This is a genomic window from Hymenobacter mellowenesis, assembly GCF_030581005.1.
In the GTDB taxonomy this organism is placed as follows: domain Bacteria; phylum Bacteroidota; class Bacteroidia; order Cytophagales; family Hymenobacteraceae; genus Hymenobacter; species Hymenobacter mellowenesis.
The window spans coordinates 167,509-282,851 of record NZ_JAUQSX010000005.1 but is presented as its reverse complement, the minus strand read 5'-3'; the positions used below and the strand labels follow the sequence as shown (position 1 = coordinate 282,851).

89 protein-coding genes and 1 tRNA gene (2 of these 90 only partly in view) are annotated in these 115,343 nt (G+C 61.5%); 44 read left to right on the top strand and 46 right to left on the bottom strand.

Going from position 1 to position 115,343, the window contains the following annotated elements:
- Positions 1 to 1,147: the 3' portion of a hypothetical protein gene (locus tag Q5H92_RS11850; protein ID WP_305011739.1), read on the top strand. Its footprint begins 266 nt before the window's first position; only the last 1,147 of its 1,413 coding nucleotides appear in the window; its start codon lies off the left edge, out of view; the stop codon is at positions 1,145 to 1,147.
- A 132-nt stretch (positions 1,148 to 1,279) separates the two neighbouring features.
- On the opposite strand, the gene Q5H92_RS11845 is transcribed toward Q5H92_RS11850, so the two are convergent.
- On the bottom strand, positions 1,280 to 2,797 hold the full coding sequence (locus Q5H92_RS11845) for a hypothetical protein (protein WP_305011738.1): 1,518 nt from the start codon (positions 2,795 to 2,797) through the stop codon (positions 1,280 to 1,282).
- A gap of 71 nt (positions 2,798 to 2,868) precedes the next feature.
- Here Q5H92_RS11845 and Q5H92_RS11840 point away from each other — a divergent pair, with 71 nt between their 5' ends.
- The 6 genes from Q5H92_RS11840 (at position 2,869) to Q5H92_RS11815 (ending at position 7,842) form a co-directional block, all read left to right on the top strand.
- A complete protein-coding gene (locus tag Q5H92_RS11840) occupies positions 2,869 to 3,543 on the top strand; it encodes a response regulator transcription factor (protein WP_305011737.1) in 675 nt (224 codons plus the stop codon).
- A gap of 169 nt (positions 3,544 to 3,712) precedes the next feature.
- On the top strand, positions 3,713 to 5,080 hold the full coding sequence (locus tag Q5H92_RS11835; RefSeq protein WP_305011736.1) for a sensor histidine kinase: 1,368 nt from the start codon (positions 3,713 to 3,715) through the stop codon (positions 5,078 to 5,080).
- 241 nt (positions 5,081 to 5,321) lie between these two features.
- Positions 5,322 to 6,257: an efflux RND transporter periplasmic adaptor subunit gene (locus tag Q5H92_RS11830; RefSeq protein ID WP_305011735.1), complete on the top strand. Its 936-nt coding sequence runs from the start codon at positions 5,322 to 5,324 to the stop codon at positions 6,255 to 6,257.
- Between the two features lie 26 nt (positions 6,258 to 6,283).
- Positions 6,284 to 6,961 (top strand): response regulator transcription factor, encoded by a 678-nt coding sequence (locus Q5H92_RS11825; RefSeq protein ID WP_305011734.1) that lies wholly within the window; start codon positions 6,284 to 6,286, stop codon positions 6,959 to 6,961.
- A gap of 83 nt (positions 6,962 to 7,044) precedes the next feature.
- Positions 7,045 to 7,491 (top strand): D-aminoacyl-tRNA deacylase, encoded by a 447-nt coding sequence (gene dtd / locus Q5H92_RS11820; RefSeq protein WP_305011733.1) that lies wholly within the window; start codon positions 7,045 to 7,047, stop codon positions 7,489 to 7,491.
- A 24-nt stretch (positions 7,492 to 7,515) separates the two neighbouring features.
- Positions 7,516 to 7,842, top strand: coding sequence for a nucleotide pyrophosphohydrolase (locus Q5H92_RS11815; RefSeq protein WP_305011732.1), 327 nt, complete (start codon positions 7,516 to 7,518; stop codon positions 7,840 to 7,842).
- A gap of 64 nt (positions 7,843 to 7,906) precedes the next feature.
- On the opposite strand, the gene Q5H92_RS11810 is transcribed toward Q5H92_RS11815, so the two are convergent.
- The 9 genes from Q5H92_RS11810 to Q5H92_RS11770 all read right to left on the bottom strand — a co-directional run bounded on the left by Q5H92_RS11810 (position 7,907) and on the right by Q5H92_RS11770 (position 17,314).
- Positions 7,907 to 8,626, bottom strand: a complete 720-nt coding sequence (locus Q5H92_RS11810) for a 2-phosphosulfolactate phosphatase (RefSeq protein WP_305011731.1) — start codon at positions 8,624 to 8,626, stop codon at positions 7,907 to 7,909.
- A gap of 91 nt (positions 8,627 to 8,717) precedes the next feature.
- Positions 8,718 to 9,821, bottom strand: a complete 1,104-nt coding sequence (gene gcvT, locus Q5H92_RS11805) for a glycine cleavage system aminomethyltransferase GcvT (RefSeq protein ID WP_305011730.1) — start codon at positions 9,819 to 9,821, stop codon at positions 8,718 to 8,720.
- Positions 9,822 to 9,983: 162 nt separating this feature from the next.
- Positions 9,984 to 11,048, bottom strand: a complete 1,065-nt coding sequence (locus Q5H92_RS11800) for a branched-chain amino acid aminotransferase (protein WP_305011729.1) — start codon at positions 11,046 to 11,048, stop codon at positions 9,984 to 9,986.
- Positions 11,049 to 11,274: 226 nt separating this feature from the next.
- On the bottom strand, positions 11,275 to 11,823 hold the full coding sequence (locus Q5H92_RS11795; RefSeq protein ID WP_305011728.1) for a cob(I)yrinic acid a,c-diamide adenosyltransferase: 549 nt from the start codon (positions 11,821 to 11,823) through the stop codon (positions 11,275 to 11,277).
- A 142-nt stretch (positions 11,824 to 11,965) separates the two neighbouring features.
- Complete coding sequence (locus tag Q5H92_RS11790; RefSeq protein ID WP_305011727.1) at positions 11,966 to 12,685, bottom strand: ABC transporter ATP-binding protein; 720 nt, start codon at positions 12,683 to 12,685, stop codon at positions 11,966 to 11,968.
- 12 nt (positions 12,686 to 12,697) lie between these two features.
- Positions 12,698 to 15,466 carry a tetratricopeptide repeat protein gene (locus Q5H92_RS11785; protein WP_305011726.1) on the bottom strand — a complete coding sequence of 923 codons (2,769 nt, stop codon included), beginning with the start codon at positions 15,464 to 15,466 and terminating at the stop codon, positions 12,698 to 12,700.
- Positions 15,467 to 15,754, bottom strand: a complete 288-nt coding sequence (gene gatC / locus Q5H92_RS11780; protein WP_243514612.1) for an Asp-tRNA(Asn)/Glu-tRNA(Gln) amidotransferase subunit GatC — start codon at positions 15,752 to 15,754, stop codon at positions 15,467 to 15,469. It lies immediately after the preceding gene.
- Positions 15,755 to 15,782: 28 nt separating this feature from the next.
- A complete protein-coding gene (locus Q5H92_RS11775) occupies positions 15,783 to 16,610 on the bottom strand; it encodes a lysophospholipid acyltransferase family protein (RefSeq protein WP_305011725.1) in 828 nt (275 codons plus the stop codon).
- Between the two features lie 125 nt (positions 16,611 to 16,735).
- Positions 16,736 to 17,314, bottom strand: a complete 579-nt coding sequence (locus Q5H92_RS11770; protein WP_305011724.1) for an NUDIX domain-containing protein — start codon at positions 17,312 to 17,314, stop codon at positions 16,736 to 16,738.
- Between the two features lie 421 nt (positions 17,315 to 17,735).
- Between Q5H92_RS11770 and Q5H92_RS11765 the strand changes: the two genes are divergently transcribed.
- Both Q5H92_RS11765 and rnhB read left to right on the top strand, forming a co-directional pair.
- Positions 17,736 to 17,984 carry a hypothetical protein gene (locus tag Q5H92_RS11765; RefSeq protein WP_305011723.1) on the top strand — a complete coding sequence of 83 codons (249 nt, stop codon included), beginning with the start codon at positions 17,736 to 17,738 and terminating at the stop codon, positions 17,982 to 17,984.
- A gap of 84 nt (positions 17,985 to 18,068) precedes the next feature.
- Positions 18,069 to 18,644, top strand: a complete 576-nt coding sequence (gene rnhB, locus Q5H92_RS11760; RefSeq protein WP_305011722.1) for a ribonuclease HII — start codon at positions 18,069 to 18,071, stop codon at positions 18,642 to 18,644.
- 27 nt (positions 18,645 to 18,671) lie between these two features.
- On the opposite strand, the gene Q5H92_RS11755 is transcribed toward rnhB, so the two are convergent.
- The 3 genes from Q5H92_RS11755 to Q5H92_RS11745 are packed head-to-tail and all read right to left on the bottom strand — an operon-like array spanning position 18,672 to position 21,127.
- Positions 18,672 to 19,115, bottom strand: a complete 444-nt coding sequence (locus Q5H92_RS11755) for a response regulator (RefSeq protein WP_305011721.1) — start codon at positions 19,113 to 19,115, stop codon at positions 18,672 to 18,674.
- Positions 19,116 to 19,172: 57 nt separating this feature from the next.
- Positions 19,173 to 20,729: a sensor histidine kinase gene (locus Q5H92_RS11750; protein WP_305011720.1), complete on the bottom strand. Its 1,557-nt coding sequence runs from the start codon at positions 20,727 to 20,729 to the stop codon at positions 19,173 to 19,175.
- A gap of 23 nt (positions 20,730 to 20,752) precedes the next feature.
- Positions 20,753 to 21,127, bottom strand: a complete 375-nt coding sequence (locus Q5H92_RS11745) for a CZB domain-containing protein (RefSeq protein WP_305011719.1) — start codon at positions 21,125 to 21,127, stop codon at positions 20,753 to 20,755.
- A gap of 217 nt (positions 21,128 to 21,344) precedes the next feature.
- Between Q5H92_RS11745 and prfB the strand changes: the two genes are divergently transcribed.
- Positions 21,345 to 22,422 (top strand): peptide chain release factor 2 gene (gene prfB / locus Q5H92_RS11740; RefSeq protein WP_305011718.1). Its coding sequence is split into 2 segments (ribosomal slippage): positions 21,345 to 21,404 and positions 21,406 to 22,422, totalling 1,077 coding nucleotides; the frame shifts between segments, so codons are not numbered across the junction.
- A 145-nt stretch (positions 22,423 to 22,567) separates the two neighbouring features.
- On the opposite strand, the gene Q5H92_RS11735 is transcribed toward prfB, so the two are convergent.
- The gene (locus Q5H92_RS11735) at positions 22,568 to 24,223 is read right to left on the bottom strand and encodes a SusD/RagB family nutrient-binding outer membrane lipoprotein (RefSeq protein ID WP_305011717.1); all 1,656 of its coding nucleotides are present in this window, start codon (positions 24,221 to 24,223) and stop codon (positions 22,568 to 22,570) included.
- A gap of 11 nt (positions 24,224 to 24,234) precedes the next feature.
- Positions 24,235 to 27,438: a SusC/RagA family TonB-linked outer membrane protein gene (locus Q5H92_RS11730; protein WP_305011716.1), complete on the bottom strand. Its 3,204-nt coding sequence runs from the start codon at positions 27,436 to 27,438 to the stop codon at positions 24,235 to 24,237.
- 1,007 nt (positions 27,439 to 28,445) lie between these two features.
- On the opposite strand from Q5H92_RS11730, the gene Q5H92_RS11725 reads away from it, so the two are divergent.
- From Q5H92_RS11725 to Q5H92_RS11705, 5 genes are all read left to right on the top strand, one after another.
- The gene (locus Q5H92_RS11725) at positions 28,446 to 31,676 is read left to right on the top strand and encodes a SusC/RagA family TonB-linked outer membrane protein (protein WP_305011715.1); all 3,231 of its coding nucleotides are present in this window, start codon (positions 28,446 to 28,448) and stop codon (positions 31,674 to 31,676) included.
- 39 nt (positions 31,677 to 31,715) lie between these two features.
- On the top strand, positions 31,716 to 33,374 hold the full coding sequence (locus Q5H92_RS11720) for a SusD/RagB family nutrient-binding outer membrane lipoprotein (RefSeq protein WP_305011714.1): 1,659 nt from the start codon (positions 31,716 to 31,718) through the stop codon (positions 33,372 to 33,374).
- A gap of 42 nt (positions 33,375 to 33,416) precedes the next feature.
- Entirely contained in the window at positions 33,417 to 34,037 is a 621-nt protein-coding gene (locus Q5H92_RS11715; RefSeq protein WP_305011713.1) for a hypothetical protein, read from the top strand.
- A 529-nt stretch (positions 34,038 to 34,566) separates the two neighbouring features.
- Positions 34,567 to 37,824: a SusC/RagA family TonB-linked outer membrane protein gene (locus tag Q5H92_RS11710; RefSeq protein WP_305011712.1), complete on the top strand. Its 3,258-nt coding sequence runs from the start codon at positions 34,567 to 34,569 to the stop codon at positions 37,822 to 37,824.
- A 240-nt stretch (positions 37,825 to 38,064) separates the two neighbouring features.
- The gene (locus Q5H92_RS11705; RefSeq protein ID WP_305011711.1) at positions 38,065 to 39,228 is read left to right on the top strand and encodes a RagB/SusD family nutrient uptake outer membrane protein; all 1,164 of its coding nucleotides are present in this window, start codon (positions 38,065 to 38,067) and stop codon (positions 39,226 to 39,228) included.
- A gap of 69 nt (positions 39,229 to 39,297) precedes the next feature.
- Here the strand turns inward: Q5H92_RS11705 and hslU are convergent, their stop codons facing one another.
- From hslU to lon, 3 genes are all read right to left on the bottom strand, one after another.
- Positions 39,298 to 40,704, bottom strand: coding sequence for an ATP-dependent protease ATPase subunit HslU (gene hslU / locus Q5H92_RS11700; protein ID WP_305011710.1), 1,407 nt, complete (start codon positions 40,702 to 40,704; stop codon positions 39,298 to 39,300).
- A 170-nt stretch (positions 40,705 to 40,874) separates the two neighbouring features.
- Positions 40,875 to 41,936 (bottom strand): type IX secretion system protein PorQ, encoded by a 1,062-nt coding sequence (gene porQ / locus Q5H92_RS11695; RefSeq protein ID WP_305011709.1) that lies wholly within the window; start codon positions 41,934 to 41,936, stop codon positions 40,875 to 40,877.
- Between the two features lie 145 nt (positions 41,937 to 42,081).
- The gene (gene lon / locus Q5H92_RS11690; protein ID WP_305011846.1) at positions 42,082 to 44,502 is read right to left on the bottom strand and encodes an endopeptidase La; all 2,421 of its coding nucleotides are present in this window, start codon (positions 44,500 to 44,502) and stop codon (positions 42,082 to 42,084) included.
- 331 nt (positions 44,503 to 44,833) lie between these two features.
- Here lon and Q5H92_RS11685 point away from each other — a divergent pair, with 331 nt between their 5' ends.
- Both Q5H92_RS11685 and Q5H92_RS11680 read left to right on the top strand, forming a co-directional pair.
- Positions 44,834 to 46,954, top strand: a complete 2,121-nt coding sequence (locus tag Q5H92_RS11685; protein ID WP_305011708.1) for an OmpA family protein — start codon at positions 44,834 to 44,836, stop codon at positions 46,952 to 46,954.
- A 56-nt stretch (positions 46,955 to 47,010) separates the two neighbouring features.
- Positions 47,011 to 47,487: a hypothetical protein gene (locus Q5H92_RS11680; RefSeq protein ID WP_305011707.1), complete on the top strand. Its 477-nt coding sequence runs from the start codon at positions 47,011 to 47,013 to the stop codon at positions 47,485 to 47,487.
- Between the two features lie 8 nt (positions 47,488 to 47,495).
- Here the strand turns inward: Q5H92_RS11680 and Q5H92_RS11675 are convergent, their stop codons facing one another.
- From Q5H92_RS11675 to Q5H92_RS11660, 4 genes are all read right to left on the bottom strand, one after another.
- The gene (locus Q5H92_RS11675) at positions 47,496 to 47,936 is read right to left on the bottom strand and encodes a 3-oxoacyl-ACP synthase (RefSeq protein WP_305011706.1); all 441 of its coding nucleotides are present in this window, start codon (positions 47,934 to 47,936) and stop codon (positions 47,496 to 47,498) included.
- Positions 47,933 to 48,361, bottom strand: a complete 429-nt coding sequence (locus Q5H92_RS11670) for a hypothetical protein (RefSeq protein WP_305011705.1) — start codon at positions 48,359 to 48,361, stop codon at positions 47,933 to 47,935. The genes Q5H92_RS11675 and Q5H92_RS11670 overlap by 4 nt, the downstream gene beginning before the upstream one ends.
- Positions 48,362 to 48,422: 61 nt before the next feature.
- A complete protein-coding gene (locus Q5H92_RS11665; RefSeq protein ID WP_305011704.1) occupies positions 48,423 to 48,866 on the bottom strand; it encodes a hypothetical protein in 444 nt (147 codons plus the stop codon).
- Positions 48,867 to 48,875: 9 nt separating this feature from the next.
- Positions 48,876 to 50,366, bottom strand: a complete 1,491-nt coding sequence (locus Q5H92_RS11660) for a GH3 family acyl-acid amido synthetase (RefSeq protein WP_305011703.1) — start codon at positions 50,364 to 50,366, stop codon at positions 48,876 to 48,878.
- 171 nt (positions 50,367 to 50,537) lie between these two features.
- Here Q5H92_RS11660 and Q5H92_RS11655 point away from each other — a divergent pair, with 171 nt between their 5' ends.
- Positions 50,538 to 50,972: an OsmC family peroxiredoxin gene (locus tag Q5H92_RS11655; protein WP_305011702.1), complete on the top strand. Its 435-nt coding sequence runs from the start codon at positions 50,538 to 50,540 to the stop codon at positions 50,970 to 50,972.
- A gap of 211 nt (positions 50,973 to 51,183) precedes the next feature.
- Positions 51,184 to 51,678 carry a hypothetical protein gene (locus Q5H92_RS11650; protein ID WP_305011701.1) on the top strand — a complete coding sequence of 165 codons (495 nt, stop codon included), beginning with the start codon at positions 51,184 to 51,186 and terminating at the stop codon, positions 51,676 to 51,678.
- A gap of 3 nt (positions 51,679 to 51,681) precedes the next feature.
- On the opposite strand, the gene Q5H92_RS11645 is transcribed toward Q5H92_RS11650, so the two are convergent.
- The 5 genes from Q5H92_RS11645 to Q5H92_RS11625 form a co-directional block, all read right to left on the bottom strand.
- Positions 51,682 to 52,158, bottom strand: coding sequence for a Uma2 family endonuclease (locus tag Q5H92_RS11645; protein WP_305011700.1), 477 nt, complete (start codon positions 52,156 to 52,158; stop codon positions 51,682 to 51,684).
- Positions 52,159 to 52,209: 51 nt separating this feature from the next.
- Positions 52,210 to 53,778, bottom strand: coding sequence for a chromosomal replication initiator protein DnaA (gene dnaA, locus Q5H92_RS11640; RefSeq protein ID WP_305011699.1), 1,569 nt, complete (start codon positions 53,776 to 53,778; stop codon positions 52,210 to 52,212).
- Between the two features lie 152 nt (positions 53,779 to 53,930).
- A complete protein-coding gene (locus Q5H92_RS11635) occupies positions 53,931 to 54,869 on the bottom strand; it encodes a bifunctional metallophosphatase/5'-nucleotidase (protein WP_305011698.1) in 939 nt (312 codons plus the stop codon).
- A gap of 104 nt (positions 54,870 to 54,973) precedes the next feature.
- Positions 54,974 to 55,732, bottom strand: coding sequence for a 5'-nucleotidase C-terminal domain-containing protein (locus Q5H92_RS11630; protein ID WP_305011697.1), 759 nt, complete (start codon positions 55,730 to 55,732; stop codon positions 54,974 to 54,976).
- Positions 55,733 to 55,793: 61 nt separating this feature from the next.
- Positions 55,794 to 57,050, bottom strand: a complete 1,257-nt coding sequence (locus Q5H92_RS11625) for an outer membrane beta-barrel protein (RefSeq protein ID WP_305011696.1) — start codon at positions 57,048 to 57,050, stop codon at positions 55,794 to 55,796.
- 186 nt (positions 57,051 to 57,236) lie between these two features.
- On the opposite strand from Q5H92_RS11625, the gene Q5H92_RS11620 reads away from it, so the two are divergent.
- The 9 genes from Q5H92_RS11620 to Q5H92_RS11580 all read left to right on the top strand — a co-directional run bounded on the left by Q5H92_RS11620 (position 57,237) and on the right by Q5H92_RS11580 (position 66,278).
- Positions 57,237 to 59,018, top strand: a complete 1,782-nt coding sequence (locus Q5H92_RS11620) for a methylmalonyl-CoA mutase family protein (RefSeq protein ID WP_305011695.1) — start codon at positions 57,237 to 57,239, stop codon at positions 59,016 to 59,018.
- Positions 59,019 to 59,161: 143 nt separating this feature from the next.
- Positions 59,162 to 61,321, top strand: a complete 2,160-nt coding sequence (gene scpA, locus Q5H92_RS11615; protein ID WP_305011694.1) for a methylmalonyl-CoA mutase — start codon at positions 59,162 to 59,164, stop codon at positions 61,319 to 61,321.
- Positions 61,322 to 61,343: 22 nt separating this feature from the next.
- Positions 61,344 to 61,697: a hypothetical protein gene (locus tag Q5H92_RS11610; protein WP_305011693.1), complete on the top strand. Its 354-nt coding sequence runs from the start codon at positions 61,344 to 61,346 to the stop codon at positions 61,695 to 61,697.
- A gap of 253 nt (positions 61,698 to 61,950) precedes the next feature.
- Positions 61,951 to 62,697 (top strand): porin family protein, encoded by a 747-nt coding sequence (locus Q5H92_RS11605; RefSeq protein ID WP_305011692.1) that lies wholly within the window; start codon positions 61,951 to 61,953, stop codon positions 62,695 to 62,697.
- A 94-nt stretch (positions 62,698 to 62,791) separates the two neighbouring features.
- Positions 62,792 to 63,154, top strand: a complete 363-nt coding sequence (locus Q5H92_RS11600) for a DUF1304 domain-containing protein (protein WP_305011691.1) — start codon at positions 62,792 to 62,794, stop codon at positions 63,152 to 63,154.
- Positions 63,155 to 63,183: 29 nt separating this feature from the next.
- A complete protein-coding gene (locus tag Q5H92_RS11595) occupies positions 63,184 to 63,597 on the top strand; it encodes a hypothetical protein (protein ID WP_305011690.1) in 414 nt (137 codons plus the stop codon).
- Between the two features lie 93 nt (positions 63,598 to 63,690).
- Positions 63,691 to 64,482, top strand: a complete 792-nt coding sequence (locus Q5H92_RS11590; protein WP_305011689.1) for an SDR family NAD(P)-dependent oxidoreductase — start codon at positions 63,691 to 63,693, stop codon at positions 64,480 to 64,482.
- Positions 64,483 to 64,733: 251 nt separating this feature from the next.
- Positions 64,734 to 65,279 (top strand): hypothetical protein, encoded by a 546-nt coding sequence (locus Q5H92_RS11585; protein WP_305011688.1) that lies wholly within the window; start codon positions 64,734 to 64,736, stop codon positions 65,277 to 65,279.
- A 501-nt stretch (positions 65,280 to 65,780) separates the two neighbouring features.
- Positions 65,781 to 66,278 (top strand): hypothetical protein, encoded by a 498-nt coding sequence (locus Q5H92_RS11580; protein WP_305011687.1) that lies wholly within the window; start codon positions 65,781 to 65,783, stop codon positions 66,276 to 66,278.
- Here Q5H92_RS11580 and Q5H92_RS11575 read toward each other — a convergent pair.
- On the bottom strand, positions 66,275 to 66,775 hold the full coding sequence (locus tag Q5H92_RS11575; protein WP_305011686.1) for an ankyrin repeat domain-containing protein: 501 nt from the start codon (positions 66,773 to 66,775) through the stop codon (positions 66,275 to 66,277). The genes Q5H92_RS11580 and Q5H92_RS11575 overlap by 4 nt on opposite strands.
- 84 nt (positions 66,776 to 66,859) lie before the next feature.
- Entirely contained in the window at positions 66,860 to 67,606 is a 747-nt protein-coding gene (locus Q5H92_RS11570; protein ID WP_305011685.1) for a J domain-containing protein, read from the bottom strand.
- Positions 67,607 to 67,797: 191 nt separating this feature from the next.
- Here Q5H92_RS11570 and Q5H92_RS11565 point away from each other — a divergent pair, with 191 nt between their 5' ends.
- A complete protein-coding gene (locus Q5H92_RS11565) occupies positions 67,798 to 68,664 on the top strand; it encodes an urease accessory protein UreD (protein ID WP_305011684.1) in 867 nt (288 codons plus the stop codon).
- A gap of 77 nt (positions 68,665 to 68,741) precedes the next feature.
- Here Q5H92_RS11565 and ureG read toward each other — a convergent pair whose 3' ends face one another.
- Positions 68,742 to 69,494: an urease accessory protein UreG gene (ureG, locus tag Q5H92_RS11560; protein ID WP_305011683.1), complete on the bottom strand. Its 753-nt coding sequence runs from the start codon at positions 69,492 to 69,494 to the stop codon at positions 68,742 to 68,744.
- Positions 69,495 to 69,578: 84 nt separating this feature from the next.
- Positions 69,579 to 70,250, bottom strand: a complete 672-nt coding sequence (locus Q5H92_RS11555; protein ID WP_305011682.1) for an urease accessory protein UreF — start codon at positions 70,248 to 70,250, stop codon at positions 69,579 to 69,581.
- A gap of 394 nt (positions 70,251 to 70,644) precedes the next feature.
- Here Q5H92_RS11555 and Q5H92_RS11550 point away from each other — a divergent pair, with 394 nt between their 5' ends.
- The gene (locus Q5H92_RS11550; protein ID WP_305011681.1) at positions 70,645 to 74,172 is read left to right on the top strand and encodes a hypothetical protein; all 3,528 of its coding nucleotides are present in this window, start codon (positions 70,645 to 70,647) and stop codon (positions 74,170 to 74,172) included.
- Between the two features lie 19 nt (positions 74,173 to 74,191).
- On the top strand, positions 74,192 to 76,321 hold the full coding sequence (locus Q5H92_RS11545; RefSeq protein ID WP_305011680.1) for a hypothetical protein: 2,130 nt from the start codon (positions 74,192 to 74,194) through the stop codon (positions 76,319 to 76,321).
- Positions 76,322 to 76,865: 544 nt separating this feature from the next.
- Here Q5H92_RS11545 and ureC read toward each other — a convergent pair.
- Positions 76,866 to 78,584 (bottom strand): urease subunit alpha, encoded by a 1,719-nt coding sequence (gene ureC / locus Q5H92_RS11540; protein WP_305011679.1) that lies wholly within the window; start codon positions 78,582 to 78,584, stop codon positions 76,866 to 76,868.
- Positions 78,585 to 78,854: 270 nt separating this feature from the next.
- Between ureC and Q5H92_RS11535 the strand changes: the two genes are divergently transcribed.
- Positions 78,855 to 79,487: a hypothetical protein gene (locus Q5H92_RS11535; protein ID WP_305011678.1), complete on the top strand. Its 633-nt coding sequence runs from the start codon at positions 78,855 to 78,857 to the stop codon at positions 79,485 to 79,487.
- Positions 79,488 to 79,791: 304 nt separating this feature from the next.
- On the opposite strand, the gene Q5H92_RS11530 is transcribed toward Q5H92_RS11535, so the two are convergent.
- Both Q5H92_RS11530 and Q5H92_RS11525 read right to left on the bottom strand, forming a co-directional pair.
- Entirely contained in the window at positions 79,792 to 80,526 is a 735-nt protein-coding gene (locus Q5H92_RS11530) for an urease subunit beta (RefSeq protein WP_305011677.1), read from the bottom strand.
- A 138-nt stretch (positions 80,527 to 80,664) separates the two neighbouring features.
- Positions 80,665 to 81,231, bottom strand: coding sequence for an urease accessory protein (locus Q5H92_RS11525; protein WP_305011676.1), 567 nt, complete (start codon positions 81,229 to 81,231; stop codon positions 80,665 to 80,667).
- 653 nt (positions 81,232 to 81,884) lie between these two features.
- Here Q5H92_RS11525 and gltB point away from each other — a divergent pair.
- From gltB to Q5H92_RS11505, 4 genes are all read left to right on the top strand, one after another.
- The gene (gene gltB, locus Q5H92_RS11520) at positions 81,885 to 86,426 is read left to right on the top strand and encodes a glutamate synthase large subunit (protein WP_305011675.1); all 4,542 of its coding nucleotides are present in this window, start codon (positions 81,885 to 81,887) and stop codon (positions 86,424 to 86,426) included.
- A gap of 112 nt (positions 86,427 to 86,538) precedes the next feature.
- Positions 86,539 to 88,008 (top strand): glutamate synthase subunit beta, encoded by a 1,470-nt coding sequence (locus tag Q5H92_RS11515; RefSeq protein ID WP_305011674.1) that lies wholly within the window; start codon positions 86,539 to 86,541, stop codon positions 88,006 to 88,008.
- A 545-nt stretch (positions 88,009 to 88,553) separates the two neighbouring features.
- Positions 88,554 to 89,081: a 5-(carboxyamino)imidazole ribonucleotide mutase gene (gene purE, locus Q5H92_RS11510; RefSeq protein ID WP_305011673.1), complete on the top strand. Its 528-nt coding sequence runs from the start codon at positions 88,554 to 88,556 to the stop codon at positions 89,079 to 89,081.
- Positions 89,078 to 90,328, top strand: a complete 1,251-nt coding sequence (locus Q5H92_RS11505) for a 5-(carboxyamino)imidazole ribonucleotide synthase (RefSeq protein WP_305011672.1) — start codon at positions 89,078 to 89,080, stop codon at positions 90,326 to 90,328. Before purE ends, Q5H92_RS11505 begins: the two co-directional genes overlap by 4 nt.
- A gap of 350 nt (positions 90,329 to 90,678) precedes the next feature.
- Here Q5H92_RS11505 and Q5H92_RS11500 read toward each other — a convergent pair.
- From Q5H92_RS11500 to Q5H92_RS11470, 7 genes are all read right to left on the bottom strand, one after another.
- A tRNA-OTHER gene (locus tag Q5H92_RS11500) sits at positions 90,679 to 90,776 on the bottom strand.
- A complete protein-coding gene (locus tag Q5H92_RS11495) occupies positions 90,767 to 91,693 on the bottom strand; it encodes a hypothetical protein (protein ID WP_305011671.1) in 927 nt (308 codons plus the stop codon). Before Q5H92_RS11495 ends, Q5H92_RS11500 begins: the two co-directional genes overlap by 10 nt.
- Positions 91,694 to 91,875: 182 nt before the next feature.
- Positions 91,876 to 93,420 carry a SulP family inorganic anion transporter gene (locus Q5H92_RS11490; RefSeq protein WP_305011670.1) on the bottom strand — a complete coding sequence of 515 codons (1,545 nt, stop codon included), beginning with the start codon at positions 93,418 to 93,420 and terminating at the stop codon, positions 91,876 to 91,878.
- Positions 93,421 to 93,733: 313 nt separating this feature from the next.
- Entirely contained in the window at positions 93,734 to 94,774 is a 1,041-nt protein-coding gene (locus Q5H92_RS11485; RefSeq protein ID WP_305011669.1) for a hypothetical protein, read from the bottom strand.
- Positions 94,775 to 94,932: 158 nt separating this feature from the next.
- Complete coding sequence (locus Q5H92_RS11480) at positions 94,933 to 96,099, bottom strand: FAD-dependent oxidoreductase (RefSeq protein ID WP_305011668.1); 1,167 nt, start codon at positions 96,097 to 96,099, stop codon at positions 94,933 to 94,935.
- A gap of 32 nt (positions 96,100 to 96,131) precedes the next feature.
- Positions 96,132 to 96,890, bottom strand: a complete 759-nt coding sequence (locus Q5H92_RS11475) for a helix-turn-helix domain-containing protein (RefSeq protein ID WP_305011667.1) — start codon at positions 96,888 to 96,890, stop codon at positions 96,132 to 96,134.
- A gap of 43 nt (positions 96,891 to 96,933) precedes the next feature.
- Positions 96,934 to 98,100 carry an NAD(P)/FAD-dependent oxidoreductase gene (locus Q5H92_RS11470; RefSeq protein ID WP_305011666.1) on the bottom strand — a complete coding sequence of 389 codons (1,167 nt, stop codon included), beginning with the start codon at positions 98,098 to 98,100 and terminating at the stop codon, positions 96,934 to 96,936.
- Between the two features lie 170 nt (positions 98,101 to 98,270).
- Here Q5H92_RS11470 and Q5H92_RS11465 point away from each other — a divergent pair, with 170 nt between their 5' ends.
- From Q5H92_RS11465 to Q5H92_RS11445, 5 genes are all read left to right on the top strand, one after another.
- Positions 98,271 to 98,975 carry a GAF domain-containing protein gene (locus tag Q5H92_RS11465; protein WP_305011665.1) on the top strand — a complete coding sequence of 235 codons (705 nt, stop codon included), beginning with the start codon at positions 98,271 to 98,273 and terminating at the stop codon, positions 98,973 to 98,975.
- A 206-nt stretch (positions 98,976 to 99,181) separates the two neighbouring features.
- Positions 99,182 to 99,892: a GAF domain-containing protein gene (locus Q5H92_RS11460; protein WP_305011664.1), complete on the top strand. Its 711-nt coding sequence runs from the start codon at positions 99,182 to 99,184 to the stop codon at positions 99,890 to 99,892.
- 168 nt (positions 99,893 to 100,060) lie between these two features.
- Positions 100,061 to 101,227, top strand: coding sequence for a 1-deoxy-D-xylulose-5-phosphate reductoisomerase (locus Q5H92_RS11455; RefSeq protein WP_305011663.1), 1,167 nt, complete (start codon positions 100,061 to 100,063; stop codon positions 101,225 to 101,227).
- A 157-nt stretch (positions 101,228 to 101,384) separates the two neighbouring features.
- Positions 101,385 to 102,728, top strand: a complete 1,344-nt coding sequence (gene rseP / locus Q5H92_RS11450; protein WP_305011662.1) for an RIP metalloprotease RseP — start codon at positions 101,385 to 101,387, stop codon at positions 102,726 to 102,728.
- Positions 102,729 to 102,899: 171 nt separating this feature from the next.
- Positions 102,900 to 103,403, top strand: coding sequence for a DUF6702 family protein (locus Q5H92_RS11445; protein WP_305011661.1), 504 nt, complete (start codon positions 102,900 to 102,902; stop codon positions 103,401 to 103,403).
- 84 nt (positions 103,404 to 103,487) lie between these two features.
- On the opposite strand, the gene Q5H92_RS11440 is transcribed toward Q5H92_RS11445, so the two are convergent.
- From Q5H92_RS11440 to Q5H92_RS11425, 4 genes are all read right to left on the bottom strand, one after another.
- Entirely contained in the window at positions 103,488 to 104,153 is a 666-nt protein-coding gene (locus Q5H92_RS11440; RefSeq protein ID WP_305011660.1) for a DUF2461 domain-containing protein, read from the bottom strand.
- Between the two features lie 149 nt (positions 104,154 to 104,302).
- Entirely contained in the window at positions 104,303 to 106,774 is a 2,472-nt protein-coding gene (locus tag Q5H92_RS11435) for an alkaline phosphatase family protein (protein ID WP_305011659.1), read from the bottom strand.
- 313 nt (positions 106,775 to 107,087) lie between these two features.
- A complete protein-coding gene (locus tag Q5H92_RS11430) occupies positions 107,088 to 108,518 on the bottom strand; it encodes a T9SS type A sorting domain-containing protein (protein ID WP_305011658.1) in 1,431 nt (476 codons plus the stop codon).
- A 37-nt stretch (positions 108,519 to 108,555) separates the two neighbouring features.
- Positions 108,556 to 109,995, bottom strand: coding sequence for a phage tail-like protein (locus Q5H92_RS11425; protein ID WP_305011657.1), 1,440 nt, complete (start codon positions 109,993 to 109,995; stop codon positions 108,556 to 108,558).
- A gap of 154 nt (positions 109,996 to 110,149) precedes the next feature.
- On the opposite strand from Q5H92_RS11425, the gene Q5H92_RS11420 reads away from it, so the two are divergent.
- A complete protein-coding gene (locus Q5H92_RS11420; RefSeq protein ID WP_305011656.1) occupies positions 110,150 to 110,806 on the top strand; it encodes a LuxR C-terminal-related transcriptional regulator in 657 nt (218 codons plus the stop codon).
- A gap of 167 nt (positions 110,807 to 110,973) precedes the next feature.
- On the opposite strand, the gene Q5H92_RS11415 is transcribed toward Q5H92_RS11420, so the two are convergent.
- A complete protein-coding gene (locus Q5H92_RS11415; protein WP_305011655.1) occupies positions 110,974 to 113,934 on the bottom strand; it encodes a sensor histidine kinase in 2,961 nt (986 codons plus the stop codon).
- Between the two features lie 222 nt (positions 113,935 to 114,156).
- Here Q5H92_RS11415 and Q5H92_RS11410 point away from each other — a divergent pair, with 222 nt between their 5' ends.
- Together Q5H92_RS11410 and Q5H92_RS11405 are read left to right on the top strand one after the other, a co-directional pair.
- Positions 114,157 to 114,936, top strand: coding sequence for a L,D-transpeptidase family protein (locus Q5H92_RS11410; RefSeq protein WP_305011654.1), 780 nt, complete (start codon positions 114,157 to 114,159; stop codon positions 114,934 to 114,936).
- A 141-nt stretch (positions 114,937 to 115,077) separates the two neighbouring features.
- Positions 115,078 to 115,343 carry the 5' end (the start) of a WD40 repeat domain-containing protein gene (locus tag Q5H92_RS11405; RefSeq protein ID WP_305011653.1) on the top strand. It continues 823 nt past the right edge of the window, so the window shows 266 of its 1,089 coding nt (coding positions 1–266); the start codon lies at positions 115,078 to 115,080; its stop codon lies off the right edge, out of view.

Genomic DNA, 115,343 nt, shown 5'->3' with positions numbered 1-115,343 from the left:
GCTGCTGGCGGCCGGGGCCGGCTCGGGCTACTTCAGCCTGGTCGACTTCACGGCGCAGGGCTTTCCGCGCACGCGCCGCGTGCCGGGGCCGGCCGTGCGGCGCCTCGTCATCAACCCCGCGGCCTGCGGCGGCGCCGACACCATTCGCCTGCTCACCCGCACCGACGCCCCCGGCACCTTGCCCCAAAATCTGGGCGTGCCCGGCCTGCGCCTGGCGCAGCTGCAAGTGGCCAACCTGGGCAACGAAATCAACGCCACGCCCACCGGCAACTTCAACCCGTACTTCGAGCGCATTCTGCCGGCTTCCGACAGCCGCACTTACCTGAAAGTGGTGACCGATGCCGCCGCGTCGGCCACCTTCTTTACCTACTTTCTGGGCCTCGATGACCTGATGCCCTACCTGCGTAGCGGCGGCCAGTGCGGCACGGCGCCCAACAGCACCCTCACCAACACGCTACGCAACAACGCCAAAGTGGTGCTGGACGTGCTCACGGCCGGCGGCCGGCCCGGCATCATTGCCCGCCTGCCCGACCTGAATACGCTGCCCTTGCTGCGCACGGGCCGGGGCCTTAGCCTGCAGAAGCGCCTGCAAGCCACCTACGGTGACAACGCGCTGCTCTACATCGAAGACCCGTTTGGCAGCGGCGTGGCCCAGCCCATCACCGACGACGAATACGTGCTGGCTACGGTGCTGCCGCGCATCGGCCAGCCTTCGCCGGTGCTGGTGGGCACCACCACCATGATGCTGCCCTACGGCCGCGACGTGCGCAACCCCATCCGCGACGCCGATGTGATGGATTTTGACGAAATGAACCGCGTGAATAGCGTGTTGAACAGCTACAACACGGAGCTGGACCGCCTGGCCAGCGTGGTGTATAAGATGCCCATCATCGATGCCAGCAAAAAATCGAGCACGCTGGATTTGAACGGCGCCATGCCGTCCTACGTGGGCGAGGCCATTTCGGTGGGCGGCGTGCTGTACTCGGCCGAGCCGGTGCGCGGCAACTTCTTCTCGCTGGACTACTACACCCCCACGCCGCGCGGCAACGCCTTGATAGCAAACGCCTTTATCTCGGCCATCAACAAAGCGTACCAGGCCAATATTCCGGCCATTGATGTAAACAGCCTGCCGTCTGTGGCTCAATAAACCGGGACACGGTGGGGCCGGCTGCTTCGTGAGAAGCTATTCGCATATCCAGAATGTATACCCCGAAGCTGGGCTTTGGCCCGTTGAACGATTCAACGCGAGCCGAAGCCCAGCTTCGGGGTACTCGTTTTATCAGCGCAGCCGGTAGAGCCGCAGGGGCAGCGAGTCGGCGGCCGCGGCGGTACCGGCGGCCAACGTTTCGGCATAGCCCAGGCCGGTATATTCGGAATGCTCCAGAAACAGCAGCGGCTGCTGCAACTGCGGAGCCGGCCAGGCCGCCACGGGTGCCTGCCGGCGCAGGGAATCGAAATGCGCCACGCCAGCTACGCGCCAGTAGCCGTCGAGCAGCACATAGTCGTAGCCTTGCGCGCGCAAGTGAGCCAGCGCCTTCTCGTCGTTGATGACGGTGAGCGTTTCGTTTTTGCGCAGAAAAGGCGCCAGTCCCAGCCCTACGGTACTGGCCACGCGGTGGGCACCGTGCTGCCGCAGCCACGCCGCCACCTGCGCATAAGGCGTGGGCAGCGAGTTATAGATTATGCGCTGAATATGCCACACATTCAGCGCCACCGCCACGCCCAGCAGGCCAGGCAGTGCCCACCCCGGCAGCACCCGCCGCCCCGCCAGCACGGCCAGCGCCGCCAGCGGCAGGTAGGCAAACAGCAGCCCCCGCGGCGCCTTCAGCAGCAGCGACATGCCTGCCAACAAGCACACCGTCCAGAACAGCAGATACGGCAGTAGCGGCCACGGCCCGGCCGCCGGGCGCCAGCCATTGCGCCACCCGCGCCACGCCAGCCACGCCGCCAGGGCAAGGCCCGCTAGCAGCAAGGGCGACTCAAATTCGGCCAGATAGCGCAGGTAATAAAGAAAATCAGGCTTAATCGTGCCCTGACGACCGGCTACGTTGGCCGCCGCTGGCACCACCGTGCGCACGTAGAACGCCAGCCAGCGGTACCACGGCAGCCCCACCGCCACGCCCAGCGCTCCGAACAGCAGATAAGGCGCGGCCAGTACGGCCAGCACGCGCACCCACACCCGCCGCCACAGCCCATCGGCCTGCAGCAGCTCCAGCACCAGCAAAATGGGCAGCGTGAACAGGAATTTGTAGCTGAAGCTAAGCCCTAGCGCCTGCCACGCGGCCACGCGCACCAGCGCCGCCGGACTGGGCCGTTCCAGCCTAACAAAATGACTGCGCAGCAGGCCTGCGCACAGCAGCAGACTGATGGAGTTAGGCGTAAAATCGCGGCCCGCAAAGGTGAGCAGCAGGCCGGTGCCGGCCAGCAATGTGAGGCCCGCCGTTTCGGGGCCCGTAAGCCGGGCCTGCCGGCTCACCCAGGCGGCAAAGAAACCCAGCGCCGCCACGCCCAGCAGGGCGTTGATAGTTTGGAAAACCAGAAAGCTGCGGGTGAAAAGCGCCACCGCTGCGTAGGAAAGCAGAAAAGCCGGGCAGCCGGGCATGAACAGCCGCGAAAAGTCGCCGTGCGTGAGGGCCTGCACGGCCTGCCAGTTGCGCACCGAGTCGTAGTCGGGCGCGCCGGCTTCGGGCAGGCGCCAGAGGCGCAGCACGGCCACCGCGAGCAGGGCTGCCAGCAGCCACCAGCGGTGGCTTGGCGGCGGGGTCGCGTTATTTGTGGCGGGGCGGGGAGACATCATTCAGGCAGGGCGCGGGCTGACGCGAAGGTCGGCAGCCCCCGCTGAACATTCCTCCCCGGCCCCGCTTTGCTATGAACATTCTGCTGGTAGAAGACGACCCGCGCCTGCTGGCCCTCATTCGGCGGGGGCTCGAAGAAGAACAGCTGACTGTGCAGGTGGCTCCTGATGGGCAAACCGGCCAAGAAATGGCCCTCACTCAGCCCTTCGACCTCATTATTCTGGACGTGCTGCTGCCGCGGCGCAGCGGGCTGGAGGTGCTGGCCGCCATCCGGCAGCACAACGCCGAAGTGCCTGTGCTCATGCTCACCGCCCTGGGCACCACCACCGATAAGCTCAACGGCTTCGGCGGCGGGGCCGACGACTATCTGGTGAAGCCCTTCGATTTTGCCGAGCTCGTAGCCCGGGTGCGCGCCCTCACCCGGCGCGGCAACCCCCACCCCAAGGGCTCCCGCCTCACCTTCGCCGACGTGGTGCTCGACATCCCCAGCCGCACCGTGACGCGGGCCGGGCAGCCACTGCGCCTCACCACCCGCGAGTTCAATCTGCTGGAATTATTAATGCGCCACCCCGGCCGGGTGCTCAGCCGCAGCCAGATTGCCGAGCACGGCTGGGACGAAGCCTTCGACGCGGGCAGCAACGTGATTGATGTGTACGTGAGCTACTTGCGCAAGAAAGTGGACCAGGGTTTTGCCACCAAGCTCATTCATACGGTGACCGGAGCGGGCTACGTGCTGCGGCAGGAATAGTCCATTCAGAACTAAACCAAAACGCCTCGCAAAATAGAACGTCATGCTGAGCACAGTCGAAGCATCTCTACCGCGATACTAATTCAATCGAAGCAACGAAGCGGTAGTGATGCTTCGACTGCGCTCAGCATGACGTTCTTGTTGCTTTTCTTTCTCCTCCCTCCCGCCCATGACCATTCGTAATCGCCTCATCTGGTTGTTTGTGGGGCTGGTGGCGTTTATTCTGCTGGTGGTCCTCACCACGGCATTTCTGCTCCAGCATGATTACAGCCAGCGCGAGTTCCGACAGCGCCTGCGCGACCGGGCCGAGGTGGCGGCCTACATTTTCCTGGAAAAAGATGAATTGCGCAGCTCCATCTTTCAGGAATTCCAGAAGCGCTACCAACGCACCCTCACCGAAGAAATCATCCAGATTTACGACACCAAGGGCGAGGTGCGCTTCGTGCGCGAAGATGCCCGCCTGGAAGTGCCGCCCGCGGTGTTGGCCCGCATTGTGGAAGGCCACGAAGAGTATTTTACCGACGGCTCGCGGCAGGCGGTGGGCATTTTCTACCGCGACAACCAGGGCTCCTTCGTGGTGGTGGCCGGGGCCGAAAACCTGTACGGCCAAGCCCGCCTGCGCTACCTGGCCACCATTCTGGCCTCGCTGTTTGTGCTGAGCTTGCTGCTGATTTACGGCGTGGGGCGCGTGTTTGCAGGGCGGGCGCTGGCGCCCATCGCGGCCATCAACGACCAGATGGAGCGCATTACCGCCCACGACCTGCACTTGCGCGTGGCCGAAGGACTGTCGAACCAAGGCAAAGACGAGCTGTCGCGCCTGGCGCACACGTTCAACCGCCTCCTCGACCGCCTCGAAGGCAGCTTTGAGGCCCAGCGCGCCTTCGTGCGCTACGCCTCGCACGAGTTGCGCACGCCGCTGGCCGCCAGCATTGGCGAGGCCCAGCTGGCCCTGACGCGCGAGCGGGAGCCGGCCGCCTACCGCGCCGCCCTGCACGACATGCTGGCCGACCTCACCCAACTCAATACGCTGCTCAACCACCTGCTGGAGCTGGCCCAGGCCGATGTGTACCTGCCCGAGCACGACGCCTGCATCCGCGTCGACGAGCTGCTGGCCGAGGCCTGCGCGGCCGTGGAGCCCGCCCAGCGCCCGCGCCTACAGGTGCACACCGGCCGCCTGCCCGCCGAGCCCGAACAGCTGGAGCTGACTGGCAACCGCACGCTACTCATCCGCGCGCTCACCAATCTGCTGGAAAATGCGCTGAAGTACTCGGCGCCCCAGCCGGTGCAGGTGGCGCTGGCCTACGCGCCGGGCGAAGTGCAGCTGCGCATCCGCGACGAAGGCATTGGCATTGCCGAAGCCGACCTGCCGCAGGTGTTCGAGCCGTTTTTCCGGGCGGCCAATGCGCGCCCCGTGGCCGGGCACGGCGTAGGCTTGGCGCTGGCCCGCAAAATCATTGAGCAGCATGGCGGGCAGCTGCACCTAAGTTCGCAGCTGGGGCGCGGCACCACGGCGCTGGTGCAGCTGCCCACAGCGTAGCTATAACCCGAAGCGCTGCTTCGGCTCGCGCCTGAATCGTTCAACGAACCGAAGCAGTACTTCGGAGTACACGTTCAACTGATTCCGACTCCAGTTCAGGAAATTTTAGAGTTACAGCGGCGCAAGCGTCCGGGCGCAGGCCAGTCTGGACCAAACCTCGTTTCCGAAGTTTTTAAGGTTTTCTAATCAGATTCTAATACCTCGCCAGTAGTCTTGCGGCTGTCATCAACGCCACAAGACCATGAGAAAGCCTAATCTACTGCCGGTTTCAAACCGGAAGCCGAGCCTGCGCCGCGTGGGCCGGCGCGGGCTGTTTTTGGGGGTATTAGCCCTTGGCGCGTGCTCGGCGCCGCAGTCCGAAGCCGCCGAAGAACTCGCGCCGGCCCGGCCGGTATCGCAATACCAGGAGTCCACGCCGCCCACCGATTTGACGGCCGGGCCCGAACTGGTGCTGAGCGGCGAAATAGCCGCCGATGCCGACCACACGGCCCGCGTGTTTCCGCGGGTGGGCGGCGAGGTGCTGCGCGTGGGCGTGGACCTGGGCGACGAAGTGCGCTCCGGCCAAGTACTGGCCGTGCTCAAAAGCAGCGAAATCGCCGATTTCCAGAACCAGCACACCGCCGCCACCGCCGACCTGGCCGTGGCCACCAAAAACCTAGCCGTGGCCGAGGAGCTACACCAGGCCGGCCTCAGTGCCGCGCAGGACGTGTACAAAGCCCGCAAGGAAGTGCAGCGTGCCGCGGGCACTGCCGCCACCAGCCACCGCCAGCTGGGCACCTACGGCGTGACGCCCGGCGCCACTTACAGCCTGAAAGCGCCGTTGGCCGGCTACGTCATCGAAAAAAAGCTGAGCCCGGGCATGCGCTTCAACACCTCCGATTTGCAAGCGGCCTTCACGGTGGCCAACCTGGACCAGGTGTGGGTGCTGGCCAACGTGTTTGAGTCGGACCTGAGCCAAGTGCACGAAGGCCAGGCCGTGGAAATCACCACGCTGACCTACCCCGACGCCCCAGTGAGCGGCCGCATCGACCGGGTGTACCATGTGCTCGACCACGAGAGCAAGGTGATGAAAGTGCGCTGCGTGCTGCCGAACCCCGGCCACCGGCTCAAGCCCGGCATGCACGCCCGGATGCGGGTGCTGGCCGAGGCGCCGGTAGCAGCCGCGGCTCTGCTGTAAGCTATTGTTCACTAAATCAATCTGCCATGGAAGTTCTTTTAGTTGAAAACGAAGCCAAACCCCGGCAGCTCCTGCACCGATTTCTGGAGCACGCCCAGTACGGGGTGGATGTGGCCGCCACCTTTGCCGAAGCGGCCGCCTACCTGGCCGGCCGTGCCTACGATTTTGTGCTGTTGGCCCAGGCCCTGCCCGATGGCGATGGCCTGGAGCTCATCCGGCTGGCCACGCGCCACGAGCTGCACCCCACCTCGTGCATCGTGTTCACGGCCACGCCCGATGTAGAACACCGCCTGCGTGGTTTCGCCCTGGGCGCCGATGAGTGCCTGGCCAGGCCCGTGTCGCTGGCCGAGCTGGAGCGCCGCATGCGCGTCATCATCCGGCAGCGGGTGGGGCTGAAACGGCCCGCCATTCACTTTGGGCCGGGCTTTGTGCTCGATTTGGCCGCCCGCAAGCTCTGCCACGGTCCCCACAATGTGCACCTCAGCCGCAAGCAGTTCGATGTGCTGCACCATTTGCTGCTGCACCGCGGCAAGGTGCTCACCCGCGAGCAGTTGGGGGCACACATCGGCCGCCGCCGCACCGCCTCGCTGGAGTCGTCGAACTTTATCGACGTGCACATCATGAACGTGCGCCGGGCGCTGGCGCCCTTCGCACCCACCGACTTTCTCGAAACCGTGAACGGCGTGGGCTACCGGGCCGCGTAGCCCTGCCCCCGAAATGCCCGAACCGTGCGTTGGGCGCCGTAGCTTCGCGGGCAATTCCGGCCTTCCCCTCCCGCTTATTCTTCATGCGTCTCGTCATTCAGCGCGTCCGCAGCGCCCAGGTCACCGTCGATGACCAGGTCACCGGCCAGATTGGCCCTGGCCTGCTGGTGCTCGCCGGCTTCGCCCCTACCGATACCACCACGGCCCTGGCCTGGATGTGCCGCAAGCTAGTGCAGCTGCGCATTTTCGGCGATGAAAACGGCCAGATGAACCGTAGCGTACAGGACGTGGGCGGCCAGGTGCTGGTGGTGAGCCAGTTCACGCTGCTGGCTGACGCGCGCAAGGGCAACCGCCCCAGCTACATTGGGGCCGCTCCGCCGCCCGTAGCCGAGCCGCTCTATGAGCAATTTGTGGCGATGGTGGCGGCCGAGTTGGGCCAGCCCGTGCCCACCGGCGTCTTCGGAGCCGACATGCAGGTGAGCCTGGTCAATGACGGCCCGGTCACCATCGTGCTCGATTCGCCGGCTTAATATTCGCCCTTCACGCCCCTTTTTATGACCATCGAAGAAGCCCAGCAAACCGTTGACAACTGGATTAAAACCAACGGCGTGCGCTATTTCAGCGAGCTCACCAATATGGCCATCCTCACCGAAGAGGTGGGCGAAGTAGCGCGCCTCATTTCCCGGCAGTACGGCGAGCAGTCTTTCAAGGAATCTGACAAAGGCAAGGACCTGGGGGACGAGTTGGCCGATGTGCTGTTCGTCGTCATCTGCCTCGCCAACCAAACCGGCATCAACCTCACCGAGGCCGTGGCCCGCAACCTGGCCAAGAAAACTCAGCGCGACAGCCAGCGCCACAAGAATAACGAGAAGCTGAAGTAGTTGGTTGAGGCAAGAAAAGAACGTCATGCTGAGCGGAGCCGAAGCATGACGTTCCTTCTAATTGTTACCCTAAAACCAGCCGGTCCTCGCGCCACATGGGCAACACCTCGGCGTAAGCATCCATTCGCAAACAGAATTCGAAATCCTTACTGGCTTCCAGCGAGTTGAGCCGGCGCACGTGCGCCGATTGCAGCAGATACGCCGATAAATCCGATTTCCCCTGCTGCCACAGATGCAGCGCCGCCAGCGTAGCATCGGAACTGCGCACATCGAACTCCGGCGCCAGTCGTTCGGCCAATGCACCGCCGAAAACAGTGTCTTCGAGGCAGAACTGACCTTTCCAGCCGGCGCACACCACCAGCACGTCGCGCTGCTGCGCGCGGGCAAATGCCGCCACCGCTTCCAGATTGAGGAAAGCGCCCACCACCACGGCCTCCGCCGCCAGGGAGCGGCGCAGGGCCGCCGTGCCGTTGGTCGTGCTGATGGTGAGAGCCCGACCGCGCACCGGCCGCGCCGCATCCAGAAAGCCGAAGGGCGAGTTGCCCAAGTCGAAGCCGGGCGCGGGCACGCCGTCGCGCTCGGCGGCGGTGAGGCAGCCGTGCTGCTGGCCGTAGGCGGTACACTCGTCCAGGGAAGCCACCGGGAAAACGTGCGTCACGCCCTCGCCCATGGCCGTGACAATGGTGCTCGACGCCCGCAGAATATCTACGATGACGGCAATTTTGCCGCGCAGGTCATACAGCGGCAATAGCTCCGGGGAGAAGCAGATGTCTACTTTGGGCATAAAATGTAGCGCGGACTTTGTAGTCCGCGTGGCAGAACGGCAATCGTTGATATGGCACGGGGACGCGGACTACAAAGTCCGCGCTACAGTTCTACTCCTCCGTGCCCTTAGTCAGCGGCAGCTTGCTCACGGTGGCGGGCAGGTTCTTGCCGCGAATCTGCACGAAGATGGGGGTGCCGGGGGCGGCAAATTCCGTCTTCACGTAGCCTAGGCCGATGCCTTTGCTGAGCGAGGGCGACTGCGTGCCGCTGGTCACGTCGCCGATTTTCTGGCCTTCGGCATCCACCAGCTCGTAGTGGCCGCGCGGGATGCCGGAGCCGTCCATCACGAAGCCCACCAGCTTTTTCTGCACGCCGACTTCCTTCTGCTTTTTCAGGTTTTCGGAGTTGGTGAATTCCTTGGTGAACTTGGTAATCCAGCCCAGGCCGGCTTCCAGGGGCGAAGTCGTGTCGTCGATGTCGTTGCCGTAGAGACAGTAGCCCATTTCGAGGCGGAGCGTGTCGCGCGCGCCCAAGCCGATGGGCTTGATGCCGTAGGGCTGGCCGGCCAGCATGATTTTCTCCCACACCATGGCCGCGCTTTCGTTCGGAATGTACAGCTCGAAACCGCCCGCGCCGGTGTAGCCGGTGGCCGAAATAATGACGTCGGGCGCACCGGCGAAGGTGCCCTGCACGAAGGAGTAGTACGGAATGCTGCTCAAGTCCACGTCGGTCAGCGACTGCAAGGCCGCCTGCGCCTTCGGGCCTTGCACGGCGAACAGGCTGGTGCGGTCCGAGATATCCTCCATTTCCACGCCCTGCGTGTTGTGGTGCTGAATCCAGTTCCAGTCTTTTTCGATGTTGGACGCATTGACCACCAACAGGTAATCTTCATCGGCCAGCTTGTACACCAGCAGGTCGTCCACGATGCCGCCGTCGTGGTTGGGCAGGCACGAGTACTGCGCTTTGCCGTCGGTGAGCTTGCTGGCGTCGTTGCTGGTCACGCGCTGAATGAGGTCGAGGGCCTGCGGGCCGCGCAGCCGGAACTCACCCATGTGCGACACGTCGAAAATGCCCACCGCGCGGCGCACCGTGTGGTGCTCATCGAGGTCGGACGAATAGCGCACCGGCATGTCGTAGCCAGCAAAAGGCACCATTTTGGCACCCAGCGCGCGGTGCGTGTCGTTGAGGGTAACGGTTTTCAGGGAAACGGTCATGAGGCGGAGAAATGGATTGGCGGGTTGGTGGGATTGTGCTGCAAAGGTGGGGCAAAAAAGAAAAGCCGCTCCATAGCGAAGCGGCTTTTCTTGTAGCGTGGACTCTGCGAGTCCGCGCCTAAGTCGTTCAAAACCGCGCGGACTCGCAGAGTCCACGCTACATTACACGCGCACCATCCAGTTATGCGGGTCGGCGCCGGCACCGGTGCGAATGGCATCCAGCGCCGCGCTCACGCGCTTCGAGAAGGCTTTTGCATCCGTGGCGGGCAGGTCGTAGTCGTGGCCTTCGTAGCCGATGGTGGCAATGGGCGCAATGGTAGCGGCCGTGCCCACGCCAAAGGCTTCCTGAAGCTTGCCGGCGGCCAGGGCGTCCATCACTTCGCGGCTGCCCACTTTGCGCTCTTCCACGGGCAGGCCCATGTCGCGGGCCAGCGCCAGCACGCTGCGGCGCGTGATGCCGTCGAGGATGCTGGTGCTCAGCGCCGGCGTCACCACCTTGCCATCGATGACGAAAATGGCGTTCATCGTGCCCGATTCCTCCACGTACTGGTGCTGCGAGGCATCGGTCCAGATGAGCTGGTTGTAGCCTTCGTTCTGGGCCACTTTGGTGGGGTACATGGCAGCGCCGTAGTTGCCGGCGTTCTTGGCGTAGCCCGCGCCGCCCTCGGCCGAGCGCACGTACTTCTGCTCGAAGCGCACGCGCAGCGGCTTGCTGAAGTACAGGCCCACCGGGCAGGTGATAATCATAAAGCGGTAGGTATCCGAAGGGCGCACGCCCAGCAGGCCATCGGTGCCGAACATGAAGGGCCGGATGTAGAGCGACGAGCCCTCGTCCGACGGTACCCAGGCAGCGTCCAGCTTCAGCAATTCGCGCAGGCCCTGCATGAACAGCTCCTCCGGCACGGTGGGCATGCACATGCGCTCGGCCGAGGCGTTGAGGCGCGCCCAGTTGTCGAGGGGGCGAAACAGGGCCACGCCGCCGTCGTGCTGGTGGTAGGCCTTCATGCCCTCAAAAATGGCCTGGCCGTAGTGCAGGGCCGAGTTGGCCGGACTCACGGCCATGTCACCGTAGGGCACTATCTCGGGCTCCTGCCACTCGCCATCGCGGTAGTCCACCACCAGCATGTGGTCGGAAAAGACTTTACCAAATTCGAGTTGCGAGAGGTTCACCGAAGCCAGGCGCGAGGCCGTGGTCGTCTGGGTGCGAATGGGAAGAATGTCAATCATGAGCTTGATTTTCAGGAAACGGGGAGTGGGTGGGATTTGGGGAGGATGGAGAGGCGTACTAAGAACGGCGCGGCAGGTCGGAAAGATGCTTGAGTGAGCAGAACGTCATGCAGAGCGTAGCGCAGCATCTTTACCTCAGGAGTAAATCAACCTTGAAAAAGGAATTGTATCGAGGTAAAAATGCTGCGCTACGGTCTGCATGACGTTCCATGAAGCTCTATTTGTATCAAAGTCGTGCCTGCCAGGTCACTTCTTCCACGCCCAGCTCGTGGGCCATGGCCCGGCTCAGCACAAACAGAAAATCGGACAGGCGGTTCAGATACACCACCACTAATTCGGCCACGAACGATTCTTCGCCCAGATGAATGGCCAGCCGCTCGGCGCGGCGGCACACGCAGCGGGCCACATGCGCGTGACTCACGGCCGGGTGCCCGCCCGGCAGAATGAAGGCGCGCAACTCGGGCAAATCGAGGTTGAGGCGGTCCATTTCTTCTTCCAGCAGCGTCACGTCGGCGGCGTGCAGGTCGGGCAGCTTCATCTTCGATTTCTCCGGGTCGGCCGCCAGAGCCGAGCCGATGGTGAACAGCCGGTCCTGAATTTCCTTGAGCAAGGGCCGGCGGGCGGTGTTCACCCCTTGGTCGCGCACGAGGCCGATGTGGGCGTTCAGCTCGTCCACGGTGCCGTAGCACTCGATGCGTAGGCTGCTCTTGGGCACGCGGGTGCCGCCGATGAGCGAAGTGAGGCCTTTATCGCCGGTTTTGGTGTAGATTTTCATAAATGAATTATTCCTTAAACGTCATGCAGAGCGCAGCGAAGCATCTCGCGTGTGGTAGTAATTCAATCAGTGAAAAGAATCAGTGGCTGCACGCGAGATGCTTCGCTGCGCTCTGCATGACGTTCTTTTTCAGTTCGGGCCCCTAGTGCCCCGCCGCCGCGTGGGTCGTGATGTCGTGGTTTACCTCGTCCGTCTCAATCAACCCGTCGCGCAGGCGCACAATGCGGTGGGCGTAGCGGGCAATGTCTTCCTCGTGCGTCACCATGATGATGGTGTTGCCCTTCGAATACAGCGCCTCAAACAAATCCATGATTTCGTGGCTGGTTTTCGAGTCGAGGGCGCCGGTGGGTTCGTCGGCCAGCAGCACGCTGGGGTTGTTGACGAGGGCGCGGGCAATGGCCACGCGCTGGCGCTGCCCGCCCGATAGCTCGTTGGGGCGGTGCGAGGCGCGGTCGGCCAAGCCCACGGAGCGGAGCGATTCCAAGGCCCGCTCGTTGCGCTCGCGCTTGCTCAGGCCGGCGTAAATGAGCGGCAAGGCCACGTTGTCGAGGGCCGAGGCACGGGGCAGCAGGTTGAAGCTCTGGAACACGAAGCCGATTTCCTTGTTGCGCACCTCGGCAAGCTGGTTGTCGCTCATGCGGCTCACGTCCTGCCCGTTGAGGATGTACTGCCCTTTTGAAGGGGTATCGAGGCAGCCCACGATGTTCATCAGCGTGGATTTGCCCGAGCCCGACGGCCCCATAAACGCCACGTACTCGCCCCGTGGAATCTGGATGCTGACCGAGCGCAGGGCGTGGATGACCTCGGCGCCCATCACGTAATTTTTGGCGATGTCCGTGGTTTCGATGACGTTGGAATTCATGGCACAGAGAACTTATTGCAGAAAAGGAACGGCCGCCGGGGCGACGGAAAAGGAATCAGACACCGCGACCCGGGCAGCCCGGTGCCTGGCGTATTCGGCTGCTAAAGTAACATAAGTGGCCGGTGGCAACTGCTGTTGCAACCGGCCCAGCGCTTCACCGGCGTATTCGGTGAGGCCAGCGTCGGCCGCCGCCAGCACGTAGGCCTTCAACAGCGGCAACGACTCCGGGTTTTCGTCCAGACCTGCCCGAAGGGCACCGTAAGCGCCCGTGGGGTTGCGCCGCTGAGCGTAGAAGCGCCCCGCCGCCAAAACAGCCTCCTCGTTGAATGGCGCCTCGCGCACGATGCGTTGGTAAAGCTTGTCGGCATCTTTCGGGCGGTTGGCCTGCTCAGCCTGCCGGGCTTGGGTTAGCCACGACTGGCCCACCCGCGCCGCGTTGCCTGCTTCCGGCCGAAACGACGAGGCGGCCAGCTGCGTCTGCGCCCGGCGGCCCAGCCGTTGCAAGCTCGTATCGGGCGAAGCCGCCAGGCGCGCCGCCTGGGCCTGCGCCGAATCGGTTCTTCCGGCCAGGGCCAGCGCGTAGGCCCGCGCCGCGCCGGCCTGCGTCGCGCCGTGGGCCGCGGCAAAGGCCAGCTGGTCGGCGGCAGTGGCGTACTGGCCCTGCTGCAATTGCCACAAGCCCAGCAGCATCTGGTAGTAAGCGGCAGTGCCCGAGGTACCCGTGGCCAGCGGCAATAGCTGCTGCCGGGCCGTCATCTCCTGCCCCAGCCCATGGCGCGCATACGCCTGCAGAAACAGCAGTTGCTCGTAATACGGGGCATTCACTTCGGCTTTAGCCAGGGTAGCTAACGGCTGCAGGTGCTGCTTTAGGCCAGCCACGTTGTTGGCTTTCACGTCCATCAGCACAGCGTGGTAGAGAGCGGCGAAGGTGGCATCATCTAGCACCCGTGGCGTCGCGGGCGCTTCCGTTTTCGTCGCTTTGGTGAGCAGACCCAGGAGCAACTGGTTGGCCGTGAGCGCGGGCTCGGTAGCGGGGTTGCTGCCGGTGGGCTGCTTGCGGGCTTCTGCGTACAGGTTCTGGCTGAGGAGGAAGCCCAGCTGGTTGGTGCGGCTGGCGTAGCTGCCGGGATTCAGGCGCTCGGCTTGGTCCAGGTAGTAGCCTACCGAGTCGGTTATCGACGTCTTGGTGAATAGCTGGGCCAGGTCGCCGGCCAAGGCCGCACTGCCAGGCTGCGCTTTCAGGCCGCGCCGCAGAATGTCCAGTCCTTCAAACAAGTCGTCGGGCTGGGTATAGAGCGCGCCGAGGCGCACGGCCACTTTTTCGCTGGGGCCGCGCAGCAGGGCACGGTTCAGGGCCACCAGCTCGTTGCCGCGCTGCTGCCGGAAACGGTAAAGGGCGGCCCGGCCAAACTGGGCGTGCAGGTTGGCGCGGTAGAGCACGTCGCCGCTTTCGGCGTAGTAGCGCTCGGCCAGCGCGGCCAGGCCGAGGTCGTCGGGCGCGGCTTCGCTCTGCTGGCGGGCCAGGTCGCCGAGGTTGTTGTACTGGCCGGCCTGCACTTGGTCGGGCAGCGGGAAGCTGCGGCGCGACTGAATGATAATAATGCCTCCTATCGCCAGCACGTACACCGTGTAGAGCGGCAGCCGGCGCGGCTCAAACGCTACCCGGTACACCCGCAGCCGCTGCTGAATGAGGGGCATAAAGTTGATGAGCACATACAGCCAAAACGCCCCGCCTACCAGCAGCAAAGCCAGCCCCGTGAAGCTGCGTGCCGCCGCTAGCAACGGCGTATTATCGGTGGCGAAAGCGTAGGCCAGCACGGCAGCGGCGCCCGTCACCACCAACGGGTAGAGCACCGCAGCATAGGCATACGGCACCGAACCGGCGTAGCTGGGCGCCCGCAGGCGCAGGCCCAGCCCACCGGCCAGCACCGCCGGCAACAGCAATACCAGCGGGTCAAAATTCAGCCCGGGCAGCAACTGCAAGCCATCATTCCATACATACAGCAGCAGCATGCCCAGATAGAGCAGGCTGGCGGCCACAAACGGCCCCAGCCCGAAGCGGCTGGCCGGTTGTTCGGCCTGTCCATTCAGCCAAAGCAGCGCCCGAATGTTCTCCACCCCTACCCACAGCACCAGCAGCGCCACCAGCACCGCCCCGCCCGTGGTGGCATAGGCAGCCAATTGCAGCGTGGTTTCGACCGCCGAAAGCTGGCTTTGGGCGTACAACAAGCCGGCCAGGCCCGCCACCACGGCGCCCAGCAACAGCACGCGGCGGCGCAAAGGCCAGTCTTCGGCAAAGGCGTGCAGGCCGTAGGCGCCGCCGCCCACCAGGCCCAGCATCAGGTACAGGAAATACCGCTCCGAGGTATTGAAAATGCCCAGCGACTCGGTATTGAGCGAAAGCAGCAGGAAAATGACCGGAATCATGCCCGCTACAAAAGCGGGCCGGGCCAGCGTGCTGGCCACGGCCACCCAGCCCACCAGCGCCATCGCCAGCAGCACCAGAAACAATGCCGCCGCCACCGGCTGCGTAAACGGCCCCACCACATCATGGGTCAAACTCACAATGAAGCCGCTGGCCTGCACGGGCACGCTCACCGGCCCGGCGGCCACCCGCTCCAACGTGAGCGGCACGGCCTCCAGGTGCGGCACCAACTGCATGGGCAGGGTGCTGTCGGGACCGGTGAAGTAATAAAAAATGGCCAGCCCCACGGCCAGCGTGGCCAGGAGCCCCAGCCAGCTGGGCCGCCAAGCGCGCGTCGAAACTTGTTTCGGATTCAACTATTCCAGCACTTTGGGCACCCGGAAGTAGTCCGAATCCTTGCGCGGGGCGTTGCGCAGGCCCTCGGCGTGGCTCACGGTGTTGCGGGCTTCGTCGTCGCGCAGCACGTTCACTTCCTGCGAGAGGTGTACCAGCGGCTCCACACCGGTCGTGTCGAGGCCTTCGAGTTGGGCCACAAAATCGAGGATATTGTTCAGGTCGCCGAGCATTTGCTGCTCGCGAGTGGCGTCAAATTCGAGGCGGGCCAAATGGGCCAGGCCGCGCAGGGTGCCAAGGTCGGTGCTCATTATAGAGTTATGAATGTAGGATTATGAATTAAGAGTTGAGCGGCTGGGGCTCATGGTCTTCCGGCGTAACGCTGGCGGGGTCTTTCCAAGTACTTGGGCCGGGTTTCACGGCGCCTTCGGGCAGGAAATCGCCGGTGAGCAGAGCCGCTACTTGCTCTTTCAGGGCCGGAATATCGGCCAGGGTGAGTCCGGTGGTGGGGATGGGCTTGTGGAAAACGATTTTGAGGCGGTGGTAGCGCACGCGTAGGCTGCCCTTCACGTCGGGCATGAACATGTGGTTCAGGGGTTGGCCCACGGGCACGATGGGCACGCCGGCCTCGATGGCCATCTGGAAAGCGCCATCCAGCAGCGGCAGCAGTTCCTTGCCGGGCAGATGCGAAATTCGACCTTCAGCAAAAATGGCGATGCTTTTGCCCGCCGCCAGGCTACGCCGGGCCTGCACCATGGCTTTGCCCCGGCTTACGGCGCTGGCACGGTCCACGGTGATGTAGACGCGGCCGAAAATGGGGCCCCATACCGGCGTTTTGGCCAATGAAGCCTTGCCCATCATGTTCAAAAACCCCGGTATGTACTTAAACAGCATCATGATGTCGATGTACGAACCGTGGTTCGACACATACACACAGGGCTGCGGGTTGGGCTCGGTGGTTTCGCGCACCACTTCGACCGGCACGCCCCACATGGTGATGGATAGCCACGACCACCAACGGTTGATGGCGTGCACCACGTACTCGCCCCCCGGCCGGCGGCTGTAAAACCACTGCACGGGAAACGTGAGCACAAACGGCAGCACAAACCAGAACGTGGCCCAGGTGGTGTAAAGGCGCTGGCCGAGGTAACGAAGCAGATGGCGCATAGCTGCAAAGGTAGGCGAAACGTCATGCAGCGCGCAGCGAAGCATCTTTACCGCGCCACCCAATTAATTACTGGTGGCGGGCAAGATGCTTCGCTGCGCGCTGCATGAGGTTCATTGGTGATGTTCTACTTCCGCGCCGCCAACAGCCGCTCGGCCTTCAGCAGGCCCGCCACGCTGATGGCATCCGTAATGCGGTCGTCCATGCACATGCGCACGGCTTCGGCCAGCGGCAGCTTCCAGAGGCGCAGGTCTTCGGTTTCTTCGGGTTCAACGTCGCCTTGGGTCAGGTCTTCGGCCAGAAAAACGAAGCCTTCCTCGTCGGTGACGGAATTAGAGGTGTGGATGCGGGCAATGCGCGTCCAGCGGGCAGCCAGCAGGCCGGTTTCTTCCTTCAGTTCGCGCTGGGCCGATTCCAGAATATCCAGCTCAATGAGGCCGCCACCCATTGGAATCTCCCAGCAATATTCGTTCAGCGTGTAGCGGTACTGGCCCACCAACCAGGTGTTGCCCTCGGCATCGACGGGAATAATGCCCAGCGCCTTATTCTTCATGCTTACCACGCCGTAGATGCCGCGTCCGCCGCCGGGGTTCAGCACCTGGTCTTCGCGCACCGAAATCCAGGGGTTGTGGTATTTAACCTCCGAACTGAGGGTTTGCCAGGGGTTGTGGTTTTCGTCGAAAACGGGAGCAGAAGATAGCGACATAGCCAAAAAACGATTATTGCGAATCGTAAAATTACGGCGGGTGGCGTCAGCCTGCTCTTCCAATCGTCGGCCAGATGGCGTCATCCGCCGTGTCAAAGCTCTCATTGGGCGACGAAAGGCTGCCGTTAATCCAAAAAATATTGCGCTCCCCCCTCCCAACCTAGTATCTTTGACCCATAAGTACCCCCGCACGGGCTGGAAATGTGGAAAGGAAGGACCTCTCGTGCGGCGGCGCTCTGGCTGAAAAGGTGGGGTAGACACCTCTAAGCCGGACCCGCCACTTTAAGGCCGTCGCACAAGTGCGACGGCCTTTTTTGTTGGCTTTGGCCGGGCTGCACGGCCGCGCTTTCAACCCGAACCGGGCTGCCGCCGTACCACCATTGCCCCGGCCGCCCACATCCCGGCCGGTACCTACCCTCCCATGGCCCAGTCCAATTCGAAGCCCAACCAGAATTCCAAACAGGACGAGCACGACCCGCTCTTCAACCTCAAGCACGCCCAGGCCGAAGCCGACCTGGCCCAAAACACCAATGGCCTCGGCCCCGTCACGAACGAATACGTGACCACCGACGAAGACTCCGAAATTGACGAAGGCCCGCGCGATAGCCAAGGCCAGCGCCGCGGCGAAACCGACCCTTTGGACGAAGGCAGCACCGCCGGCCGCCACTAAGCCGCCACCCGCAAAAAAGAGCGGTGAGCAAACCAGGCCCTTACTTTGGGGCTGATTTGCTCACCGCTCTTTTTATTTTTATCCGTGCTGCTTGCTAATTATTCCGGTTTTGTGCTCGAAGCCGGCCTCGACGAAGCCGGGCGCGGCTGCTTGGCGGGACCCGTTTTCGCGGCCGCCGTCATTCTGCCACCCGATTTCAGCCCGCGCTTCCTCAACGATTCCAAGCAGCTCAGCACTAAACGTCGTGAAGCCTTGCGCCCCGAAATTTGCGACGAAGCCGTGGCTTGGGCCGTAGGCCAGGCGTCGGAAGCCGAAATCAGCAGCCTTAACATTGCGCAGGCCAGCTACCTGGCCATGCACCGGGCCGTAGCAGCGCTAGCAATATGGCCCGAATATCTGCTGGTAGACGGCAATCGATTTCGGCCGCTACCCGGATACGAACACACCTGTGTTATCGGGGGCGACGGCCTGTACCGGCACATTGCCGCCGCGTCGGTGCTAGCTAAAACGTTTCGCGACGAGTACATGACCGCGCTGGCGGCTGAGTTTCCCGAATATGGCTGGGAGCAAAATGCGGGTTACCCCACAGCGCAACACCGCGACGCCATCCGCATGCACGGCCCTACCCCACACCACCGCATGGGGTTCCGGCTGCTGTAGGAATTACCCGGTTTAATGCACCAGAAGCTAATTTTTCAGCTTCAGCAAATCCAGGAAAAGACTGAATCCGTCCACGCTGGTGCCGCCTTCACCGAATTTGTCGAAGCTAAGCGGCTTGATAATGTAGCCGCTCACGGCCAGCTCTTGTGCTTTCAGGCGGTCCGATTCGAGGTCGGAGGTCGTCATGATGAACACATTCAGGCCCACAAACTCGGGGTCGGAACGCAGCACTTCGAGCAGCTCAAGCCCGTTCATGCGGGGCATATTGATGTCGAGCATCACAAGGCTGGGACGGGCTATTTTAGGCTCGCCGCCTTCGCCGCGCAGCATTTTAAGCGCATCGCGCCCGTTGCGGGCGTGTATCAGCGGGACATCGATGTTTTGGCGGCGCAACTCGCGCTGCACATTCATGACGTCCATCTGGTCGTCTTCCACGAGCAAAATGCTGGGCGTGGGATAATCGGCGGACATAAGCTAAACACTAATCAACGGCGGGAATATGCCCGCAAAAAAGGCCGCGCACGGCCATCAGGTAGCGACTGATACGGGAGAACCGGCGGCGGCGGCTACCGTTGGGCCGGTTTTTTTGGCTTTGGGTGGCACTTTAGGCCAGGTAAAGATGAACTTAGCCCCCTGACCCTCCGCCGATTTCACTCCGATTCGCCCGCCCTGGCGCTCCACAATTTTCTTCACAATGGCCAGTCCTACGCCGGTACTCTCGATGGTATCGCGCTCGGTGAGGGTTTGGAAAATGACGAAAATACGCTCGTGGTATTCCGGGTCGATGCCGGGACCGTCGTCGGCTACCGAAAACAGGTAGAAGTCGCCGGCGTCGTCGCAACTGATGTGCACGGTGCCGGTTTCGGGGTGGTGGTGGTACTTCAGCGCGTTGCTGATGAGGTTAGTGAACACCTGTTGCAGCTGCACGGCGTTGGTGGTGAGCGTGGGCAGGAAAAACGGCAACTCTACCTTGAAGCCAGGCGGTGGGTTGAGGGTATCGATGACCTCGCGCAGCAGCGTGCGCACAAACACCGTTTCGTCGGCCTGGGCCACCCGCCCAATGCGGGCCAGGTCCAGAATGCCGCTGATGAGCTTTTCCATGCGGTGCACACGCTGCCGCATCATGCCCAGAAACTCCTTGATGTTGGGCGGCAGCTGCGCGGTGCCCATGTCTTCCTCAATCCAGCGCGACGCGCTTTCGATGCCGCGCAGGGGAGCCTTCAGGTCGTGCGACACCACGTAGGCGAACTGGTCGAGCTCTTGGTTGCGGTTTTCGAGCTGGCTGATGTTGGCGCCCACCGTGCGGGCCATCACGTTCAGGGCCGACGTCAGCTCGCTCACCTCGTCCTGCTCGGTGTCGAGAATCTGACTGGAATAGTCGCCATCGGCCATGCGCCGGGCCAAATCGAGCATGCTGCGCAGCCGGCGGCCAAACACCCGCACCATGTAAATGGCCCACAGCAGCCCCAGCACCAGCGCCGCAATGGCCAACCCCGCCGACAGCCACTCGGCCCGCAAAATGCTTTCATCCAACTCGCGCCGCAGCCGTTGGCGCGTTTCCGATTCGCGGCTCTCGAAGGCAGCCAGTCGCTCCCGGATATTGTCCATCACCTGCTTGCCATTCAGGCCTTCGGTGAGGCGGCGGTGAGCCATGCCATCCAGGCCGGTTTGGCCGGGAATACGGCGGCGGGCTTCGCGCTTTTCGGCCACCATCAGGTGGCTATAGCCGCTCCATTGCTGAAACAGCCGCTGCGTCTGGTCAATGAGCTTGGTCTGTTCGGCCGATTCGGTTACCAGGTCGCGCAGCTCCGCAAACCGGCCAATCAAGTGGCGCTCACCGTCGTAATAGGGTTCCAGGGTTTGCTCGTTGCCGATGAGCAGGTAGCCCCGAAAGCCGGTTTCCATGTCGATGATGTTGCGCAGCAGATTCGACGCACGGTTCGATACCTGCTGCGACGCTTCTACCCGGTGCGAATTGCGCAGCACCTGCCCAGCCAGCTGGTAATAGAAAACCACCACCACCGCAAACAGCGCCAGCAGCAGCACAAATCCCGCGAAAAGCTTGGTGGTAAGCGTAATTTTCATGCAGATGCGACCAGGCGCTGGGTTCAGGCCTCCCTACGCATCCTGGCCTCCATGGTTTGGAGCAGGGCCTGCATTTCGTCGGCAATGACTTGCAGCGGGCCGTAGCCGGCGCTGGCGTCTTCCGCCCGGCCGGCAGCGTGCAGGTCCATCAGCCGGTTAGCTTCCTGATGGATGAGCACGTGCTGGCGGTCGAACTGTCGCGCCTCGGGCAGGTGGGCATACACGCCCCGGCCGCGCAGGCGGCTGGCAATCCACTGGCCAAGGCTGCAAACCTCCGGGTCGCGCAGGGGGCCCTCTTCTCCCCCATTTCCAAATAGATACGAACGCAGCTTGCTCTTAAAATGAACGTGCTTGATGCGCGCCGAATCAAAATCCTGCTTTAAATCTTCAACCGTCATACCCAAAGTTAGGATGCATACCTGCTCCTGTGCCTGCTATACGGCCCTGCTTCCCCAACAACCAACCTTCGGGCCCACAACCCTTCAATTTTCACTTCTCCTCGTCCCGGCGAGGACTGCCGGCTCAGAAAGCGGTACTTTTGCACTTCATCTTTTTGTCCGGCCGCCACGACGCATCAAAAGCCTCACGCCCGGCGCACTTCATTTTCTCCCCACCATGACCCAAGACCAGATTAAGGACTTGAAGGGCCGCGCCGAGGCCCTGAGGAGGTATCTTTGACTACGATGCCCGCAAAGAACAACTAGCCGCCTACGAGGCTAAAACCACCGCGCCCGGCTTCTGGGACGATTCCAAAGCCGCCGAGACCATCCTGCGCGAAATCAAGCCCATCAAAACCTGGACCGACGACTTCGAGGCCGTGCAGCAAACGCTGGCCGACACCGAGGTGCTCTATGACTTCTACAAGGAAGGCGACGTGACCGAGGCGGAGATGCAGACCGACTACGAAGCCACCTTGCAAAAAGTGGAAGCCCTGGAGTTCAAGCGCATGCTGAGCGACGAGGAAGACCAGTTGTCAGCCATCATCGACATTAACCCCGGCGCCGGCGGCACCGAAAGCCAGGACTGGGCCGAAATGCTCATGCGCATGTACATCATGTGGGCCGAAAGCCACGGCTTTGGGGTGAAGCAAATCAGCTACCAGCCCGGCGAAGGCGCGGGCATCAAGTCGGCGTCGCTCGAAATCGACGGCGACTTTGCCTACGGCTACCTCAAGAGCGAAATCGGGGTGCACCGGCTGGTGCGCATGTCGCCGTTCGACAGCAGCGGCCGGCGCCATACTTCGTTTGCGTCCGTGTTTGCCTATCCGGTGATTGACGACACCATTAACATCGAAATCAACCCCGCCGACATCTCCTGGGACACCTTCCGGGCCGGCGGCGCGGGCGGGCAGAACGTGAACAAGGTGGAAACGGCCGTGCGCCTCACCCACGCGCCCTCCGGCATCATCATCGCCGTCCAGATTGAGCGCAGCCAGCTCATGAACAAGGAGCACGCCCTGCGTATGCTCAAATCGCGCCTCTACCAGATTGAGATGGACAAGCGCCACGCCGAACGCGACAAAGTGGAAGCCACCAAAAAGCGCATCGACTTCGGCTCCCAGATTCGCAACTACGTGCTGCATCCTTACAAGCTCATCAAGGACCTCCGCACCGGCATTGAGCGCACCGACGTGCAGAACGTGCTGGACGGCGACCTAGACGAATTTATTAAAGGCTTTCTGATGCAGAGCTAGCCCTTTTACTCATTCATTAGCCATTAACGCCGAAAAAGCCCGCCTGATATTTCAGATGGGCTTTTTTGGCGTTAATAACGAACTATCTCAAATAAAAAGAGGCCGGGAAATCCCGGCCTCTTTTCGTTAAGCACCTTACGTTAGCTTAGCTCGGGTCCCAGAAAATGAGGGTCGTGAACTGGCTGATGCCTTGCGGCAGGTTAGCAAGGTTCGTGGTAATCTCCGACTGCGGATACAGGAGGCGGGTCGGCAGTTTGTCAGGACGGGGCGAGGTCGTCTGAAGAGACGGCGCGAAGCGGGGGTAACCCGTGCGACGGTAATCGTCCCAAGCCTCAGTGCTGGCCACACCCGTCATCGCCAGATATTTCTGGTAGATAATTTTCTCTTGGTTCGTTACCGAACGGGGAGTCGTGAGACGAGCCGTGTAGGTAGCGGCTGTTACACGAGCACCACCGAAGATATTGGCCTCCGGAATCTGGGTCGTAGTCACGTCCCAGTTCACCAGGCCGTTGTTCACGTTTACCGCCGCCGTGAGGTACTTCGTCACTTTAGCTGCGACGAATGCCGACGAGTCGCGGGTAGCGTTCTGACGGTTGGCCGGCGAAGGCGTATAGAAGTAGTTGAACGAGGCGGTGATGCCGGCATTGAAGTCGTTCTTGGCACTACCGCCGGTGAAGAAGCCACGCTCGCGGGCTTCGGCTTGGCTAAATAGGTCTTCGGCACGTAGCATCAACGGCACCGGAGCATCGGGGCCTTTGAACACGCCACCGAAGTCACGGAAACGAGTTGCAGCGTTGCCCGGCAGGGGAGCACTCTCGCCTAGCTCAGCACCGCCCGTGAAACCAGTAGCAGTAGTGTTGAAGATGCGGTAGCCACGGGGGTCGCGGTTGAGAAGGAATTGAGCCAGCAGGTACTTGGTCGGAAGCGTATAATAACGCTCGGTAGAGGAAGTGCCACCGGCATCAGCACGGTAACGGTCCCAGAACGGGTTCTGCTGGCCGGAAGCCTGCACGTAGCCGGGGTTGCAAACCACGTCGGTGGTGATGAAGCCCGCAGCACCGGGGGTACCGCTGGCGATGGAAGCCTGCAGACGCGTCATTTCGGTGCTTACATAGGAACTTAGCGTGGGCTGGCTCGACTGACGCATCAGAATGCGCAACTTCAGCGAGTTGGCAAAGCGAACCCAGCTCGTCATAGTACCTTGGAACACTACGTCTTCAGCACCTACCGCACGCGGAATGGGCGAAGTCTGCTTGTTAGCGGCATCAATCTCAGCAATGGCTTCGTTGAGCTTCACGATGAAATCTTTGTAGATAGCATCGGCTTTGTCATACACCGGGGTGATATTAGCCAAGCCACCGAGGGCTTTGGAGTACGGGATATCGCCGTACTGGTCCACCAGCAGCTGGTAGTTATACACCTTCATGATTTTGGCAATCGCCGAGTGGTAAGGCTGGTTGGCTGCCTTGCCTTGACGCTCGATGATGTCGTAATCGTAAATATTGTCGAAAGTGTTGGTAAACAGCGTCTGGCTAAAGTTGCTGTTGTAGTTATAAGTACGCTCCGGAGCGTAGCCGTTCACCGTACCCGACTTGGCAACATACCCGGCGGCGAAAGCTGAATACGGGTTGTAGTTAATCGAGTATGTATTAGCCGTCGTGGTCAGGGCCTGAGCCAGGATGGCATCAGCCGTTACCGTCAGCGGGTTGTTCGGGTTTTGGTTGATGTCGAGAAAAGAATCACAGCTAACAGCCAGCACCGATAAGGAGCTCACCGCCAGTATCTTAGCAGTATTTTTCATATACGGAGAGATTAGAAAGTTGCGGAAAGGGTTGCACCGTAGAACTTCGTAGGAGGCGTCTGCAGAATGGTGTTGATACCAACGCCGTTTGCAGAGGAGTTGCCGAAGCTAAACTCAGGGTCCGTGTACTGGTTCTCCTTGGGTACCCAGGTATACAAATTCCGGGCGAAAACGTTCAATCCCACGCCTTTAATGAACTTGGCGCCCGACAGCATGCTGGTGGGCAGGTTGTAGCTCAGCGAAAGCTCACGGATTTTGAAGAAGTCTCCTTTGGTCACGTAGTTCTCAGCTACCGAACGACGGTAGGAATCGTTAGCCCAGAATTCGGCACCGCCGGGGGTCAGCTTGTCGGTGTTGGCCACGTAGGTTACACCGTCAGCACCCAAAATCGACGAGTTGGGGTACAGGAAGGGCTGGCGGCCGTACGATGCGCTCACAGCCGAAGCGCCCGTGAAGTCGAGGTCTTCACCAATAGAGTGGTACACCACGTAGCCCGTGCGGTATTCAGCCTGGCCAGCCAAGGTGATTCCTTTGTAGCTGAAGCTGGTGTTGAAGCCGTACTTGTGCTTGGGCAGCGTGTTGCCCAAGATTTTCAAATCCGAAGCTTTGCGGGGGAAGTACACCTCGTTGGTTGTACCGGGCTCGAAGCCTTTGTCGAGAATAACGCGGTTCTGGTCGTCACGCACATAGTACGAGCCACGCAGGATGGGGAAGGGCTGGCCTACCACAGCAAATACGTTGGAGTTGCCACCGGTGGTCAGAGCCAACTCGTCAACGCCGGGGGCGATAGAAAGCACCTTGCTATCGTTGTAGTTGTAGTTGGCGCCAACGCGCCACTCAAAGCCAGTTTCCGTACGAACCGGAACCAGGTTCAGGTCAAGTTCTACACCGTTGTTTTGAATTTCACCAGCATTGAGCAGGTAACCCGAGAAACCGGAAGTCGAAGAGATGCCAGCGCGAATGGTCTGGTCGGTCGTGTTCTGTTTGTAGTAGGTAGCCGAAGTCGAAACGCGACGCTTCAGGAAGCTCAGTTCGATGCCAGCCTCAATGGAGCGGGTGAATTCCGGCTTCAAGTTAGGAGCTACTACTTGGTTGCTCTGCGTGAACGAGGTCAAAGGACCGAAGGGGAAACCGCCGCCTAGGTTGAAGAACGGGTCCAACTGGTAGGCACCCAGATTGCTACCGACACCGGTACCGCCCAAGTTGATTTGGCCCACCTTAGCAATGCCACCGCGGAGTTTACCGTAGTCGATAAATGAAGCTTCTTTCAGCACCGGAATGGCCTCGGTGAAGATTACAGAAAGGTCAACGCTGGGGTAGAAGAACGAGCGGTTCGACTTCAGCAACAGCGACGACCAGTCGTTGCGGCCCGAAGCATGCAGGTAAACGAACTCTTTGTAGCCTACGGTAGCATCAGCAAATAGCGAAGTCTGGTGGTAGGTGTAGCGAGTGGCCGAGCCCTGCACCTGACCGATGCGGTTCACGAGGTTGAACAGGCCGGGGGTTGCCAAGCCGGTCGAGCTGGCGGCAATGCCGGTCGAAGTGCCCGACTGTGTGTTGTTACCCAAGATGAGCTTCAAGTTGAAATCACCAAACGTTTTGTCAATGTTGATGAAGAAATCAGAGTTCAGACGGGTGTAGTCGAGCGACGATTCCTGCACGAAGCCATTGGTGGAGCTGGCGCTGCGGCCGAAAGCGGCCACGTAGGGCGTGTACTGGAAACGGTCGCGGGTGTTCTGGTTGGTCTGGTTCACCAGCGTAGCGCCGAAGCGGTACTGCAGGCTCATCCAGTCAAACACTTTGTAGCCCAGGTTCACGTCGCCAATGAAGTAGTTTTCCTTCAGGTGCGTCCGGTTGTTGTCGATAACGTAGTAAGGGTTCTGGTAGTACTCGTTATAGTAGCCGTTCGGATTAGCGAAAGGGTTGTTCTGCCAATCTTTGTACTGGGTGAGCGGCACCATCGACGAGGTGTTGATAACGCTGTAGTACACCGAATTGGCGGCGCTCAGGTTCGACGTAGCGTCGACCATTTTGCGGGCGTACGAGGAGTTGAAGCCCACGGTCAGCTTACCGAAATCACGCGAAGCGTTCAAACGGAAGGCGTTCCGGTTGTACTCGTCTTTAGGGACGATGCCGTTATTTTTCACGTTCTGGAACGACACGAAAATTTTGCTCTTGTCGTCACCGCCCGAGAACGAAACGTTGTTCTGCATCTGATAGCCGGTGTTGAATACATTGCGGCGCTCGTTCGGCTTGGCGTCATAAGTAGTGTACTGCTGCTGACCGTTTTCCAGGGCCAGACCCAGACGCACCCGACGACCATCGAAACGGGGGCCGTACTGCTGATTCTCCATGTTGTTGTACTGAGCGTTGTAGGTCAGTGCTACGGAGTCCTCGCCGGCAGCCGGGAACAAGGGGTAGTTGTAAGCGTATTCCTGAGCACCCAAGCCGAACTCATTCTGCAGCTTGGGCAGGAACGAAATCGACTCGAACTGCGAGGTGTGGGCGAAGGTCACGGCCACGCCATTGGAACCCTTCTTCGTGGTGATAATCAGAGCACCGTTTGAAGCCTGCGAGCCGTAGAGAGCAGCGGCGTTGGCGCCTTTCAGCACGGTGATGTTGTCGATGTCGTCGGGGTTCAGGGCGGTCAATACTTCCGAAGTCGAAAGCACACCGTCCACTACCACCAAGGCCTGGTTTTCACCAGTCGCCGAGCGGGCACCGCGCAGGGTAACGCGTACGCTGGGGTTAACGCCGTTCGAGAGGGTCTGAATCTGCAGACCCGATACTTTACCCGCCAGTCCGTTGGTCACGTTGGTTACGCGGGCCTGGTTGATTTCTTTGGTGTCGAGCGTGGCCGTGGCGTAGCCGATTTCGCGGGCCTGACGCTGCACGCCCAGTGCGCCCGTTACCACTACTTCGCCCAGCTGCTTCACATCGGATGCGAGCGCCACGTTGTAAGTAGCATCGGCGCCAATCGTCTGGTCAACGCTGGCATAACCGATGGAGCTAATGGTCAGCGTACTGGCCGAAGACGGGATGCTGAGGCTGAAAGCGCCATCGGCATTGGTTGAAGCTCCGACGGTAGTGCCTTTCACCAGTACGGTAGCTCCGGGCAGCCCCTGGCCGGTTCCCCGGTCAGTCACGCGCCCGGATATCGTCCGGTCTTGGGCATAGACCTGCTGCAACAGGCCGGTCATTAGAAGCATGACCATACATAAGAGTTTTTTCATTTGACTGTTTGGTTGGTGAGTGAAAAGGTAAAAAGTAAGGTGAGTGAAACGGCAATTATACAAGGAAAATAGCTTTTTCGGGAATAGCACCGGCGTCTCGCCCTCATCGACCATCCATGTGGAATGCCTAAGAAACCAGCAAATCACTGAATAATAGCTTCTCCAACGAATTTTGGGTTAGCGGACAGGTGAAAGCCATTTCGTTCAAGTCCAACTGAAAAATGAGACTATTCAGCCTAATGAGTACTCTGGATGAACCCAATGCTATCCAATCATGAAGAATAGTGAGGTGCCGACAGTGCGCCCAAAGCTAACACTCGTTTGGTAGATTCTTTTTTCGGCCTCTCCCACTTGCTCAGTATCAAAACAGATTTCGTCAAGGCACCTCATCGACGAATATTTTCGGACGTAGAGGAAAGAAACAGGCTAAAAAGCCATTACGGCATACTGTCTTACCACATAATTAAATAAAGTGTGGCTTTAGTGCTATTTTATAACCTACAAGGTTTTTAATAAAAATAAGCATTTGGAATGGAATAATCTAGTTAAACATCAGATATTTTACATTAATTGATTTTCAAAAAAATCATCGAATTGACAATAGAAGTGTAAGCAACATCACATTGCTGTTTAATCATATCAGAAATCTTACCTGATAAATGTAATTGACAACCTTCCCAGCCCTCACCTCTGCAAGCAGAGTCGTCGCGCTACAGAGCAACACTGGGCACCCCGATGGTCATTTTATGTAGTGACTCTTTCCGGCCGTGTGAATTATGCGCGGTTAAGGCATCAGAAGGAAATACGGCCGCTTCTACCCCTCATTTTGAGCCAGATGCCGCGCTGAATATCATGGAGAATATCGGGCTTATGGTGGAAATTTTCGCTGGCAGCAGTACTTTCAACTTTTAAAATACCACCCTTCTGTTTCTTTTTCCCTTTTCTTAATCACACCCACTTTAAACAACTCAATGAAGAGAACCTTACTAATGAGCCTGCTCCTGCTCTTGACCCTGGCCGGGCGGAGCTGGGCCCAGAGTCGCTCCGTATCGGGGCGCGTGCTCGACAAAAGCACCAACGAAGGATTGCCGGGCGTCAGTGTTATCGTGAAGGGTACCACCACCGGGACCGCCACCGATGCCGACGGCAGGTTTACACTGGCCGTGCCTGCCCCAACGGCGGTACTGCAATTCAAATACCTGGGCTACCTGACCACTGAGCAGCCGATAGGTACCTCCGGCACAGTGGACGTGGCCATGGCCGTTGACAACAAGCAGCTCGACGAAGTGACCGTGACGGCGCTGGGCATCTCGCGCGAAAAGCGGGCCCTAGGCTATGCCGTCTCGGAAGTGAAGTCGGAGCAAGTGGTGCAGAAGTCGGAACCTGACCTGCTGCGCACGCTTTCGGGTAAAGTACCGGGCGTGAACATTATCAGCTCGAGCGGGGTGCCGGGCGCTTCGTCGCGTATCACCATCCGGGGCAACACGTCGTTCTACGGCGAAAACCAGCCCCTGTTCGTGGTAGATGGCGTTCCTTACGACAATTCCCAGACCGAATCGGACAACCCCATCACTAACGGCGCCTCCTACTCGAGCCGCACGGCCGATGTGGACCCCAACAACATTGCCTCCATCAACGTGCTGAAAGGCGCAGCGGCGGCGGCCCTCTATGGCTCGCGCGCAGCCGGTGGCGTTATCGTTATCACCACCAAAACCGGCGGTGGCGGCCAGCGCGGCCCCAAAGGCATTCAGATTGGCTACACCACGGGCTACTCCATTGAGAAGGTAGCGGCCCTGCCCAACTACCAGAACAAGTACGGCGCGGGCGCCAACTTTGTGAACTCGGATGCCAACGGCTCGTGGGGCCCGGAGTTCGGCAACATGGCTCAGGGCGCGCCCGACTCCATTCGTCACCCGCAAGCCGGCAACCCCAACTTCCCCAATATTCCCCTCAACGCGAAGATTCCTTATAAAGCCTACCCGAACAACGTGAAGGATTTCTTCAAGACGGGCCACCTGTACGAGAATTCGGTGTCGTTGAACAGCACCAGCGACAACGCCACGTTCACTACCATCATCTCGCGCGCCGACCAGCAGGGCATCATCCCCAACTCGTCGTTTGTGCGCAACAACGTGAGCACTGGCGGCTCGGGCAAGTTCAACAAGTTCACCATCAGCGGCAACGTGGCCTACACCAACACCACGCAGAAGGGCCCACTGACGGGTGCTAACAACCTGCTGGCAGGTAATGCCTCGGCCTTTGCCCGCACGCTGTTCCTAACCCGTAGCCTCGACCTGCAGGGCCTGCCCTACATCGACCCCGTGACGCACGCTTCCACCTTCGCGTGGCTGTCGCGCCAGGCCGACAACCCGCTGTGGTCGGTTGAAAACGCCCTTTATACATCCCGTGTCGACCGGGTAGTGGGCAGCGTGGGCTTGTCTTATGCCTTCAAAGATTGGTTGGTGCTGACCTACACCGGTGGTATCAACACCTATACCGACTCGCGCCGCACCACCATCCGGCCGGGCTCCAACGCCAACTACGGCGTGAGCTCCGTTCTGGAAGACAACATTCAGAACACGGAACTGGAACAGACCGTGCTGCTGAACTTCAACAAGAACCTAACCGAAGACCTGAGCCTGACCGCCAGTGTGGGCCAGAACATCAACGCTCGCAAGTTTGATGGCCGCTCGAACATCGGCTATGACATCGTCACCTTCGGCATTGATAACATCGAGAACACCAACCAGAAAGGCACCTATGGCTACGCCTACTCGGAGCGCCGCCTGATGGGCTTGCTCGGCAACGCCACGCTGGGCTACAAGAACTTTGCGTTCGTAACGCTGACTGGTCGCAATGACTTCTCCTCTACGCTCAACAAAGACGGCATCATCGGCAACACCGGCCGCTCCTTCTTCTACTCCAGCGCAGCCGGCTCGCTGGTGCTCAACGAAGCGCTGAAGTGGGATTACCGCTGGCTGGATTTGGCCAAAGTACGCGTGGCGTATGGCCGGGTGGGCCGCGACGCTCCCCCCTACCGTTCGGGTCCCAGCACGTACGACATCAACCCGGGCGGTATTTTCCCCTTCTACAACCCGAACCCGGCAGCGCAGGGGCAGCCCACGGCCGGCATCTCCATCAGCAGCGTTATCAACAACCCGAACCTGACGCCTGAATTCTCGACGGAACTGGAAGTTGGTACCGAGCTGGCACTTTTCCGCAACCGCATCTCGTTCAACGGTACGTACTACAACAAACAGTCGACTAACCAGATTGCCCCGCGCATCCTGCCATCCGCCACTGGCTACGGCCAGTACTGGACCAACTTCGGCGCCATTTCGAACAAAGGCTTTGAAGTAGCCCTGACGGTGGTGCCGGTGGAAACGTCGGGCTTCCGCTGGAGCAGCACGTTCAACTTCACCCGCAACCGCAACATCGTAGAGAAAACGACCGACAAAGGCGATACCCTCACTTTGGGCGGCTTCAACGTGGCAGCACTGCTCATCCCCGGCCAGCCCTACGGCGTGCTGTACGGCTCGACGGCCAAGCGCGATGGCAGTGGCAATCTACTCGTTGACCCCGTGAGCGGCCGTCTGGTGCCCGGTGGCAACAAAGTTATTGGCAACCCCAACGCTGATTTCATCATGGGTTTCATCAACCAGTTCACCTACAAAGGCATCACGCTGAACACGCTGATTGACTACCGCAAAGGCGGTGCGCTGTTTTCAACTACCCTGCAGGAAGAGTTGGGCCGGGGCGTGACGAAGGATACCGAAGACCGCAACCGCCTGCTCATCATCGACGGCGTGCGCTACAACCCCGCCACGGGCGGTGCTGCCCTGGATAGTGACGGCAACCCCATCCGCAACACCAAGGCCATCAGCGTCAATGACCTGTATTTCTCGGCTGCCGGCGTGGGCGGCGGAGCTGCCACCAACGGCTACAACGAGCAGTCGATATACGATGCCACCACCGTGCGCCTGCGCGAAGTGACGGTGGGTTACGACCTGCCCAAGTCCATCCTTGGCAAATCGCCGTTCAGCGTGGTCAACATCTCCGTGTCGGGCCGCAATCTGTACTGGTATTCCCCCAACCTGCCCAAGAACTCGAACTTCGACCCCGAAACCAACACCTTCGGCTCGAGCAATGTGCAGGGCATTGAGCTGACCAACGCGCCGAACACCAAGCGCTATGGCGTGAACCTGCGGGTAACTTTCTAATTTCAGCATTGCGCCTCCGGGCTCTTTATATAGTATTCCATGAAATTTCATCAGATTGGGGCAGCACTGGCTTTTGCCGGTATGCTCGCCACAGCCTCCGGCTGCAAGGACTTTTACAACACCAACGTCAACCCGCTCTATCCGACTTCTACCACCATCAATAACCTGCTGCCCATCACGCAAGTGAGCATGGCCAGCGGCCTGGGCGACAACGTGGGCGGCCTGAGCCAGTACACGATGGGCCTGATGCAGCAACTGTACAGCACTCGGGGCATTGGCAACTTCGTGCAAACCGGCGGCTCCTTCGGGGGCCCCTGGTCGGAGTTTTACGCCAACATGCTCCCGAACAACGAACTCATCATCACCCAAGGCACGGCGGAAGGGCAATGGAGCTACGTGGGCATCGCGCAGTTGCAGAAAGCTTACGTGTTTAGCCAAATGGTGGACATGTGGGGCGACATTCCTTACTCAGAAGCTCTGCAGGGGGTGAACAACCTAGCCCCGCGTTTCGACAAAGACTCGGAAATCTATAACGGCTCGGCCGATGGCAAAGTGAAAGGCCTCTTCGCCTTGATTGACGAGGGCCTAGCTAACCTGGCGAGGTCTTCGACCAACTCAACACTGGGCCGGGCCGACCTGATTTATGGCGGCTCATTGGAGAAATGGGCACGTTTTGGCCGCACGCTCAAGCTGAAGCTCTACAATCAGATTCGCAAGACGAACTCGAACGCGGTAGTAGCTGCCCAGATAGCGCCGCTGCTGAGTTCGCCCCTGATTGAAGAAGGCGGCGACCTCCAACTGGCCTACAAGAACAGTATCCAGCCCGATACCCGCAATCCCGGCGCGGTAGTGGACTACGGCCCCAATCCGGAAAACCGCATTGGCCGCTACTTCTACGAGGATATGAAGGCCAAGAGCGACCCGCGCATGCCTTATTACTTCTTCAACCAAGTTCCATTGGGCGTGGCCGTTACGCAGCAGGACTACATTAACGAAAGCTTCGTGACGGTGCGGCCGGGCTCAACCGGGCAGTACACCAGTTCGGCTTCGACGGCAGGCGTGCAGACCCTGCAGGGGTTGTACCCCGTGGGCGGACGCTACGACGACGGTAAAGGCCGCACCGGCACCGGTCTCCCACAGACAAAATACGAAGCTCCCCAACGCTTGCTGACCTACTATGCCCGCAAGTACACGGAAGCCGAATTGCAGCTCGTGGTTCTCAATAACCCCACGGCAGCCCGCGCCGCATTAGTCGATGCTCTCAATGCGTCGTTTAACAAAGTGAACACGATTGCGGCAGCCGACGGCAGCCCTGTCATGACGGCAACCCAAATCGCCGCCTACATCAACCGCGTCAATACCACGGCTGCCAACTCGGGCCCGCTTAACCGTTTTGACCGCGCCACCACTACCGAAGACAAGCTGGAGGTGATTATGTACGAGAAGTACGTGGCCAGCTTCGGCTACGGTGTGGATGTATATACCGACTTCCGGCGCACGCACCACCCGCTCATCCGGGTATCGCAGGCCGCCGCCGCCGCCACGCCCGGCCGGGGCCTGTTGCCCGACGATGGCCAGACGCTGTCGAACGGCATCTTCCCCTACCGCCTGTACTATCCGACCAACGATTTGATTCTGAATCCCAATTCGCCGCGGACGCAAGCGCCGGTTACCTCGCGCATTTTCTGGGACCTCTAGGTCGTACTGTCTTTCCTGACTTTTCTTAACGTGAAAATCACCATGAATTCATACCTCACCCGTTTCTTTCTGTTGCTAACGGCTGCGAGCTCGCTCGTTGCCTGCCGCGAGGACAGCAAGTTACCTGCCCCCACGACGGAAAGCATTCCGCTCATCATCCCGGAAATCAACCCGCAGAAGTCTTTTTACGATATCATCAGTGCCAAGCCCTCTACGAATGCGCTGGCGGCCCAAGGCCTGACTCGTCCAGTGTTTGAGTTTGTGGTCAACCCTTCGCAGGGCTACTCAGAAATTCAAACCGTGGAAGTGTATAAGAGCTACCGGCGCGACCTGCGCTTGGGCCCGCGCGTGAAAGTGATGGACCTGACCTCGTTTCCGGCCACCGTTACCATAAACAGCCAAGATGCGCTGCGGGGTTTGTACGCCACATCACCAGTCACGGGCCAAGCAGCTCCCCAGCCCGTGCTGGGCGAAACCTCCGCAATAATTAACCGGGTATTCAACGGCGAAGCCATCGTGTTCACCTTTGAGTACGTGATGAAGGACGGCCGGCGCATCACCCTCACGCCCCTCTCCACCACGTCTGGGTCCGTAGGCGCACCGCAAGGCACGTTCGTCAACGCCCCTTACGCCGCCATCGCGGAAATCCGCCCCCCAAACTAACCGAACATCCCGAGCCGGCTTGGGCCGGCCCTTAAACAGCGGCAGCAGAAGGACTTCATCGTCCTTTTGCTGCCGCTGTCTTTTTCGAGATATAATGATGGTGTCCAAATTTGCTAGGCCCCGCGGTCTATGACCGCACCTTAAAGTCATTTTATTTTGAGGAGATTGTCTCGGACACGGTTTGTTCTCGACGCCCACTTTATTGCTGCTCTTCTGCCCCTACTGAAAGCAACGGGCAGCACCCGAATATTTAGCAAAAATCAACTGATAATCACAACCTTACTGTTGCCATAACATCATTCATTGTCTATTTTAAAAAACACATTATTATACTATATAATTATATTTATAATATGAATATCAAAAGTACGAAACCCACTAAATTGGGTCTGTGCTTCATGTAAATGTTTGGAGGCTATTCTGAAAAATTCATGAGCAAACCCCATTTTCTTTGCGTTTATCCAACTAATGTCGCTTATTTTTACAATGTAAACTCACCATTACCATTTTAATTTTTAACCTTTTGTCCATGAAAAAAATCTTACTCATGAGTCTCGTGCTCATGTTTACTCTCCTCCACGGAGCGATGGCGCAGACGCGCACCGTTACCGGACGGGTAACCGACCAGGCAACGGGCGGCGGCCTGCCGGGCGTTACCGTCCTGCTGAAAGGCACAAGCAACGGTGTTTCCACGAATTCGGACGGCGCATTCAGCCTGTCGGTGCCCGAATCGGGCGGCACGCTGGTGTTCAGCTCGATTGGCATGACGACACAGGAGCGCGCCATTGGCTCGGACTCGCAGTTCACGGTGGCCTTGGTCACCGACACCAAGCAGCTCAACGAAGTAGTAGTAACCGGCTACGGCGCGCAGCAGGAGCGGCGCAACATCACCGGTGCAATTGCTACGGTGAATTCCTCGCAGTATCGCGACCAGCCCATCATTGGTGTTGACCAGGCTTTGCAGGGCCGGGCAGCTGGTGTGCAGGTGACGCAGAGCTCGGGTACACCTGGCTCAGGCATCAGCGTGCGGGTGCGCGGTGCGGCTTCTATCGGCGCCAGCAACGAGCCCCTATATGTGGTTGACGGCTTGCCGGTTATTACGGGTAACACGACGCAGTTGGCGGCTGGCAACCAGCTCACCAACGGCCTGAACGATATCAACCCCAACGACATTGAGTCGATTGAAGTGCTGAAAGATGCTTCGGCGGCCGCTATCTACGGCTCGCGTGCTTCCAACGGCGTAGTACTCATTACCACCAAACGCGGCAAAGCTGGTAAAGCCCGTATCGACGTCGATTACTACACGGGCGCGCAGTCGGTGTGGAAGCGTCCTGACGTACTCAACGGCGAGCAGCAAACGCAGCTTTTCCTTGACGCAGCGGCTAACCGCTACCCGGCTAACGCAGCTGGTAACTATCCAACCAACTTTGCTGCCACGACAGGCCCTAGCCCTGTTGTATTTCGCACCAATGCTGACCTGGCAGCTTACATCTACGGTCCCGGCACCTTTGGCGCTGCCGATGCAAACGGCGTGCGAAACTACGTGCAGCCGGCGGGCAACCCCATTCGGCCACTCAGCCAATTTCAGAACCCCAGCACGGCCATTAGCACCAACTGGAGCAATGAAGTATTGCGCACGGCTCCCATTAGCAACTACGGCCTGACCTTCTCCGGCGGCTCAGATGCTAGCCGCTACCGCTTGGCTGTAAACTACTTCGACCAGCAAGGCACTGTGGTTGGTTCGGGCTTCAGCCGCGGCAGTGCCCGCTTGAGCGTTGACAACAAGCTTTCGGAGAAGGTTCGCATGGGTACTACCCTCGGCCTGACCCAAAGCGTTAACAACCGCATCAACAACGACAACAGCATTTACGGGGTACTGACAACGGCTCGCCTTACGGCCGCTGACCTCCCCGTCTATAACGCTGACGGCACTTATTACAAAGATGCCAGCTCGTTGGAAAACCCGGTTGCTGCGGCCAAGGAGCCGTATATTAAATCGACCAACAACCGCTTGATTGGCAGCCAATACACGGAATTTGAGCTTATCAAAAACCTGAAATACCGGGCCACTTTCGGTATTGACTTCACTTACGGCCGCGATGACCGTTTCTACTCGACCTTGACCAAAGCCGGCTTGAACCCCAGCGGTGATGCCACGCTGGCTACCCTGCAAGACCTCAACTACAACCACATCAGCGCATTCAACTATTCCAAGACCTTTGGCGAAGACCACACGCTAAGTGCCTTGCTGGTGGGAGAATTTCAGCGTGACCGGTACAGCGACGTATTCGTAAACGTAACCGGCTTCCCCAGCAACTCCATCCGCGAGTTGGCTGCCGGCGCAACCAAAGTTACTTCTACCTCTTCGACCACTGGCAACGCCTTGTTTGGCGCCTTGGCGAAAGTTGACTATTCATTTAAAGGCCGTTACCTGTTGAGCGCTTCGGTTCGTCGCGATGAATCTTCGCGCTTCGGTGCCGACAACCGCGTGGGTTACTTCCCGGCTGGTTCGGTGGGCTGGCGTGTGCTGGAAGAGTCCTTCCTGAAAGACCAGACGGTAGTGAGCGAGCTGAAACTGCGCGGTAGCTATGGCGAAACCGGCAACCAGCCCACGGCCAACTTTGGCTCGCGCGGTTTGATTAGCCCCGGTGCCAACTACCTGGAAAGAGGTGGTCTCGCCTTCACGCAGTTGGCTAACCCCGACCTAAAATGGGAGCGCACGCGCCAAACCGATATCGGCATCGACCTGGGTTTCCTGCAGAACCGTTTCTACATCTCGGCCGACGTGTATATGCGTAAAACGGACGACCTGTTGTTGAGCCAAAACCTGCCCTCCGACACCGGCTTCCTGAGCTACAGTTCGAACGTAGGTGCCATCCAGAACAAAGGCCTCGAATTCGCCCTGACCACCATCAACTTCCGCAACGAAGGCACTGGCTTCAACTGGGAGACGAACTTCAACATCAGCTTCAACCGCAACGAGGTAACCAAACTCTCCGACCCGAACCCCCTCGGCCTCGCCCAAGGCTTTGCTAGCCGCTTGGTCGTTGGCCAGCCGCTGGGTGCCTTCTACGGCTACCGCGTTGACCACATCTTCCAGACCCAAGAGGAAATTGATGCTCTGAACCGGGCCGCAGTTGCCGCTACCGGTGTTGCTTCGGCTACCTACCAGACGGCCCTTACCCGCCCTGGCGACATCAAGTTCAAGGACATCAGCGGTGGACCGGATGGCAAGCCGGACGGCCGCATCACGGTAGCCGACCAGGAAATCATCGGCACGGCTCAGCCGAAGTTCTACGGCGGTATCACCAACACCCTGCGCTATGCCGGCTTCGATTTCAATGTGTTCCTGCAATACAACGTGGGCAACAAGATTCTCAACGCCTCGGCCACCAGCACCCAGAACATGAGCACGACCAACGGCCAAGACGCCATCGTGCTGAATCGTTGGACGCCCACCAACACCGACACCAACGTGCCCCGTGCTGTTTACGGCGACCCCAACACCAACGCCCGTTATTCGGACCGTTTCCTGGAGGATGGCTCTTATGCTCGTTTCAAGAGCGTAACCCTCGGCTACACCCTGCCCACCACCCTGGCCACCCGCGCCCACTTGCGCACGGTGCGCATCTACGCGCAGGCGCAGAACCTGGTGACATTCACCAAATACACGGGCCTCGACCCCGAAGTAAGCACCTTCAGCAGCTCGAATACCTCGCTGGGCACGGACTTCTTCACCTATCCGCAAGCGCGTACCATCACCGGTGGCGTTACTCTGGGCTTCTAATCCTTTTGCTTCACGATAACCATGCAACTATTTAATTTTCGTCAAATTGCTTCCCGGTCGGCCCTGCTTCTAAGCTTGGGATTGGCACTGGGTAGCTGCGATAAAGCAGTGAACGTAGAGCCGTCGAACAGCGTGAGCTCCGATACGGGCTTCACAACGAAGGAAGACGCTGCGGCTGGCTTGTTGGGCGCTTACGACGCGCTTCAGGTTGATGGATACTATGGCTTGGCTTTCCCAACCATGGTTGATTTGATTTCCAACGACATCCGTTTCGTTGGCACGTTAACGACAACTTATGGCGTAATCAACCAAAACCTGGCCGCTGCGGACAACATCCAGATTGGCAACACCTGGAACGCTATCTACGTGGGCATCAACCGGGCCAACTACTTGCTGCAACAAAGCGACCGGATTTCGGACCCTGCTTTCCCGAAAGCAAGCACCCAAGCCCAGGCCCGGACCCTGCGTGCGTTGCACTACATGAACCTGCTGGCCCTCTGGGGCGGCACCACGCAAGGATATGGCTACACCGGTGGTCTCGGGGTGCCATTGCGCCTCACGCCGACCACGGCCATTGGACCAGAAACGGCTGCCATTCCTCGCTCGTCCGAAGCAGATGTGGCCGCCGCCATCCGAGCCGATTTAGACTTCGCTATCGCCAACTTGCCCACTACCACCACAGCCCTCCCGGCTTCTGTGGCGGCGGCGAACGTTATTACCCGCAACGCGGCATTGGCTCTGCGCGCCCGGTTTGAGTTGCGCATGCGTCAATACGCCGATGCCTTGTCGTTTGCCCGCATGGTGCCTGTACTGACAACTTATGCCACCTCCACTCCTGGCGTCTCCTCCCCGACCTCGGTAAACGATGCCATCTGGCAGCTTTATTTCTCCACTACCGACCAAAATCAGTATGCCTTTTACTGGTTTAGTGGGAGAAATGAGTTCGACCCGGGTTTGAGCATTGCTGCGGCTCACCCCACCGGTGACCGTCGCCTTGCCATCAACGTAGCAACGGGTGGCCAGACCCTGAAATATACCCGCTCCGCTACGCGCGATGACCCCTTCCCTGTAGTGCGCTATTCGGAAGTAGTGCTGACCATTGCCGAAGCTGCGGCTCAAACAGGCGACTTGGCTACGGCCATTACCCAGCTAAACCTTGTTCGGACCCGCAATGGCCTGGCGGCGACTACTGCTACCACTGCTTCCGCCATCATCGCGGATATCATTTTGCAGCGCCGCCTGGAATTTGCTTACGAAGGCATGTACTGGTTCGACTTGCGTCGGACCAATACGGTGCAAACGGCCCTGCCGACTTACACCCAAACCTTCCGCAACCTGTTCCCTATTCCGTTCCGCGAAGTGAACACCACGAGCGGCACGATTGCGCAGAACCCTCTCTACTAGGCACTTGTTTCGCCTGACACAAAAAAGCCCCGGCCAAATTGGCCGGGGCTTTTCTTATTGTTTTTGCGATTACAGGATGTACTGGCTTAAATCCCGGTTCTTCACCATGTCGCTCAGCCGCTCATCCACCAGCGCGGCCGTGATTTGCACGTGCGCGTGAGCCCCAATCTTGTCCGGCACGTCGTAGAGAATGTCGTTGAGCAGGCGGCTCATGACGGTGTGCAGGCGGCGGGCGCCGATGTTTTCGACCTCAGCATTGACTTCGGAGGCGATTTCGGCCAGCCGCTCCAACGCCGCGTCATCGAAGGTTAGTTCTACTTCTTCGGCTTTCAGAAGGGCTTCGTATTGCTTAGTAAGGGCGTTTTTGGGGTCTTTCAGAATGCGAAAGAAATCTTCCTTGGTCAGGCTTTGCAGCTCGACGCGGATAGGGAAACGGCCTTGCAGCTCGGGAATGAGGTCGGAAGGCTTGCTGACGTGGAAGGCGCCGGCGGCAATGAACAGGATGTGGTCGGTGTTGACGATGCCATACTTGGTGTTCACCGCCGAGCCTTCCACAATGGGCAGCAGGTCGCGCTGCACGCCCTGACGGCTTACATCGGGGCCACCGCCGCCGCTTTTACCACCGCTGCTGGCCACTTTGTCGATTTCGTCGATGAAGATGATACCAGCGTTTTCGCACTGGCGGATGGCTTCGTCCTTCACGTCGTCCATGTCGATGAGCTTGGCGGCTTCTTCATCAAGTAGCAGCTTGCGGGCTTCGGCCACGGTTACTTTGCGCTTGCGGGTTTTCTTGGGCAGCATATTGCCCAGCATGTCCTGCAGGCCCGAAAGGGTGCCCTCGTCCATACCGGGAGGCGCGCCCATGATGCCCACGCTAGGGCCCGACTGCGCTACCTGGATTTCGATTTTGCGGTCTTCCAGTTCGCCGTTCTTGATTTTCTGGCGGAACCGCTCGCGGGTGCGCTCGTTTAATTCGGCATCGGAACTGGGCATATCCTCTCCTCCCCCACCACCGAAACCGAGACCAGTTCTGGGGCCGGCCGGCTGGCTGATGGCCGGAATGAGGGCATCGAGGATGATTTCCTCCACGGCGTCGGCGGCCTGGGCTTTTACGGCTTCCTGGCGGCGGGCCTTCACACGGTTCACGCTTTGTTCGGCCAGGTCGCGCACCATGCTTTCCACGTCGCGGCCCACGTAGCCCACTTCGGTGAATTTGCTGGCTTCCACTTTCACAAAGGGCGCGTCGGCGAGGTGGGCCAGGCGGCGGGCAATTTCGGTTTTGCCCACGCCGGTGGCTCCAATCATGAGGATGTTGTTGGGTACGATTTCGGCCTGCATATCGGCCGGGGCGTGCAAGCGGCGCCAGCGGTTGCGCAGCGCAATGGCCACGTGGCGCTTGGCGTCGTGCTGGCCGATGATGTATTTGTCAAGCTCGGCCACGATTTGGGCCGGGGTCAGAAAAGAGTCGTTGAGCATAGGGTTGTGTACGGAAGTCGAGAAGGAGTTGGGGATAAAAAAGCTGTCATCCTGAACGCAACGAAGGACCATATCACGTTAGCAGCAGTTTGGCTGAGCAAACCGTTTTAGCGGGATAAGGTCCTTCGCTGCGCTCAGGATGACAGACTTTATTCAATGCAACCAGGCTGCTACTCCTTCTTTTTAAACAAAGAATCCAGGTTGCGGGAAACGGTGATGTACTCGCTGGAGCCAGCGGCCTGGAGGGTGGCGTGGGTGTATTCAAGCTGAAACGAGCTGATTTTCAACATAGCACCGAAGCTGAGGCCGGCGCTACCGCTGGTGTTGTCGAGGCGCAGCTCGCGGCGCTGCAGGTGGTTGTAGCCCACGCGCAGGTTGAAGCCCTTGCCCAGCACCAGCGCGGCGCTGGCCGTGAAGTGCCGGGCCAGGTTATCGCCAAAGCTCTTGGTGGGCTTTTTTTCCTGGCTGTTGGCATCGAGCGGGCCGCGGGCGTTGGGGTCGAGGTACTGAATGTCCCACTGCTGCAGGTGATGGATGGTGAGCGAGAGCCGCAAAGGCATGTGCTCCGGCTTGACGGTGGCCCCAATCTGCACGTCGAGCGGCAACGGGCCCCGGTCGGTACCAGGATAGGTGATGAGCTGGTAGCCCGCGTTTTTCACGGCCAAGCCAGCCGTAAAATCCGAAGTCGGGTGCTTATATAAGACACCAACATCGGCTACGCCCGCCAGCGAGCGGCTGCCCGCAATGCTGCTCACAGCCAGTTTGGTGGTGGCCCCGAACGTGACTTTTCCCTTGGTATAAGAATCGGATACGCCCACGGTGTACTCATTCACGCCAAACGTACCCAGGCTGTTGCCGGCTGGGTCATAGCTCTGAAAATCGCCGTAGTTGAGGTAGGTGACGCCCACGCCGAAACGGCCGTATTTCTGGGTATTGAAGGCATAGGCCGCCGTGCTTTGCTTGATGTCGGCCACGTAGGCCACATAGCTCAGCGCCAGCCGGCCATCCATGTCGGCATTCAGCAGCGCCGGATTGCCGAACAGCATGGTGGGGTCGTCGGTGCGAGTCGAGACGTTCATGCCGCCCAGCGCGGACAGGTGGGCACTCGGGGGCAGGTCCAGAAACGGAAAAACGGTGCGGCCGCCCAACTGCTGCGCTGCCGCCGGCTGTAGTCCTACAACGCCCAGCAAAAGGCCAAACCCGGCAAGCCGGCAAGCGGAAAAATGCTTCATATAGCTAAGGTACGGAAGAAGAAAAGCCTCCTGTGCTCCTAACGAAGGTGCAAGCTTGGAAAGTACTTCAACACGTCAGTTTAGCAATAAATCCCAACTCCCGGCACATGCAGCACAAGCCCGATGTGCCGGGTGGTATGGCAAATTATTGCACCTCCACGCTGGGCCCGGCTACGGGCACGGGCTCGTCGCGCACGGGCAGCTTTTGCGGGTGCGGCACCAGCTCGTCGAGCAGGGCCACGCGCAGCACGTCGTCCACCCGGTCGGCATAGTGAATGGTGAGGCCCTTGAGGTAATCTTCGGGGATTTCCTCGATGTCCTTGCGGTTTTTGGGGCAGAGGATGATGTCCTTCATGCCGGCGCGGCGGGCGGCCAGCAGCTTTTCCTTGATGCCGCCGACGGGCAGCACCTTGCCGCGCAGAGTGATTTCGCCGGTCATGGCCAGCTTGGCGCGCACACGGCGCTGGGTGTAGGCCGAGGCGATGCTGGTGAAAATGGCAATGCCTGCGCTGGGCCCGTCCTTGGGCACGGCGCCTTCGGGGAAGTGAATGTGCAGGTCGTACTGCTCAAACAGGCGGTAGTCAATGCCGATTTCATCGGCGCGCGACCGCAGATAGCTCAGCGCCGTGATGGCCGATTCTTTCATCACATCACCCAGCTGGCCACTGAGCGTGAGCTTGCCCCGGCCCCGGCTCAGCAGGCTTTCCACGAAGAGGATGTCGCCGCCCACCGACGTCCAGGCCAGGCCCGTTACCACGCCGGCCGTGTCGTTGTCTTGGTATTGGTCGCGGTCGAAAATGGCGGCGCCGAGGATTTTGCGGATTTCGGCGGGCTCCATCACAGCGGGCAGTGCCTCCTTGCCGGCCTTGCGGCGGGCTAGGTTGCGCGTCACGGCGGCCAGCTTGCGCTCCAGGCCGCGCACGCCGCTTTCGCGAGTGTAGTCGTCGGCCACATGGTGCAGGGCGGCATCGGTGATTTTCACCTCGTTCTCGCCCAAGCCGTGTTCTTTCAACTGCTTGGGCCATAGATGCTTCTTGGCAATGAGCACCTTTTCTTCCTGAGTATAGCCGGTCAGGTCGATGATTTCCATCCGGTCACGCAGAGCGGGCTGAATGGTGTCGAGCGAGTTGGCCGTGGCGATGAACAGCACCTTCGAGAGGTCGTACTCCACCTCCAAGTAGTTGTCGGTGAAGGTGGCATTTTGTTCCGGGTCCAGCACTTCGAGTAACGCCGACGACGGGTCGCCGCGGAAGTCGCTGCTTACCTTGTCAATCTCGTCGAGAATAATGACGGGATTGCTGGTGCCGGCCTTTTTAATCTGCGAGATAATACGGCCCGGCATGGCGCCCACGTAGGTTTTGCGGTGCCCGCGAATCTCGGCCTCGTCGCGCACGCCGCCCAGGCTCATGCGGATGTATTTGCGCCCCATGGCGTTGGCAATGCTACGGCCCAGCGAGGTTTTGCCCACGCCGGGCGGGCCATACAGGCACAGAATCGGCGCCTTGAGGTCCTGCTTCAGCTTGAGCACGGCGATGTATTCCAGAATCCGCTCCTTCACTTTCTCGATGCCGAAATGGTCGGCGTCGAGGATTTTCTTGGTTTGCTTGAGGTTGAACTTGTCCTTGGTGAACTCGCCCCAGGGCAAATCGAGCAGGAACTCCACGTAGTTGATGCTCACCGAATAGTCGGGGGCCATGGGGTTGGTGCGAGCCAACTTTTCCATCTCCTTTTTGAAGTGGAGCGCCACCGCCTCGGGCCATTTTTTGGCTTCGGCGCGAGCGCGCAGACGGTTCACGTCCTCGTCGGGGCCGTCCTGGCCCAGTTCGTCCTGCAGGGTTTTGAGCTGCTGGCGCAGAAAATACTCGCGCTGCTGGGCATCAATGCCGGTGTGGGTTTTCGAGCGGATGTCCTGCTTGATTTCCAGCAGCTCGGCCTGGCTAAGCAGGGCTTCGAGCAACTGGCGGGCCTGCTGCTCGGGGTCGGCCAGCTCCAGCAGCTTCTGCTTGGCGGGCAGGTCGAGCTGCACGTTGCTGGACAGGAAGTGCGTGAGGAAAGCGGGCGACTGGATGCCATCGAGCATGGCCCGGGCTTCCATCGGAATCTCGGGCGTGAGCTCCAGTACCTTGGTAGCGGCCTCGCGCAGGGCTTGCAGCAGGCCAAACTCGCCCGGAATATCGGGATTCAGGGCTACCTCCGAGAAGTAGCTGACGCGGGCCGTGAGCGGCGCGAAGCTCAACTCTTCTTCAATGGTGAAGCGCACCTGGCCCTGCAGGATGATGGTAATCTGGCCATCAGGCTGCTCCAGCAGCTTCAGGATGCGGGCCAGCGTGCCCACGGGGTGCAGCTCGGCCACGGTGGGCTCGTCGGCATCGGGGTTGAGCTGGGCCACTACGCCGAGGAGCTTGTCGGCAGCGTAGGCTTTGCGCACCAGCTTCACGCTTTTTTTGCGCGTCACCGTCACGGGCAGCACTACCCCCGGAAACAGCACGGTGTTGCGCACGGGCAGCAACGCCAGGGTGGGCGGGGCATCGTCGCCGCGCAGCAGGTGGTCAGGGTCGGCGGCCATGATGGCGATGGCTTCGGGTTGAGAGGTGGGGTCGCTGAGGGCGTGCAGAGGAAACGCAGCCGAGGAAGGAACAGATGCCAGGCGCATGGACGAGGATAAAGCCAGAAACAAAGGCGACGGGTGCCACATTGGCAGCCCGCCGCTGGGAAAAGGAGGGCATACAAGGTACGGCATCCCACCGCGTTTGGACGTCAAGCCGCGTGCCAGCCCACAGATTCCGCCAAAGAGGCGCATTGCCGGGTGGGCCGTCCCTCACCGAGAAGGCTAAATCGCTAAATTGGTGGCAACTTGCGCCTCCAATTATTTTTATTCCGCTACTAATACTCTACTAATGCCCTTTTTATTGCGTCGGTGCGCGGTGCTGTTCCTGCTCGTGGCCGGGATAATGCTGGCGTTTCAGGCCCGGGCCCAGCGCCGCCCAGTGAAGCGCGTGCCCGCCGCGGCTTCGCCCTCGGCCGACACCACGAGCGGCGGCAAGTCGGCGGCGCCCAAAAAGGCGGCCCGGCCCGCGCCTGCCATTGCGCCGGGCACCTACCGCGTACGCGGCCTCAACAGCCGCGTGAGCCGCAAACTGCACCTGCGGCCCGACGGCACGCCCGACTTCGTGTTCATCAACCGCTACCCCTTCTTCGAGGATAAAAAGGCCCTGAAAGCCATCGGCAAGGCCGAAAAGCGGCGGCAGTACCACGCCGCCCGGCTGCTGATGGAGGACTACGTGGCCAAGTTCGGGCCGGTCAATTTTGAGAAGAATACCGACATGCTCTGGCGCCTGGGCCAGCTGTTGGAGCGCGACAGCCAGAACGTGAAGGCCCGCGCCTACTTCCGCCTGGCCCTCAAGCACAGCCGCAAGGACATCACCAAAATCCAGCTCTACTACGACTCGCTGGAGCAGAAAAACACCGACCTGTACGTGCCCCTGAAAACGTACTACGACCTGGTGGAGTACCGCAAGAACCTCAACACCTTCCACCCGCCCAAAGGCGTGTACACCACCATGGGCGACGCCATCAACAGCAAGGCGCCCGACTACGGGCCGGCGCTGGGCGGCAACGACTCGCTCCTGATTTTCAGCAGCAAACGCAAGCGGCGCGGCCTCACCGGCGTGGTCGACGAGGACCTCTACACTTCGCGCCGCGAGGGTGTGAGCTGGACCGACGCCGAACCCCTGCCCAAGCCCATCAACTCGCCCAACAACGAGGGCTCGGCCTGCCTGAGCAAGGACGGCAAAACCATTTTTTTCGCCCGCTGCGAGTGCAGCACCTGCCACGGCAACTGCGACCTCTACACCGCCACGCGCGGCAAAGACGGCAAGTGGGGCACGCCCCGTAGCTTGGGGCCGCAGGTCAATTCCTTTGCCTGGGACTCGCAGCCCACGCTTTCGCAGGGCGAAGACACGCTGTATTTTGCCTCGGATAGGCTTGGCGGCTTCGGGCTGTCGGACATTTACTTCACCCGCAAGCTGAAAAACGGGCAGTGGAGCCCGGCCGAGAACATGGGTCCGGTCATTAATACCCGCGAAAACGAGGTGAGCCCTTTTTACCACCCGCTCTACCATGTGTTGTATTTCAGCTCGCGCGGGCAGCTGCTGAACTTTGGCGATTTCGACATCTACAAAACCTACCGGGTGCAGGGGCGCTGGCAGGAACCCAAAAACATTGGCCCGCTGGTGAATGGGAAAGGTTCGGAATACTACTTCACCATCGACCGCGAAAGCAAAAACCTCTACTATGCCCGCTCCGAGGCGCAGGAAATCAACAACCTCGACCTCTACTCCTTCCCGCTGCCCATGGAAGCGCAGCCGCTGGCCACCACCCGCGTGGAGGGCACGCTAGTGGATTCGGTGAGTAGCAAGCCGCTCAAGGGCATCGTGAGCATCATCGATACCGACAACGGCATTGAGGTGGCCAGCAAGTTTATCCGGCCCGACGGTACGTTTGATTTTGAGCTGATTGAAGGTTCGCACTACGCCATGCTCATTCAGAGCCCGGACTTTTTCTCGGTGGAGAAACAGTTTGCGCTGAAGGGCGACACGGTGATGACGCTCCTCACCAACAGTATCGACTACAAGCTGCCGCTTATTTTCCGCAACCTGGAGTTTGAGGCCAACCGGGCCAACGTGCTACCCGCCATGTACCCCACCCTGGACCGCATTGCCCTGTTTCTGGTCGACCACCCGGCCTTCCGGCTCAGCATCGCGGGCCACACCGACAGCCGCGGCGACCCGGAAGTGAACGAGAAGCTCTCGCAGGACCGGGCCGAGGAAATCCGCAAGTACATCGAGCGCAAGGGCAAGCTCAAGCCCAACCGCATCGAGAGCTTCGGCTACGGCTCCAGCAAACCGCTCAAAGACGAGCTGACCGACGCTGACGCCAAAGTGAACCGCCGCGTCGAGTTCAAGCTCATCCGGCCCGACGGCGACAAACCGGCCGACGGCGGCGGCGACTGGAAATAACCCATCTGGCTTCCGCTGGGAATGGATGCGCGTAAGCAGGACCGCCGTCGTTATTTTTGCAGCTGCAAACAGGCCAACTGCTCCAGGTCGTTTTGATAATCAGCACCATTCCGGACTTTCGGTTACAGTACGATGAACCGTTGGGCTTGCTGCGCCTCGAATGGATTTCGGGCGCAGTCACGCAGACCCTGCGCCGCAGTGCCGCGCAGTTGCTGGACTTGGTGCGCCAATTGGCTGTGCGCGTGTTGCTCATCGACATGAATACGGTGCCCAACATTTCCATCGAGGACGAGCTGTGGCTGGGCGCCCACTGGATGACGGACATCGTGCAGCTGCCGCTGGCCCACCTGATATTGGCCATCGACAGCAGCCGCATCCACAACCAGCTGGCCATCGACGCCCTGCACGACCTAGTGCAGCCATCCATCCGGTTCGAGTCGCACTACTTTTCCGACGCCACTTCGGCCGTGCAGTGGCTCAGTGAGGGCACAGGCCGGCTGCCTGCCTTGCTGGCCGAGTGGAGTAACCAATAGCCACCCGGCTATTCCACCGCCAGCACCCGCACCGCTTTGCCGTTGAACTCGGCCTGCTCGCCAGCTCGCAACCCCTTGAGGGCCACGGCCACCGGCGCGGCCACCGACACGGCAAACACGTCGGTTCCGTCCAGCTTGCCGGCGCTGATGCTGATGTAGAACCGGCCCAGGCTGGTGCTGACAAGGGCGCCGGGGCGCACGGTGTCGCAGGGCGCGTCGGGGCTGATGCGGGCCAGCTCGGCTTGCAGTTGCTGGGCCTGCTGCATGTGGGCGGCGTTGCGGTCGCGCTCGGCGTTGGCCATTTCGCGGCCGGTTTCATACTTGTCGCCGGCGCTGCTCTTGGTTTCGGACGAGGACGATTCCTGGGCCGCCTGCATGGCGGTGCGGGCGGCGCCGATGCGCTGCTCAATGAAGGATTGGCAGAGGGCGTGGAGGGCGGGTTTGGTCATGGGGTTTCTGCTTTCCATATTATTTGAGGAACGTCTTCGACATGCCACCCGACCAGCATACGGCCGAGCTCGTTAATGGACGCCGCTTCCGCAGCAATTGAAAACTCGAAACGATTGTGCAAAGCCATTTCTTGGTTGTTATCGGCCGTTATTTTCAAGGCAATGTGCCCATGGCGGCTGTCATAATAAGCACGCAGCAATAGGAAGCACTGCGCTGGATGTGAATTCTGCCCGGCTTGAAATTCGACTATATCTGTTGAATCCTTTGGAAACAGCATTAGGCCTTTACCAAACTCTTTAAACGTGTTGGCATTTCCATAGAAATAGGCATCTGCTTTCACATCGGGTCGGCTGATGCTGACATGGAACAAACAGTCGCCGTCATAAGCTATGCTGACAGCAAATATGATTACACTTTTCTCCATTACAGATTCTAGGACCTACTACTCCATGGGAAGTATTCCCATGGCAGAGCATTAGGCCAAGTTAAAACGAATCCAGCGCCGCCCGCACCTTTTCCGTCCACCGCTCATCCTCCGGCGCCACTACCAGCACCCGAAAGCCGTGCCGCTCGCCTTCGATGCGGACGCCTTCAGAATCGTCAATAAGTAGGTCGATGCCGAAGCTGGGCGGGTGCTTGGTACAGCGGGCGCGAACTTCCCGGTCGTGCCGCGGCTGGTTCACCACGCCATCGAGCCGGATGCCGTGTAGCCAGAACAGACGGCGGATGCGCCAGACGCTGCGGTAGGACGTGGTGTAGACCCACACCTCCCAGCCGCGCTGGCGGCAGGCATCAGTCAGCTCCTTGGTTCCTTCGCGTAGCTGCTCGTTGCTTAGCAGTTTGGCCAGCAGGCGCCGTTGGGGCGTTTCGAGCGGGAAGGCGTGGCCGCAACGGATGAGGGTGTTGTCGAGGTCGAAGGCGAGGCGCATGAGCACACGTCATTTTAACAGTCCCTCCGCCACCTTCCGGTCGTTCCCCAGCCGCGGCACCTTGTTCTGCCCGCCCAGCCGGCCCAGGCTTTTCATGTAGCGCTGAAAGGCCCCGGCTGGCAGCGGCGTGAGTTGTAGCGGCACGAGGATGTTGCCCCGGCGCAGGTCGTCGTAGTAGGTGTTGCGGCGGCGCAGCGCAGCATCCAAAGCCGCCGCGAAACCCGCCGCATCCTGCGGGGCGCGCCCAAATTCCACCAGCCACTCGTGGCGCGAGGGCGTGGTGGGGTCGTCGCTCACCAGCGGGGCCACGGTGAATTCGACGACTTCGACTTCCGGAAACCGTGCCATCGTTTCGCGCAGGGCCTGCTCCACCTCCTCCCCTATCACATGCTCGCCGAAGGCCGAGAGGAAGTGCTTGATGCGGCCCGTGACCACCACGCGGTGCGGGCGCAAACTCACGAAGCGCACCGTGTCGCCGAGGCTGTAGCCCCACAGGCCGGCGTTGGAGGTGAGCACCACAGCGTAGTTGCGGTCCAGCTCTACGTCGGCGATGGTGAGGCGGGGCGCGTCGGGCTCGAAAAACCGCTCGGCGGGGATGAATTCGTAGAAGATGCCGCTGTTGAGCAGCATCAGCAGCCCCGGGTTGCCGGGCTCGTCCTGGAAGGCCAGGAAGCCTTCGGAGGCGGGGAATAGCTCGATGCTGTCCACCGGCCGGCCGATACTTTCGAAGAGCTTGGCGCGGTAGGGCTCGAAGTTGACGCCGCCGTACACAAACAGGTTGAAGTCCGGAAAAATGTCTTTGACGGGCCGGCCGGTGCGGGCCGTGAGGCGGTCGAAATACATCTGCACCCAGGGCGGAATGCCCGAAATGAGCGTCATTTTCTGGCCCAGCGTCTCGTCCACGATGCGCTCCAACTTGGTTTCCCAGTCTTCGATAACGTTGGTGGCGTAGCTGGGCAGCTGGTTGCGGCGCAGGTACGCTGGCACGTGGTGGTTGGCAATGCCCGAGAGCCGGCCCGTGCGGATGCCGTGGTGCAGCTCCAGCGCCGGCGAGCCCGACAGGAATATCAGCTTGCCATCGAGAAACCGGCTGCGGCCGGTGCGGTAGATGTAATATAAAAGCGCGTCCCGGGCCCCTTCAATGTGGTTCGGGATGCTGTCCTTCGTGATGGGAATGTACTTGGCGCCGCTGGTGGTGCCGCTGGTTTTGGCCAGGTACAGCGGGCGGCCGGGCCACAGCACGTCGGCCTCGCCGGCCTGCGTGCGGTCGAACCAGGGCTTGAGGGCCTCGTAGTCGCGCACGGGCACCTGCCGCGCCAAATCGGCGGGCGTGCGGACGCTGCCCAGCTCGTGCGCGCGGCCAAACGCGGTGCCGGCCGCCGTGGCTGTGAGGCGCGTCAGCAGCTCGCGCTGCGTGGTTTCGGGGCGGTGCTGCCAGCGCTGGTAGCGGCGGGCAATGTAGCGGGCCAGGGGCTGGCTCAGCGTGGCTTTCAATCCCATAAATCCGAAGTAAAAGGCCGTTGGAAGGGCTGCGAAGGTACGTTGGCCGAGCGGGGCCTGGGCCGCCAGGGCAACCTGAGTAGCTTGCTGCCGTTATGCTTCCAAGCCTGGCTGCCCCGGTGGCCACGGCTCCAAAAATCACCATTTCACCATTTCACACCTCACCACATCATGGCAGACCACAAAGGCACCGCCGCCTGGACCGGCGACATCAAAGGCAGCGGCATCCTCACCACCGAAAGCGGCGCGCTGAACGCCCCCTACTCCGTTGGCAGCCGCTTCGAAGGCAAGCAGGGTACCAACCCCGAAGAGCTCATCGGCGCGGCCCATGCCGGCTGCTACACCATGTACCTGACCAGCGTGCTCACCAAGCACGGCCACACGGTGGAGAGCATCAAAACCACCAGCACCGTGTCGATGAACCCCAACAACGGCCACCCCGTCATCGAGCACATCCACGTGAGCACCGAGGGCCACGTCACCGGTGGCAACATCAACGCCGACGACTTCCAGAAGCACGCCGAAGACGCCAAGGAAAACTGCCCCGTCTCGAAAGTGCTCAGCGCCGTGCCCAAAATGACGCTTGAAGCCAAGTTTGTCGGCTAGCGCGTCCGGCTGACTCATCGAGCCCAGAAAGAACGTCATGCTGAGCGTAGTCGAAGCATCTCGCGTGCCGAAGTAATTCAACCGAAAGGATTTACTAATGCACGCGAAATGCTTCGGCTGCGCTCAGCATGACGTTCCTGGTTTCGACCCGGAACGTTCTTTTCGGTCCCTGACAACCGACAACTAACAACTAGCAACTAAATTTGTCGCTATGCCCACTGGTACCACCCGCATCCGCCTTCGCCCCGCCAACAACTCCCGCATCTCCTTCTGGGGCCAAATCGCCATTGGCTTGTTCTGGCTGGCCTACGTGCTGTTCGGCATCCTGAGCAACACCGGCGCGCAGGACTTTCACTTCCTGCACTGGGTGTTTCTGGTCTTCACCGTGATATACTTGGGCTACGTGCTGGTCAACAACGCGCCCATCTTCGGCACCCAAAGCTACCTGGAATTTACGCCCGGCTACATCGTGCACAAGAACGGCCTGTTCCGTCCCAAGCAGGTCTTCGCCGCCGAAAACATTGCCGCCCTTGAGCTCAAGCCCGCCGTGCTGCGCGTGCGCCAGAAAGACGGTGAAATCTACGCCCTCAACCTGCGCGAAGTGAAAGGCAAGCGCCGCAAAATGAGCTTCCGCGAGCAGGTGCGCGACTTTGCTGCCAAGCACAACGTGCCCCTGCAGGAAGTAAGCCCGACGGCAGCCGCCTAACTTCTACTCAAACAGTGGCGCGAGCGGCAATTCAATGCTCGTAGCCGGGTCGATAAGTATTTCGCCATCGTGGAAAAACGTGTACTTGCCCGGAGCCGCATACACAAAAATGCCGCTCACTTCGGGCAGCACAATCCAGCAGGATTTCACCCCGGCCTGGAAATACGCATTGGCTTTGCCAATTAATTCGCTCAATGCCTGTGAGGGCGAGAGAATTTCGATAGTCGTCAGCGGCATTTGCTGCACAACGATGCTGTCATTGGCCATATCAAGGGCCATTTGGGGGAAGATACCGATATCAGGCACCATCACCCGTCCCGCGATAGCAACGTTGACTTCTGACAAGAATCGGAATTGCTCCCGGTAGCGGGTTTTCAACTCGAAAATCAGGTTAGCCTGAATAGCGCTGTGATTGAAGCTGGGCATGGGCTTTCCGCGTTCGAGCTCGTAGTCGGAAATTTCCGGGGCAAGGGTTTCCATAAGGCGAAGGTTTTCCCAAATGTAACGCGGCCGCCCCGGAAATAGGTGCCCCTATTTCTTGGCGAACTTCTTCCGCAACTCGTCTACTTGGTCGCGGAATTTCTTGTCCGAATCCACCAAATCCGACACGGTTTGCACCGAGTGCATGACGGTGGTATGGTCGCGGCCGCCGAAGTGGAAACCAATGGTTTTCAGCGTGTGCGAGGTATGGTGCTTGGCAAAGTACATGGCCACCTGCCGGGCCGTCACCACTTCCTTCTTGCGCGTCTTGTCCTTCAGCAAATCAACCGAAATGTTGAAATAAGCGGCCACAGTCTTCTGAATGAAGTCAAGGTTGACCTCGGCTTCCACTTCCTCGATGATGTGGCGCAGGGCCTGCTTCACCATCTCCAAGTCGATGTCGCGGCGGCTCAGGCTGCTCTGGGCCACCAGCGAGGCGATGACGCCTTCCAGCTCGCGCACGTTGGTGTGCACCGAGTTGGCGAGGTAGTCCACCACGTGGTCCGGCGGAATGTCGATGCCGTCCTGCTCCATCTTGTTGCGGATGATGGCCACGCGCGTCTCGAAATCCGGGCTTTGCACGTCGGCCGTCAGGCCCCACTTGAAGCGGTTCAGCAGGCGGTCTTCCAGGCCCAGCAGGTCCTTGGGCGGCCGGTCCGAGGTCATCACAATCTGCTTGCCCGACTGGTGCAAGTGGTTGAAGATGTGGAAGAACATCTCCTGCGTCTTGCCCTTGTTGGCCAGAAACTGCACGTCGTCCAGAATCAGGGCATCCACCTGCAAATAGAAGTTCGCGAAATCCTGCACCTGCGCGCGCTGCACGCTGTCGATGAACTGGTTAGTAAACTTCTCGGCCGATACGTAGAGCACGAACCGCTCCGGCGAAGTAGCCTTGATGTGGTTGCCGATGGCCTGCACCAGATGCGTTTTGCCCAGGCCCACGCCGCCGTACACCATCAGCGGGTTGAAGCTGGTGGTGCCGGGCTTGTTGGCCACCGCGAGGCCGGCCGAGCGGGCCAGGCGGTTGCAGTCGCCCTCGATGTAATTGTCGAAGGTGTAGGAGCCGTTGAGCTGCGAGGGCACGATGTTGCCGTCCATCGGGCGGGCCGTGTCGAAGGGATTGCGCGGCGGGGCCAGCGTTTCGGCGCCGGCCAGGGCGTTGGTGCCGAAGTGACTGCGCTGCACGGGCCGCACGGCGCTGGAGTTCACGTAGCGGGCCGAGGCGGCCCGTGCGCTGCCGGCCAGCGGGTTGGGGGCCGGGGCGGGCGCGGGGGCCTGCGGCTGGGGCGCATCGCGCGGGTCGGGGGCGGCGGCTTTGCGGGGCGGGGGCAGGTGCAGCGTTTTGGGCTGCGACTGCGAGTTGCCCTGGTCCACCACCACGCTGTACTCCAAGCGGCCTTCGGAGCCCAGCTGCTGGAAGAGGGCGCGGCGCAGCTCGTCCACGTAATGCTCCTCCAGCCAATCGTAGAAATAGGCGCTGGGCACCTGAATGGTCAGCACGTTACCCTTGAGCTCGACCGGCACAATGGGCTGAAACCACGTCTTAAAGCTCTGCTCCCCGATTTCCGCCGAGATGCTGCGCAAGCAGCCAGCCCAAACCGTGCGAAAATCCTTGAGCATGAGCGTATTGAGACAATAATCCGGCACGAGCCGGCAGCAAAATCAATGACCAAAACAGCTCCGCTAAAGGAGCGTTATTTTTTAGAGGGGGACAAAATTGTGGAAAACTTCGCACTTAAAAAAGCCGAAAAGCCCTTGTTTATGTCGTGCTTTTAGCAGGCTGCCCGAACCGGCACTACGGAAGCGCTTGCCAGGCCGGCCCGTTTATTTTTTACTGAAAACTCATAATCCAACCTTCCCAGATTGATACCCGACCAGCCCACCTGGTTGATGAGCGTGGCGTGGCCGTCGGGGCTGGCGATGGGCTCGGGCGCATCCATGAACGTATGGGTGTGGCCGCCCAGTATGAGGTCGATACCGGAAACCTGGGCCGCGAGCTTGCGGTCGTCGAGCTTGGCGTTTTCGTACTTGTAGCCGAGATGCGAGAGGCAGATAACCAAGTCGCAACGCTCGGGGCCGCGCAGTCGGGCGGCCATTTCCTTGGCCGTAGTCACGGGGTCAAGGTACACGGTCTGGCCGAAATTCTTATCGGCCACCAGCCCGGCCAGCTCGATGCCCAGCCCGAACACGCCGATGCGGATGCCCTGCTTCTCAAACACTTTATAAGGCGCGAAGCGGCCGGCCAGCGGCGTTTTCGAGAAGTCGTAGTTAGCGATGAGGAAGGGGAAGGTGGCGTTGGGCAGCTGGCGCTGCAGGCCTTCAAGGCCGTTGTCGAAGTCGTGGTTGCCGAGGGTGCTGGCGTCATAGCCCATCTGGCTCATGAGCTTGTATTCCAGCTCGCCGCCGAAGAAGTTGAAGTAAGGCGTGCCCTGGAAGATGTCGCCCGAGTCGAGCAGCAGCACGTTGGCCTCCTTGCTGCGAATGTCCTTGATGAGGGCCGCGCGCCGCGCCATGCCGCCCAGCCCGGCCCACTGCCCGCCGTTGTCGGGGAAGGGCTCGATGCGCGAGTGCATGTCGTTGGTGTGCAGGATGGTGAGCTTGAGCGGAGCCTTGGCGGTAGCGGCGGCTTCGGCCGAATTGGCCAAGCCGCTCAGCACGGTGAGGCCGGCGGTGCCGAGGAGGGAATTGCGGAGAAATTCGCGGCGCTTCATATTTTTAATGAGGAATGAAGAATGAGGAATGAAGAATTTGGGGAGGATTGTCAGAACTGTCTCAACTGCCAATTCTTCATTCCTCATTCTTCATTCCTCATTGATTAATTAGCTTTCACCCGGCCTTCGATGCGGGCCGCCACGGGCTGGCCGGCTTTGGTGAGGTCGCGGATGTAATCGGCGATGGCGGTGCGGAGCAGCACGTTGGTGTGGCGGGGCACGATTGATTTGAAGAACACCATGTTGTCGCCGCCGGTAGCTAGGTAATCGGAAATGGCGATGGGATAGGTGCGGGCGTCGTTCACGTCGAAGGGCTGGCCGCCGATGCGAATGTCCTTGGGCATGCCGTCGAAGGTGACGGTGTAGGTGGCGCCGGACACGGCCATTTTGATGTGCGCGGCGTAGTCGAACAGCTGCTGCACCACCGGGCCGGGCGCGTCGAGCACCACCAGCTCGTTCTCAAACGGCATCAGCTCAAACACCGAGCCCAGCGTGACGGGCCCGGGCGCGAAGCCGGCGCGCAGGCCGCCGTTGGTCATCACGCCCAACGCCACGGGCTCCTTCAGCTCCTTGCTGGCGCGCACGCGCTGCAGGTCGGCCACGAAGTTGGACAGCGGGTTTTCGCCGGGCGCCTTGACGAGGCCGGCCGGGGCGGTGCCTAGCACTTCCGTCATTTGGGCCACCACCTTGTCGTGGTAGGGCGCGATGAGGGCCGCTACGGCCGGGTCCTCGGCCTGGGTTTTGCCCACGGGCTGGCTGGTGACGGGCGCGAAATGGGCCGTGGGGGCGTAGGCCGCGCGCTGGCAGCCGGTGGCGAGGGCCAGAAAAAGGGAGGCCGACAATCGGAAACCTGAACGACGCATCAGTGAAAAAACAAGTGACATAAATAACGACAACGGCAATGCTTTGAACGCGGCCAGCCGCTTATTTGGTGAGGTCAATGGTGAAAAGCCCATAAAGATGAACCGTGGACGTTCTAACATCGGCCGCATCGGTGAAGCCGTTGGTGCGTTCGGCACGCAGCAGCAGGGCCACGGCGCGGCCGCCCATGGCATGGGTGCCGACGCCGACGCCCGCCCCGTAGCCTATCTGGACCGATGTACAGGCTCCTTTCACGATATCGGTAATGGGCCCCGGGTAGGCCGTGTACTGCCCGTTGGCGATGATACCCGAAGAAACGTCGGTTTTCAGGGCGTAGGCCACCGTCAGGCCGGCTTCGGCCAAGGGCACTACTTTCCCGCGTGGGTAGGTGTAGCGCACCATCAGCGGCAGGCGCAGATAGGCGAAATCGAAGTGAATCCGGGCATTGGGACTCATCTGGCTGCCCGGGCCCGGGCTGATTTCGTATTTTTCCGGCTCGTAAAGCAGCGAGGCTACCAGGGAAACGCGCTGGCTCACGCGGGCCGAGCTGAACTGGAAAACGGGCCCGATGGCCAGGCCCGTGGAGGTGTTTTTGGTGACGGCCCCGCCGCCGAAAGGAAAACCTTCATACGCCACGGTATGCCGGGCGGCCCCCAGCAGCAGGCCCACGGTGAGGTGTACCGCGGCGGCGGTAGACTGACGGGCCCGGGCAGCGCGGTAGCCGCGGCAGTCGGCGTTGTAGGTAGTGACCACATTCAGCAGGGCACTTTCCTGAAACAGCAGGGTGGACAGCTTTTTTTCTACCGCCGGGCAGTCGGCAAGGGCTGCGCGGAGCGTGTTGCGGTAGCCCGTGTCCATGGCCGTGCTCGTTTCGCCGTTGCGCGATACTTGCACCATGCCGTGCCGGAGCAGGGCCAAGGGCTGGTTGGCCAGGCCCACAAAATATTCATCGCGCTTCTCGCCGTCGCGCAGGAAATACAGGCTTGCGGGGCCGTCCACCAATACTTCCAGAAAAACCGGCTGTTGCGCGGCGGTTTCATCCACCGCCACTGCCATGGTGCGGTAGTGCCGTTGCGGAGCGCTGAAACCGTAGCCGCGCACTTGCTGCGGCTCGTAGGTGATGACGTCGGCCGAGGCGGTGGGCCGGAACCGACAGCGCCGCGCACTGAGCCGGCCCTCCCGCAAATCCACTTCGCCGCGCAGGGTGTCGCCGGTGGCCGGCAGCACGTAGCCGGGCGCGAAATTAGTCTGGGCCTGCACCGGCGCAGCCAGCAGCCCGCCAAACAAACCGCAACCAGCAAACAACAGGGACTTGTTCATCGTCAAGACCAGCGCAATGGAACACGAGATTGTATCGCCCGGCATGGCAGCAGCCGACAAAGCTACGGCAGCAACAACCTTGACGTCGGCTTTTCTCAGGGCAAGGCGGTATCTTTCGGCCTATTTTGGGTGATGCCAGTTGCCCGAAGTGGTGCAGCGGCATCCTACTTGCTACGAAAAGCCTTTATGTCCGATACCCCGGTCGCGCCCCCCGTTTCTTTTGCTGAATTTCCGGCCGTGACCACCGCCGAGTGGCAGGCCCGCCTGGCCCGCGACCTCAAAGGCCAGGACCCGGCCACCCTGCGCTGGCCCCTGCCCGATGGCTTCAGCGTGGAGCCCTTTTACCACCGCGAGGCCTTGGCGGCCCTAGGCGGCGCCCCCGCGCCCCTGCCCCACCCCGTGGCCCCTTGGCTGAACGTGCCCACGCTGCAAGTGCCGGCCGGCGAAGGCCGCGAGCAAATCGACCAGGCCGCCGCGGCGCTGGCCAACGGCGCCGATGGCATCCACTTTATTCTGGCCGATGCTGCAGCATTCGCCGTGCACTATCTGGCCGAGCGGCTGCCGTTGGCCCGCACCTTCATTGGCTACACCGTGACGGGCGGCCCCGACGCCCTGCTCAGCCAGCTGGTCGAAACGGTGCCCGGCACGGCGCTGCGCGGCTTCCTGCGCTTTGCGCCCGGCCCCGTGCCCGAAGGCGCCGAGTTGGCCGATTACCGCACGGCCCTACGCCGCTGCGTGAGCCTCACCACGGGCATGCCCGATTTCCGGGCGCTGGCCGTGAACGGCGCCTTTTTTGGCAACCGCGGCGCGACCATCGCGCAACAGTTGGCCTTCACGCTGAATACCGCCGCCGCCCTGCTGGCCGAGCTGCCAAACGAGGAAATCAGCGCCGCGCAAGTGGCGGCTACGCTGCACGTGCACCTGGCTGTGGCCCCAAGCTACTTCCCCGAGCTGGCCAAGCTGCGGGCCCTGCGCCAGCTGTGGGCCACGCTGCTACACGGCTTCGGCCTGCCGGCGGCGCTCAATGCCAATCTGCGCATTCATGCGGCTACTTCTTCGTGGACGCTCACGACCCTCGACCCGCACACCAACCTGCTGCGCCACACCACCGAGGCCATGAGCGCCGTGCTGGGCGGCGCCGACTCGCTGAGCGTGGCGCCATTCGACGCGCTGTTTGCCGAGGCCAACGACTTCTCGGGCCGGCTGGCGCGCAACCTCTCGGTGCTGCTGCGCGAAGAAGCCAGCCTGGGCCGGGTGCAGGACCCCGCCGCCGGCTCTTACTACCTCGAAACCCTCACCGACCAGCTGGCCCAGGAAGCCTGGCTGCAGTTTCAGCGCCTGGAGGCGGCCGGCGGACTGCCGGCGGCGCGCGGGCTGATGCTGGAGGAAATCAAGGCCGTGACCACCGAAACCTTCCGACGCATTGCCAGCGGCCAGCAGGTGGTGGTGGGCACCAACCGCTTCCAGCAAGCGCAAGAGCAATTTAGCTTCCACCCCAAAAAGCTGCTGCGCTCCTCGGCCTTCGATGTGACGCGGGCGGCCTACCCCACCGAGGTGCTGCGCCTGGCCACGGCTCTGCATTTCGAGCGCCGCGAGAAGAAGAGCAAGCGCGCCGCCGTGGTGCTGCTGGGCTCGAACACCAATCAGATTATTCTGGAAAATTTTATCCAGACGCTGCTGCCGCACGAGCGGCCCGAAATAGCGGCCAGCCACCCGCCGGGCACGCTGTCGTTGCTATATTCCTCGCCCGAGGAGGCCACGCTGATGTACGCCACGCCCGAGCAGTTTCAGAAGTTTGCCCGCTTCATCTATCAGATTCCGAACGAGAAGCAGCACTTCATTCCGCCGGCTCTGCTCTCGTCCGACATGGCTACTTTGCACGAAGCCGTGCGCGTGTTTGGCTTCAAGGAAATGAAGGTGCAGGGCTACACCACGGAGCAGGTGCTGGCCCGGCTGCAGGGACGGTAGCCGTCGCATAATAAATCCCAGAACGTCATGCTGAGCGCAGCCGAAGCATTTCTACTGCAATACTATTCCCTTTGATTAGTTGCGCGGTAGAGATGCTTCGACTGCGCTCAGCATGACGTTTCCCCCCGTTACAATCCCACCCTATGAAGCCCGACTTCTCTTCGATTCTCTACAACGCGGCCCCGGCCCCCGCTGCTACTGCCGCGCCCGAAACAGCCGCTACTGCCACGCCCGAGGGCATTGCCATCAAGCCCGTGTACACGGCGGCCGACGTGGCCCACCTCGACCACCTGGGCTTTGGCGCGGGGCAGGCGCCCTACCTGCGCGGCCCCTACGCCAGCATGTACGTGCAGAACCCGTGGACCATCCGGCAGTACGCCGGCTTCTCGACGGCCGAGGAATCGAACGCGTTTTACCGCCGCAACCTGGCCGGCGGGCAGAAGGGGTTGAGCGTGGCCTTCGATTTAGCGACGCACCGGGGCTACGATTCCGACCACCCGCGGGTGCAGGGCGACGTGGGCAAGGCCGGCGTGGCCATCGACTCGGTAGAGGACATGAAAATCCTCTTTGACCAGATTCCGCTCGACCAAATGTCGGTGAGCATGACCATGAACGGGGCGGTGCTCCCGGTGCTGGCCTTCTACATCGTGGCGGCCGAAGAGCAGGGCGTGAGCCCCGAAAAGCTGTCGGGCACCATTCAGAACGACATTCTGAAGGAGTTCATGGTGCGCAACACTTACATCTACCCACCCGCGCCGAGCATGCGTATCATCGCCGATATTTTTAGCTACACGGCGGCCAAGATGCCCAAGTTCAACTCGATTTCCATCTCGGGCTACCACATGCAGGAAGCCGGCGCCACCGCCGACCTGGAGCTGGCCTACACCCTGGCCGACGGCCTGGAATACGTGCGCGCCGGCCTGGCAGCGGGCATGAAGATTGACGAGTTTGCCCCGCGCCTGAGCTTTTTCTGGGCCATTGGCATGAACCACTTCATGGAAATTGCCAAGCTGCGTGCCGGCCGCCTGCTCTGGGCTAAGCTCATTCAGCAGTTCAACCCTACCAACCCCAAAAGCTTGGCCCTGCGCACCCACTGCCAGACTTCGGGCTACTCCCTCACCGAGCAGGACCCGTACAACAACGTGGCCCGTACCGCCATTGAGGCCCTCGCGGCGGCCCTGGGCGGCACCCAGAGCCTGCACACCAACGCGCTGGACGAGGCCATTGCCCTGCCCACCGACTTCTCGGCCCGCATCGCGCGCAACACCCAACTCTACCTGCAGCACGAGACCGACATTACCAAAGTAGTGGACCCCTGGGGCGGCAGCTACTACGTCGAAACCCTCACCCACGAGCTGGCCGACAAAGCCTGGGCCCTCATTCAGGAAGTGGAGGCGCTGGGCGGCATGGCCCAGGCCATCGAAACTGGCCTGCCCAAGCTGCGCATCGAAGAAGCCGCCGCCCGCAAGCAGGCCCGCATCGACTCGGGCAAGGAAATCATCGTGGGTGTGAACAAGTACCAGACCTCCGAGAAAACGGAGGTCGAAGTGCTCGACATCGACAACGATGCGGTGCGCGAAAGCCAGATTGCCCGTCTCAAGCAAGTTCGCGCCGACCGCGACCCCGTGGCTGTGAAAGTGGCCCTGGCCGCCCTCACCGAGGCAGCGGGTGCCCGTCTCACGGAAGTGGCGGCTGATACGGAAAAGGAAGCTCACAACCTGCTGGCCCTCGCTGTCACCGCGGCCCGCGCCCGCGCCACCCTCGGCGAGATTTCCGATGCCCTTGAAGCCCAGTTTGGCCGGCACCAGGCCACCACGCGCACCGTGGCGGGCGTTTATTCCCAGGAAATGTCGCACAACGAAGCTTTTGAAGAAGCCCGTGCGGCGGCCGATGCCTTCGCTGCCCGCGAAGGCCGCCGCCCCCGCATGCTTGTGGCCAAAATGGGCCAGGACGGCCACGACCGCGGCGCCAAAATCATCGCCACCAGCTTCGCCGACGTAGGCTTCGACGTCGACCTCGCCCCGCTCTTCCAGACGCCCGCCGAAGTGGCCCGTCAGGCTGCCGACAACGACGTACACGTGGTGGGCGTGAGCAGCCTCGCCGCCGGCCACAAAACCCTGCTCCCCCAGCTGCTCACGGAGCTACGGCAGCTCGGCCGCGAGGATATTCTGGTGATAGCCGGCGGCGTGATTCCGGCCCAGGACTACCAGTTCCTCTACGATGCCGGCGTGGCCGGCGTGTACGGCCCCGGCACGGTCATCGCCACGGCGGCGCTGGAGATTCTGGGGAAGCTGGGGGAGTGAGTTGAATTTTAAAAGCCAGCAAATGTTTCCTTCTTTCCCTTTTGCCGTTTTATTCACTGACGACTCAGAAAGGCCTTATCAACTGATAGCAAAATTCGATGACCCGGAACTTGCTTCTTATAAGGCTCTTTTCGACAGATATAGTTTGTCCGATTACCGGGTATCGTTAGTTGACACAACAATTCTGATTGTTAAAAAACAAGCATCAAGCTTGCTAGACTACTTAGAATTTGATGAAGAAGGCTACTGGCTTGATATGTCCATTGAACATGAACCAGTACTTCCGCTTTTCATATCGGCTGTCTGCCCCATTTTTCAAGACCTTATTTTACTTGAAACATACGTTCGGCAAGTAGCAGATGAACACAAGGTTTGAATTGGCACCTTTGTGCTCTTGGCCCGCCCTACCCGGCGGGCCTTTTTATTGCTCATAAGCCCGGTTTCAGCGTTTCTGATTAGCACTGATACAATCATTTATAAGTCCTTTTCGATAAACTAATTTAAAAATTATAATACTGACTTTTATTTACTTACAATTTTAAATCATGTAAATGCACTACCATTTAAAAGTCCCAAAAACCCGAAAGTCAGTTGGCACCCAAGCACTCCGCTCCTGTACGTTTGCCAGCATGGAAACCAACCTCACTCCCGCCGCGCGCCTGACACGCATCTTCCAAATCGGCCTGCTGTGTGCAGCGGCTTTTAGCAGCACTTTGGCCCACGGGCAGGAAGCGCCGGCCCGCGCCACTTTCATTGGCCTCTCGGCCGGCGCGGGCATCAGCCTGGCGCCCGGCTCCATGCAGCAGCTGGACATGTCGCAGGGTTCGTATCTGGCCCCTACCGGTAGCCCGGGCGCAGGTTTGGCCGTGGCGCTGCTCACGCGGGTGCAGCGCGGCCGCTGGTTTGCGCAGCCCGAGCTTCGCTACCAGGAAGTGAACTCGGCCCCTTTCGAATACCCCGGCGGCGGGGGCGGCTACGGCTCCCTCTTCAGCGGCCGGCCGAAGCGGGGGTTTCACGCGCGGCAGTTGGCCGTGAGCGCACTGGGCGGCTATTCCTTTGGCCCTCATAAACAATATTATGCGCTGCTGGGCCCGGCCGTGGCCTTCCGCCAGGGCAACGACGGTGTGGCAACCCCCAACCCCGCCGATGGCGCCAACGGCAGCTACGCCTACGTGATGGACCAGGCCCCGGAGAAAACCCAGGTCCAGCTGCACGCCGGCGTGGGCCGCTGGGGCAAGCACTTCGATGTGGAGCTGCGCTACGCCTACGGCCTGACGCCGCTGGTGCGCCAGCTTGATTTCAACAACCAGACCTACGATTTCAAGGTGCGCGCCAGCACTCTCATGCTCACGCTGGGATACCATTTGCCGCTGTAGGCCACGGCGCGGGCGCGTCCTACAGCGGGCAAGGCTGAGGAGGTTTCGGGCGAAATAGCCGTAAGTTGGCCCAGCCAAACGCTATATTCCCATCATGCACCTGCTCAGCCAAGTTCTCATCGGCCTAGTGGCCGCCATTCACCTCTATATTCTGTGGCTGGAAATGTTTGCCTGGACCACGCGCGGGCCCAAAACCTTCCGCTCGCTGCGGCCCGAGCTGTTCGAGCCCACCAAGGTGCTGGCCGCCAACCAAGGGCTATACAACGGGTTTCTGGCCGCTGGCCTCGGGTGGGCGCTGCTGATTTCGGACCCGGCGTGGCACCGCAACGTGGCGGCTTTTTTCTTGGGTTGTGTGGCCGTGGCGGGGCTCTACGGGGCTTTCACGGCCGGGCCGCGCATTTTGCTGGTGCAAACCGTGCCGGCGCTGCTGGCCCTGGCGGCCCTGCAGCTGGTGTAGTAGCGCGCAGACGGTTATATCTTTAGAAGGTGAATTCGACCCTTCGCTATTTTAGCAACCAGGCCGCCGTTATTTCCTACGCGCCGGGCGGGTACGTGCGGCTCGACTGGCAGCCCGTGGCGGCCTCGGCGCCCGAGCTGCGCGCCATTTACGAACACGTGCTACAGGCCATGCGGCACCACCGTGCCACCGCCCTGATGACCGTGCACAACCAGCGCCCACCCATGCCGCCCGAGGTGCAAACCTGGCTGGCGCACAACTGGCTGCCCCGCGCCGTGGCCGAGGCCGGCTACGGCCGCTGCGCCGTGGTGGAAGCCACCACGCCGCTCAGCCGGCTGGCGGCCCGCACCGTGGGCTCCGACATGGGCGCGGCTCTGCGCTTCCGGTATTTCGACACCCAGGAAGCGGCCGACGAATGGCTGCGCGGCCCGTCCGGCAACTAAAGGCGGGTACTGTATGTGCTTTTGACGCGGGCCGGCATACTATTTCGGCGTGGGCCGGTTTAGGAGGGAATTTTACTTTCTCCTGCCTTTTTCATGGATTTGCAACTCACCGATAAAATTGCCCTCGTCACGGGCTCCACGGCCGGCATCGGGCTGGCCATTGCGCGCCGCTTGGCGGCCGAGGGCGCCGAAGTCATCATCACCGGCCGCACCGAAGGCCGCATTGCCGAAGCTCGCGCCGTCATTCTGGCCGAAACGCCGCAGGCCCGGGTACGCGGCGTGGCCGTCGATTTTGGCAAGGCCGACGAGGTGGCCAATTTGCTGCGCGAAGTGCCCCGCGTCGACCTGCTGGTGAACAATGTGGGCATCTTCGAGCCCAAGCCCTTCGCCGAAATCCCCGACGAGGAATGGGTGCGCTTCTTCGAGGTGAACGTGCTGAGCGGAGTGCGCCTCTCGCGCCAGTATTTCCCGCTGATGCTGGCGCAGGACTGGGGCCGCATCCTGTTTATTTCGAGCGAATCGGCCCTGCAGATTCCGCAGGAGATGATACACTACGGCACCACCAAAACGGCCCAGCTGGCCGTGGCGCGCGGCCTGGCCGAGCTCACCAAGGGCACGGGCGTCACCGTCAACTCGGTATTGCCCGGACCCACGGCCTCGGAGGGCGTCGAGGAGTTCATCAAAAAAATGGCCGCCGATGGCAAGAGCAAGGAAGAAGCCGAGCACGACTTCTTTCGGAACGACCGGCCGACTTCGCTGCTCCAACGCTTCATCAGCACCGACGAGGTGGCCAACATGGTAGCGTTTCTGTGCAGCCCGCTGGCGGCGGCCACCAACGGCGCCTCTGTGCGCGTGGACGGCGGCGTGATTCGCAGCATTGGGTAAAAGGTTGTTGCGGGTCAATCAGGAACGGTCATGCTGAGCGCAGCCGAGGCATCTCGCGTGGGGTAGTAATCCTATCGATTGAATTACTACCCCACGCGAGATGCCTCGGCTTCGCTCGGCATGATGGTCAACTTTTTGGCAGCGCCAGGCAACCGGCGGCGCGCGGCGCGCATCTGGCGCGGTGGTACAGGCCTTCCCCGTGCGGGGCCGGTACCACCGCGCTTTTTCTCGCACGCCTCACCTTTCTGCAAATGTTTAAATCAGCGTTCCTGCTGGCCAGCGCCCTGCTGGTGGGTAGCGTGGCCCGGGCCCAGGCCCCGGCCGCCGAGGTCAAGGCCCTCACCGCCCGCCTCAACCAACTTCTGGTAGACCCCAAAGACCAAGACAACGACACCGAAGTACGCGTGTCGCTGGCCGACTGTGGCTTCCGCCAGACCGTTCGCAAATACCGCAAGCCCGACAAAACCAGCACCACCAACATTGCCGTGAGCAACAGCAAAAACGGCAGCAGCTGGGGTTTCAAGAGCAACGAAAACGTGGAGCTGGAGCTCACCCTGGCCCAGGAATGGGCCGAAGTGGGCTCCGTGACCTACGCCGCCAAGGAGCACGAAAAGGGCGGCGGCCACTACTACGAGCTCACCGTGAAGCGCCGCGAGGCGCCCAAAGGAAAGTCATCCTCGTCGGGCTTGGCGTCCACCATCACCCTTGGGCTCAACACCGATAATGAGCAGGAAGTAGCGGCGCTGGCCCGGCGCCTCGACGAGGTGCGGCGGCAGTGCACCAGCCGCAAAGGCTAGCCCAATAAGCGCAGCTTCGGCAAGCGGCTTTGGCCGCGCCACGTCAGCAGCATGCCCAACAAAGTTTTCCGGGCAGTGCTGGTGGCTTCGCGGCGATTTGTAAAGTCCTTTTATTTGAGAGCAGAATCTTTTCAGCTGCTTCATTAAAAGGGCTTTACGAATCAATACCGGACGCATCCTGAGCTGGGAAAGTCCCGGGAAGCAAAATTTTACCTTGGTTCAGGCCACCTTCTCCGGTTGATTTGCCTGACGCCGACCATTAATGGCTGGCGCTCAGCAACTATGTCGCACGCGCTACGCTGCATTCCCTTTCTTGCCTGCATGGCTCTTGCGCCGGCCTATGGCCAGGATGCTCCGCCCCAGGAGACTTTCTGGGGGATTTCGGGCGGAGCAGGCTTGGCATTTTCTGCGGCGCCACAGCCCCGCATTGAACTGCCTCCAACCTACCTGTCTACAACGGGCGGAACCGGTGAATCTGTTGCTATTGCTGCCTTCGTGCGCATGCCCCGAAGCCGTTGGTTCGGACAGCCCGAACTTCGCTTTCAAAGCGTGCTTTCGGCGCCTTTTCAGTACTATTCGGGCCTTAGCTCCGGCTTCTTTTCCTCCAGCACGGCCACGACGGCGTTCTACGTCGACCAAATGCAGGTGGCCGCGTTGGCTGGCTACACCTTCGACGCCAGGCAACAATGGTACGCCCTGCTGGGACCAGCCGTGGCCTGGCGCGTGAACAAAAGCGGCCCCGCCCTCCCAACCGCTACCGCCAGCCTGGACGATGCGGTGCGCGATGCCGTGGACCGGGCCCCGGCCGCCGCGCAGCTGCAGCTTCACGGGGGCCTGGGCTGGTGGGGGCGGCACCTGGGCGTGGAGGCCCGCTACACCCACGGGCTCACCCCCTTGGTGCGCCAGCTCAGCTTTCATAACCGGACGTATGACTTTCTGGTGCGCAGCAGCACGGTGATGTTCACCGTGGGCTACCACGGCCGCCTGAGCCAGCGCTAGGCCTGCGGCGGGGCGCCGCCGAGCAGCGCCCAGGCTTCGGCGTTGCCTTGCTGGCCGGCCAGGTGCAGGGCGGTGAGGCCGCGCGCGTCCTGCATGGTTTGGTCGGCGCCGGCTTCGAGGAGCAGGCGCACGAGGGCGTTGCGGCCAAACATGGTGGCGAACATGAGGGCCGTGCCGCCGCTGCCGTTTTGCAGGTTGAGGTCGGCGCCGCGCTCGATGAGCAGGCGGGCAATGTCGGGGTAGCCTTTGAAGCTGACGCCCATCAGGGCGGTGTTGCCGGTGACGTCCTGCGCGTTGGGGTTGGCGCCGGCGTTGAGCAGCATCACCACGGCGTCGTAGTGGTTGTCGTAAGAAGCCAGAACGAGGGGCGTGAAGCCTTTGGCGTTGGTGGTATCCACTTTGAGGCCCCGGCCCAGCAGCTCGTGCAGAGTGGAAACATCGCCGCGGCGGGCGGCATCAAACAACAAATCTTCGGACTGCGCGGAAGGGACTGACATGAAAGCGGGAAACTTAAGGGATGATAATCGGCTGCTGATACGGCAAAACCCACGTCGTGGCTGCCCTGGCGTGCGCCGCTGGCCTCAAAAACGCACCATGATGATGATGGTGATGATGGCCAATAACCCGCTCACGACGCCTGTGTTTACATAAGTTTCGGCGGAGTGGCCCGGCCACACGCCCACGGCCGCCACCGCCGCCAGCAGCACCGGCAGCAGCAAAAACGTGCCGTAGATGGTGCCCGCGTAGGGCCGAAACGGCGCCGGCTCGTCGGGCAAGTCGGGCGCGCTCACCTGGCTCACCACGCCCAGCAGCGGCGTTTGCCACACCTCGATGCGCTGCCCGGCCCGCACCCGGTGGCCAATGGCACTGGGCAGCCGAAATTCGGTGTGCTCGGTGTGCACGCGGTAGGCCATCTGCGGGTCGGAGAGCGACACGGAAACCGAAACGGGAAAGCGGCTGCGCACGGTTTCGTGGGCGAAGTGGCGCAGCGGCAGGCCCCAGTCGAGGCCCAGCAGCAGGCAGCACGCCAGCAAAGCCGCGTTGAGGCTGCGGCCCACGCGGGCCAGCCGGCCCAGGCGCTCGTCTTGGCGCTGGCGGTCCGACACCGGAGCCGCGGGCTCCTGCGTGAGCAGCAGGTCGTAGGCCACGCGGCGGCGCGAGTTGCCAAGGATTTCGTAGCCGGTTTCGACCTCGGCCAGGCGCGCTTTCATGGCGCGGTCGGCGGCGGCCAGGCGTTTGAGGCGGGCGCGCTGGCGCACGTAGGCCTGCTCAATTTCCTGACTCGTGGCCGCCGGGGCCACGCCCAGCACGCGGTAATAATTCTGCATAAGTGAAAGCGCGGCAAGGCCCTAAAATACAGGCCGCCGGGTGATTTCAAAACGTGGCCCGGCCTTCGGCTATTGCCCCGGCCAAGCAGAAGCCTCGCTCAAAACCGCGCCGCCATGCGGAATGGCCGGGCGGCAGGGCCTTACTTCGCAGCCTGATGACTGTCGATTCGGCCGCCCCGCTCCTTCCGCTCATGCCCCCCACTCCCGCCTGCCCCGCCTGGAGTGAGCTGGAGGTGGCCGAGGTGCGCGGCCATTCGCGCCTGGTGGTCTGCAAAAACATCCAGCCCCTGAAGCTGCTGCAACCCGCCTCGCACAGCCGCGCCGCGCATGTGGTGCTGAGCAGCTACGGCGGCGGCATGGTGGCCGGCGATGTCATCCGGCTGCGGGTGAAGGTGGATGCTGGCGCGCGGCTCATCCTCAGCACGCAAGCCAGCACAAGGATTTTTCGCTCCATCGACGGCGCAGTGGCCGAGCAGCACACGGCGGGCGTGCTAGGCAAAAACGCGCTGGCCGTCATTTTTCCCGACCCGGTGGTGCTGCAAGCCGAAAGCCGCTACCGGCAGATGCAAACGTGGGATTTGGAGCCGACGTCTTTGCTGCTGCTGGTTGATTGGTTTCACTCCGGCCGCATGGACCAGGGCGAGCGGTTCGCTTTCACCTCGCTGCACTCGGAGCTGCGCGTGCGGGTGGCGGGCCGGCTGGTAGTGCTGGATAGATTTGCCTTCAACCCGGAAGAAAACATTGCCACTTCGCCAGCCAATTTCGCGGGGTATCAAACGTTTTTTTCGGTCTTTTTAGTGGGCAGCCCCGACGACGCGCGTTTCCAGACGTTAGCGAAGGTGCTGGCGCGGCAGAAGATGCCCGGCAGCACGGGGCCGCACTTCAGCCTCAACAGTCAGGAATGCGTGGTTTCGGTGACACAAGCGCGGGAGAATGTGTGGGTGCTGCGGGCCGCCGCGCACAGCCGCATGGCCCTGCAGCCGCTGTGCGAGCAGATTCTGGCGGCGCTGTCAAGGGAAGAGTTACTGGGGTATAACCCGCTGGCGCGGAAATATTGACGTAGCGTGGACTCTGCGAGTCCGCGCCCATGTGAAGGCGACCGAACGATGCGCGGACTCGCAGAGTCCACGCTACGCTAGCGGCGGTCCTCGCGCACGGCCGCCAAGGCGCGGGCTTTGGCGGCTTTGATGTGGCTAATGATGTCGTCTAGTCCGTGCCCATCGATGGCGCGGGCGAACAAAAACGGCCCTTCGCCGCGCATCTTCTTTGAATCGCGTTCCATCACGCCAAGGTCGGCTTTGATGAGGTCTTTGAGGTCAATTTTATTGATGATAAGTAGGTCCGATTGCGTGATGCCGGGGCCACCCTTGCGTGGGATTTTGTCGCCGCCCGACACGTCGATAACGTAGATGGAATAATCGACCAGCTCGCGGCTGAAGTGGGCCGCCAGGTTGTCGCCGCCACTCTCCACGAACAGGTAATCGAGCCCGTAGTCGAAGCGCTGCATGAGGCCTTCGAGGGCATCCATGTTCAGCGAAATATCCTCGCGAATGGCGGCGTGCGGGCAGCCGCCGGTTTCGACACCCACAATCCGGTTTTCATCCAAAGCACTGTGGCGGATGAGGAATTCGGCGTCTTCGCGGGTGAAGATGTCGTTGGTGACCACGCCCAGTTCGAACTCGTGGCGCAGGCGCTCGCACAGCGCCTTAAGCAAGGCTGTTTTGCCCGTGCCTACCGGGCCGCCGATGCCCACGGTGAAGGCCCGCTTGCGGAAGTTGCGGTAGCTGGGTAGCCGCCGCGTTTCGCGCTCGTTGAAGTCACCCGGTGATTCGTACGCTTCGTGCTGGTGGCCGTGGAGAAGCAGGGCAAGTTTTTCGACAAAAGCCATGGGTATGTAGTGATGTAGCGTGGACTCTGCGAGTCCGCGTGTGGCGGCGCGTTTCAGGCGCGGACTCACAGAGTCCACGCTACGTTAGTTCTGAAATAGTTTAGAATAAATGTCCTCGTGCAGCACCTGCGCGGCATCCAGCAGAAAAGCCGAGCGTACCGCCTCCCCAAATCCCTTCCCCGCCTGCGCTGCCAAAATGTGCTCGAACACCGCGTAGAAATCGTGCTGCAGTTGGTGCCCCTCCAGCGGCCCCAGAAACCCAAGGCGAATGGCGGCGCTGAGTTGGTCGCGTAGCAGCATGTGCAGGTACATGGCCTTTAGCTCTTCCAACCCAAAGCCGACGCGCTGCAACGCCAGCGTGAAAACCAGCGTGAAATGCGGCGGTCTGTTTTGCCCGTTGAACCACTGGGTAATGGTTTCCAATTTAGCTTCGGAGTAGAAGGTGGCCAGCAGCTTCAGCCAGTTGCGGCCCTGCACGGCGCTGGCTTTGTAGAGTCCGGGCACGAGCAGTTGCGCGTCGTATTCTTCGGCGAGGGTTTGAAATTCGGGGCTTTTTTCGGTGAGGTGGAAGGTGGACTGGATAAAAGGTAATTCGGCGCTGCCGGCTTGTTGCAAGTAAGAATACAGGTAGTTCCGCAGCGCAAACGGCGTGTTCACTAGCCCGAAGGTGATGCTGCTTTCCAGCCCGTAGGAATAGGCAAACGAACCAGTGGGAATGGCCGAATCGACGAGGTGCAGGAGGCGGGCGAAGTGCATAAGGATGCAGCTCTTGAAGAGGCAAGCTACGGCCCGTGGGTGAAGTTATATTTAGTTTCGGCAGATGCAATATGATAGGTATCTACCATGATATAGTAATGAGTAGCAACTAAGCCACCTTATATCGTGAATAATCTAAAAATTTAATAAAATATTTATAAAGTTAAAATATTGATTCGCAGGTGATTTTACGCAACTGTTTTCAAAACGCCGCACAGCCACTATTAAATTTAGCATACCAAAAAAATTACATTAGCAATAAAGCCGTTACTTGCGCCAAATTATTTAGCCAACGCGCTTCAGCTTTACTTGCATGAGTTTGTACGCCGACTACTATCGCCGCGCCATTAATGAGCACCCAACCGGCTTAAAGTTAGTACTTGGCGGTACAGGTTTGGGGAAAACCAGCAGCCTGGCCGAGCTGCTGAACGCCGGGAATTACCCGCCGGACACTAAATTTATTTACGTAGCCAACCGCATTCAATTGCTAAACGAAATGGCGGCCCAACTGACCGAGCCCCGCCACTACGTGCAGCAGCACAAAGATGCCGACCAGTTGCAGGCCGTGCTGGAAGATGGCACGCTGGCGGCGCTGCTCAACCACCCCCACACCCCAGCCCTACTGGACGAGTACCGCCGGCAGGAGCGGCTGCCGGCCACCAGCCTCGACGACCTGCGTGGCAAAGCCGACCGCTTCGGCCGGGCGTGGGCCATGGGCCGGGCCGGCGATGGCCTGCTCGACCTGGGCGACCTGGCCAGCGACGCCCTCCGGCCGCTGAAGGAGCTGCTGGCACTGGCCCGGCAGCTCGCCAGCGCCCCGCCCCTGGCCCGGCAGTGCATCGCCCAGGAGCCCGCGCGCGAATTGGCCGCGCTGCCGGTCTGGCCCCGGTTGTTTCCTTACATCCGGTTTCAGGAAGATGCCACCTGCCGGCTATTTCTGCTCACGGTGCATAAAGCATTTCATGGCGTATTTGATGGGCAGCGTACGGTGAAGCTGGGGAGTTGGAAAAAGCCGCTGGAAGGACGCTATGTTTTCGTATTCGATGAGTTCGACTTCCTGGAAAACGACTTGCTCAACCTCTTGGCTCACGACAAGGAAGTGCGCGACCCGTTCGGACTGGTGCAAACGTTTTACGAGCGGCTGTGCCGCCGCAAGCTCACGCATTCGCAATACTTGGCCCACCGGCCCGAGTGGAAGCCCATCCGAAAGATGATGGAGGACATTCAGGAGCGCATCGATGAGCTGGCAGACAAGGGCATTGATTTCCCGGCCATCACGCACTTCGATACAGGGCACGAGGAGTTGCGCGGCCGGGCCATTTTCCAGTCAAACCGCTCGCTGGTCCAAAAGCCGGTATATCTGCATCCAGACACTCCCCGACAGCACTCCTTTACGCTCACGCCGGAGGCAGAGGGCCCCAATGCATTCCTGCTGTTCGACGTGGTGACGCGGGCCGTGAAGGACATTATCCGGCTGTTCAACCGCTTGCAGGCCGAGCACGAGGACATCTATTTTGAGGTGCTGCGGCAGTGTTTTGGCAATACCGAGTACCTGCGGGAAATCCGCCAGATAAGCCAAGTGGGCGCGCAGTACGAGCTGTGCGAAACCGGCTACGGCAGCCTGCTCACCAACGGTTTTGGCCTCTACGAGATTGAAATGGATAAGAGCCAGCTCACCGACCCCGACGAGGTAGGCGTACTCTACCATTCGCTCAACGACAGCCCCGAGAACATGCTGCGGGCGCTGGCCGGGGAGCATTTGGTTTTTGGCCTGTCGGCAACGGCGCACATTCAGCGGGTGCTGCGCAATTTCGACTGGACGGGCCTGGCGCACCCGGGCCGTCCCGCCGATTCCTTTGGCCCGCTGCCCAACACGTCCGCCGACGAAGACGACGTGCGACGCGCCAACTCCCGCAAGGCCGCGGTCCGGCAAAACACCATCACATACGAGGTAGCCGAACCCTTGAGCCTGCTCGCGCCCTTCGGGCAACAGCTGGCGGCCACGGCCCACGCCGACCCCGAATATTTTGGCAAAAACGCAGGTACCTTAAGCCACCGGCTGCGGCGGGTGCAGCACGTATTCGGGCTGCTGGCCCGGCTGGCTGCCCAAAGCCCGGCCGAGCTAGCGGCCGGACCCACGCACCTGGTTTTTCTATCGTCGTTGCGGCAGGTGCAGCGGCTGCTCGACCGGGGAGACGAAGACGGCTGGTTCGGGGCGACCCCGCACCCGGCGACGGGTGACAAAAACCTGCGCATCTACAACGTGTGGTGCCGCGACGAAACGCGCCAGCACCGGGTGGAATGCACCGTGTCCCTGTATAATGCCGAATTTGGGAAGAAATTAAGTGATGACCCTATACTCAATGAGCAGTACAACGCGCTATTCTGGGCCGGGCGGCCGGTGGTCGTCATCACCACTTACCCCTCGGCCGGCAACGGCGTGAACCTGCAGTACTACCAAACCCCGGCCGACTACGAGGCGGAGCGTAGCGCGGGCAAGCGCGACTTCCAGTTTCTGCACCTGCTTGAAGCGCCGTACTACTATTTCAGCGGGGTAAAACCGCAGGACAATGCCATCGAGCAGCACGCAGCCATCAAGCGCGATGTGTATGGAGCACTGAAACTGCTGTATGCCAAGCGCCTGACGGCCGGCCAGGCCGGCGGCTTACTCGGCCAGATTCGGCTGCTCAACCGCTTCAACCCGGAATACCTGCACACGACCGACGGCGTACTGAACCAGTTCAGCGTGCTGGTGCAGGCGCTGGGCCGCATCGAGCGCGTGTGGCAAGCCATGCCAGAGCAGAGGCTGTACCTGGACCGCGACGTGTACGGAGTGCTGGCCCGCGTGGCCGCCGAACCCGAGCTGGCCGCCGAGCGCGAGAGCTACCTGCGCTACGCTTCGGGCAATATGCAGACGCTGCTGGCCGCCATTGAACACGACGAAAAGAAGAAACGCAAAGCCGTAGAAGACGACCTGCACGACCTGCGCCGGACCAACGACGCGGCCCGCGACGCCATTCACCGGCTGGTGCTGGAGCTGGAGCATTTCAAGCGCACGGGCGAGGGCGACGCCCGCCAGCGCTGGCAGTGGCTGCGCGACGACGTGCTGCGCCACGACCTGCCCCGCCCGCTTCGCTCCGGCGAGACGCTGCCCGACAAGCCCCGCCCCAACCAGCTGGCGCGCATCCGGGGCACGTTTCGGAGCGAGTACGCCCGCGAAGGCAAGTTGCTCATCAACTCCGAGCTGCACCTGGCCCCGCCGGGCACCAACAGCCCCGAGTTTCATTCCTGGGATTTAAACGCCGCGTACCACCCCGTAAACAGCCAGCTCAACTCGCCACTGGCCAAGCATTTCCGGGCGCGCGGTTACGAGCTGGCCTTCGTGGAATCCGGTACCTACCTGCTGCCCTACGTGTATCAGTCCATTCTGATTGGGGCCATTGGGGAGGAAGTGATTGAGGCGGTGCTGAAGCACAACCATATCAAGCGCGTGATTGCCACCAGTGAGGCCGTGCCCGATGCGGTGTTTGAGGTAGCTGATTTGAAGCTGGAAAGTCGGCCGATATACATCGACTGCAAAAACTATGGGGGCCGCACCCTGCGCCAGTTTGCCCTGCCGCCCGACGACCCGTTTTATCATCCCAACCTCAACGAGCCGCATTTCCGGGAGCGCATGGTGAGCAAATGGCAACAGTTGAGCCACGCCACCCCCGGCACCGCCGCCGACCCCTGCCGCTTGGTGGTGATGAACCTGCGCCACGACGAGGAAAGTGTACTGGGTTACTACGACGAGCATTTTGAGCGGGTATCCGGCTGGGCGCAGGCCCGCATTGTGGTGTTGACCGGCACCCTCAAGCCGGCCCCAGCCGATGCTTCCGATTTATTGACGCTTGCCTGCGAACGTCTGCTTTCTCATTTCTAACCCTTCACTCCCCTTTCCGATGGCCAAAAACCAACAAAACCCTCAACCACTGGTGGTGCCCACCAACCAGCTGCACATCACGTTGCCAAACGATTATTCGAAACTGCTCCAGGCGTACAGCATCTGGCGCTACCGGTTGTCGCCCTCACAAGAGCATTACCGGAAGTTTCAAGCTAATTCGAGCATGTTCTACCCGAGTTTTACCAATGCTTACAAAAACCAGATAGACCGGCCTTTTTACTTCTATACACACGACAAGCCCCAAGCTTCGCTCTATACGCTGCTACCCATCGGACACACAGCGAAACCTTGGCAGTATCCATTTGGCAATCCCAACCAAGTACCCGCTGAGGACATAACCGCCGAATTGGTCAGCCCGGACGAGCTAGCGCTTCAACCGCCCGTTCTGATTAAGCTGATGATGGCCTTGTGCTTTTACGAACACAGCGAGCGGGAGCGGGAGCGCCGGGTGTGCCAGAGCAAGTTTTACCTGCGCGTAAAAGGCTCGGCCACCGGCAAGCGCTTGGTAGCCGTGGAAGTGAAGCCCCAGGTGGACAGTGAAGGCGACCTGCACACGCTCACGGTGAAAGTGGAGGCCAATACGTTTGCCAAAATCGACCCGACCAAAGTGGGTACTTATGCTTCGCTCGGCACTTACTATGAGCTGTTTGCCAGTCTGGGACACACTTACCTGCGGCAGTTGCGGCCAAGCCAGGTAGCCACTTTCAAGGGCGATGTGTACAAGCAAGCGCCCACCAACGGCAAGCGCACCACGGCCGACTGGCACCACAACGGCAACAAGCGCGAGCCGGACAAGTACCGCGAAAGCCGCTCGTACCAGGTGCGCCACGTGCAGGAGCGGCTCCACGATTTCCTGACCACCTATGGCTTCGGGGTCGATTTCGGCGAAGAATCCATGCTGCGGCTGCGGTCGCGGGCCACGCCGTTGCCCCTCAACCTATTGCCTACTATTCAGGTAGTCGACAACCGGCTGAACCGCGCCGACGCGCCGGCAGCTCAGTACGTAGAATGGCTCAACGACCGCCGTTTTGAGTCTGGCAAAACAGCCTTTGCCCTGTCGTTTGAGTTAGTTGAGGCTGGGCAGGTCAACCCCGAGCAGCCGCTGCTGGTGCTGACGGATGCCGGCAAAGACGCCTTCGTCGTACAAAACTGGCAACCCGGCCTGCTGGCCACCGCCGGCTATGCCGACCCTTACCAGCAGCTCTACGCGCAATTGCCGGACGTTGTGAAGCAAACGCTGAACGTCAACCTCAACGAGGTGACAAAATTTGCCGTTGCCGAAGACTACTTGCGCCACGACTTTCCGGCACCGCTGCCCAAGCCCGCCGCGACCGAAACCGACGAAGCGCCTATTGAAACCGATGAAGCCCGCAAGCAGCGCACCACGGCTACAAAGCACCTAAAAACCCTGAACATCAAGGCCGACGTGTGCCTGACGGAGCTGTGGCTGAAATGGGTGCTGGCCGGCAAGGCTCCGGTCTCGCCCGCCGTTAGCTTGCCGCTGCTCAACACCTTATCGGACGACTGGGCCTTCCTCACCGACGGTATCCTGCTTTATTTCAATGATGGCGAGCTGGCTTTTGCCGATGTGGAAGAGCCGGCCGGTAAGCGCATCCTCAAAGAGCGTTTCATGCCGTGGCAAGACCTGAAGCAGCATTTCATGGCGCGTCAGCCCAAATATGCTCACAACAAACCGAGCGACGAGGAGAAAGCCGACAAGGACATCCGCCAAGCGCATTTTGTGCTGGTGGGCCGCGAGGTATTCGAATTGGAACGAACTGAAACCATTGCCATGCCCAACTGGCCGGTTATACGCGCCATCAAAGCCCAGAATCCGGAGGCGTCGGCCAAAAGGCAGGAGGCTATTGGCGTGTACGCTGGCGGTATCTGGTACCAGCCGGAGGCGCGGCGCTACATCGTGGGTAGCACGCAGTCCAGCAACGCCGCCGAGGCGCGGGGCCACCACCTCTACCAGATTCACCAGTACAATGGCAGCGAATCCGCGGCGCTTCCTACCTTGCTTTCCTTACTTACTGTCACGTTCGTGCGCCGCAACCAGTACACCGTCTGGCCTTATCCGTTCGACCTGATTCGGCTGTATCGCGAAGTAGGTGAGCCCGTTGCCTAAACACTTATCTGTCAGAAGCTGCCTGAGTCAGGCGAACCGATTAATAAAAGGGTCATGCTGCGCGCAGCATGACCCTTTTATTCGTTCAATCAACCTCTAATCAGCGATAATCCATCCCATCACAACGTGGGCCGCGCTCCTCCCAAACCATATCCTTGCTACCTACCTTTGTCGCACTCGCGTTCGGTATGTCCCCCAGCCAACGGCTACTCGGTAAAAAGAGAAGCCCCGGCTGTTGGAGCAGCCAGGGCTTCGAGAAGTGTGGGGGTTATTGCGCAACCCTTCTACTTCTAACCAGATGGAACGGAAAAACGCGAAGAAACTGCTTGGTAAGTGGGTAACGCCGCTTGCTTTAGAGTTCTTGAAGGGAGTAGCAAAAGGCGCCGGCCTGCTGTTACTCGCTCATTTGCTCCGGTAGTTTCGGTAAGGGCATCGGCCGGGAGGTCGGTGCCCTTATTTGTTTGCAAATATACAAGTACAGTACAGAAAAAGTTGCTCGACCCATGCTGCGGCTCCAGCTGCATCTTGGGTATAGGGCATTGCGCTAAAACAGATTATACAGCTGTGCCAGCGGCAGCACCTCGGCCGGCTCACACGTCAGGTGTACGCCGTCCACCATCACGCGGTACGTCTCGGGGTCGACGGAAATGTTGGGCAAATAGTCATTCAACGCCATGTCCTTCTTCCCAATATTCCGGCAGTTTTTCACGGCTACTACCTGTTTGGTCAGGCCATACTCAGCCCGCACTTTTTCAACCGAAGCGCCCGACACAAACACCATCGAACTCTTCCCGATGGCCCCGCCCAGCGCGCCGAACATGGGGCGCGAGAACGAGGGCTGCGGCGTGGGAATGGAGGCGTTGGCGTCGCCCATCTGGGATTGGGCGATGATGCCGCCCTTGATAATCATCTCCGGGCGGGCGCCGAAAAAGGCGGGTTTCCAGAGCACCAAATCGGCCAGCTTGCCGATTTCGACGGAGCCGACTTCGTGCGCGATGCCGTGGGCGCGGGCCGGGTTGATGGTGTACTTGGCCACGTAGCGGCGCACGCGGAAGTTGTCGGCCTGACCGGTGGTGGCGTCTTCGGACAGGGGGCCGCGCTGCTGCTTCATTTTGTGGGCCGTTTGCCAGGTGCGGGTGATGACCTCGCCCACCCGGCCCATGGCCTGCGAGTCGGAGCTGATGATGCTGAGGGCACCCATGTCGTGCAGGATGTCTTCGGCGGCAATGGTTTCGCCCCGGATGCGGCTTTCGGCGAAGGCCACGTCCTCGGGGATGTTGCGGTCGAGGTGGTGGCAGACCATGAGCATGTCGAGGTGCTCGTCGATGGTGTTCACCGTGAAGGGCCGCGTGGGGTTGGTGCTGGAGGGGATGACGTTCGGCTCGCCGCAGATTTTGATGATGTCGGGCGCGTGGCCGCCGCCGGCGCCTTCGGTGTGGTAGGAATGGATGGTGCGGCCCTTAAACGCGGCCGTGCTGGTTTCCACGAAGCCGCTCTCGTTCAGCGTGTCGGTGTGGATGCAGACCTGCACGTCGTATTCCTCGGCAATGCTCAGGCACATATCGATGGCCGCCGGGGTGGTGCCCCAGTCCTCGTGCAGCTTGAAGCCCAGCGCCCCGGCCTCGGCCTGCTCGCGCAGCCCCTCGGGCTTGGAGGCGTTGCCCTTGCCCAGAAACCCGAAGTTGAGCGGGTAGGCCTCGGTGGCCTTCAGCATGGTTTCGAGGTAGAACGCGCCGGGCGTGCAGGTGGTGGCGTTGGTGCCGGCGGCCGGCCCGGTGCCGCCCCCAATCATGGTAGTCACGCCCGAAGCCAGCGCCTCGGGAATCTGCTGGGGGCTGATGAAATGGATGTGGCAGTCGATGCCACCGGCGGTGAGCAGCTGGCCTTCGCCGGCAATGACTTCGGTGGTGACGCCCACCACCATGCCGGGCGTGACGCCGGGCATAATGTGCGGGTTGCCGGCCTTGCCGATGCCCACGATGCGCCCGCCCTTGATGCCGATGTCGGCCTTGAAAATGCCGGTGTAATCGACCACCAGCGCGTTGGTGATGACCAAATCCAGCGCGTCGGCCGGCCCGATGCCGGCGGCCTGGCCCATGCCGTCGCGCAGCACCTTACCGCCGCCGAACTTGCATTCCTCGCCGTACACGCAGTAGTCGCGCTCGACTTCAATCAGCAGGCCGGTATCGCCGAGGCGCACCCGGTCGCCGGTGGTGGGGCCGTACATGTCGGCATACGCGCGACGGGAGATGGGGAGGGACATATTGAGACGTAGAGTGTGCTAAAATCATCTTCTGCAATGTACATGAAGCATGTCCCAAAAAAAAATTGCAAATTTTTCTTGCTCGAATAAGAAAGTAAAAAACGCATCAAATATGGCCTAACGCCCTGCAATGGGCGATTCCAACGCCCTGTCAAAGCATCAAGTGGCGTCGAGTCAAGAACTAATTTGGGGCGTACATAGGCGAACCCCTTGCGGCATTGTCAAGAGCTTGTAACTTTGTTTCACTCGAGACAGTAAAGCCCTTCGAATATGCCCCTTGACGCACCTAATTTTGAGCGCACACTTGACGACGAACTTGCCGGGTTTCTAATCGACAAATTGGCCCAAGCGCGTCACGTCAAAGAGAGTCTTGAGCAAGCCAAGTCGTCAATCGAGCTTGATTTAGCGAAAGCTGACCGGTATGTAATTGACTGCGAAAGACGCTTAGCATCTCTAGGTCTGAATCCATCTTTAAAACCAGAAAAAACTTCTTCTCAGAATAAGCCTGATGTAAACCCGCCACTCTTCGGCGATTACAAAAAACCTCTTGTAAAGCCTGATGACAGTGCTTACGACCCTACTTGGTCTTATCTTGATAAAATCAGGTACGTCTTGCGTAACCCATCGAAATATGGGTTCCCCCTTTTCAAAGGGGCTGGCTCAGTAGTTAAGGCCATTTTTAAAGAAGAGCCAAATTTCAGGCCGGACGAAAAAGCAGCCATAATACAAGTGGCACCTCAAGTATCCCGAGTAGTAAAAGTTGGAGATGCTGTAAAAGTCCCTTCGCCATATAATAAGACGGACTTTTACTTTGTCAGTGCCGAATGGTTTGACGAAAAAGGGCAAATCAAGACTCCTTACGAGGCCGTGATGAAAGAATTAAATTTACCCTTATCGCGATAAGGCAAAAAAAATCGGCAGCCGTTACAGCGGCTGCCGATGTAGAACTAGAACATTAGAATGTGCTGTAAAGCATTCTAGGAGTGAGGGCCGGTCCCATTAGCCGGGTTCATTAACAATCCCTCCGCGCCCTTCTAATGTTTTGGTTCGAGCGTGGTGACGTGGACATTTCACCAGAAGGGCCGTTATGCGAAAGCGTGGCGGTCCTTCTTTTATTTGCAAAGATAGCAACTATCGTCAAAGTGATACCAACATTGAAAATGCTGTCAGTTATACGAGTAATTGCGAAAACTTCATTCAAATAAAATCACAGTTTCTCTAGCGCCTGTTGCTTCTTTTCAGCGTCATCCAGCTTCCCATCAATGAGCCCATTGCCGCCGTACACGATGCGCTCGCCGGCCAGGGCCACCAGGCGCACGCGCTTGCGCTCGCCGGGCTCGAAGCGCACCGCCGTGCCGGCCGGGATGTTGAGGCGGAAACCGTAGGCGGCGGCGCGGTCGAAGTGCAGCGCCGCGTTGGTTTCGAAGAAGGGGTAGTGCGAGCCGACCTGCACGGGCCGGTCGCCCATGTTCACGACGTCCACGTCCACCGTGGCGCGGCTTTCGTTGAGGATGATGTCGGTCGGGAGCAGCTGGTATTCGCCGGGCTGGGGGTGGCTGGCGTGGGCGGGCGCGGCGCCGGGGGCCGGGGCGCGGGTGAGGCCAGAGCCGTAGAGGGCCAGGGCGGCATCGCCGGTTTCGCGGCAGATGGGGTGGTGCACGGTCACGAGCTTGGTGCCGTCGGGGAAGGTGCCTTCGATTTGGACTTCGTGGAGCATGTCGGCCACGCCGGGCAGCACGTCGGCCAGGCCCAGCAGCTGCTTGCCCTTGTCCATAAGCACGGCCACCCGCTCGCCGTCGCGGATGAACTCCAGCAGCTGCGTGGCGATGAGGGCCAGGGCTTCGGGGTAGTTCAGGAGCAGGCCGCGGGCGTAGCGCTTTTGGGCGACGAAACCTGCCTGGTGGAGGATGAGCTTGTCGAGGTCTTTGGGGGAGAGGTGCATAGGTTCGTCGGACAATTGTAGAGACGCGACACTTCGCGTCTCGTCGTTGCTGATGTTGTTATGGCTGGGCTGGCGGCGTGGTTCCGGTCGTTCAACGGGGAGACGCGAAGTGTCGCGTCTCTACATCGTTCTGGCGGCTCACCATCGCACATTCCCATAAATCATCCAGCCACCATAGAAAATACAGACGAGCGAAGAAAGCGTAATCGTGGCCGTTTTCAACGTCCGGCTGATTTTCATACGCTTCGTAAACGGCACGCTGCACAGGCCGGCCACGATGAACATGCCTAGAATAGAGCCTATGCCGAATACCGCGAAGTACAGCACGCTCAGCCACGGGTCGCGGATTTCGCTCATCACCAGCAGCACCAGCGCGCCGCTGCCGGCCAGGCCGTGGAGCAGGCCCACGGCGTAGGCGGCGCGGGAGGGCGTGGCACCGGGCCGCACCTTGGCGGGAGGCTTGCTTTGGTCAAGCAGCCGGCTGATGCCCATCACGATGAGCATCAGGCCTACGGCGGCTTCGAAGTAGCCGGAGGTGAGGAAGGTGACGCGGCCCAATAGGATGATAGCGCCCACGACAACCAGTGTGGTAGTGTGACCCAGGCCCCAGTAGATGCCGTCGCGCAGGGCTTCGGCGAGGGTGTCACGGCGGGAAATAAGGTTGCCCACAGCCAGCAAGTGGTCGGGTTCAAATGCGTGACCCATTCCGGCTATGGAAGCAAACAAAATGGGTAACAGGCCTTGCATTTGAATTGGTATTTGGGAGTAAAAACTACTGAAAACGTTTGGGGCCTTTTGATTTCAAGGCTGGTTGTAGTTTTTCGAAAAAGTAATCCAAACTTCTTGTAGTAGCGGCAGAATCTGGAAAAAGCGCCCGTAACTTACAGTGCCGCACCGGTCAGCGGGGGTAGTAGTGCGTTGGTTTATAGCCCTCATGTCACCCTTACCCCCTGACCCCCTCTCCAAAAAAGAGGGAGCACCGGGCATGCGCAGTTGTAGCGTGGACTCTGTGAGTCCGCGTTCTGGCTGCGCCGTGTGGGGCACTTTCGGGCAGGCGCGGACTCGCAGAGTCCACGCTACAGTTCGTCAGGCTCCCCTCTCTTTTGGCTTCGCGCATTACGCGAACCGGGGCCGGGGGTGAGGTTCTGCCGGGCGAGTTGCCGCGCCGACGGCCTAACAACTCGTTTTGACATTGTAAAACCGCCCCAACTAACCCACTCTCCCCCAAAATCCTACCACCCAATATCCCATCCTCAGAAATAGTAAACTACCCACCACCGCCATTTCACCTCCCGGCACCAGCCCGTTACTTGTAAAGGCCTGCGTGCAGCTACCCGATTTCACGCGGCCCCTCCCCTATGACTTTTAACGCCCCGATACCATCCACCGACGCTCCGCAGGGCCTGTACCGCCCCGAATTCGAGCACGATGCCTGCGGGACCGGTTTCATCACCTACCTCAACGGCCGCAAAACGCACCAGACCATTGCCGACGCGCTGACCATGCTGGAAAACATGGAGCACCGCGGCGCCTGTGGCTGCGATGCCGACTCCGGCGACGGGGCCGGGCTGCTCATTCAGATTCCGCACTGGTTTCTGCTGGAAGAGTGCGTGGCCCTGAATATCCGCCTGCCCGAGCCTGGCAGCTACGGCGTGGGCTTTGCCTATTTACCGAAGGACGAAAAGCTGCGCGAAGCCTGCCGCGAGGTCATCAACGGCGCGGCCGCGCGGCTGGGATTCCCGCTGCTGGGCTACCGGCCCGTGCCGGTGAACCCGACTGGCATCGGCCCCACGGCGCTGGCCGCCGAGCCGGTGATGGAGCAGGTGTTTTTCGGCCGCCCGGCGGGCATTACCAATCCGGATGACTTTGAGCGCAAGCTGTACGTGCTGCGCCGCCTGATTTTCAAGACGGTGCGCGAGACGGTGACGGCCGCGATGGACGTGTTTTACTTCGCCTCGCTCTCCTGCAAAACAATCGTGTACAAGGGCCAGCTGACCACCTACCAGGTGCGCGGTTACTTCCCCGACCTCAGCGACGAGCGGGTGACGTCGGCGTTTGGGCTGGTGCATTCGCGGTTTTCGACCAATACGTTTCCGAGCTGGAAGCTGGCCCAGCCGTTCCGGTTTCTGGCGCACAATGGCGAGATTAACACGCTACGGGGCAACCTGAACTGGTTTTACGCGGGTTTGCGCAGCTACGTGTCGCCCTATTTCTCGGCCGAGGAGATGGACATGCTGCTGCCGGTAGTCGATGCCGGGCAGTCGGACTCGGCCTGCCTGGATAACGTGGTGGAAATTCTGCTGCACTCGGGCCGCCCGCTGCCGCACGTGATGATGATGCTGGTGCCCGAAGCCTGGGACGGCAACACCCAGATGGACCCGCTCAAAAAGGCCTTCTACGAGTTCCACGCCACCTTTATGGAACCCTGGGACGGCCCGGCCGCCCTGCTCTTTACCGACGGCAAGCTCATCGGCGCCATGCTCGACCGCAACGGCCTGCGCCCCCTACGCTACCTCGAAACCACCGACGGCCGCGTGCTGGTGGCCTCCGAGGCCGGCGTGCTGGGCATCGACCCCGCCACCGTGGTGCAGAAAGGCCGTCTCCAGCCCGGTAAAATGCTACTGGTCGACACCGTGGCCGGCCGCATTATCACCGACGAGGAGTTGAAGGCCCAGGCCGCCGGCCACCAGCCCTACGGCACGTGGCTGAACGAGTACCAGATTCGCCTCGAAGAGCTGCCCGAGCCGCGCCAGGTGTTCACGGAGCTGGCGGCAGATTCGGTGTTTAAGTACCACCAGGTGTTCGGCTACACCCGCGAGGACATCGACGTGCTCATCACGCCGATGGCGCTGGAGGGCAAGGAGCTCATCGGCTCGATGGGTGTGGACGTACCGCTGGCCGTGCTTTCCGACCAGCCCCAGCACCTGAGCAGCTACTTCAAGCAGTTTTTCGCGCAGGTCACCAACCCGCCCATCGACCCCATCCGGGAGCGGCTGGTGATGAGTCTGGCCACGTTTCTGGGCAACAACGGCAATATTCTGGACGAGGACAAACACCACTGCCACTGCGTGGCGCTGCGGCAGCCCATCCTGAGCAACCTGGAGCTGGAGAAGCTGCGCAGCATCGATACGGGCCTGTTCAACGCCAAGACCTTGCTGACTTATTTTAAGGCCGATGAGCAGCCCGGCGCGCTGGAACGCGGCCTCGCCCGCCTCTGTCGCTACGCCGAGGATGCGGTGAACGACGGCTACGAAGTCCTGATTTTGTCGGACCGCGGCGTGGATTCGCTGCACGCGCCCATCCCGTCGCTGCTGGCGGTTTCGGCCGTGCATCACCACCTGATTAAGCTCGGCTGTCGGGGCACGGTGGGCCTGGTGGTGGAGGCCGGCGACGTGTGGGAAGTGCACCATTTCGCCTGTCTGCTGTCGTTCGGGGCCACGGCCATCAACCCCTACCTGGCACTGGCCACCATCCGGACCATGCACGAGGCAGACCAGTTCAACACCAATCTGGACCACGAGCAGCTGAATTACAACTACATCAAAGCCGTGTGCGACGGCCTGCTGAAGATTTTCTCGAAGATGGGAATTTCGACCTTGCAGAGCTACCATGGCGCGCAGGTGTTCGAGATTCTGGGCCTGAATCAGGCCGTGGTGGACGCTTATTTCTGCGGCGCGGTCACGCGCATCGGCGGGTTGGGGCTGGATGAAATTGCCCGCGAAACGCTGTACAAGCACTTCCAGGGCTTCAAAAGCACCACCCCCGACGAGCAGACGCTGCTGCCCGATGGCGGCCTCTACCACTGGCGGCGGCGCGGCGAGGCGCACATGTTCAATCCCGAAACCGTACACCTGCTGCAACTGGCGACGCGGACGAACAACTACGCTAATTATCAGCGGTATGCGAAGCTGATAAATGAGCAGCCGGAGCGCATGTTTACCCTGCGCGGGCTGCTGGATTTCGCTCATCACCGCGAGGCAATTTCGCTGGACGAAGTGGAGCCGGCCGAGGGCATCATGAAGCGGTTTGCGACCGGGGCCATGTCGTTTGGCTCGATTTCGCACGAGGCGCACAGCACGCTGGCCATTGCCATGAACCGCATCGGCGGCAAAAGCAACACCGGCGAGGGTGGCGAGGACCCGCTGCGCTATGAAGTCATGGAAAACGGCGACTCCATGCGCTCGGCCATCAAGCAGGTGGCGTCGGCGCGCTTCGGCGTCACGGCACATTATCTGACGAATGCTGACGAGCTGCAAATCAAGATGGCCCAGGGCGCCAAGCCCGGTGAGGGCGGCCAGCTCCCCGGCCACAAGGTGGACGAGTGGATTGCCAAAGTGCGCCACGCCACGCCCGGCGTCGGCCTAATTTCGCCCCCGCCCCACCACGACATCTACTCCATCGAAGACCTAGCCCAGCTCATCTTCGACCTCAAAAACGCTAACCGCGCCGCCCGCATCAACGTGAAACTGGTGAGCAAGGCAGGAGTGGGCACTATCGCGGCCGGCGTGGCGAAAGCCCACGCCGACGTGATTCTCATTGCTGGCTACGACGGCGGTACGGGCGCCTCGCCCATCAGCTCCATCAAGCACGCCGGCCTGCCCTGGGAGCTGGGCCTGGCCGAAGCTCACCAAACCCTGGTGCGCAACCAGCTCCGTAGCCGCGTGGTGCTGCAAGCCGACGGCCAACTGAAAACCGGCCGCGACCTGGCCGTAGCGGCGCTGCTGGGGGCCGAAGAATGGGGCGTGGCCACGGCCGCGCTGGTAGCCGGCGGCTGCGTGATGATGCGCAAATGCCACCTCAACACCTGCCCCGTGGGCGTGGCCACCCAGGACCCCGAACTACGCAAGCTCTTCACTGGCCAGCCCGAGCACATCGTGAACCTGTTCCGTTTCCTGGCCGAGGAAATGCGCGAAATCATGGCCGAGCTGGGTTTCCGCACGATAAATGAGATGGTGGGCCGCCCCGAATTCCTGAAAGTGCGCGAGGGCATCACCCACTGGAAAGCCCGCCACCTCGACCTGACCGACATGCTACATCCGGCCGTGAACATCTCCGGCGGTACCCTCTACAACAGCGAGGCGCAGGACCACGGCATCCGCGGCATCCTGGATTGGCAGCTGCTGGAACACGCCCAACCGGCCCTGAATGAGCAGACGCCGGTTTTCGCCGAGTTCGAGGTGCAGAACATCGACCGCACCATCGGCACGCTGCTTTCCAATGAGATTGCCAAGCGCTACCACGCCGCCGGCTTGCCCGACAACACCATTAATTACCGCTTTCGCGGCTCGGCGGGCCAAAGCTTCGGCGCGTTCAGCGTGCGCGGCTTGTCCTTCGCGCTCGAAGGCGAGGCCAACGACTACGTGGGCAAGGGCCTGAGCGGCGCGCAGCTGGCCATCTTCCCCTCCCCCGCCGCCCATTTCGTGCCCGAGCAAAACATCATCATCGGCAACGTGGCGCTGTACGGCGCCACCTCCGGCGCGCTGTTCGTGCGCGGGCAGGCGGGCGAGCGGTTTGCGGTGCGCAACTCCGGCGCCACAGCCGTGGTCGAGGGCGTAGGCGACCACGGCTGCGAGTACATGACCGGCGGCCGCGCCCTCATCCTGGGCCAGACGGGCCGCAACTTCGCCGCCGGCATGAGCGGCGGCATCGCCTGGATTTACGACCCCGAAGGCCTATTTCCCTCCAACTGCAACCCCGAAATGGTGGAGCTAGACCCGCTCGATGCCGACGACGAGGACCAGATTCAGGAGCTGCTGCGGAAGCACGTGGAACTGACCGGCAGCCAAGTTGCAGCGTTTCTGCTGGGAAATTGGCAGGAGGAGACCGGGAAATTCGTGAAAGTGTTTCCGAGTGAATACAAGAAGGTGCTGCAAAAGGCGCGGTACGTTACCGCAAAATAGCTTTTAAGCGCAGAGTTTCGCGGAGTGAGCAGAGTTTTGCAAAGGCAGGTCCACACTCTGCGGAACTCTGCTCACTCCGCGAAACTCTGCGCTCCTTATCAACCCACGACCCATGCCCAACCCCACCGGTTTCAAAGAATTCTCTCGTGAGCTGCCGCCCAAGGCCGCGCCGCAGGAACGCGTGGCCCACAACCACGAATTCGTCGGCACTTATTCCGAAGGGCAGCTCACCCAGCAGGCGGCCCGCTGCATGGATTGTGGCATCCCGTTCTGCCATTCGGGCTGCCCGCTGGGCAACATCATCCCCGAATTCAACGACGCGGTGCGTGCGGAGAAATGGGAAGATGCCTACCAGATTCTCAGCGCCACCAACAACTTCCCGGAGTTCACTGGCCGCATTTGCCCTGCGCCGTGCGAGGCGGCGTGCGTGCTCAGCATTCATAGCTCGCCGGTGGCCATTGAGGAAATCGAGAAGCACATCATCGAAATTGCCTTTGCGAAGGGCTACGTGCAGCCCACGGCTCCGGTCCTGAAATCGGGCCAGACGGTGGCCGTGGTGGGCTCGGGTCCGGCCGGGCTGGCGGCGGCGGCGCAGCTGGCGCGGGCCGGCCACACCGTCACTGTGTTCGAGCGCAACGACCGGCCCGGCGGCCTGCTCCGCTACGGCATCCCCGATTTCAAGCTGGATAAGTGGGTCATCGACCGCCGCATCGACCTGCTGAAGGAGGACGGCATCAGCTTCCGCTGTAACACCGAAATCGGCCGCGACCTACCCTTCGCCCAACTCACCCGCGACTTCCACGCCGTGGTGCTGGCCGGTGGGGCCAGCGTGCCGCGCGGCCTGAACATTCCCGGCCGCGAGCTGCCCGGCATCCACTTCGCCATGGACTACCTCACCCAGCACAACCGCCGGGTAAGCGGGCTGGGCATTGAAGATGATGAAATCTGGGTCGAAGACCAAGACGTGGTGGTCATCGGCAGCGGCGACACGGGCTCCGACTGCGTGGGCACGGCCAACCGCCAGCGGGCCCGCTCCGTCACGCAGTTTGCCCTCATGCACCAGCCCGGCACCGAGCGCCCCGCCCACACGCCCTGGCCGCTGGAGCCGCACATTTTCCGCAGCAGCACCTCGCACGAAGAAGGCTGCCAGCGCTACTGGGGCATCAATACCAAGGCGTTTCTGGCCGATGAGGCCGGCCGGCTCCGGGCCCTGCGCGTGAGCGACGTGACTTGGGAAACCGATGTCATGGGCCGCCGCATCCGCTTTGAGGAGGTGCCCGATTCCGACCGCGAAATCCCCTGCCAGCGCGTGCTGCTGGCCCTGGGCTTCACCGGCCCCCGCGTGGACGGCCTCCTGAATGAGCTGGAAATCGACCTCGACCCGCGCGGCAACGTGCGGGCCGACGACCGAACCTTCGTCACGAACCAGCCCAACGTCTTCGTGGCCGGCGACATGCGTCGCGGCCAGTCGCTGGTCGTCTGGGCCATCTCGGAAGGCCGCGAAGCCGCCCGGCAGGTGGATTTGCTGCTGACCGGCAAGACCGCGCTACCGAGCAAGAATGCCGTGGGGATGTTTGCGTAAATGCCCACAAAACCGGTATCAGAGCGGCTTTGGAATGAGTGTACCTGGACCCTGCCGCTTTGCTGGCCTTCTCGACTTCGATTACGCTATTATCTTCTTTTAATAGCAGACTTTGAAGCTGTTTAGAAAGTCAAAATCTTTGTCATCCTGAGCGCAGCGAAGGACCTTATCACGTCAGAATAGGCGTTGTTCTGACATGATAAGGTCCTTCGCTGCGCTCAGGATGACAGACGTGTAGGCAAATCAGACTTTCTAAGCAGCTTCTACACTTCCGCAACTCGCTTGTTCGGCCCTACACTGCTTTTCCAGCGCAGGGGATTCAACTGGGTTGAGGCTTTTTTCGGCATTCGCATCAAATTTTAGAATGCCGCCTGAGCTGCAATAGTAAATTTGTGGCCGTGGAAGCGGATTTCCGTTTCCCTGATGGGACAATGTTCAGCCCAGTAGCTGACTGCATGAATGCGGAATAAAACCTACGTTCATGCGGCTAAAATCCCGTTTTTCGACCACTCAGGGCTGCTCCGCCCTTTACGATAAGGCTCCCCATGACGACCCCTTCCACATCCGACGCCCCCGGCGCCGCGCCCGATAAGCCACTCGTTGGCGTTGTCATGGGCTCCAGCAGCGACTGGGACACCATGCAGCATGCCGTGCAGATTCTCACGGACTTTGGCGTGGCCCACGAAGCGCGTGTCGTATCGGCCCATCGCATGCCCGACGACTTGTTTGCCTACGCGGAGCAAGCCGGCCCGCGCGGCTTGCAGGCCATCATTGCCGGCGCGGGCGGGGCCGCCCACCTGCCGGGCATGCTGGCCGCCAAAACCACCGTGCCCGTGCTGGGGGTGCCGGTGGCTAGTCGCCATTTGCAAGGGGTAGACTCGCTGCACAGCATTGTGCAGATGCCCAAAGGCATACCGGTGGCCACGTTTGCGATTGGCACCGCCGGGGCAGCCAATGCCGCGCTATTTGCAGTCAGCCTGCTGGCCCTGCACAACCCGGACTTGGCCACCAAGCTACAGGCGTTTCGCGCCCAACAAACCGAAGCCGCTCGCGCCATGACGCTGCCCGTATGAGCACCGCTAGTCACGTTGCACCCACCGCACCCATTTTTCCGGGCAGTGTAGATGCCGCTGGCCAGCGCGCCACCCTGGGCGTGATGGGCGGCGGCCAGCTAGGCCGGATGTTTGTGCACGCCGCCCAACGCCTGGGTTACTTCACCGCCGTGCTGGAGCCCGACGCGCAAAGCCCCGCCGGGCTGGTGAGCCACCACCACATCCAGACCAGCTACGACGACCCGACCGGACTGGCAAAGCTGGCTGCTCTGTGCCAGGCCATTACCACCGAGTTTGAAAACGTGCCGGCCCAGGCCCTGCAAACGCTGGCGCAGACTCGCCCCGTGGCGCCGGGCGCGGCGGTGGTGGGCATTGCCCAAAACCGAATCGAGGAAAAAGCGCATTTCACCGCCTGTGCAGCGGTATCGGGGGTGTCCTGCGCGCCCTATGCGGTGCTGGAAACGCCGGCCCAGCTGCAGGCCGTACTGGACGACCGGGCGGATTTGCTGCCCGGCATTCTGAAAACCGCGCGCATGGGCTACGACGGCAAGGGCCAGGTCCGCGTCAAGACCGCTGCGGAGTTGGCCGCCGCTTGGGCGGAGCTCGGCGGCGTGGCCTGCGTGCTGGAAAAGATGCTGCCGCTAACGGCCGAGTGCTCAGTGCTGGTGGCACGCGGCTGGAACGGGCAGGTGGTCAGCTTCGCCCCGCAGCGCAACGTGCACGTCGGGGGCATTTTGGCCGTGACCCACGCCTACGAAGGCAACATGCCCTTGGCCTTGGCCGATAGGGCCCGCGACGCGGCCATTGCCATCGCGCACCATCTCGGCTATGTAGGGGTGCTGTGCGTCGAGTTTTTTGTGGTGGACGATGGCAGCGCCCACGGCGACCTGGTAGTCAACGAGATGGCCCCGCGCCCGCACAACAGCGGCCACTATACCATCGACGCTTGTGACGCGTCGCAGTTCGACCTGCAGGTGCATGCTATGGCGAGCTTACCCTTGCCGCAGCCCCGCCAGCATTCGCCGGCCATCATGCTCAACCTGCTGGGCGACGTGTGGTTTGACGCCGACGGCCAGCTGCGGGAGCCGGACTGGTACTCCGTGCTGAGCTTGCCGGGCGTGCACCTGCACCTGTACGGTAAGCTGGACGCACGCGCCGGCCGCAAGATGGGCCACCTGACCATCACCGGCTCAGATGTCGCTAGTGTCAGAGCCGTAGCACGCCGCGCGGCTGAGTTATTAGCCTTGCCGGGTCTGGAAGACATCTAGGGGCTATTTTCTACCCGGCTCAAGCGTTTGAAAGGAGGCGATAAAGGCCTCAAACAGCTATTCACTGCGCTAAGCGTGGAGAATCGGGCTGTCAAATGGATGCTGCGAAACTAAACAGCGCAGTATTTTCGTGGCCGGCGACATGCGCCGCGGCCAGTCGCCGGTCGTCTGGGCCATCTTGGAAGGCCGTGAGGCTGCGCGGCCAGTGGATTTGCTGCTCACGGGCAAGACTGCGCTACCGAGCAAGAATGAGGTGGGGATGTTTGGGTGAGAAGCTTAAACTGTCGTATAAAAATCATAAAAAGAGAAGCCCTAGAAGGCATTGCTCCTAGGGCTTCTTCTTGTGAATGTTGGCGCAGTCGGACTCGAACCGACAACCGCCTCCTTGGTACTGGTATCATTACATATCAACACCAAGGGAGGGCTCTACCAATTAAGCTATACGCCACTGTAAATTTTCTCAGCCTCATGTTTTTCAACCGTCAAATTTAGGGCTATCTTACTGATTCTGCCAAACTTTTTCGAGAAACTCTCAAAATCTTCGCCTGCAACATTGGGATAAAACTCATCATATTTCGTTTTACAAAAATTCAAAAGCTTACTTCTATCTGCTTTGTTAATAATGATTTCGTCTATCGTCTCCGCGTATAACCTATAAAAATTAAATACATCGAATAGGTCGCTTAGCAAAACTTTGCTGATATCTTTAGCAGCAAAGTCAATCGTTTTGACAGCATATCCTTTCTGGCCTAGGCTCTTGAGGTTTGCAACATATTTTTTCCACTCTGCATTAAGTTGCTTGCCATTTAGCTGGTTATCGGAAAATAGCTTTCTTTTATCAGGGTCTTTCGAAAAAGAACCTTTAATTAAGTATTCTAGTGCACCTTGGAACCTTCTTGATTTATCCCGGTGCATTATTGCATTTCTGCGCAATTTAAAGTAGTGGAATGTGCTAACAAAAAGATTGTCGATATCATTTTTGGTATCTATTCCGAGTCTTTCAAGCACAACCTCGTACAATCTTGACTCCGGTAATTCAGATAAATCATGATTAATATTATCTTTCACAAATAAGTAAACATCTTTTAAGTAAATTTCGAATTGAGCATAAGCAAAAACAAATAAACTATCGAACACATAATCCAAACTCAAAGAAGCTTGATTATTTAGGTCCTTCAATTTAACATTAAATTGTGAAGCATACTTGTTTTCCGAATATTTCTTAGTCGTCAACATCTCTGGATGTTTAGAAATATTATCTTTATTAGAAATAAAAAATTGTTCGAATACAAATACTATTTGAGACAAATTATTATTCATTTCAGACAAAGCTTTTTCAAAGTCACATAATTCCGATGTTCTCATTTTCAAAATCAAGTAGTATCCGATTGCACTTCGGTTGAGAGTGCAATAAATCCAATTATATAACACGCTTAATTACCGATACGAGATGTATGATTGATAAAGCAATGTCATAAGTCAAATATACAAGTGATATTTTCGAACCCACGCTCCACCCATTCTATCGGACTTATAGCTATGACTCCTTAATAAGCCCGCTCCTCCCCCACCACGACGTACAGCGGGTCTTCCTCCATGTTCACATCAATAAGCGCCCCCGCGTTGCTTAGCAGCTGGCGGCAATCGGGGCTGAGGTGGCGCAGGTGCAGGGTTTTGCCGGCGCGGTGGTAGCGCTCGGTCAGCTTGTGGAGGGCGTCGATGGCGGACATGTCGGCCACGCGGCTTTCGCGGAAGTCGATGATGACTTCGGCCGGGTCGGTGGCCACGTCGAACTTCTCGCCGAAAGCCTGCACCGAGCCGAAGAAGAGCGGGCCGTAGATTTCGTAGTGCTTGGCGCCGGCCGCGTCGAGGTGGTGGCGGGCGCGGATGCGCTTGGCGTTTTCCCAGGCAAAGGCCAGCGCCGAGACGATGACGCCCAGTAGCACGGCCAGCGCCAGATTCTGCGAAATGGCCGTGACGAGCGTCACGAGCAGCATCACCAGCACGTCGGTGCGGGGCATGCGGCGCAGGATGCGCAGGCTGGCCCACTCAAACGTGCCGATGACCACCATGAACATCACGCCCACCAGCGCGGCCAGCGGCAGCCGCTCGATGACGGGCGCGCCCACCACCACGAACAACGCCAGTGCCACCGCCGCCACCACGCCCGACAGCCGCCCGCGCCCCCTGGATTCGAGGTTGACCATGGTCTGGCCAATCATGGCGCAGCCGCCCATGCCGCCGGTCAGGCCCGAAGCCACGTTGGCCAGGCCCTGGGCCACGCAGTCCTGGTTGCCGCGGCCGCGGGTGTCGGTCATTTCGTCCACCACCGTGAGGGTGAGCAGGCTTTCGGTGAGGCCCACCAGCGCCATGATGAAGGCATAGGGCAGCACCAGCGCCAGCGTGGCCCAATTCAGCGGCACCTGCGGCAGGTGCAGGCTGGGCAGCCCGCCCGCGATGGAGGCAATGTCGCCCACCGCCTTGGTTTGCAGCCCGCCGAAAATCACCAGCACCGACGTCACCACAATGGCTACCAGCGAGGCCGGCACCGCCTTCGTGAGGCGCGGCAGGAAGTACACAATGGCCATCGTGAGGGCCACCAGACCAGCCATCAGCAGCAGCGCGGTGCCCGTAAGCCAGTGCTCGGCCCCGGCCGCGTCGCGCACTTTGAACTGCTCTAACTGCGCCATGAAGATGATGACGGCCAGGCCATTCACGAAGCCGTACACCACCGGCTGCGGCACCAGCCGGATAAACTTGCCCAGCTTCAGCAGCCCGATGGCAATTTGAATCAGGCCCATCAAAATCACGGCCAGGAACAAATATTCGGCCCCGTGCTGCTCCACCAGCGCCACAATGACGACGGCCACCGAGCCCGCCGCGCCGGAAATCAGGCCCGGTCGCCCGCCGAACACACTCGTGATAAGGCAGATAACAAAGGCCGACCCAATGCCTACCAGTGGGCTGATGTGGGCGAGCAATGCAAATGCCACCACCTCGGGCACCAGAGCCAGGGCGGTAGTGAGGCCGGCCAGAATTTCGTTTTTAGCGTTGGCTTTATACTGGGAGAGATAAGCGGAAATCGAAGACATCAATAGCGGAGAAAAAGGCAAAAGAAAAGCCGCACGCTTCCGGCAGGAAGCGGCGGCACGAGGGTTTTCGGGCCTGTTCTCAGGGTGGGGTGAGCTTGAAGGAGATTAGAGGAAGGATGAGCATGAACGCCCGCAAAGGTACGGATGGGGTTTTGGCTAGGAATTTTAGCGAACTAAAAGAACGTCATGCAGAGCGCCAGCGAAGCATCTCGCGTGCTACTACTAATTCTTTTCTTGCGATTGGATTAGTTGCAGCACGCGAGATGCTTCGCTGGCGCTCTGCATGACGTTCAGATGTTTTGACGCAGGACCTCTAAAAGCTCACCTTCACAATCTTAAATCGCGGCGACGTGGCCGTGTACGGATACAGCACATACGCGTCGTTTCCGCGCTTGGTGATAGTGGCGGGGCTGGTGGCGCCCGTAGCGAAGGTGCCCGTGGAGCGCACGTTGGCCCACGAATCGGTGCTGTTGAGGCGGTATACGGTGCTTTGGCTGCCCGAGACGAGCAGCAGCGTTTGCGGGTCGGTGAGGAGCAGGCCGTCGGCGCCGGTCAGGCTCAGGCCGGCGGCGTTGGTGATGGTGGTGAAGCTAGCGGGGGTGGCGATGGGCACTTTGAAGAGGGTGCCGGTATTGGCCTTGGCCACAATCAGGTAGCCATCGGGGTGGTACACGAGGCCGTTGAGGCCAAAGCCGGTGCCGGGGTCGAATTGCGGGCTCGTGAAGAATACTGAGCCCACGCCCTGCGGGTCGACTTTGTAGATGATGGGCGCGCTCCCGTCCGTCACGTAGGCGTTGCCGTCTTTGTCCACGGCAATGTCATTAGCGAAGTGGTTAGGATAATTGGCAGCGTTGGGGTAGGTGGTGGTGCCGGGCAGGCTGCCCAGGTCCACGTAGTTGATGAGCGCGCCGGTCGTGTTGTTAAAGATGGCCAGCCCAGCCCGCTTGCGCAAAGTAGCTGCCGTGGAGCGGGCCGTATTTGCGCCCATGTCGGACACAGCCACCAGCACGCGGTTGCGGCCGGCGTCGAGGTTCACGCCGATGGTGGAAATCAGGTTTGCGTTGTCGGCCAGTTGGGCGAAGGTGCTGTCATCCTTCACGGTGCTGATGAAGCCCTTGGTGCGCGAGCTCACGATGAAGCGCTTGTTGGCCTCGTCCCACTGCACGCCCTCGGGGTGCACGGCGGCCTGGGGCACGCTGATGCGGTCGGGGTTGGTGACGGTGGGGGTGGTGGGCTCGTCGTCTTTGGAGCAGCCGGGCAGCAGGCCCAGGAGACCGACGGCCAGCGCTGACAGGCGAATAATGTGCGGGAGCCGCACGGGTCCGGGCTGGTGTTTGAGAAAGGAAGACAGCATAAAAAGCAGGGCTAATAGTCATTAAATGAACTCCCTGCTTGTACGTGCCATTAAAAATTAAGCCGCCAAAAATCGTATTAAAAGCGCGTTAAAATCCCGGCTTTTAATAGTCTCGTAAAACGCACCTGCGGGGCATTTGAACGACCCTGGAGGCTAAATCAGCCGGTGGTTTCGTCGCCGCTGAACAGCCCCGCCAAATACGCCAGCGCGCCCGGCGCGTGCAAAGCCTCGGTCTGCGCCATCGTGTCGCCGGCCACGGCCGAGGCGCGCTCACGCATCTGGGTTTCGTAGTGGGCAATAGCGGCTTGCACGCTGCGAAACGCCTCGCTGGTCAGGCAATTGCTCAACTCCAGCGCGTCGAGCATGGCCATGTTCACGCCCTCGCCGGCGTAGGGCGGCATGAGGTGGGCGGCGTCGCCGAGGAGGGTGAGGTTGGGCTGGGCGGGCCAGGTTTGGTCGAGGGGCATGCAGTACTGCGGGCGGGCCACGCAATGCGTGGTTTCGTGGGCGAAAAGCTCCTGCCAGATGTCATCCCAGCCCGCAAACGCCTGCCGGAACCAGGCCCGCACCTGCGCGGCATCGGAGAAGTTGATGCCGCTGTCGCGGGCCCAGGTTTCGGCCGTTTTGCAGCCGGTGTAAAAGTTCAGGCTGCCATCGCCCTTGGCACTCACAACCAATGTTTTCGCATCAGCCAAGGCGAATATTTTCCCGCCCTGCAGCAACTCGTGAATGCGCGGCGCGTTGTGCGCCGCATCGTACACGGTGCCCTCCACCACCGTCACGCCCGAGTAGAACGGCCGGCTGGGCGTCAGCAGTGGGCGAATCCTGGAATTGGCCCCGTCGGCTCCGATGACGATGTCGGCCGTGGCCGTGGCACCGCTCCGAAACGTGAGCTGCCAGCCGGCTCCCACGGGCTGCATCGAAGCCAGTTGGCTGTCCCAGACCACCGTATCGGTCGCCAGGGAATCGAGCAGGATGTCGCGCAGCGGGCCCCGGTCAATTTCGGGTCGGAAAGCGGCGTCGCCGAAGGTGGCACTGGCCGCATGCTCGTCGAGCACGACGGTGGCGTGCTCATCGGTTAGGCGCAGCTTGTCGGCGCCGGGACGGTAGCGGGCTTTAAATTCGTCGAGAAGGCCCGCCGCGCGCAGGGCGGCCAGGCCCGACTCGTCGTGCAGGTCCAGCGTGCCGCCCTGCACCCGCTCGTGGCGGTTGCGGTCGCGCTCGTACACCGTCACGGACGCGCCGGTTTGCTTGAGCAGGCGGGCTAGCGTCAGGCCGCCGGGGCCGCCGCCCACAATGGCTATCTGTTTGTTTTGAAGCAACATAATTGGCTGAATAAGTAAGATTCAGCACAAAATTATTTCTTCGACAAAGCGGATAATTGTATAAATCGGTCGCCTTCGTTCCGGGCCAGCTCTTTCGGTACCACGCCCGCGTACTTTTTGATTTCCCGGATGAAATGAGCCTGGTCGGCGAAGTTTTCCTCGGGGAAAAGCCGGCCGGCTTCGAGCTGCGGCAGCGAGGCCCGAAACCGGAGAATGTTGGCGTAATTCTTCAGCGAAAGCCCGAACATCTGGGTGAAGTACCGATTGATTTGCCGGCTGCTCCAGCCTGCCGCTTTGGCTAGGGCCTCTACCGTCAGCGCCCCGTCGGAGGCGTAGAGCAGGTCGAACAACCGGCGCTTGCGGGCGTCGATTTCGGGCGGAATCAGCTGCGCGATGCGCGCCGTCGCTTTGGCGCAACAAGCATCGAAGTCGCCTAAATCCGCCGCCGTCATACCCAGGAAATCCGGCGGCAGGTAGCAGCCGCCATCCAGCAGGCTGGCCAGCCGCACGGGCAGCAGGTATTCCACCGCCAGCAGCTTCCAGCTAATGGCAAAGGTGGTTATTCGGGCCGGAATTGCCTGGGCGCCCGGCCGGCCGTCCAGCCCGCGCAACATGACATGGTAGGGCTCAGTGGCTGAGTGCGAGAAGAACGTATCCACGCGGCCATCGGGGATGAGCACCACCGGCTGCCCGGCATCGGAATGGTTGATGAGCAGCCAGAAGCTTTCCACAAATTCGGCCAGCGCCGGCGGCGGCTTCACTTCCCGGTATTCGATGTCGCTGAAAGCCATTGGGCACAATTGTTAGAGCGATTCCAGAATCGTTGTACGCCCCCTACCCTATTGCCCGCTGCACCCACGGCTTCAGCCCGGGCACGCGGGCCAGGCGCACGGCCGCATTCACCAGCCACGCCTTGTTGCTGAGGAAGCGCATGAGGCGGTAGCTTTTGGCCAGCTTCCTGCCGATTTTGTGGGCCACCTGCGCATCGTATTGCTGCATGAACCCGGCGCTGAAATCCTGCTTTTCAAAGCAAGCCGCCGCCTGCGCCCCCGCCAGAATGCCGCTCTGAATGGCCGTGTCGATGCCGTGGCCCTGCAACGGGTCGATGAGCGAGGCCGCGTCGCCGCACAGCATAAACCGCGCGCCGCTGATGCTGCGCGCCCGCCCGCCGCCCAGCGGCAGCCCGAAGCCCACAATCGGCCCCAGCTGCCGGGCGTCGGCAAAGCGGCCGGCCAGCTCGGGGTGGGTGGCCAGCACGCGCGTCAGCACCTCTTTCAGGTCGACTTTGTGCTTGGCCACGATTTCGGACAGCATGCCCAGGCCCACGTTGTAGCGCCCCGCACCCACCGGAAACAGCCAGACGTAGCCGGCCAGGTAGTCGCTGCTGAGGAAAAACTCGGTGGTGCCGCTGCTGGCGCCCGCCACGTTTTCATAATAGGCCCGCACCCCCGCGCAGTGGTGGGCGCGGTCGAGCGGGGCGGGCAGCAGCTTGCGGCCCACCACGGAATTGGCCCCATCGCAGCCAATGACCAGCCGGGCCGTGATTTCGCGGCCTTTAATGGTGGTCAGGCGTGCAAAATCAGGCTCAATACTCAAGGTTTTGAGGCCGGTGTTTTCGAGGATTTCGGTGGCGGAATGCTGGCGCACTAATTCCAGCAACGCCGCGTCGAACGTTTCGCGGGGGCTGTTGAAGCTGGGCAGCTTCCATTGCAGCGTGAGGCTGGCGCCGCCGGGCGCTACCAGGCGGGAGTCACGCACGTCGTCGCGCGGCTGCAGCTGCCACAGCTGCTCCACAAAGGCCGGGTCGAGCTGGCGCAGGGCTTTGAACGCCTGGCCGGGCACGGCGTCGCCGCACACTTTGTCGCGCGGGAACCGGGCTTTGTCCAGCAACGCCACGCGCAGGCCGTGCTGACGCAGGGCCAGCGCGCAGGCCGCGCCGGCCGGCCCGGCACCAATGATGGCGACGTCGTAGTCAAGAGTAATTTCGGGAGAAACGGACACGGTGTCAAAGGTAGCGCGTGGCGCCGGGCGGCCGTAATTGCGCCGAAAGGCATTTTTTTACGGGAGCAAGCGCGCCAAGCTGTTTTCCCAATTCGGGCCGAAGCGGTGCCTGCGTAGCCAACGGCTCTGTTTTTTCGTTAGCTTGCTCACGCCTCTTCACCCTACCCGCTGTGAATTCTCTACTCGCCTCCCTGATTCCGGCCAACGACGACGCCCGCCTCCGGGCCCTTGACCGCTACCAGCTGCTCGACGCCCGCAGCGAACAAGTGCTCGACGACGTGGTGGCCACCACCGCCAGCCTGTTCCACGTGTCCAACGCCATGCTCTCCATCGTGGAGAAGGACACGGTGCTCGTGAAAGCGCCCTACAACCTGCCCACGCCCATCGAGCGGGTGCCCCGGGCGCAGAGCATTTGCTCGGCCACCATTTTGCAGGACGAGACGACGGTATTTGAAGACGTGGAAAAAACCGGCGTGCCCGGCGTCGACCTCACGCTGGTGCGGCAAATGGGGCTGCATTTCTACGCCGGCCACCCCCTGCGCACCCCCGACGGCCACCACCTCGGCACGCTCTGCCTGCTCGACGGCCCGCCGCGCCGTTTCACCTCCCTCGAACGCACGCTGCTGGGCCGCCTGGCCGGCATGGTGATGCGCCTGCTGGAGCTGCGCCGCACCCTGGGCGCCCACGCCGGCGCCACCTCCTCGCTCTGGGAAATCGTGTACCGGGCCATCGGCGAACAGCTCAAACGCCTCGCCGACCTCACCCGTCGCGCCGCGCCCGCCGGCGGGCAGCTCTCCCCGGCCGTGGCGCAGGAAGCCGGCGCCATTGTGGGCATCATCGACCAGTTTCTGGTCTCGACGCTGCAACGCCGTTAGTTGCAGCGCCGCCGGCCGTAGCAGCGGCAGCCAGCCCCGGCAGCGCGGGTACGTTGGAAGAAAGTTGCACAATACCAGCTTGGTTACGCAACCCTGCCCCCTCGCCAGCGGTAAAAGCAGCAACTGGCAGCTCAGCAGTATGGGCATTTGCCTCGCGGCCGGCACCGGCTGTTTCATACGGGCCTGCCCTTCTTGACTCCTTGATTTTGGTTGATAATTCCACTTCCCTGATACCGGCCAACGACGCGGCCCGGCTCCAGGCCCTCGCGGGCTACCAGCTGCTCGACGCGCGCAGCGAAAAAGTCCTCGACGACGTGGTGGCCGCCACGGCGCGGCTCTTCGGCGTGTCCAACGCCATGCTCTCCATCGTGGAAAAAGACGAGGTGCTGGTGAAAGCGCCTTACAACCTGCCCGTGGCGGTAGAAAGGGTGCCGCGCAATATGAGCTTGTGCTCGGCCACCATTTTGCAGGATGAAACGGCGGTGTACGAAAACATGAACTTGGCCAGCGCGCCCGGCGTGGATATTTCCCTACTGCAGCAGCTGGGCCTGAGCTTCTACGCCGGCCACAACCTGCGCACTCCCGACGGCTTCAACCTCGGCTCGCTGTGCGTGTACGACGGCCCGCCCCGGCAGTTTTCGCCCATCGAGCGCGCCCTGCTGGCCACCCTGGCCGGCGTGGTGATGCGCCTGCTGGAGCTGCGCCGCACCCTCGGCGCCCACGCCGACAGCACCGCCGTGCTCTGGGCACCCGTGTACGGGGCCATCGGCGGGCAGCTGGCCCGCCTCACCGCGCTGGCCGAAAGCACCACGCCCCCCGATGCTGCCCCCGCCCTCACCGAAGGCGTCGCGGCCGAAGTGAAGGCCATTGCCACGGTCATCGACCAGTTCGTGGCCGCCACCCTCAAGCGGGTGTAGCAAGCTGTCATTCCGACGATTTTTTGTCATTCCGACGAAGGAGGAATCTGGGACAAACCGTTTAAGCGGACAATCCCAGATTCCTCCTTTGTCGGAATGACAGCTTACGCCTAAGCCGACGAGGGCAAGGGCGGCGTACTTTTGCCACGTTTCTGTGTCAGTAGCATTATGGTTGAGAAAAACGAGGTAAAAACGCTGGCGTTGCTGGGCGCCACGGGCTCCATCGGCACGCAGGCGCTGGAAGTAGTGCGGCAACAGCCGGGCCGGTTTAGGGTGGCGGTGCTGAGCGCGCAGCGACAGTGGGAGCTGCTGGCGCAGCAGGCGCGCGAGTTCCGGCCCGCCGCCGTGGTCATCGGCGATGAAAGCCTGTATCAAAATCTAAAAGAAGCGCTAGCCGACCAGCCCGAAACGGAAGTAATGTCCGGCACCGCTGCCCTGGCCGAAGTCGTAACCCGACCCGAAATCGATATCGTTCTCACGGCGCTGGTGGGCTACGCCGGGCTGCTGCCCACGGTGGCCGCCATCCGGGCCGGCAAGGACATTGCCCTCGCCAACAAGGAAACCCTGGTGGTGGCCGGCGAGCTCATTACGGGCCTCATCAAGCAACACCACGTGCGCCTACTGCCCGTCGACTCGGAGCACTCGGCCATTTTCCAGTGTTTGGTGGGCGAGGAACAGAATCCCATCGAGAAAATCATCCTCACCGCTTCGGGTGGCCCTTTCCGCGGCCGCTCGGCCCGCGAGATGGAGGCCGTGACTAAGGCCCAGGCCCTGAAGCACCCCAATTGGGACATGGGCGCTAAAATCACCATCGACTCGGCCTCGCTCATGAACAAGGGCCTTGAAGTCATCGAAGCCAAGTGGCTGTTCGGACTTACCAATGAGCAGATTGACGTGGTGGTGCACCCGCAAAGCATCGTGCACTCGCTGGTGCAGTTCCAGGACGGCTCGCTGAAAGCGCAGTTGGGCTTGCCCGACATGAAGCTGCCCATCCAGTATGCGCTGGGCTACCCGCAGCGGCTGGCCAACACCTTCCCGCGCTTCTCCTTTCTCGACTACCCCACCCTGACCTTTGAGGCGCCCGACCGGGTGGCATTTCCCAACCTGGAGCTGGCGTTTGGGGCCATGCGGCGGGGCGGCAACGCGCCCTGCGTGCTCAACGCGGCCAACGAAGTGGCCGTGGCCGCATTTTTGCGGGAGCAGGTCGGCTTCCGCCAGATGTCGGACCTCGTGGCCGAGTGCCTGGCGCGGGTATCGTACCTTGCGGAGCCGATTCTGGCCGACCTGGTGGCGACTGACGCGGAAACGCGCCGGCTGGCCGAAACCTTGGTTTAACAACTTTTGTCATGTGCTGTCAAAGCCGGTCATGCTGAGCGCAGCCGAAGCATCTCTACTGCTTCGTTGCAGTCATCATTGATTAGTTGCGCGGTAGAGATGCTTCGGCTGCGCTCAGCATGACGTTCTTTTAACACAACACTTCCCTCGTTTCCCTTTGGCTATCCTCACCATGATTGGCCAGCTTGTGCTGGCGCTTTCCATCCTTGTTGGCTTGCACGAATTCGGCCATTTCGCCTTCGCCAAGCTCTTTAAAATCCGGGTCGATAAGTTCTACATCTTCTTCGACTTCCTGTTTCCGATGCCCAACGTGGCCAACTTCGCGCTGGTCAAGAAGAAGATTGGCGAGACGGAATACGGCATCGGCTGGTTTCCGCTGGGCGGCTACGTGCAGATTCACGGCATGATTGACGAGACGCAGGACGCCACCGCCCTGGCCGGCCCGCCGCAGCCCGACGAGTTCCGGGGCAAGCCGGCCTGGCAGCGCCTGCTGGTGATGCTCGGCGGCATTATCATGAACGTGGTGCTCGGCATTGCCATTTTCACGGCCATGACGGCCTACTATGGCGAAACCTACCTGCCGGCCTCGGCCGTGAAATACGGCGTGCTGCCCAACGGCCTGGCCCGCGAAGTGGGCTTCCAGACCGGCGACAAGGTGGTGAAAATCAACGGCCGCCCGTTCACTGAGTTCGACGAAATCTACAAGCCCGAGGTACTGCTCGGCGACAACACCTACTTCACCGTGGAGCGCAACGGCCAGCTGGCCGACGTGAAGCTGCCCACCAACTTTCTCGATAAATCGAGCAAGCAAACCGAAGACAGCCTCCTGCTCCGCCCCCGCGAAACCTTCGCCGTGGACCGCGTGACGCCCGGCGGCAACGCCGCCAAAGCGGGCCTGCAGGTCGGCGACGTCATCACGACGGTAGCCGGCCGCCCGGTGCAGTTTTTTGATGAATTGCAATCCACTCTGCTGGCCAACAAGGGCAAAACCATAGCCCTGAACGTGCAACGCGCCGGCCAGCCCACCACCCTCAAAGTGGCCGTGGACGGCGAAGGCCACATCGGCTTCGAGCGCAAGTCGACGCTCACCTTCGGCACGCGCCACTACTCGCTGGCTGAAGCCGTGCCGGTGGGCACGAAAAAAGCCTTTGGCATCGTGTGGGTGCAGGCCCGCGCCTTCGGCAAGATTCTGACGGGCAAGGCGTCGGCCAAAAACCTGGGCGGCCCGGTTGAAATCGCGCAGCAGTTTGGCGGCGTCTGGGACTGGCAGCACTTCTGGGGCCTGGCCGGCATCCTGAGCATGGTGCTCGCCTTCATGAACCTGCTGCCCGTGCCCGCCCTCGACGGTGGCCACGTGGTGTTCCTGCTCTACGAGATGATTCTGCGCCGCAAGCCGTCGGATGCGTTTCTGGAGGGCGCCCAGCGTGTGGGCACGTTCCTGATTCTGGCCCTGATGGCCTACGTGCTGGTGTTCAAGCAGGTAATGAAGCTGTTTAACTAGCTGGCGTTTCATTGGCGCGAGAAGGTTTCTCGGCACGAAAATAGAACGTCATGCAGAGCGGAGCGAAGCATCTTTACCGCAGTAGTAAATCAAATTACTTGCGCGGTAAAGATGCTTCGCTCCGCTCTGCATGACGTTCTTTCCTTTTTCACCTTTACCCCATCCGCTTTCATGCGCCTGCCTGCCGCTTTCGTTGCACTCGCGTCGCTATTGCCCTTGGCCGGCGCGGCCCCGGCCCTGCACGCCTATCACAGCACCCTCACGGAGCTGCGCTACAACGCGGCCAAGAAGCAGTTGGAGCTGTCGGTGAAGGTGTTTACCGATGATTTCGAGAAGGCCCTCTCGCAGGGCCAGGCGGCCCCGGTGAACCTGACCGATGCCGGCCCGCGCCCGCTGGCCCTTACCACGGCTTACGTGCAGCGCACCCTGCAAGTGCGTACCCCCACGGGCGCGCCGCTGCAAGTGCAGGTGCTGGGCCTGCAGGCCGAAAACGACGGCTACTGGCTCTACTGCAAAGTACCGCTGCCGGGCCCGCTGGCCGGCGTGCAGCTGCGCCAAGCCATGATGCTTGATGTATTTGGTGATGAGATGAACATCGTCAACATCGAAGCCAATGGCAAGAAGCAGAGTGCCCTTTTCCGCGCCGGCCACGAGGAGGAAGTGCTGAAGTGGTAGCACCGTAGCATGGACTCTGCGAGTCCGCGCATTGAACGAACGGACCAGCCATGCGCGGACATGCGCGGACTCGCAGAGTCCACGCTACATTTCTACCGCGCCGCGCAGCCACTGGCAAAATGGCACCATGGCCGCAAATACTTTCGGCACATGCGCCCGGAAATCGGCGTGGCTTAACACCTCGGCGTCGCTCAGCTGGTGGCTGGCGACGAAGCTTTTGTGCTTGAGCAGCTCAATCTCGGGATGCGATACATCGTAGGAGGCGGGCGACTTTTTGAGCTTGTCGCCGCCCATGCCGCCGAAGTAGCGCTGGAAATCGGGCGCCGCCAGAATGGCTTTCAGCTCGTCGGCGTTGTAGTCGATTTCCTGGCGAATGGCGGCCAGCTGGTTTTTGTCGGGCATGTACCAGCCGCCGCCGATGAGCGTGTTGCCGTTCGGCCCAATCTGCACGTAGTAGCCGGGCGTTTCGATGTCCTTGCCGCTGGCGGTGAAGTAGGCCGAGAAGTGCAGCTTATACGGGTCTTTGTTGTTGCTGAAGCGCACGTCGCGGTAGATGCGGAAGATGCTTTTGCGGCCCAGCGGCCCGGCCAGCGCGGGGTCCAGCTTTTGCAGCTCCTGGTACCAGTATTCGGCATCTTCCTCGAATTGCTTGCGCAGCTGGTCGTAGGTGGCTTTGCGCTCCTGAAACCAGGCGCGGTCGTTGTGCTTGGTAAGGGCCGTGAGGAAGGTGAAAAGGGACTTGAGCTGCATGAGAAGGCGGAGTGAATTTGAAGCTGCGTGTTTTTTGAACGTCATGCCGAGCGCAGCCGAGGCATCTCGCGTGCAACAGTAAATCTTGTCGTTTGGGTTACTGCCCAAGCGAGATGCCTCGGCTGCGCTCGGCATGACGTGCTTTTCTTTCAGTCGTCATCGCCCTCCTCCTCGTGCTTGGCCTTCGCCTCGCGCAGGAAAGCGGCGCGGCGCGGGGCCGGCATCTGGCTCTTTTCGCCCCGAATAGCCTGCCAGATGTTCTCATTAAAGGCCAAATCGGGGGCGGCGTCTTCGCGGCTCATGTCGAATTTCAGGGAGCGGCGGGCGGGGGCGTTGAAGGCGGTGTTGCGCACGTCCTGCGGGGTGGTGGCGGGGCGCAGGGTGTAGGGACGGAAATTGGGCTTCGGCGTGAAGCAGGCCCAGAGCGGCAGGGCGGCGGCGTCGTACTGGCTCATGGGCGGCAGGCCGAGGATAAGCTCCAGCGTGCGCAGCATGCCCGACGTTGTGTAGGCGGTGTGTACCACGGCATTGCGCCGGATGTAGGGCCCGATGAGGTAGGCCGTGGAGCGGTGCGCGTCGATATGGTCAGGGCCGTTCTGGGCGTCGTCCTCCACTATCATCACCACCGATTCTTTCCAGACGGGGCTGTTCGAGAGGTGTTCGATGAGGCGGCCCAGGGCCAGGTCGTTGTCGGCGGCGTAGCTCAGCGGGCTGAGCTCGCCCTTGCGGGCGCCGTAGGTGTGGTCGTTGGGCAGGCGGATGATGCTGAGGTTGGGCAGCTGGCCGGCGGCCACGAGCCGGTCGAAGTCCTTTTCCCACACCTTTTCGCGGTCCACGTCCTTCACTTTCAGGTTGAAGCCCGCGTACTCCTTGCAGTAGTTGGCCGCGATGGCCGGCTTGGTGGGCTTGCCCTGAAACACGAACTCGCCGTAGGAGCGGAACGTGCGGCCGGCGCGCAGACAATAGTCCCACAGGAAACCGTCCTGGGGCTCGGCCACCTCGCCCTTGCTGCCCTCGAAGTCGTAGTCGCCGCCGCGGCCGCTGTAGTTGCTGGGCCAGGTTTTCTCCACAAAATCGGTGGCATAGGCGGCCGTGCTCCAGTTGTGGCCGTCGGCGCTCACCTCGGCGTCCACGTAAAAATTATCGAGCAGCACAAACTCCCGGGTGAGGGCGTGGTGGTTGGGCGTCACCTTTTCGGGAAACAGGCAGAGGCTGACGTCGCCATTGCCGGCCGGCAAATCACCCAACACCTGGTCGTAAGTACGGTTTTCCTTGATGATGTAGAAGACGTGCTTGATGGGCGACGACTCCCCCACGCGCTGCGGCACGGGGTTGCCGGCCGGCACGTCGGGCGCCGCCTCGCGGTTTTTATTGAACGGCGTGTTGGCATAAACCTGCGTCGAATACGCGGCCAGGGCCATTTCATCGGGCACGGGCAGGCGCGAGAGCGCGCCGTGCAGCAGCCCGCCAATGTAGCCGTCCCCCTTCTCGCCCTCGTCGCGCACGGGGTTGGGCCCGTTGGGATTGGGGCGCGAGGTGCTGCCTTTGCCGCTCAGTACCAGCAGCTGGGCGCCGGCCACGCGCACCGCCGTGGGGTACCAGCCGGTGGGCACGAAGCCCAGCGGCCGGCTGGCGGCCGCGTCGCGCACGTCGAACACGGCCACGCAGTTATTATCAGCGTTGGCAATGAACAGCTGGGAGTCGTCGGCGCTCAGGGCCACGCCGTCGGGCGTGCTGCCGGCGGGCGAGGCGGGGAAAAGGGCCGTGTTCAGGGTTTCGGTTACGCGGCCGGCGCGGGTGTCGATGACGGACACCGAGTTGCTGTTGGCGTTGGCCACGAACAGGCGGCGGCCGTCGCGGGTCAGGGCCAGGTCGTTGGGGTGGCTTTCGACGGGAATGCTGGGCATCAGTTGTTCCGTTTCCACATCATACACCGCCACCGCGTGCCCGCCCCAGAGGCTGATGTAAAGCCGCGCGCCATCGGGGCTGAGCAGGACGGCGTAGGCTTCGGCCGGCAGCCTGAGGGTGCGCAGAATCCGGCGCGTTTTCAGGTCGAAGGTGTAGAGCGAGTTGTCTTCGCGCGTGACGGCGTAGAGCTGCTGGCGACGGCCATCCACGGCCAGGCCGGTCACGCCGATTTTCTGCTTCGGCCACTTCTGGCCCAGCACCAGGGCGCTGTCGGCCAGCAGTTTTTGACCTTCGACCCGGAAAGTGTGAATGCGGTTGTGCTGCCCGCCGGAGGCGTAGAGCGTGCGGCCGTCGGGCGCGAAGGCCAGCCCGGCCCAGGCGGCCGGCACCTCTTTGGTGTCGAGCAGCTTGCCGGTGGCCACCTCCAGCAGCTGAACCGAGTTTTTGCCCCAGCCGGCATTCACCACGGCGGCCAGGCGGCCGTCGGGGCTGATTTGCAGGTTCAAGGGCAAATCGCCGAGCGGGGTGGCGGTGCCGGCGGGGCTCAGCTTCCAGCCGTTGGGCAGGCGGGTTTGGGTGGTGCCGGCAATGGGACCGGGCAGCACGCCGGGCGCCTCGGTCGCAGCTTTCCGGGCGGAGTTGCCGGTGCAGCTGAGCAACGCCAGGAGCGGCAGCAACGAGGCGAGGCGGCGGTTTATTGAGGATAAAATCATGAGCGAAGCAGCAACGGCACCCCGGCCGCCGCAACGGCTGCGAAGGTAACGCGGCTACCCTTGCTTGACGCCTCCCCAAATCTGGCGGGGCCGCGCCGCCCGCGAAATCTCCCCGAACTAACAGCGTCGAGTCGTGTCTTGCAAAGCATACGCAACAAGCAAAAGGACAACGGGAGACTTCGGCCAAGCCGACGGGCCGGCTAGCCGGCTACTTGCGCACCGGCGCCCCGGCTGGAGCCTCGACCAGCAGACGGGCCAGCTGCTCCTTCAGGGTTTACAGGTCAGCGTGGTCGGCGGCGGCTTGGGCGGCGCACTACTCCACCGTCAGGCGCAGCGCCTTATCGCCGGCGCGCACCACGTACACGCCCGTGGCCAGGCCGAAGGGTAGGGCCAGTGTCGCGGTGCCCGTGGCATCGGCGGTGGCCGCCGTCACGGCGCGTCCCAGCGCGTCGTACATCTGCACCACCGTGCCGGGCCGCGTGCCCGTGAGCGTGGCCCCGGTGCTGGCCGGGTTGGGGTACAGGGCCAGGCCGGTAGCGGCCGCCGTCAGGGCAATGGTGCGCACCGGCGAGTAGCTGGCCGTGCCATCCGTATCCACTTGCCGCAGGCGGTAGTACACCAGGGCGGTGGCGTAGGTGAGCAGGTTGGGGTCGGTGAAGGCGTAATCCGTGGGGGTATTGGTGGTGCCCTGGCCGGGCACCGGGCTGCCCACCGGGCGGAAAGCCCAGCCGTCGGGGCTCACCTCCACCACAAAGTAGTCGTTGTTCAGCTCCTGGGCGGTGCGCCAGCTCAGGCGGACCAGCGAGCCCTCACGCCGGGCCCCAAAATCGACCAGCGTGACGGGCAGCGGCGAGTCGGCGGTGCTCACGGTGAAAAACGAGAGGCCGCTGGCCGGGGCCGTGCCCGTGGCCGTGCGGGTGCCGGCCGCGTTTTGAGCGGGGCTGATGCGCGCCCATCCGGAGCCTGCCACCGGGGCGGCGGCCCGGCCCCACACCTGGCTTTGGGCGAAATTGCTGAGGCCAAGGTCATTGTCAATTAGCCAGCTTAGCTGCACGGTGCCTTTGACGGGGGCCGACGTGCTCCAGATACGGTCGATGCCCCGGTTGCCGCTGGCACTGGTGCCGTAGCTGACCTGGCTCAGGGTGAGGCCCGCCCGGCGGGTCACGGTCAGGGAAGTGGTGGCGGTAGTGGGCGTGATGGTGAAGCTGTTGGGGAAAACGGTGGCCATGCCGGCGGGCACACTATTCCTCACCGCCGCCAGATTGCCCTTCACGTACCGGCCGCTCTGCTCGCCCACGAGCGTAGCCCCATCGAGCAGGCGCAGGGTGGAGGATGGGTCCGTCGTCACCATGCCGCCGCTCAGCGTCAGCGTGCCGGCAATGTCTGCGTTGCTGTTGGCGGGCAGGCTGACGGTACCGCCGGGGTTACTCACAGTCAGGTTGCGCAGCTGGGCCCCGTTCAGGCTGAGCTGCTGGGCGGCCGGGCCGTTGAGGGTGACGGTGCTGGCGGTGCCGGGCGTGAGGGTGGCCCCGCTGGCGTTCAGCAGGTTGCCGCCCACGTACACCTCGTTGGGGCCGCTGCTCAGGTCCAGGGTGCCGCTGGCGTTTTGCAGCGCGCCACTCACCGACAGCGCCGCGCCGCCCGACAGGCTGATGGTGGCGCCGTTATTCACCAAATCCTGGGCCCGGGCGGCGGGCAGGGCCGCCACGGCCAAGAGCCATCCAAGAGAGAAAACGTGTTTCATCGTCAGAAAGGAAGGGGTAGTGGCAACCCGGCGCCGACTACGGATTGACCGTGAGCTTGATGTAGCCATTGCCAAAATTCACGCCCTGCTGGTGCACCACGTTGGTGATGCGCCCGTTGCCGAGCGCAAATGAAGCCCCGCCGCCGCCGCCGCCCACGCCGGCATTGGGCCCCGTGCCGGAGGTGCCCGAGCCGCCGCCAAAGTAGCCGCCGCCGCCGCCGCCCGGCCCAAAGCCCTGCCGCACCTGACTCTGGCTTAGCGTGATGCTGCCGCCCAGGTTGGCCGCGCCATCGGTGCCGCCCGAGCCCGAGCCCCGGCGCCCTCCGGCCGTACTGGTGGCCCCGCGTCCGCCGTAGGCGGTGTTGTTGGAGGTGCTGCCCCCGTCCAGGGCTTGGTTTGTCTGAGGGCCGGTATTCCGAAAGCCGCCGGCCCCGCCGTCGGTGTAGCGCGTGTTTCCCGAAGGCGTCAGGTACGACGCGCCGCCCCCGCCGCCGCCGGCCACCAGCTGCGTGGTGTTGCGCGCGGGCAAGGTTCCCGGCGCGGGCGGCCGGGTGACGTAGCGCACCTCGCTGGCGCCGCCGCCGTTCTCGCCGTAGGGGTTGCGGGCCGGCGGCTGGGTGTTGGACAGGCTCAGGCCGCCGCTGCCGGCGGGGTCGCCGTTGCTGCCGTCGGTGCCGCCCACCAGCAGATAAAGGATGTCGCCGGGCTGCACGTCGATATCGGCCGATACCGTCCCGCCCCCCCCGGGCAGGGCCTGGCCCAGCAGTCTGCTGCCCGAAGCGCCCGCCACTTCCAGGTGCAGGGAGGTCACACCGTCGGGCACGAAGTAGGTATGCACGCCCGGGGCCGTGTAGGTATATTCGGTGGCCGAGCTGGCGGTGGTGCTCACCTCCTGCCAGCTCGTGCCGTCGAACACGTTCAGGTGGTTGGTGTCGGTGTTGAAAAACACCAGGCCCTGGGGCGGGGTTGGGCCCAGGGCTTCGCGGGTCTGGTAATTGAAGCGCGGCAGCACCACGCCTTTCTCGCCGATGATAAAGTCGAGCACGGCGTTGTCGTCGGCCCCCCGGCTGCTGCCCAGGTCGTCGATGCGCAGCCCCACGCTGCCGGCCGAGCCCACCAGCTTATTGCCGTTGAGGTTGACGTTGGTGCCGGCCACGCCGTTGCCCAGGTTGTCGCCCTGGGTCTGGAGCGGCAGCCAGCCCCCGCCGGTGTAGTAGTAATAGCCCGCACCCGGCTGCCCGCCGGGCGAGTCGGACTGGTACACCAGCATGCCGGCCACGGCGTTGGTCATGCCCACGCGGTTGGCGTAGGTGAGGCGCGGCGGCAGAAAGCCCTTGGTGTCGGAGCGCACCTCCAGGGCCGCGCCGGCCGCCGCCGTGCCCCCACCCGCCGGTCCAATGAGCACGCCCTGCGCCGGGGCAAAAAAAGGCAGGGCCAGCAGCGCCGCGCCCGCCAGAAAAGTAGAGAAATGAGCCATCGAAGAAAGCAAAAAGGGCCGAATTGACTTAGACCGGCTTAATGGATAAGGCAAAGGTCCGGGCCGGGCCGCCGGGCAGGCAAGCCGCCGGCATCACTCAAATGCGGTAGGCAGAGCGTTTTTTTCGGAGCTTGTAAGCCCGGACCTTTGCCCTATGTCTGCCCCTTTTTCCACCACTGCTCCCCTGCGTCTGGCCTTGGTCGAAGACGACCCTGAGCTGCGCCAGCTGTATTCGGACTACCTCTGCCGCCAGCCCGAGCTAAGCTGCGTGCTACTGGCCGGCTCGGCCGAGTCGTTTTTCGACCAGCTGCCCGACCTGCTGCAAGCCCCGCAGGTGGTGCTGCTCGACGTGGGCCTGCCCGGCCGCAGCGGCCTCGACGCGTTGCCCCGCCTCAAACAGCTGCTGCCCGACACGGAGGTAGTGATGCACACCGTCTTCGACGACCCCGACCGCATCTACCAGGCTCTGTGCCGGGGTGCCTCGGGCTACGTGCTCAAAAACCAGCCCCTGGCCGACCTCAAAGCCGCCGTGCTGGAAGTGGCCCGCGGCGGCGCGCCCATGAGCCGCGCCGTGGCCCGGCAGGTGCTGGCCCACTTCAAGCCCACCCCCACCGCCCAGGCCGGCTTGCTCTCAGAGCGCGAGCAGCAGGTGCTCGAAGGCATGGTCGACGGCCTCGGCGACAAGCAGGTAGCCACCCGCCTCGGCCTCTCGCCCGATACGGTGCGCACCCACGTCAAAAACATCTACCGCAAGCTGCAGGTCAGCAGCCGCGCCGAGCTGTTGAGCCGCCACGCCAAGGGGCAGCTGTAGTTTGGCACGGATAAGCGGATAAATCATTAGAACGGTCATGCTGAGCGCAGTCGAAGCATCTCTGCCGGGTAACTAATCCAATCGATTAGGTTTACTATTGCGGTAGAGATGCTTCGACTGCGCTCAGCATGACGCGCTGGATTATTCCTTCCAATTCATCCAGCCACCTATGCCGGCAACGGCACTTCCAGCCGCACTTCAAAGCCGCCCCCGGCCCGCGCCTCCGCCCGCAGATGGCCGCCCAGCCCGGCCGCCCGCTGTGCCATGTTGAGCAGGCCCATGCCCGTGCGGGTAAGCCGGGCCGGCTGCGGCCCGCCGTCATCGGTAATACTGAGCACCAGCTGGTTGGCCCGGCGGCTCATCTGCACGCGCAGCAGGGTGGCGCCCTGGGCGTGGCGCACGGCATTGGTCACGGCTTCCTTGAAAATGCGGTACACCGACTGGCGCACGGCCGGTGGCAGCGGCGTCGTATCGGGCCAGTCGGTGGTGCTGAGCTCGGTTTGCCAGCCGGCGGCGGCGGCCGTCTGGTCGAGGTACTCGCGCATGCGGTCGAAGAGCGAGCCGGCCGAATCGGCGCGGGCATCGATGCCCCACACCACGTCGCGCATGGTGCTGGCGGCGGCGCGGCTGTTGCGCAGCAGGCGGTCGAGGGCGGCGTCCTGCAGGTCGGCCGGCAGGCCCCGCAGCAGCTCGGCCTGCACACTCACGCGGGTAAGCAGCGTGCCCACCTCGTCGTGCAAATCGGCGGCGATGCTGGTGCGCAGCCGGGCTTCGCGCAGGGCGCGGGCCAGGCGGCGGCGGTGCAGCCAGTAGGCCGAAGCGGCCGCCAGGCCAAAGGCCAGCACCCATACCACCGGGCGCTGCCACCACAGGGCCTGCACCTCCAGCGGCAGGCGCAACGCATTGGCCGCGAATAGCCCTTTGGCCGTTTCGCCCCGCACCAGGAGGGTGTAGCGCCCCGGCTGCGGCACGGGCAGCAGCAGGGTGCGCGGGGTGAAGGCGTGCCACTGCACCCGGCCGTTCTTATCCAGCAGCCAGTACTGGAACCGGGCACCTTCCGGCGTGAGGTAGTCGCTCAGGGCCAGGTGCCAGGCGGCAAACTGGGTATCGGGCGGCAGGCGCAACGGGGCGCTGGCCGGAGCCGCCGGCGCGTAGCTGGTACGCCCCCGGGGGCCGGCATTCTGGTAGTGGGTGGTGCCGGTGAGCAGCAGCCGGGGCGCGGGCACGTCGGCCGGGGCGCGGGCGGGCACTACCCGGTGCAGGCCGCCCACGCCGCCGAAGTAGAGGGTGCCGTCGGCGTCGCGCCAGGCGGCCTGGCGGTTCAGCTCGGCGTTGCGCAGGCCGTCGGCTTCGCCATACACGCTGGCGCGGCGGCGGGCGGGCTGCACGCGCACCAGGCCGGCGTAGGTGCCGGCCCATACCTCATCGGCCCGGCCCGGCAACACCGACACCACCGTGGCGCTCAGCAAACCGGTGCCCACCGTGTAGCGCTGCACAATGCCCCGGCCGGGGTCGAGCAGCAGCAGGCCCTGGTCGCGGGTGCCCAGCCACACCTGGCCCGTCGGCGTGGCGTGGGCGCACAGCACATCGGCCGTGGGCAGATGCTGCCGGCCAGCCTGCGCCGGGCCGTAGGGCACCAGCTGCCCGCTCCCGGGCCGCAGGCAGTACAGCCCTTTGTTGGTGGCCAGCCACAACTGGCCGCGCGGGTCCTGGGTCAGGCCGCGAATATCGAGACGCATCAGCATGGCCGCCGCCGCGCTCGTGGCGTAGGGCTGGGCGAGGTGCCGGGCGGTATCGAGCAAAAACAGGCCCGGCTTGGCCCCGCCCCACACCCGGCCCTGCGCGTCGTGCAGCAGCGTTTGGGCCACGGCGTTGGGTGGGCTGCCCGGCCTGAAGCTATAAGCAAGCAGCTCGCCCGTGCGCGGGCTCAGCTCGCCAAAGCCGTGGTTTTCTTCGGCATAAAATACGCGTTTCCCCACGGTGAGGAGGCCGTACAGAATGCGAGGCAACCGGTTCTGGCCCAGCCGCAAGGGCTGCAGCGGGGCTGTGTGGCGGCCAGCGGCCTGCACCAATGCCGGGCCGTATCCGCCCACCAGCAAACGGCCGTCGGGCAGGCGGGTCAGGCCGCGCGTGCTGTAGGTTTCGCCCCCCGGGCCGGCCAGCGGGGTGATGAAGGGGGGCAGGGGCCGCAGCTTGTAGCAGCCGCGCCGGCCGCGCGAGTACGTCCAGCGCAGGCCGTCGGGGGTGCCCTGCACGGTGTATTTGAGCGGCGTGTTGGAGCTGCCGTCGCGGGGGGCAGGGCCGAGGCTGACCTCGGGCAGCCCCGGCCCGGCCGGCCAGTGCAGGGTAATCAACTGGCCCCGGTTCACGATTTCCCAGGTGCGGTCGGGCAGCTGCAGCGGCTGGAATCCATCCTCGCCGCCGGCCGTCTGCCAGCGGCGGCGCTCGCGTAGCGGGGCACCGGGCGCCACCTGCTCGTACAGGGCGTGGGTGCTTACAAACTGCTGCGGCTGCGTGTCGGGCACGGGCAGCAGCACGCGGCCGGGCCAGCCGGGGGTTTCGGTAGCCCGGCCATTGGCGAGGTGAAAGAGGCGCGCCCCGTCCGTTAGCACCCAGCTGCCCGCGCCCCGGGCCTCGGGGGCCAGCCAGCGCACGGGGCGCGGCAGGCGCCAGGTGGGCACGGCCGGGTCGGGCCGGCCATCGGGCCCCAGGCAGGCCAGGCGGCCGGCCGCGTAGCTCACCCACAGCCGGCGGGTGCGCGGGTGCTGCCACAGCTCGTACACTTCGGCGCGGCCGGCGGGCACACCCGGCAGCGCCACGCGGGCCAGTTGTGCGGTGGCGGGCACGTAGCGAAATAGCCCGGCCGGGCCGCCCACCCACAGCACACCCGTGGCGTCGGCTACCAGGCCCTGCACGGGGCCGGGCGGCAGGGTGTCGGGGGTGCCGGCGCGCAGCAGCCGGCGCAGGGGCACCAGTTCGTAGCCGTCGTAGCGCAGCAGGCCTTCGTCGGTGCCCACCCACATCAGGCCGGCGGCGTCGCGCACCAGCTGCTTCACCAGCACCTGGCTCAGCACGGGGTCGCGCTGCCAGCCCTGCGCCCGCAGCCGGGCCGGTAGTCCGGCAAGCAAAACTCCCAGAATAAGCAGCCCAAAGCTCCGAAAACCCATTTTGTGCGTGGTGGCGGTGAACGACGCGCAAAATAGGCACGATGGCCGGCCGTTTCCTCACACGCGGCTGCTCAAGCGTCGGAACACAGGCCTTTTAAAAAGTGCGAATTCCCGCTAACCCACAAAATAGAAACAGTCGAATGTCGTTGTAAGCGCATTCTCCACTTTCACCGTTCGGGTTTTATGCTGCGTCGTTTGTCGTGCTGCGGGTTGTTGCTATTGGTTGGGTTTCAACTATTGGCTCAGGGCTGTGCCTCGCCCGGCGGCAAGGCTGCGGCCGATAGCCTGACCGGAAAAAGCCCGGCCGCCTTCTGGCAGGAGCAGCTGCGGTTTCCGCGGGTGCGGGCGGCGCAGGCGGGCATTGGGGCGGAGCTGGCCACGCGGCTGCACGCACACGCCCTCGACCCGAAAAAGCTGGAAGTTTTTATCCGGATGATAAAAAGCCGCGCCGAGCTGGAGCTATGGGCCCGCAACCAGGGCGGCGGCGCATTTCAGCTGCTCAAAACCTACCCGCTGTCGGCCACGTCGGGCACGCTGGGGCCCAAGCGCCGGAGCGGCGACTACCAGGTGCCCGAAGGCTTCTACGAAATCGACCGCTTCAACCCCAAAAGCAACTACCACCTTTCGCTGGGCCTGAACTACCCCAACGCCGCCGACCGCGCCCTGGGCGAGCCCCACCCCGGCGGCGACATCTTCATCCACGGCGGCGAGGCCTCCATCGGCTGCCTGCCCATCACCGATGCGGGCATCGAGGAAGTGTACCTGCTGGCCGTGGCGGCGCGGGCGGCCGGGCAGGCTGTCATTCCGGTGCACCTCTTCCCCTTTCCCATCACCGAAACCGAGCTGGCCAAGCGCCGCAACAGCCCACACCAAGCCTTCTGGCGGGGTTTGATGCCGGGCTTCGTGTATTTTGAGCAGCATCATGACGTGATGCGGACGGAAGCGCTGTTGGTGGCGCGGTAAGCTGATTGTAGCGTGGACTCTGCGAGTCCGCGCATCGCCAGAACGTTCGCCTAAGCGCGGACTCGCAGAGTCCACGATACAAGGCACCATTAGGCACGGTTTTTTCGTTTAGCCGCGAAACCAACCTGATTCCCCGTGCCCATGAAACGCCTTTTGCTTGCGCTTTCCTCGTTGTTTTTCACCCTCACCGCCCAGGCCCAGCGGCCCACCGACCTGTGGTACTTCGGCCAGCAGGCCGGCCTGACCTTCGCCGATGGCACGCCCAAGCCGCTGAACGACGGCAAGATGAGCACCTACGAAGGCTGCGCCGTGGCCACCACCGCCAAGGGCGAATTGCTGTTCTACACCAACGGCGAAACCGTGTGGAACCGCAAGCATCAGCCCATGCCCAACGGCCGCCAGCTGAT

Bases quoted from the DNA above. Each gene is read 5' to 3' on its own strand.
- Q5H92_RS11845 (WP_305011738.1), bottom strand. From the start codon at position 2,797: ATGATGTCTCCCCGCCCCGCCACAAATAACGCGACCCCGCCGCCAAGC.
- Q5H92_RS11840 (WP_305011737.1), top strand. From the start codon at position 2,869: ATGAACATTCTGCTGGTAGAAGACGACCCGCGCCTGCTGGCCCTCATT.
- Q5H92_RS11835 (WP_305011736.1), top strand. From the start codon at position 3,713: ATGACCATTCGTAATCGCCTCATCTGGTTGTTTGTGGGGCTGGTGGCG.
- Q5H92_RS11830 (WP_305011735.1), top strand. From the start codon at position 5,322: ATGAGAAAGCCTAATCTACTGCCGGTTTCAAACCGGAAGCCGAGCCTG.
- Q5H92_RS11825 (WP_305011734.1), top strand. From the start codon at position 6,284: ATGGAAGTTCTTTTAGTTGAAAACGAAGCCAAACCCCGGCAGCTCCTG.
- dtd (WP_305011733.1), top strand. From the start codon at position 7,045: ATGCGTCTCGTCATTCAGCGCGTCCGCAGCGCCCAGGTCACCGTCGAT.
- Q5H92_RS11815 (WP_305011732.1), top strand. From the start codon at position 7,516: ATGACCATCGAAGAAGCCCAGCAAACCGTTGACAACTGGATTAAAACC.
- Q5H92_RS11810 (WP_305011731.1), bottom strand. From the start codon at position 8,626: ATGCCCAAAGTAGACATCTGCTTCTCCCCGGAGCTATTGCCGCTGTAT.
- gcvT (WP_305011730.1), bottom strand. From the start codon at position 9,821: ATGACCGTTTCCCTGAAAACCGTTACCCTCAACGACACGCACCGCGCG.
- Q5H92_RS11800 (WP_305011729.1), bottom strand. From the start codon at position 11,048: ATGATTGACATTCTTCCCATTCGCACCCAGACGACCACGGCCTCGCGC.
- Q5H92_RS11795 (WP_305011728.1), bottom strand. From the start codon at position 11,823: ATGAAAATCTACACCAAAACCGGCGATAAAGGCCTCACTTCGCTCATC.
- Q5H92_RS11790 (WP_305011727.1), bottom strand. From the start codon at position 12,685: ATGAATTCCAACGTCATCGAAACCACGGACATCGCCAAAAATTACGTG.
- gatC (WP_243514612.1), bottom strand. From the start codon at position 15,754: ATGAGCACCGACCTTGGCACCCTGCGCGGCCTGGCCCATTTGGCCCGC.
- Q5H92_RS11775 (WP_305011725.1), bottom strand. From the start codon at position 16,610: ATGCGCCATCTGCTTCGTTACCTCGGCCAGCGCCTTTACACCACCTGG.
- Q5H92_RS11770 (WP_305011724.1), bottom strand. From the start codon at position 17,314: ATGTCGCTATCTTCTGCTCCCGTTTTCGACGAAAACCACAACCCCTGG.
- Q5H92_RS11765 (WP_305011723.1), top strand. From the start codon at position 17,736: ATGGCCCAGTCCAATTCGAAGCCCAACCAGAATTCCAAACAGGACGAG.
- Q5H92_RS11755 (WP_305011721.1), bottom strand. From the start codon at position 19,115: ATGTCCGCCGATTATCCCACGCCCAGCATTTTGCTCGTGGAAGACGAC.
- Q5H92_RS11750 (WP_305011720.1), bottom strand. From the start codon at position 20,729: ATGAAAATTACGCTTACCACCAAGCTTTTCGCGGGATTTGTGCTGCTG.
- Q5H92_RS11745 (WP_305011719.1), bottom strand. From the start codon at position 21,127: ATGACGGTTGAAGATTTAAAGCAGGATTTTGATTCGGCGCGCATCAAG.
- Q5H92_RS11735 (WP_305011717.1), bottom strand. From the start codon at position 24,223: ATGAAAAATACTGCTAAGATACTGGCGGTGAGCTCCTTATCGGTGCTG.
- Q5H92_RS11730 (WP_305011716.1), bottom strand. From the start codon at position 27,438: ATGGTCATGCTTCTAATGACCGGCCTGTTGCAGCAGGTCTATGCCCAA.
- Q5H92_RS11725 (WP_305011715.1), top strand. From the start codon at position 28,446: ATGAGCCTGCTCCTGCTCTTGACCCTGGCCGGGCGGAGCTGGGCCCAG.
- Q5H92_RS11720 (WP_305011714.1), top strand. From the start codon at position 31,716: ATGAAATTTCATCAGATTGGGGCAGCACTGGCTTTTGCCGGTATGCTC.
- Q5H92_RS11715 (WP_305011713.1), top strand. From the start codon at position 33,417: ATGAATTCATACCTCACCCGTTTCTTTCTGTTGCTAACGGCTGCGAGC.
- Q5H92_RS11710 (WP_305011712.1), top strand. From the start codon at position 34,567: ATGAAAAAAATCTTACTCATGAGTCTCGTGCTCATGTTTACTCTCCTC.
- Q5H92_RS11705 (WP_305011711.1), top strand. From the start codon at position 38,065: ATGGTTGATTTGATTTCCAACGACATCCGTTTCGTTGGCACGTTAACG.
- hslU (WP_305011710.1), bottom strand. From the start codon at position 40,704: ATGCTCAACGACTCTTTTCTGACCCCGGCCCAAATCGTGGCCGAGCTT.
- porQ (WP_305011709.1), bottom strand. From the start codon at position 41,936: ATGAAGCATTTTTCCGCTTGCCGGCTTGCCGGGTTTGGCCTTTTGCTG.
- lon (WP_305011846.1), bottom strand. From the start codon at position 44,502: ATGGCCGCCGACCCTGACCACCTGCTGCGCGGCGACGATGCCCCGCCC.
- Q5H92_RS11685 (WP_305011708.1), top strand. From the start codon at position 44,834: ATGCCCTTTTTATTGCGTCGGTGCGCGGTGCTGTTCCTGCTCGTGGCC.
- Q5H92_RS11675 (WP_305011706.1), bottom strand. From the start codon at position 47,936: ATGACCAAACCCGCCCTCCACGCCCTCTGCCAATCCTTCATTGAGCAG.
- Q5H92_RS11670 (WP_305011705.1), bottom strand. From the start codon at position 48,361: ATGGAGAAAAGTGTAATCATATTTGCTGTCAGCATAGCTTATGACGGC.
- Q5H92_RS11665 (WP_305011704.1), bottom strand. From the start codon at position 48,866: ATGCGCCTCGCCTTCGACCTCGACAACACCCTCATCCGTTGCGGCCAC.
- Q5H92_RS11660 (WP_305011703.1), bottom strand. From the start codon at position 50,366: ATGGGATTGAAAGCCACGCTGAGCCAGCCCCTGGCCCGCTACATTGCC.
- Q5H92_RS11655 (WP_305011702.1), top strand. From the start codon at position 50,538: ATGGCAGACCACAAAGGCACCGCCGCCTGGACCGGCGACATCAAAGGC.
- Q5H92_RS11650 (WP_305011701.1), top strand. From the start codon at position 51,184: ATGCCCACTGGTACCACCCGCATCCGCCTTCGCCCCGCCAACAACTCC.
- Q5H92_RS11645 (WP_305011700.1), bottom strand. From the start codon at position 52,158: ATGGAAACCCTTGCCCCGGAAATTTCCGACTACGAGCTCGAACGCGGA.
- dnaA (WP_305011699.1), bottom strand. From the start codon at position 53,778: ATGCTCAAGGATTTTCGCACGGTTTGGGCTGGCTGCTTGCGCAGCATC.
- Q5H92_RS11635 (WP_305011698.1), bottom strand. From the start codon at position 54,869: ATGAAGCGCCGCGAATTTCTCCGCAATTCCCTCCTCGGCACCGCCGGC.
- Q5H92_RS11630 (WP_305011697.1), bottom strand. From the start codon at position 55,732: ATGCGTCGTTCAGGTTTCCGATTGTCGGCCTCCCTTTTTCTGGCCCTC.
- Q5H92_RS11625 (WP_305011696.1), bottom strand. From the start codon at position 57,050: ATGAACAAGTCCCTGTTGTTTGCTGGTTGCGGTTTGTTTGGCGGGCTG.
- Q5H92_RS11620 (WP_305011695.1), top strand. From the start codon at position 57,237: ATGTCCGATACCCCGGTCGCGCCCCCCGTTTCTTTTGCTGAATTTCCG.
- scpA (WP_305011694.1), top strand. From the start codon at position 59,162: ATGAAGCCCGACTTCTCTTCGATTCTCTACAACGCGGCCCCGGCCCCC.
- Q5H92_RS11610 (WP_305011693.1), top strand. From the start codon at position 61,344: ATGTTTCCTTCTTTCCCTTTTGCCGTTTTATTCACTGACGACTCAGAA.
- Q5H92_RS11605 (WP_305011692.1), top strand. From the start codon at position 61,951: ATGGAAACCAACCTCACTCCCGCCGCGCGCCTGACACGCATCTTCCAA.
- Q5H92_RS11600 (WP_305011691.1), top strand. From the start codon at position 62,792: ATGCACCTGCTCAGCCAAGTTCTCATCGGCCTAGTGGCCGCCATTCAC.
- Q5H92_RS11590 (WP_305011689.1), top strand. From the start codon at position 63,691: ATGGATTTGCAACTCACCGATAAAATTGCCCTCGTCACGGGCTCCACG.
- Q5H92_RS11585 (WP_305011688.1), top strand. From the start codon at position 64,734: ATGTTTAAATCAGCGTTCCTGCTGGCCAGCGCCCTGCTGGTGGGTAGC.
- Q5H92_RS11580 (WP_305011687.1), top strand. From the start codon at position 65,781: ATGCCCCGAAGCCGTTGGTTCGGACAGCCCGAACTTCGCTTTCAAAGC.
- Q5H92_RS11575 (WP_305011686.1), bottom strand. From the start codon at position 66,775: ATGTCAGTCCCTTCCGCGCAGTCCGAAGATTTGTTGTTTGATGCCGCC.
- Q5H92_RS11570 (WP_305011685.1), bottom strand. From the start codon at position 67,606: ATGCAGAATTATTACCGCGTGCTGGGCGTGGCCCCGGCGGCCACGAGT.
- Q5H92_RS11565 (WP_305011684.1), top strand. From the start codon at position 67,798: ATGCCCCCCACTCCCGCCTGCCCCGCCTGGAGTGAGCTGGAGGTGGCC.
- ureG (WP_305011683.1), bottom strand. From the start codon at position 69,494: ATGGCTTTTGTCGAAAAACTTGCCCTGCTTCTCCACGGCCACCAGCAC.
- Q5H92_RS11555 (WP_305011682.1), bottom strand. From the start codon at position 70,250: ATGCACTTCGCCCGCCTCCTGCACCTCGTCGATTCGGCCATTCCCACT.
- Q5H92_RS11545 (WP_305011680.1), top strand. From the start codon at position 74,192: ATGGCCAAAAACCAACAAAACCCTCAACCACTGGTGGTGCCCACCAAC.
- ureC (WP_305011679.1), bottom strand. From the start codon at position 78,584: ATGTCCCTCCCCATCTCCCGTCGCGCGTATGCCGACATGTACGGCCCC.
- Q5H92_RS11535 (WP_305011678.1), top strand. From the start codon at position 78,855: ATGCCCCTTGACGCACCTAATTTTGAGCGCACACTTGACGACGAACTT.
- Q5H92_RS11530 (WP_305011677.1), bottom strand. From the start codon at position 80,526: ATGCACCTCTCCCCCAAAGACCTCGACAAGCTCATCCTCCACCAGGCA.
- Q5H92_RS11525 (WP_305011676.1), bottom strand. From the start codon at position 81,231: ATGGGTCACGCATTTGAACCCGACCACTTGCTGGCTGTGGGCAACCTT.
- gltB (WP_305011675.1), top strand. From the start codon at position 81,885: ATGACTTTTAACGCCCCGATACCATCCACCGACGCTCCGCAGGGCCTG.
- Q5H92_RS11515 (WP_305011674.1), top strand. From the start codon at position 86,539: ATGCCCAACCCCACCGGTTTCAAAGAATTCTCTCGTGAGCTGCCGCCC.
- purE (WP_305011673.1), top strand. From the start codon at position 88,554: ATGACGACCCCTTCCACATCCGACGCCCCCGGCGCCGCGCCCGATAAG.
- Q5H92_RS11505 (WP_305011672.1), top strand. From the start codon at position 89,078: ATGAGCACCGCTAGTCACGTTGCACCCACCGCACCCATTTTTCCGGGC.
- Q5H92_RS11495 (WP_305011671.1), bottom strand. From the start codon at position 91,693: ATGAGAACATCGGAATTATGTGACTTTGAAAAAGCTTTGTCTGAAATG.
- Q5H92_RS11490 (WP_305011670.1), bottom strand. From the start codon at position 93,420: ATGTCTTCGATTTCCGCTTATCTCTCCCAGTATAAAGCCAACGCTAAA.
- Q5H92_RS11485 (WP_305011669.1), bottom strand. From the start codon at position 94,774: ATGCTGTCTTCCTTTCTCAAACACCAGCCCGGACCCGTGCGGCTCCCG.
- Q5H92_RS11480 (WP_305011668.1), bottom strand. From the start codon at position 96,099: ATGTTGCTTCAAAACAAACAGATAGCCATTGTGGGCGGCGGCCCCGGC.
- Q5H92_RS11475 (WP_305011667.1), bottom strand. From the start codon at position 96,890: ATGGCTTTCAGCGACATCGAATACCGGGAAGTGAAGCCGCCGCCGGCG.
- Q5H92_RS11455 (WP_305011663.1), top strand. From the start codon at position 100,061: ATGGTTGAGAAAAACGAGGTAAAAACGCTGGCGTTGCTGGGCGCCACG.
- Q5H92_RS11445 (WP_305011661.1), top strand. From the start codon at position 102,900: ATGCGCCTGCCTGCCGCTTTCGTTGCACTCGCGTCGCTATTGCCCTTG.
- Q5H92_RS11440 (WP_305011660.1), bottom strand. From the start codon at position 104,153: ATGCAGCTCAAGTCCCTTTTCACCTTCCTCACGGCCCTTACCAAGCAC.
- Q5H92_RS11435 (WP_305011659.1), bottom strand. From the start codon at position 106,774: ATGATTTTATCCTCAATAAACCGCCGCCTCGCCTCGTTGCTGCCGCTC.
- Q5H92_RS11430 (WP_305011658.1), bottom strand. From the start codon at position 108,518: ATGAAACACGTTTTCTCTCTTGGATGGCTCTTGGCCGTGGCGGCCCTG.
- Q5H92_RS11425 (WP_305011657.1), bottom strand. From the start codon at position 109,995: ATGGCTCATTTCTCTACTTTTCTGGCGGGCGCGGCGCTGCTGGCCCTG.
- Q5H92_RS11420 (WP_305011656.1), top strand. From the start codon at position 110,150: ATGTCTGCCCCTTTTTCCACCACTGCTCCCCTGCGTCTGGCCTTGGTC.
- Q5H92_RS11410 (WP_305011654.1), top strand. From the start codon at position 114,157: ATGCTGCGTCGTTTGTCGTGCTGCGGGTTGTTGCTATTGGTTGGGTTT.